Annotated in this window: 64 protein-coding genes and 1 pseudogene; 27 read left to right on the plus strand and 38 right to left on the minus strand. The window is 71.1% G+C overall.

Annotated elements, in window-relative coordinates:
• Positions 1 to 137 precede the first annotated feature (137 nt).
• Positions 138 to 1,241 (minus strand): mannose-1-phosphate guanylyltransferase, encoded by a 1,104-nt coding sequence (manB, locus tag ABT342_RS23425; RefSeq protein ID WP_351577116.1) that lies wholly within the window; start codon positions 1,239 to 1,241, stop codon positions 138 to 140.
• 108 nt (positions 1,242 to 1,349) lie between these two features.
• Positions 1,350 to 2,771 (minus strand): peptidoglycan recognition protein family protein, encoded by a 1,422-nt coding sequence (locus tag ABT342_RS23430; protein WP_351577119.1) that lies wholly within the window; start codon positions 2,769 to 2,771, stop codon positions 1,350 to 1,352.
• A 139-nt stretch (positions 2,772 to 2,910) separates the two neighbouring features.
• Between ABT342_RS23430 and ABT342_RS23435 the strand changes: the two genes are divergently transcribed.
• The 4 genes from ABT342_RS23435 to ABT342_RS23450 all read left to right on the plus strand — a co-directional run bounded on the left by ABT342_RS23435 (position 2,911) and on the right by ABT342_RS23450 (position 8,911).
• Positions 2,911 to 3,663 (plus strand): TIGR03089 family protein, encoded by a 753-nt coding sequence (locus tag ABT342_RS23435; RefSeq protein ID WP_351577122.1) that lies wholly within the window; start codon positions 2,911 to 2,913, stop codon positions 3,661 to 3,663.
• A gap of 247 nt (positions 3,664 to 3,910) precedes the next feature.
• Entirely contained in the window at positions 3,911 to 5,155 is a 1,245-nt protein-coding gene (locus tag ABT342_RS23440; protein WP_502965595.1) for an LCP family protein, read from the plus strand.
• Positions 5,156 to 5,404: 249 nt separating this feature from the next.
• Positions 5,405 to 7,153: an LCP family protein gene (locus ABT342_RS23445; protein WP_351577128.1), complete on the plus strand. Its 1,749-nt coding sequence runs from the start codon at positions 5,405 to 5,407 to the stop codon at positions 7,151 to 7,153.
• A gap of 51 nt (positions 7,154 to 7,204) precedes the next feature.
• Positions 7,205 to 8,911, plus strand: coding sequence for an LCP family protein (locus tag ABT342_RS23450; protein ID WP_351577131.1), 1,707 nt, complete (start codon positions 7,205 to 7,207; stop codon positions 8,909 to 8,911).
• Between the two features lie 63 nt (positions 8,912 to 8,974).
• Here ABT342_RS23450 and ABT342_RS23455 read toward each other — a convergent pair whose 3' ends face one another.
• Positions 8,975 to 10,240 (minus strand): glycosyltransferase family 2 protein, encoded by a 1,266-nt coding sequence (locus ABT342_RS23455; RefSeq protein ID WP_502965596.1) that lies wholly within the window; start codon positions 10,238 to 10,240, stop codon positions 8,975 to 8,977.
• On the opposite strand from ABT342_RS23455, the gene ABT342_RS23460 reads away from it, so the two are divergent.
• A complete protein-coding gene (locus tag ABT342_RS23460) occupies positions 10,169 to 11,698 on the plus strand; it encodes an LCP family protein (RefSeq protein WP_502965597.1) in 1,530 nt (509 codons plus the stop codon). The genes ABT342_RS23455 and ABT342_RS23460 overlap by 72 nt on opposite strands.
• A 100-nt stretch (positions 11,699 to 11,798) precedes the next feature.
• Positions 11,799 to 12,596, plus strand: a complete 798-nt coding sequence (locus tag ABT342_RS23465; RefSeq protein ID WP_351577137.1) for a bestrophin-like domain — start codon at positions 11,799 to 11,801, stop codon at positions 12,594 to 12,596.
• Between the two features lie 25 nt (positions 12,597 to 12,621).
• Here ABT342_RS23465 and ABT342_RS23470 read toward each other — a convergent pair whose 3' ends face one another.
• Complete coding sequence (locus ABT342_RS23470; protein WP_351577140.1) at positions 12,622 to 13,950, minus strand: UDP-glucose dehydrogenase family protein; 1,329 nt, start codon at positions 13,948 to 13,950, stop codon at positions 12,622 to 12,624.
• Between the two features lie 177 nt (positions 13,951 to 14,127).
• On the opposite strand from ABT342_RS23470, the gene ABT342_RS23475 reads away from it, so the two are divergent.
• Complete coding sequence (locus tag ABT342_RS23475; protein ID WP_351577143.1) at positions 14,128 to 15,285, plus strand: acyl-CoA dehydrogenase; 1,158 nt, start codon at positions 14,128 to 14,130, stop codon at positions 15,283 to 15,285.
• Positions 15,286 to 15,341: 56 nt separating this feature from the next.
• Here ABT342_RS23475 and ABT342_RS23480 read toward each other — a convergent pair whose 3' ends face one another.
• Positions 15,342 to 15,575 carry a GntR family transcriptional regulator gene (locus ABT342_RS23480; RefSeq protein WP_351577146.1) on the minus strand — a complete coding sequence of 78 codons (234 nt, stop codon included), beginning with the start codon at positions 15,573 to 15,575 and terminating at the stop codon, positions 15,342 to 15,344.
• 179 nt (positions 15,576 to 15,754) lie between these two features.
• Between ABT342_RS23480 and ABT342_RS23485 the strand changes: the two genes are divergently transcribed.
• From ABT342_RS23485 to ABT342_RS23515, 7 genes are all read left to right on the plus strand, one after another.
• A complete protein-coding gene (locus tag ABT342_RS23485; RefSeq protein WP_351577149.1) occupies positions 15,755 to 16,081 on the plus strand; it encodes a hypothetical protein in 327 nt (108 codons plus the stop codon).
• On the plus strand, positions 16,081 to 16,296 hold the full coding sequence (locus ABT342_RS23490; protein ID WP_351577152.1) for a hypothetical protein: 216 nt from the start codon (positions 16,081 to 16,083) through the stop codon (positions 16,294 to 16,296). Before ABT342_RS23485 ends, ABT342_RS23490 begins: the two co-directional genes overlap by 1 nt.
• Before the next feature lie 294 nt (positions 16,297 to 16,590).
• Positions 16,591 to 18,273, plus strand: a complete 1,683-nt coding sequence (locus ABT342_RS23495) for a methyl-accepting chemotaxis protein (protein WP_351577154.1) — start codon at positions 16,591 to 16,593, stop codon at positions 18,271 to 18,273.
• Positions 18,274 to 18,299: 26 nt separating this feature from the next.
• A complete protein-coding gene (locus tag ABT342_RS23500) occupies positions 18,300 to 18,779 on the plus strand; it encodes a hypothetical protein (RefSeq protein ID WP_351577156.1) in 480 nt (159 codons plus the stop codon).
• Positions 18,780 to 18,799: 20 nt separating this feature from the next.
• A complete protein-coding gene (locus tag ABT342_RS23505; protein WP_351577159.1) occupies positions 18,800 to 19,465 on the plus strand; it encodes a vWA domain-containing protein in 666 nt (221 codons plus the stop codon).
• A gap of 8 nt (positions 19,466 to 19,473) precedes the next feature.
• On the plus strand, positions 19,474 to 20,691 hold the full coding sequence (locus ABT342_RS23510; RefSeq protein WP_351577162.1) for a protein phosphatase 2C domain-containing protein: 1,218 nt from the start codon (positions 19,474 to 19,476) through the stop codon (positions 20,689 to 20,691).
• On the plus strand, positions 20,688 to 21,638 hold the full coding sequence (locus ABT342_RS23515; RefSeq protein ID WP_351577165.1) for a hypothetical protein: 951 nt from the start codon (positions 20,688 to 20,690) through the stop codon (positions 21,636 to 21,638). The genes ABT342_RS23510 and ABT342_RS23515 overlap by 4 nt, the downstream gene beginning before the upstream one ends.
• A gap of 89 nt (positions 21,639 to 21,727) precedes the next feature.
• Here ABT342_RS23515 and ABT342_RS23520 read toward each other — a convergent pair whose 3' ends face one another.
• Positions 21,728 to 22,981: an LCP family protein gene (locus tag ABT342_RS23520; protein WP_351577168.1), complete on the minus strand. Its 1,254-nt coding sequence runs from the start codon at positions 22,979 to 22,981 to the stop codon at positions 21,728 to 21,730.
• A 119-nt stretch (positions 22,982 to 23,100) separates the two neighbouring features.
• On the opposite strand from ABT342_RS23520, the gene ABT342_RS23525 reads away from it, so the two are divergent.
• Positions 23,101 to 23,649, plus strand: coding sequence for an acyl-CoA thioesterase (locus ABT342_RS23525; protein ID WP_351577171.1), 549 nt, complete (start codon positions 23,101 to 23,103; stop codon positions 23,647 to 23,649).
• Between the two features lie 37 nt (positions 23,650 to 23,686).
• Here ABT342_RS23525 and ABT342_RS23530 read toward each other — a convergent pair whose 3' ends face one another.
• The 3 genes from ABT342_RS23530 to ABT342_RS23540 are packed head-to-tail and all read right to left on the minus strand — an operon-like array spanning position 23,687 to position 26,556.
• Positions 23,687 to 24,889 carry a dipeptidase gene (locus ABT342_RS23530; RefSeq protein WP_351577173.1) on the minus strand — a complete coding sequence of 401 codons (1,203 nt, stop codon included), beginning with the start codon at positions 24,887 to 24,889 and terminating at the stop codon, positions 23,687 to 23,689.
• 6 nt (positions 24,890 to 24,895) lie between these two features.
• Positions 24,896 to 25,420 carry a 5-(carboxyamino)imidazole ribonucleotide mutase gene (gene purE / locus ABT342_RS23535; protein WP_351577175.1) on the minus strand — a complete coding sequence of 175 codons (525 nt, stop codon included), beginning with the start codon at positions 25,418 to 25,420 and terminating at the stop codon, positions 24,896 to 24,898.
• Entirely contained in the window at positions 25,417 to 26,556 is a 1,140-nt protein-coding gene (locus tag ABT342_RS23540) for a 5-(carboxyamino)imidazole ribonucleotide synthase (protein WP_351577178.1), read from the minus strand. The genes purE and ABT342_RS23540 overlap by 4 nt, the downstream gene beginning before the upstream one ends.
• 173 nt (positions 26,557 to 26,729) lie before the next feature.
• Here ABT342_RS23540 and ABT342_RS23545 point away from each other — a divergent pair, with 173 nt between their 5' ends.
• Positions 26,730 to 27,248, plus strand: a complete 519-nt coding sequence (locus tag ABT342_RS23545; protein WP_351577181.1) for a GtrA family protein — start codon at positions 26,730 to 26,732, stop codon at positions 27,246 to 27,248.
• Positions 27,249 to 27,302: 54 nt separating this feature from the next.
• Here the strand turns inward: ABT342_RS23545 and ABT342_RS23550 are convergent, their stop codons facing one another.
• Both ABT342_RS23550 and ABT342_RS23555 read right to left on the minus strand, forming a co-directional pair.
• Positions 27,303 to 28,580, minus strand: a complete 1,278-nt coding sequence (locus ABT342_RS23550) for a sensor histidine kinase (RefSeq protein ID WP_351577184.1) — start codon at positions 28,578 to 28,580, stop codon at positions 27,303 to 27,305.
• 143 nt (positions 28,581 to 28,723) lie between these two features.
• On the minus strand, positions 28,724 to 29,401 hold the full coding sequence (locus tag ABT342_RS23555) for a response regulator transcription factor (protein ID WP_351577187.1): 678 nt from the start codon (positions 29,399 to 29,401) through the stop codon (positions 28,724 to 28,726).
• 484 nt (positions 29,402 to 29,885) lie between these two features.
• Between ABT342_RS23555 and ABT342_RS23560 the strand changes: the two genes are divergently transcribed.
• On the plus strand, positions 29,886 to 31,391 hold the full coding sequence (locus ABT342_RS23560; RefSeq protein WP_351577191.1) for a peptide MFS transporter: 1,506 nt from the start codon (positions 29,886 to 29,888) through the stop codon (positions 31,389 to 31,391).
• 115 nt (positions 31,392 to 31,506) lie between these two features.
• On the opposite strand, the gene ABT342_RS23565 is transcribed toward ABT342_RS23560, so the two are convergent.
• From ABT342_RS23565 to ABT342_RS23590, 6 genes are all read right to left on the minus strand, one after another.
• The gene (locus tag ABT342_RS23565) at positions 31,507 to 32,883 is read right to left on the minus strand and encodes a hypothetical protein (RefSeq protein WP_502965599.1); all 1,377 of its coding nucleotides are present in this window, start codon (positions 32,881 to 32,883) and stop codon (positions 31,507 to 31,509) included.
• 14 nt (positions 32,884 to 32,897) lie between these two features.
• Positions 32,898 to 33,995: a hypothetical protein gene (locus ABT342_RS23570; RefSeq protein WP_502965600.1), complete on the minus strand. Its 1,098-nt coding sequence runs from the start codon at positions 33,993 to 33,995 to the stop codon at positions 32,898 to 32,900.
• Positions 33,996 to 34,219: 224 nt separating this feature from the next.
• The gene (locus ABT342_RS23575) at positions 34,220 to 35,050 is read right to left on the minus strand and encodes a COG1470 family protein (protein ID WP_351577197.1); all 831 of its coding nucleotides are present in this window, start codon (positions 35,048 to 35,050) and stop codon (positions 34,220 to 34,222) included.
• A 2-nt stretch (positions 35,051 to 35,052) separates the two neighbouring features.
• Entirely contained in the window at positions 35,053 to 35,754 is a 702-nt protein-coding gene (locus ABT342_RS23580) for a peptidase (protein WP_351577200.1), read from the minus strand.
• Between the two features lie 167 nt (positions 35,755 to 35,921).
• Positions 35,922 to 36,416, minus strand: coding sequence for an ATP-binding protein (locus ABT342_RS23585; protein ID WP_351577203.1), 495 nt, complete (start codon positions 36,414 to 36,416; stop codon positions 35,922 to 35,924).
• A gap of 146 nt (positions 36,417 to 36,562) precedes the next feature.
• On the minus strand, positions 36,563 to 36,931 hold the full coding sequence (locus ABT342_RS23590; RefSeq protein WP_351577206.1) for an STAS domain-containing protein: 369 nt from the start codon (positions 36,929 to 36,931) through the stop codon (positions 36,563 to 36,565).
• A 242-nt stretch (positions 36,932 to 37,173) separates the two neighbouring features.
• Here ABT342_RS23590 and ABT342_RS23595 point away from each other — a divergent pair, with 242 nt between their 5' ends.
• The 3 genes from ABT342_RS23595 (at position 37,174) to ABT342_RS23605 (ending at position 41,560) form a co-directional block, all read left to right on the plus strand.
• Positions 37,174 to 38,067 carry an RNA polymerase sigma factor SigF gene (locus ABT342_RS23595; protein WP_351577209.1) on the plus strand — a complete coding sequence of 298 codons (894 nt, stop codon included), beginning with the start codon at positions 37,174 to 37,176 and terminating at the stop codon, positions 38,065 to 38,067.
• A gap of 129 nt (positions 38,068 to 38,196) precedes the next feature.
• Entirely contained in the window at positions 38,197 to 39,378 is a 1,182-nt protein-coding gene (locus tag ABT342_RS23600) for a DegT/DnrJ/EryC1/StrS family aminotransferase (protein ID WP_351577212.1), read from the plus strand.
• Positions 39,371 to 41,560, plus strand: coding sequence for a lipopolysaccharide biosynthesis protein (locus ABT342_RS23605; RefSeq protein ID WP_351577215.1), 2,190 nt, complete (start codon positions 39,371 to 39,373; stop codon positions 41,558 to 41,560). The genes ABT342_RS23600 and ABT342_RS23605 overlap by 8 nt, the downstream gene beginning before the upstream one ends.
• Here ABT342_RS23605 and ABT342_RS23610 read toward each other — a convergent pair.
• From ABT342_RS23610 to ABT342_RS23640, 7 genes are all read right to left on the minus strand, one after another.
• Positions 41,535 to 42,662, minus strand: coding sequence for a glycoside hydrolase family 26 protein (locus ABT342_RS23610; protein ID WP_351577219.1), 1,128 nt, complete (start codon positions 42,660 to 42,662; stop codon positions 41,535 to 41,537). The genes ABT342_RS23605 and ABT342_RS23610 overlap by 26 nt on opposite strands.
• Positions 42,659 to 43,060, minus strand: coding sequence for a hypothetical protein (locus ABT342_RS23615; RefSeq protein WP_351577222.1), 402 nt, complete (start codon positions 43,058 to 43,060; stop codon positions 42,659 to 42,661). Before ABT342_RS23615 ends, ABT342_RS23610 begins: the two co-directional genes overlap by 4 nt.
• A 171-nt stretch (positions 43,061 to 43,231) precedes the next feature.
• On the minus strand, positions 43,232 to 45,112 hold the full coding sequence (locus ABT342_RS23620; protein WP_351577225.1) for a hypothetical protein: 1,881 nt from the start codon (positions 45,110 to 45,112) through the stop codon (positions 43,232 to 43,234).
• 73 nt (positions 45,113 to 45,185) lie between these two features.
• Positions 45,186 to 45,941, minus strand: coding sequence for a polysaccharide deacetylase family protein (locus ABT342_RS23625; protein ID WP_351577307.1), 756 nt, complete (start codon positions 45,939 to 45,941; stop codon positions 45,186 to 45,188).
• A gap of 92 nt (positions 45,942 to 46,033) precedes the next feature.
• Positions 46,034 to 47,269 carry a glycosyltransferase family 2 protein gene (locus ABT342_RS23630; protein WP_351577228.1) on the minus strand — a complete coding sequence of 412 codons (1,236 nt, stop codon included), beginning with the start codon at positions 47,267 to 47,269 and terminating at the stop codon, positions 46,034 to 46,036.
• A 28-nt stretch (positions 47,270 to 47,297) separates the two neighbouring features.
• Positions 47,298 to 48,386, minus strand: a complete 1,089-nt coding sequence (locus ABT342_RS23635) for a GNAT family N-acetyltransferase (protein ID WP_502965598.1) — start codon at positions 48,384 to 48,386, stop codon at positions 47,298 to 47,300.
• A 196-nt stretch (positions 48,387 to 48,582) separates the two neighbouring features.
• Positions 48,583 to 49,314, minus strand: a complete 732-nt coding sequence (locus ABT342_RS23640) for a hypothetical protein (RefSeq protein WP_351577231.1) — start codon at positions 49,312 to 49,314, stop codon at positions 48,583 to 48,585.
• 248 nt (positions 49,315 to 49,562) lie between these two features.
• Here ABT342_RS23640 and ABT342_RS23645 point away from each other — a divergent pair.
• Positions 49,563 to 49,856, plus strand: a pseudogene (locus ABT342_RS23645) (MerR family transcriptional regulator); the annotation flags it as partial.
• Positions 49,857 to 49,864: 8 nt separating this feature from the next.
• Here ABT342_RS23645 and ABT342_RS23650 read toward each other — a convergent pair.
• A complete protein-coding gene (locus ABT342_RS23650; protein WP_351577234.1) occupies positions 49,865 to 50,488 on the minus strand; it encodes a TetR/AcrR family transcriptional regulator in 624 nt (207 codons plus the stop codon).
• Between the two features lie 66 nt (positions 50,489 to 50,554).
• Between ABT342_RS23650 and ABT342_RS23655 the strand changes: the two genes are divergently transcribed.
• Complete coding sequence (locus tag ABT342_RS23655; protein WP_351577237.1) at positions 50,555 to 51,889, plus strand: alpha/beta fold hydrolase; 1,335 nt, start codon at positions 50,555 to 50,557, stop codon at positions 51,887 to 51,889.
• A gap of 70 nt (positions 51,890 to 51,959) precedes the next feature.
• Here the strand turns inward: ABT342_RS23655 and hutI are convergent, their stop codons facing one another.
• The 4 genes from hutI to hutU form a co-directional block, all read right to left on the minus strand.
• The gene (gene hutI / locus ABT342_RS23660; RefSeq protein ID WP_351577240.1) at positions 51,960 to 53,219 is read right to left on the minus strand and encodes an imidazolonepropionase; all 1,260 of its coding nucleotides are present in this window, start codon (positions 53,217 to 53,219) and stop codon (positions 51,960 to 51,962) included.
• Between the two features lie 14 nt (positions 53,220 to 53,233).
• Positions 53,234 to 54,592 (minus strand): formimidoylglutamate deiminase, encoded by a 1,359-nt coding sequence (locus tag ABT342_RS23665; RefSeq protein WP_351577312.1) that lies wholly within the window; start codon positions 54,590 to 54,592, stop codon positions 53,234 to 53,236.
• Positions 54,589 to 55,779, minus strand: coding sequence for an allantoate amidohydrolase (locus ABT342_RS23670; protein WP_351577243.1), 1,191 nt, complete (start codon positions 55,777 to 55,779; stop codon positions 54,589 to 54,591). The genes ABT342_RS23665 and ABT342_RS23670 overlap by 4 nt, the downstream gene beginning before the upstream one ends.
• 188 nt (positions 55,780 to 55,967) lie before the next feature.
• Positions 55,968 to 57,647 (minus strand): urocanate hydratase, encoded by a 1,680-nt coding sequence (hutU, locus tag ABT342_RS23675; protein ID WP_351577245.1) that lies wholly within the window; start codon positions 57,645 to 57,647, stop codon positions 55,968 to 55,970.
• Between the two features lie 105 nt (positions 57,648 to 57,752).
• On the opposite strand from hutU, the gene ABT342_RS23680 reads away from it, so the two are divergent.
• The 3 genes from ABT342_RS23680 to ABT342_RS23690 all read left to right on the plus strand — a co-directional run bounded on the left by ABT342_RS23680 (position 57,753) and on the right by ABT342_RS23690 (position 61,308).
• The gene (locus tag ABT342_RS23680; protein ID WP_351577247.1) at positions 57,753 to 59,108 is read left to right on the plus strand and encodes a type III PLP-dependent enzyme domain-containing protein; all 1,356 of its coding nucleotides are present in this window, start codon (positions 57,753 to 57,755) and stop codon (positions 59,106 to 59,108) included.
• A 36-nt stretch (positions 59,109 to 59,144) separates the two neighbouring features.
• On the plus strand, positions 59,145 to 59,609 hold the full coding sequence (locus ABT342_RS23685) for an SRPBCC family protein (protein WP_351577249.1): 465 nt from the start codon (positions 59,145 to 59,147) through the stop codon (positions 59,607 to 59,609).
• Between the two features lie 334 nt (positions 59,610 to 59,943).
• On the plus strand, positions 59,944 to 61,308 hold the full coding sequence (locus ABT342_RS23690) for an APC family permease (RefSeq protein WP_351577252.1): 1,365 nt from the start codon (positions 59,944 to 59,946) through the stop codon (positions 61,306 to 61,308).
• A 188-nt stretch (positions 61,309 to 61,496) separates the two neighbouring features.
• Here ABT342_RS23690 and ABT342_RS23695 read toward each other — a convergent pair whose 3' ends face one another.
• A complete protein-coding gene (locus ABT342_RS23695) occupies positions 61,497 to 62,969 on the minus strand; it encodes a LysM peptidoglycan-binding domain-containing protein (RefSeq protein WP_351577255.1) in 1,473 nt (490 codons plus the stop codon).
• A gap of 467 nt (positions 62,970 to 63,436) precedes the next feature.
• Between ABT342_RS23695 and ABT342_RS23700 the strand changes: the two genes are divergently transcribed.
• A complete protein-coding gene (locus tag ABT342_RS23700; RefSeq protein ID WP_351577315.1) occupies positions 63,437 to 64,003 on the plus strand; it encodes a sigma-70 family RNA polymerase sigma factor in 567 nt (188 codons plus the stop codon).
• Between the two features lie 106 nt (positions 64,004 to 64,109).
• Here the strand turns inward: ABT342_RS23700 and ABT342_RS23705 are convergent, their stop codons facing one another.
• The 8 genes from ABT342_RS23705 to ABT342_RS23740 form a co-directional block, all read right to left on the minus strand.
• Positions 64,110 to 66,932: an ATP-binding protein gene (locus ABT342_RS23705; protein WP_351577258.1), complete on the minus strand. Its 2,823-nt coding sequence runs from the start codon at positions 66,930 to 66,932 to the stop codon at positions 64,110 to 64,112.
• A 279-nt stretch (positions 66,933 to 67,211) separates the two neighbouring features.
• A complete protein-coding gene (locus ABT342_RS23710; protein ID WP_351577261.1) occupies positions 67,212 to 67,427 on the minus strand; it encodes an MbtH family NRPS accessory protein in 216 nt (71 codons plus the stop codon).
• A 56-nt stretch (positions 67,428 to 67,483) separates the two neighbouring features.
• On the minus strand, positions 67,484 to 87,379 hold the full coding sequence (locus tag ABT342_RS23715) for a scabin-related ADP-ribosyltransferase (protein WP_351577264.1): 19,896 nt from the start codon (positions 87,377 to 87,379) through the stop codon (positions 67,484 to 67,486).
• A 79-nt stretch (positions 87,380 to 87,458) separates the two neighbouring features.
• A complete protein-coding gene (locus ABT342_RS23720; RefSeq protein WP_351577267.1) occupies positions 87,459 to 88,463 on the minus strand; it encodes a hypothetical protein in 1,005 nt (334 codons plus the stop codon).
• Positions 88,464 to 88,474: 11 nt separating this feature from the next.
• Positions 88,475 to 89,014, minus strand: coding sequence for a YbaB/EbfC family nucleoid-associated protein (locus ABT342_RS23725; RefSeq protein ID WP_351577270.1), 540 nt, complete (start codon positions 89,012 to 89,014; stop codon positions 88,475 to 88,477).
• A gap of 140 nt (positions 89,015 to 89,154) precedes the next feature.
• Entirely contained in the window at positions 89,155 to 89,628 is a 474-nt protein-coding gene (locus tag ABT342_RS23730) for a hypothetical protein (RefSeq protein ID WP_351577273.1), read from the minus strand.
• A gap of 63 nt (positions 89,629 to 89,691) precedes the next feature.
• On the minus strand, positions 89,692 to 90,954 hold the full coding sequence (locus tag ABT342_RS23735; RefSeq protein ID WP_351577276.1) for a hypothetical protein: 1,263 nt from the start codon (positions 90,952 to 90,954) through the stop codon (positions 89,692 to 89,694).
• A gap of 9 nt (positions 90,955 to 90,963) precedes the next feature.
• Positions 90,964 to 91,644 carry a hypothetical protein gene (locus ABT342_RS23740; RefSeq protein WP_351577279.1) on the minus strand — a complete coding sequence of 227 codons (681 nt, stop codon included), beginning with the start codon at positions 91,642 to 91,644 and terminating at the stop codon, positions 90,964 to 90,966.
• Positions 91,645 to 91,674: 30 nt separating this feature from the next.
• On the opposite strand from ABT342_RS23740, the gene ABT342_RS23745 reads away from it, so the two are divergent.
• On the plus strand, positions 91,675 to 91,990 hold a 316-nt coding region (locus tag ABT342_RS23745; protein ID WP_351577282.1), incomplete at its 3' end, for a hypothetical protein.

Below are 91,990 nucleotides of genomic sequence, written 5' to 3' on the forward strand. Positions count from 1 at the left end.
GTGGTCTCGGGGTCGGGCTCGGGCAGGCCGGCGTGGCGGACCCCCGCCGGGGCGCTGCCCCGGACCCCGCGCCTCAAACGCCGGCGGGGCTGGATATGGGGCCGCGCCCCATATCCAGCCCGTCCGGCGATCCCCGCCTACTGGTCCGACGAGAAGCGGACCGCGCCCGCCGGGAGCGTTGCGTCGCACCAGATGCGGATGCCGTCGCGGAGTTCGTTGTCGGGGCCGACGACCGCGCCGTCGCCGATGACCGCGCCGGTCAGGACCGTACGGGCGCCCACGCGGGCGCCCGCGCCGATGAGGGAGTCGGTGATGACCGCGCCGGGGTCGACGGTCGCGCCGTCGAGGACCGTGCTGCCGGTGATGCGGGCGCCCTCGCCGACGACGGCGTCGGCGCCGATGACCGTACCGCCGCTGAGCTTGGCGTCCGGGGCGACCGTCGCGGTCGGCAGGACGAGGCTGTCGCCGCAGCGGCCGGGCACGGCCGGGGAGGGGGCGCGGCCGAGGACGAGGTCCGCCGAGCCGCGCACGAAGGCCTGCGGGGTGCCGAGGTCCAGCCAGTACGTGGAGTCGACCATGCCCTGGAGGTGGGCTCCGGCGGCGAGCAGGTCCGGGAAGGTCTCCCGTTCGACCGAGACCGGGCGGCCCGCCGGGATGGAGTCGATGACCGAGCGGCGGAAGACGTACGCCCCCGCGTTGATCTGGTCGGTGACGATCTCCTCCGGGGTCTGGGGCTTCTCCAGGAAGGCGGTCACCCGCCCCGTCCCGTCCGTCGGGACCAGGCCGAACGCCCGCGGGTCCTCGACCCGGGTGAGGTGGAGCGAGACGTCCGCGCCGGACGACGTGTGCGTGGAGACGAGCGAACGGATGTCCAGTCCCGTCAGGATGTCGCCGTTGAAGATCAGCACCGGATCGTCCGGGCCCGAGCCGAGCCGGGAGGCGACGTTACGGATCGCCCCGCCGGTGCCGAGCGGCTCCTCCTCCGTCACGTACTCCAGGTGCAGGCCCATCGACGAGCCGTCGCCGAAGTACGGCTCGAAGACCTCCGCCAGATAGGAGGTCGCGAGCACGATGTGCTCGATGCCCGCCGCCCGTGCCCGCGCCAGTTGGTGCGTGAGGAACGGCACGCCCGCCGCCGGCACCATCGGCTTGGGGGTGTTCACGGTGAGCGGGCGCAGCCGCGTGCCCTTGCCGCCGACCAGGAGGATCGCTTCTTGGGCCTGAGTCCGGTCCTGAGTCAATGCCTTCTCTGCTTCCTGCCGGGGCCGGCGATTCGTGCGTATGACCGGCCAGTCTATGCAGCTTGTTCGCACTGTTCGTACGTACGTATGCATGAGTGGCGCGGACGGTCAGCGGCCCTGGAGCTTGGCCGAGGTGCTGCGGGCCGCGCCGAGCTTGTTGTAGAGGAGGCCGCCGGGACATTCGGTCGCGAAACCGTCCCGGTGCCCAGAGATGGCGTTGAGCTTGACCGTCGTGCCCTTTTTGAACTTGTTGCCGCCGCCCGATATCAGGGACGCCTTCGCCTGCGGATTCACCCCGTACAGGCCGAGTTTCCACGCCGTGAGCTTGGCCACGGCGTCCACGACAGCAGCCGGTGGGCTGGTCGCACTGTACGTTCCGAGGACCGCGATTCCCATGCTGTTCGTGTTGAAACCGAGCGTGTGCGCGCCGAGCACCGCCTTGGCCACGCCTCCCGCCCGCCCTTCGTAGATGTTTCCGCACTTGTCGACGGCGAAGTTGTAGCCGATGTCCCGCCAGCCGCTGCTCTCGACGTGGTAGCGGTAAATACTGCGCAGGACGGAGGGTGCCTGCGCGCAGGTGTAGCGGTTGCCGGTGGCACTGTGGTGGACGAAGGCCGCCTTCACCGCGTGGGTGTAGACGAACTGCTTCTCGCGCAGCGCTTCGTTGGCGCCCCACCCCTTGCGGGTGATGATGCCCGGACGTGGCCCGATGTACGGCCTCGCAACGCCGTAGAGCCCGGCCTCGGCCATGGTCTCCGCCTTCGACTGGGCGGGGATCTCGGTGGCGCCCAGCGGCGCGAGCTCGGCGTTGACGGCGGACGCGGCGGCGGCCTCGGCGGTCAGGGGGGCGGCCGCCAGGTCGAGTTCGGTGGCGCCTCCGGCTTTGGGGCCGCTCGCCTGCGTCGCCTCTTCCTCGCCCGGCTGGGGGTTCGTCGCCGGTTCGCGCACGGACGCGGGGGCGGCGGACCGCGGCGCGTCGGGTTCGGTGGCCTTACCCGGGTCGACGAGTTCGAGCCGCAGGCCGCCCGGGAGCGGCGGGGTCGCGCCCCTGGGCCCGTCGGCCGTCTCCGGGCGTACGCGCACCTCGACGCCGTCCGAGTCGCCGACCCACAGCGGCGCGGTCGAGCCGCGGACCGTTCCCTCGGCGCGCTCGGGCGAGTCCGGGTCGGGGGCGTGCTCGTGGTTGTGCGTCACCAGGTCCTGCCACGCCGACCATTCCTTGGACCCCGTCGCCCTGGTGCGGACCTGGACGGTGCCGTGCAGTTCGGTGTCCACGTCGTCCCAGACCACCCCGACGAGCGAGAACGGGCGGACGTCGCGGCGCGGAAGTCCCTGCGCGACCGCCCCTCCCGGGGCTCGGTCGAGTCCCGTCAGCGGCGCCAGGGGCAGCGACTGCGTGGAGCCCGGCAGATCCGGCTCGGCCGGAACGGCCGTGGTGAAGGCCTGGGTCGGGGTCGGAGGAAGGGCGAGGGCCGCGGTGCACGCCACGCCGATACACGATGCGAAGGAAGCTGCAAAGAAGGCACGCATAGGAATGATCCTGACGAGCGACGGCCGAATGCGCTCACCGGAATCGCGCCGGAGAGATGACGGTCCGTCCGGCCGGCCGGGGGACGCCGTCACCGGAACGGCCGTGCCCGCGCCGCCCCCGCGGCGTACTCTTGCGCGGGTGAACGCCAGCGACCGCACCCCCGCCGACCTGCTGCGATCCGCGCTCGCCGCGGACCCGGCCCGCCCCTTGGTCACCTTCTACGACGACGCCACCGGGGAACGCGTCGAATTGTCCGTCGCCACCTTCGCCAATTGGGTGGCCAAGACGGCGAATCTGCTCCAGGACGCACTGTCCGCCGAGCCCGGCGACCGGCTGGCCCTGCTGCTTCCGGCGCACTGGCAGAGCGCGGTGTGGCTGCTCGCCTGCTCCTCGGTCGGCGTCGTCGCGGACATCGGCGGCGACCCGGCCGCCGCGGACCTGGTCGTGAGCGGCCCGGACACCCTCGACGCGGCGCGGGCCTGCTCCCGGGAGCGGATCGCCCTCGCGCTGCGTCCGCTCGGCGGCCGCTTCCCGCAGCCCCCCGAGGGCTTCGCCGACTACGCGGTGGAGGTGCCGAGCCAGGGCGACCGTTTCGCGCCGTACGTACCGGTTGATCCTGACGCGCCCGCACTTGTCGTCTCCGGTACCGAACTGACGGGCGCCCAGCTCGTCGAGCGTGCCCGCGCGGACGCGGCGGAGCTGGGCCTGGGTGCCGGGTCGCGGCTGCTGTCGGGGCGTACGTACGACACCTGGGACGGACTCTCCGCCGGGCTGTACGCGCCGCTCGCGTCCGGTGGCTCGGTCGTCCTGTGCCGGAATCTGGACCAGCTGTCCCCGGAGGGGCTCCAGAAGCGCGTCGAGAGCGAGCGGGTCACCGGCTCGGCGGTGTGACGGCCGGCGCGGGAGGACTCGGCGGCGCGACCGGCGGCGCGGCATGACGCGCACCTCGTGGTTCACCCGGACGGCGCAGCGCGGACCGGCTCGGCGGTGTGACCGGCAGCGCGGTACGACACGCGCCTCGTGGCCCGCCCGGACGGCGCAGCGCGGGCCGGGACCACGGGCCTGAGCAGCGACTCCGGGACATCATCGGCGGTAGGTAGGTGCGTACGTTCACAACGCCGCGAGGATGGACGCAGAAGTGACCGACAGCGCTGGCACGCCCGCCGCCGGACCGGACGAACCAGCCGACGCACCGGCGGACGGCCAGGCGCAGGACCCGGCCGATGGCCCTTCCGTCGGCAGCGGCGTCGGGCGCGGACGGCGCTGGCTGCGCCGGATCGGGCTCGTACTGTCGTTCCTGCTGCTCGTCCTCGCCGGTGTCGGCTGGTGGCTCTACGAGAAGCTCGACGGCAACATCACCTCGGACCTCACGGCCGCCGAGGAGCTGGAGCGCTACGACAAGGAGCGCCCGCTGCCCGCCGCCCATGGCGCGCAGAACATCCTGCTCATCGGCTCCGACAGCCGCGCCGGCGCCGAGAACGGCGAGTACGGCACGGACAAGGGCATCCAGCGCTCCGACACGACGATCCTCCTGCACCTCGCCGCCGACCGGCGCAGCGCGACGGCCGTGTCGGTGCCGCGCGATCTGATGGTGACGATGCCCGGCTGCCGCACCGCCAAGGGCACGCGCAGCGCCGAGCGGTTCGCCCAGTTCAACGACGCCTTCGCGATCGGCGGCGCGGCCTGCACGATCCGTACCGTCGAGCGGCTCACCGGCGTCCGGATCGACCACCACATGGTCGTCGACTTCCGCGGCTTCAAGGACATGGTCGACGCGGTGGGTGGGGTCGAGGTCTGCCTGAAGGAGCCGATCGACGACAAGGACGCCCGGCTGAAGCTCCCGGCGGGCAAGCGGAAGCTGCTCGGCGAGGACGCCCTCGGCTTCGTACGGGCGCGGAAGTCGCTCGGCAACGGCAGCGACACCGAACGCATGGACCGGCAGCAGCGGTTCCTCGGCGCGCTCTTCACCAAGGTGCAGAGCAACGGCGTCCTGCTGAACCCGACCCGTCTCTATCCGGTGCTGGACGCGGCGACCAAGTCGGTCACCACCGACCCGGGCCTGGCCTCGCTCAAGGACCTGTACGACCTGACGCGCGCGATGCGGAACGTACCGGCGGAGCGTGTGCGGTTCCTCACGGTGCCGCGCCGCCCCTACCCGCCCGATCCCAACCGGGACGAGCTCGTGGAGCCTGGCGCGAGCATCCTCTTCGAGCGGCTGCGGAAGGACGCGCCCGTGAAGGTGGTACCGCCGGACGCCACGCCGAGCACCTCGACGGCGAGCACCTCCCCCGATACGGGGAGTGACCAGGACACGAGCTCCAGCAGCCCGTCCCCGACGCCGGCCTTCCCCGGCACGCACGCGGCCGCCGGCCTGTGCGGGTAAAGCCATGACCAAAGACTGGCCGGAAGTCCATGCCGATTGCGTGGATTGCCCAGTTGTAAGGTGCGTGGAATTTGTCACGGACGTCGCTCGCCGCTGAACTGGCCGGATAGTGTGACGCGATCCGGTGCTCCCGGCCGAAGGGCCGCGGAGTCAAGAGGGCGCAAGGTCACACACAACCGGATCGACGACCGGAGCGTCTCCCAGGGGGAGAGGCGCCTCGCGTGGCACCGACGGAGGACTCAGGCAACCGTGGACGCGCAGAGCCGTGGGCGGGCGGACGACATCGACCCCGCAGACCAGTGGGTACTGAACCCGCAGACCGGCAATTACGAACTGCGACTGGATGATTCCGCTCCGCAGCAGAGAGTTGCCCGGCCTCGTGGCGCGGCGTCCCCCAGATCGCGCACCACGGCGACCCCGGGCCGGTCGGTCCCGGGCCAGCGCGGCCGTCGCGGAACGAACGCCGCGAACGACGGCCCCGGAAGCGGCGGCGGACGCGGTGGCGGCCCCGGCGGCGCGGGCGGCGCGGGCCGCCGCAAGCGCAGGCCGAAGAAGTCCGGCAAGAAGAAGGCCCTGAAGTGGACGGCCGGGATCGTCGGCTTCGTCGTGGTCGGCGTCGGTGTCGGCGCCTATCTCATCTACGACCGCCTCAACAGCAACATCAACTCCATCGACGTCGGCGACGCGCGGAGCGGACGGGCGCTGGCGGACGGGCCGATCAACATCCTGGTCCTCGGCAATGACGTACGGACGGGCGAGGGCAACGAGGGATACGGCAACCGGGACAACGTCACCGGCCACGCCGACACGACCTTCCTCTTCCACGTCTCCGAGGACCGCACCAACGCGACCGCGCTGAGCATCCCCCGGGACCTGAAGGTCGACATCCCGGACTGCCCCACCAAGCAGCCCGACGGCTCCACCAAGGTCATTCCCGGCACGCGGAACACGAAGTTCAACGAGAGCTTCGGCGTCCAGGGCCGCGACCCGGGCTGCACGATGCGCACGCTCAAAGAGGTCACCGGACTGTCGATCGACCACTTCATGATGGCCGACTTCAACGGGGTCAAGCAGCTGACCACCGCGATCGGCGGCGTCGAGATCTGCCTGACCAAGCCCATCAAGGACGAGAACTCCAAGCTGGACCTCCCGGAGGGCAAGTCGAGGGTCCAGGGTGAGCAGGCGCTCGCGTTCCTGCGCAACCGGCACGGTCTCGGCAACGAGAGCGACCTCGACCGCATCGGGATGCAGCAGCAGTTCGTCGCGTCGATGATCCGTCAGATGAAGAAGGACATCGGCGACGCGGACAAGATGTTCGACCTGGCCGACGCGATGACCAAGTCGCTCACGGTGGACACGGGCATAGGCACCATTCCGAAGCTGACCGATCTGGCCAAGGAACTCGACCAGATCGACATCAAGAACATCACCCTGCTGACCGTGCCCGTGGTCGACAACCCGGACGAGAAGATCAAGACGACCGTCATCGTCCACCCGGTCGAGGGCCCGGAGGTCTTCAACGCACTGCAGAACGACGTCTCCTTCACCGAGGTGAAGAAGAAGGAGAAGGAGAAGGCCAAGGCCGCCAAGAGCAAGCAGGACGCGCTGCTGAAGGGCCCGCGGGCCGAGGCCTCCGAGGTGCGCGTGGACGTCTACAACGGCAGCGGCATCTCCGGCGCCGCGCAGAAGACCCTCATCTGGCTGCAGGTCGACAAGGGCGTGCTCAAGTCGACGAACAAGAGCAACGCCCCGGAGAAGCTGGCCAAGACGACGCTGGAGTACGCGCCGAACCAGGCCGATCAGGCCCGCAAGCTGGCCGACTTGATGGGGCTGCCCGCCTCGGCGCTCAAGCCGGGGACGGAGAACGCCGAAGGGCTCGAGGCGATGACCCTCACCCTCGGCGCGGACTTCAAGGGCGCGGGGGTGCCCATCGCGGCTCCGGCGAAGGCACCGGACGTGAAGAAAGTGGAAGCCGACAAGCAGGTATGCGCCAAGTGAGCCCGGACCAACGGGTCCTTCGGCGCGCCTGAACAACTAGGGGGACCTGGGGTGGGAACGAGCAGCGTACGCGGGGAGGGGACGCGACCAGGCGTCCAGCCCCCCGATGAACGGGGCGGCGACGGCCTGCCCGCGGACGGCGGGGAAGGCGGGAACGGGCGGGCGGCCAGGGGCGGTACGGGCGGCACGAGACCCGCCACCCGTACGGGCTCCGGCGGCCCCGCCGGTCCCCGCGCGGGCCGCCGGCGCGGTGGCCCGCGCCGGCACGGCAGACGCGGAAAGCGGCGGATCCTGCGCTGGGTCGCCTCCGTGCTCTCCCTGCTGATACTCGGCACGGCCGGCGCCGGATACCTCTACTACCGTCATCTGAACAGCAACATCAAGAGCGACAAGCTCAACCTCGGCAAGAACAAGATGGCCGAGCACAAGGCGAACGCCGCGGGCCAGACGCCGCTGAACATCCTGCTGATCGGCTCCGACGCCCGTAACACCGACGCCAACAAGGCGCTCGGCGGGGCCAAGGACACCTTCGACGGGCCGCCGCTGGCCGATGTGCAGATGCTCGTGCACGTCTCGGCGGACCGCAGCAACATGTCGGTGGTCAGCATGCCCCGCGACACGATGCTGAAGCTCCCGGAGTGCGAGAACCCGGAGTCCGGTGAGACCTTCAGGGCCAGGAACTGGGGTCAGACCAACGAGTCGCTGATGCGCGGCGGCCCCGGCTGCACGGTGGCCACCTGGTACGAGCTGACGGGCATCACCATCGACCACTTCATGATGGTCGACTTCGCCGGCGTCGTGTCCATGGCCGACGCGATCGGCGGTGTCCCCGTCTGCGTGACCGACAACGTCCACTCCCGCAATTCCCGGGGCCAGGGCTCCGGTCTGAAGCTGGAGAAGGGCACGCACCCCATCAAGGGCGAGCAGGCCCTGCAGTGGCTGCGGACCCGGTACGGATTCGGTGACGGCAGCGACCTCTACCGGACCCGCGCCCAGCACATGTACATGAACTCGATGGTCCGGGAGCTGCGCAAGAACACCAAGCTCACCGACCCCAACAAGCTGCGCAAGCTCGCCGAGGCCGCCACGTCCGCGCTCACCGTGGACGAGGGCCTCGACACGGTCGGGAAGCTCTACGACCTGGCCGAGGAGTTCAAGAAGGTCCCCACCGAGCGCATCACGATGACCACGATGCCCAACTTCTACTCGAAGCGTTCGACGGGCAGGGTCGAGCCTCTGCAGCCGGACGCCGAGCAGGTGTTCCGGATGATCCGTGAGGACGTCCCGCTCGACGGCAGGGCCTCCAAGCGCAAGTCTCCGGCCCCCTCCAAGGACACGGCGGCGCCCCCGGCCGACATCGGGGTGACGGTGCGGAACGGCACCTACACCGATGAGCTGGGGACGGCGCAGGGCCGCGCCACGGACATCGCCGAAGCCCTCTCCGAGAAGGGCTTCACGCGTGCGACGGCGGACAGGCAGACCGATCCGGAGAAGCGGACCGTCGTGTACTTCCCGAGCGCCGAGCTGGAGGGCGACGCCCAGGCGGTCGCCAAGGCCCTCGGCATTCCGGTCGCTTCGGTGAAGAAGTCCACCGAGGTCACGGGGGTCACCGTGGTCGTGGGAGCCGACTGGCGCGAGGGGGACGCGTACCCCAAGCCGAAGGTCGACGACAACAAGACGCCCACGTCCTCGAACCCGCTCAACGGGGCGAACGACAAGGCGTGCATGCAGGTGGATCCCAACTTCACCTGGCGGTGAGTGACGGGTGACCCCGGGACGGACGACGCCGTCCCGGGGTCGGGCCTTCATGCCGTTGTGCCGTCAGGCCGTCTGACGCACCGACGGGCGGCGGCTGGCGATGACCTTCTTCGCCAGCGAGCGCGGGCTGGTGAGGAAGCCGAAGCCCCACGACATGTGCATCGTGGCCAGCGCGACGGGAATCTGGAGCCGTGCCTTCAGAGGCAGGCCCTTGCCCGCCGGGACCGAACCGGCGGTGATCGCGGCGAGGTACCCGGCCGGTACGACGAAGCCCAGCGGAGTGAGCGTCGCGCCGACGACCAGGCCCGCGGCTATCGCGCAGACCGCGGTCGGCGGGGCGAGGTAGCGCAGGTTGATGGAGCCCTCGTGGTAGCGGGCGACGACATGGCGCCAGCGGCCGTAGTCCTTGTACTGCTTGGCCAGCGCCTTGACGGAAGGCCGCGGCCGGTACTGGACCCGCAGCTCCGGCGAGAACCAGATCAGTCCGCCCGCGTCGCGGATGCGGAAGTTCAGCTCCCAGTCCTGGGCCCGGATGAACTCCACGTTGTAGCCGCCCTGCTGCTCCAGGGCCTCGCGCCGGAACACACCCAGGTAGACCGTCTCGGCGGGACCGGCCTCGCCACCGGTGTGGAACGCCGCGTTGCCGACGCCGATCTTCGAGGTCATCGCGGCGGCGACGGCGCGCTCCCAGTCGTTCTCACCCTCGGCGTGCATGATGCCGCCGACGTTCTGCGCGCCGGTCTCCTCCAGGAGGCGGACGGCGGTGGCGATGTAGTTCGGCGACAGCATGCCGTGGCCGTCGACGCGTACCACGATCGGGTGGCGGGAGGCCTTGATGGCGGCGTTGAGCGCCGCCGGCGTACGCCCGGTGGGATTGGGCACGGTGTGCACGCGCGGGTCTTCCCGTACGAGCTCGGCGGCGATCTCGTCGGTACGGTCCGTGGACGGGCCGAGCGCGATGACCACCTCCATCTCGCCGTCGTACTCCTGCTGGAGGATGTGGCGGACCGCGTCGCGCAGATGCCGCTCCTCGTTGAGGACCGGCATGATCACGGAGACAGGGGGCAGCATGGCTTCCTCGGGGGTCCGGGGGTCGCCCCCGGGAGACTGCAGGATCGTCGGCCACGTTACCGCGAACGAGGGACACCGGTGCGCGCCGCCCGGACCGCCTCCCGGTGTCGCTGATCGTATGGGCCTACGGTTCTCGGGATCCCCCGAATGCCGCCCGCCCCGGCCACCCCGCGGAGGTGCCCCCTCGTGCCCACACCGCCCCGCAAGCCCCCTCGGAGGCCCGTGGCCAGGCCCGCGTCGTCGCCGCCACCGCGCCACAGACCGCAGACCGGCGCCCGGCCCCGGATCTTCCCGGCCGCGGCCACGGCCCCGGTCCCGGCCCGGCGGCCGCGCTGGGCGATGCGGGTCGCCACCTCGCTCTCGGTACTGGTGCTGGGCGTGGGTGGGATTGGTCACGCGATCGTGACGGGGCTGGAGCGCGAGGTCGGCCGGGTCGATCCGTTCAAGGACATGAAGAACCGGCCCGAGGCCGGGCACGGGACGAACATCCTGCTCGTCGGCACCGACGGCCGCGACGGGATCTCCCGGAAGGACCGGCACACGTACCGGCTGGGCGGCACGCCGTGCCGCTGCACCGACACGATCATGCTCGTGCACATCTCGGCGGACGGGACGCGGGCGAGCGTGGTGAGCCTGCCGCGCGACTCGTACGCCGAGATCCCCGCGCACACGGACGCCGGCACCGGCAAGCACTACCGGGCCCATGCCGTGAAGCTGAACGCGGCCTACTCGGAGGGCGGGCCCGCGCTGACCGTGCGGACCGTCGAGCACATGACGAAGGTGAAGATCGACCACTATCTGGAGGTCGACTTCACCAGCTTCATGAAGACGGTGGACGCGGTGGGCGGGGTCAAGATCTGTACGGCCAAGCCGATGAAGGACCGGTTCACCGGGCTCGACCTGCCCGCGGGCACGCACCGGCTGAACGGTGCCGAGGCACTGCGGTACGTACGCTCGCGCCATGTCGACGCGGAGGCGGACCTGGGCCGGATGCAGCGGCAGCAGCGCTTCCTGGCGGCCCTCGTCCAGCAGGCCACGAGCAGTGGGGTGCTGCTGAACCCGGTGAAGCTGCGCGAGGTCAGCTCCACGATGCTGGATTCGGTGCGGGCCGACACGGGATTCGGTACGGACCAGATGCTGGCCCTGGGAGAGGCGATGCGGGGCTTCACCCCGACGTCGTCGGAGTTCGCGTCGGTGCCCGTCGGGGATGTCAGCCACCCCGTGAAGGGGCTCGGCTCGACCGTGCTCTGGGACCCGGTGAAGGCGCAGAAGCTGTTCCAGGCCCTGCGTGAGGACAGGCCGCTGGCGTCGCCGCACAGCGCCGAGAAGCCGGCTGCGGCCGCGCCGAAGGTCGTGGGGGTGGCACCGAACCGGATCCGGGTGCAGGTCTACAACGGGACCCGCACGGACGGCCTCGGCGCCCGCGTGGACGCGGGGCTGCGGGCGACCGGCTTCCACACGACCCGGACGCCGCTGAACGGGGACCGGCGGGACGTGCGGCGCACGGTCGTCTCGTACGACCCGCGCTGGGACCGCTCGGCGAGGTCCCTGGCAGCGGCCCTGCCGGGCGCCCAGCTGCGGCCGGTCAAGGGCCAGGGGGCGACGCTGCGGGTGATGGCCGGGACGGACTTCACCGCCGTGACACCGGTACGCACGGAGCCGCCGCGCCGGCCGGAAACGTACGAGGCGGTCACGGGCGCCGAGGTGCTGTGTTGAAGAGGTGCTCTGTTGAAGGTGACCGACGAGGAGCTCCAGGTCGCGGGGCCGGTGCGGCGCCGCCGTGCGACGCCCGTGGCAACGCGCTGTAGGTGATGTGGTGAACTGGTTGACCTCGCTGCCGACGGTGGTACTGGTCGCGGGCTGGCTCATCCTGGCCCTACTGGTCGCAGCCGTGGCGCGGGTCGGCGTCCGGGCCCTCGTACCGGCAGGGGAACAGGACCGGGTGCCGCAGATCGCCACGCCCCTGATGCCCACACTCGGCGCCGCCTTCGCGATCTTCGCGGCACTCTCACTGGCCAGCGAAGCCGGCTACCTGCGCGCGGCGGAGGGGTTGGTGAGCGACGAGGCGGCCGCGGCCTCCCGCCTGGCCTGGACGGCGACGAATCCGCGCGTCCGTTCGGAGCCGATCCATACGGCACTGGTGGACTACCTGCAGACCACACGTGCCAGGGAGTGGGACGCCGCGGCGGCGCACCCCGGTGACGACCCGGCCACCGCTCACGCGATCGCGCGGCTGGAGCGGACCGTGCGCGCCGAGGCCGCCCGGCCCGAGCCGGGAAGCCCGGCGAGCACGGAGCTGCTGGCCTCCCTGGACAGCGTCACCAGCAGCCGTCGCGCCCGCGTCGCGGCCGCCTCGCGCGAGCTTCCCGCGCTGTACGTCGTCACGCTCGTGGCCAGCGGACTGGCCTTGATCGTGAACGCCGGCGCACTGATCTTCCGCAGCAGCCTGCGGACGTCACTGCTCATCGTGGGCGTCGCGAGCGTGGTCGGGCTGAGCCTGGCGTTGCTCTTCGCACTCAGCGCGCCCTGGAGCGGACCGTTCGTCGTGACCGGGCACCCACTCGACGCCGTCATCGGGGACCTGAAGTCCGGCTTCTTCGACGGCGGGCCGTAGGTGGTGCGCGATGGCGCGGGGCCCCTCAGGCCCTCGGGCGGCCCATCGCCCGGTACGTCCAGCCGGCCTCGCGCCACAGCGTGCCGTCCAGCGCGTTCCGCCCGTCCAGCATGATCCGCTCCGACACCGCCGCCCCCAGCTCCGCCGGGTCCAGCTCGCGGAACTCGCGCCACTCCGTCAGATGCAGCACCACATCCGCACCGCGCACCGCCTCCAGCGCCGACTCCGCGTAGCCGAGCGTCGGGAAGACGCGGCGCGCGTTGTCCATGCCCTTGGGGTCGTACACCGTGACCTGGCCGCCCTGGAGGTGGATCTGCCCGGCGACGTTCAGCGCGGGCGAGTCCCGTACGTCGTCCGAGTCCGGCTTGAACGTCGCGCCGAGCACCGCGACCCGCTTCCCGAGGAAGGACCCGCCGCCCACGGCCTCCCGGGCCAGCTCCACCATGTGACCGCGCCGGCGCATGTTGATCGAGTCGACCTCGCGCAGGAAGGTCAGCGCCTGGTCCGCGCCCAGCTCACCCGCCCGCGCCATGAAGGCGCGGATGTCCTTCGGCAGGCAGCCGCCGCCGAAGCCGATCCCGGCCCGCAGGAACTTCGCGCCGATCCGCTCGTCGTGGCCGATCGCCTCCGCCAGCTTCACCACGTCGCCGCCGGCGGCCTCGCACACCTCGGCCATCGCGTTGATGAAGGAGATCTTGGTCGCGAGGAAGGAGTTGGCGGAGGTCTTCACGAGCTCCGCCGTCGGGAAGTCGGTCACCACGAACGGCGAGCCCTCCTCGACCGGCGTCGCGTACACCTCGCGCAGCAGCTTCTCGGCCTGCCCGCTCGTCACGCCCACCACGATCCGGTCCGGGTGCAGCGTGTCCCGGACGGCGAAACCCTCCCGCAGGAACTCCGGGTTCCACGCCAGCTCCACACCCTCGGGCAGAGACTTCGCGAGCCGCTCGGCCGACCCCACCGGCACGGTCGACTTGCCGACGACCAGCGCGCCGCCCCTCAGCCGAGGGGTGAGCGCGGCGAAGGCGGCGTCGACGTACGACATGTCGCACGCGTACTCGCCGTGCTTCTGCGGAGTGTTCACGCAGACGAAGTGCACGTCGCCGTCGAAGTCCTCCAGCTCGTCCCAGGACGTCGTGAAGCGCAGTCGGCCGCTGGACCCCGCGATGCCCGCGACGTGCTGTTCCAGCAGCTCCTCCAGCCCCGGCTCGTACATGGGGACCCGGCCGGCGGCCAGCATCTCGATCTTCTCGGGTACGACATCGAGGCCGAGGACCTCGAAGCCCAGCTCCGCCATGGCCGCTGCGTGCGTGGCGCCGAGGTATCCGGTGCCGATCACGGTGATCTTGAGGGCCATGCGGTGCTCCTGAGGGGTACGGGTGGGAGTGCCCGCACGAGCATAGTCGGGCCCTTCCCGGGGGACCTTTTCCCTTGCCTCCGGGCCTGTCGTCAAGCTCACGTATGCCGATGAGCGGACGACCGTCTAAAATTGGGTTACTTAACGGTAGTTAGCATTTCTGGGGAGTGAGAGACCTTGGCGGGATCGAAAGACTTCGACCTGTACCGTCCGGCCGAAGAGCACGACATGCTCCGTGAGACGGTCCGCTCGCTCGCCGAGGCGAAGATCGCGCCCTTCGCCGCCGCGGTCGACGAGGAGGCCCGCTTCCCGCAGGAGGCCCTCGACGCGCTGGTCGCCTCCGACCTGCACGCGGTGCACGTCCCGGAGGAGTACGGCGGCGCGGGCGCGGACGCCCTCGCGACCGTGATCGTCATCGAGGAGGTCGCCCGCGCCTGCGCGTCCTCATCCCTGATCCCGGCCGTGAACAAGCTCGGCTCGCTCCCCGTGATCCTCTCCGGCTCCGAGGACCTGAAGAAGAAGTACCTGGGCCCGCTCGCCAAGGGCGACGCGATGTTCTCGTACTGCCTCTCCGAGCCGGACGCGGGCTCCGACGCGGCCGGCATGAAGACCAGGGCGGTCCGTGACGGCGACTTCTACGTCCTGAACGGCGTGAAGCGCTGGATCACCAACGCGGGCGTCTCCGAGTACTACACGGTGATGGCCGTCACCGACCCTTCGATGCGCTCCAAGGGCATCTCCGCCTTCGTCGTGGAGAAGTCCGACGAGGGCGTCTCCTTCGGCGCCCCGGAGAAGAAGCTCGGCATCAAGGGCTCCCCGACCCGCGAGGTCTACCTCGACAACGTCCGCATCCCCGCCGACCGCATGATCGGCGCGGAGGGCACCGGCTTCGCCACCGCCATGAAGACCCTGGACCACACCCGCATCACCATCGCGGCCCAGGCCCTCGGCATCGCCCAGGGCGCCCTCGACTACGCCAAGGGCTACGTCCAGGAGCGCAAGCAGTTCGGCAAGCCGATCGCCGACTTCCAGGGCATCCAGTTCATGCTCGCCGACATGGCCATGAAGATCGAGGCCGCCCGCCAGCTGACGTACGCGGCCGCGGCCAAGTCCGAGCGCGGCGACAGCGACCTCACCTTCCAGGGCGCGGCGGCGAAGTGCTTCGCCTCCGACGTCGCCATGGAGGTCACGACGGACGCGGTCCAGCTGCTCGGCGGCTACGGCTACACGCGCGACTACCCGGTCGAGCGCATGATGCGCGACGCGAAGATCACGCAGATCTACGAGGGCACGAACCAGGTCCAGCGGATCGTGATGGCGCGGAACCTGCCGTAGCCCTGCCTGACCTGCGGCTACGTGAACGGCCCCGGCTCAGCCGGGGCCGTTTCGTGTTATTCGGGCTGCCCGATGACGTACGTGCCCTTCGCGGGCAGGGTGGCGACCAGTCCGCGCGAGCGCAGCTCGGCGACCGCTCGCCGGACGGTGCCGATGCTGACCGAGTACAGCTCGGTCATGGCCCGCTCGCCGGGCAGGGCAGCGCCTGCCGGCAGCTTCCCGGAGGCGATGTCGGCGGCGATCGCGTCCGCCAGTTTCACGTACTCGTACTGCGGGAGACCGTTGCTCATCTCTCCACCGTGCCGCGCTGCTGCGCGGCAGGCATCGTACGAACGCGTCCTACCGCGTCGGAACGCAGTAGGACGCAGTGGGGTGCAGAGGGACGCGGTTGCGGGTACGCTCGACACGAAGGACCCCGGCGACGGCGGCAACCGTCCCGGGGCGTGGCCGATCTGAACTGGAGACCGACGTGGCAGACCTTATCCGCGCGCTCGCCCGCTGGGCGAGGCGGCGGCTCGGCACCCGGCCGACGCCGACCGCGACGCCGCCCCTTCGCGTTCACCCGCTGCCGTCTGTGCAGGCGCCGCCCTCACCAACCTGGCCTCCCGCCCACCGCTCGCCGTACGGGCTGGACGAGCCGCCGCTCAACGGGGCGGACAGCCCACTCGTACGCCCCTACCTCCGCGACCACGAGGAGCGCGCCCGCCGACGCGAGCGGCGGCTCGCCCTCGTGCTGGCCGCGGACTTCGGCATCGACCTGGACGCCCATCTCGTCGGCGCGCGAGGAGCGGCGTGATGGCCCGCCCACCGGCCCGCATGTGCGTGAAATGCGAGGAACTGACCACGGACCCGGTGGTGATCTCCGAGGTGCACGCGGGCTCGGGGCCCGGCTTCACGGTGTACGCGTGCCCCGGGTGCGCACCGGACCTGCCCAGGCCGCCGGACGTGTTCGACGTTCTCGAATCGGGCTGGGGGCGGCGGGCATTGAGGGAGGTCGAGCAGGCCGACTGACACGCTCTGTTCCTACGGCGCTGACGCACGTGGAAGCCCCCTGGGGTGCCTCCTCGTGCGTCTGCCGCCGGATGAGGCGCGCAGCCGGCTGTTTTCCCTCATCAGGCCCCCCCTGAATCCGATGATCGGATGTCTCAGTGGCTGGAGCCCATGCTCCGCCCGCCGAGGCGTGCGCTAGCATCGGCGCCCGCCGCGGGCCTCGGTGACGCTCCGCGGTGAGCGCGTTCGAGGGGTTCCTGTCGTGGGGGCAGGAACGGATACGCCCTCGGTCCGTGGTCCTTCATGGGGGTGGGAATGCCCGTTGGTGCCCTGGCGGATCGTCATGTGATCGCCCAGCAGCTCAGAGACGTCGCGGACCTGCCGGCCATCGCGCCCAGGCGCGACGAGCTGAAATCGCTCGCGGACACGCTCCAGGGCATCGGCGACGGCGATCTGGAGCCGTGGACCGAGCTGGACCTCCTGCAGGCGTACGCCCGTCCCGAGAGCGTGACCCGCGTCGGCGGCAACGAGCGGGAACAGCCGTACTGGTCGTGGCTGGAGGCCGGGATCGGCGCTCTGGTGTTCGTGCCGCTGCTGCTCACCTGGTTCGGTCTGACGAAGGCGGCCGGCGCGTACGAGACGCTGATCGGCGCGGATCCCAAGGCGGCCGGGCGGCCGTTCCTCCAGCTGTGGCAGACCGGCTTCGAGGGCCGCCTCACCGGCTGGTTCACGTTCGGGCACGTCGCGGGCACCGCCACCGGGGCGATCCTGCTCCTGCTCGTCCTGGCGCTCGTGCACGGCATCCGGCGCGCCGCCGTCGAACGGCGGGAGGACGCGGCGCAGCGCGCCGCCGATGATCTGCTGGCCCGACTCGTCCCTCTGCTGACCAAGGTGCAGCTGCTGCTGAACGAGGAGCGGCTGACCTCGCCGAAGCGGTTCGCGGCCGAACTCAGCGGTACCGCGACCACCCTGGGCAAGCTCGCCGACAAGGCGGTCGAGGCGCACAAGCAGCTGGCGACCGCCGCGGCCACGGTGGGCGGCGCGGTGGAGAGCGCCGAGCGGCGCCTCGCCTCGGTCGACACCGCCGTACGCCCGCTGGAGAAGACCGCGAGCGAGATCGGAACGGCGGTCGCGTCGTTGGCCGGCCCGCTGGAGAAGGTCGGCGAGCGGGTCGAGGCCGCCGTGAGCGGCAGCGGGATCGTGGTCCGCGACGCGCTGGAGCGGGTACGGGCCGCGAGCGGCGACGTGAGCGAGGCGCTGGGCCGGGCGGGCGAGCGCGTGGAGGACTCGGTCCACACCCTCGCGGCCGCGCAGCGTTCGTTCACGACGGGCACCGAGGTCTCCGCGGACGTGTCGGCACGACTGCTCGACCGGCTCTCCGAGGTCGCGGAGGAGACCGCGAAGGCCGTCGCCACCTCCCAGCACACGATGATGCGCCTCGACGACCACACCCGGGCGCTGCGCGAGGCGGCGGAACGCTTCGCCGAACTCGCGACCGAACTGCGTGCGATACCGGTGGCCGAACCGGGGACTGCGACACCCGTGTCCCCGGGCTCGCCCGGGGACACGGGTGTCGCCACGGCGAACGTCCCGGGCGGGCACTCGACCGGGCGGCCGTCGGTGCGCACCGCCATATCGATGGCGAAGCGCACGGGGGCGGGTGACTCGCACGAGCCCGGCGGGCGCGGTTCCGAGGAGGGTGGCTCCGACGGGCGGAGTTCCGGTCGGCGTGACTCGCACGAGCCCGGCGGGCGTGACGACCGGCGTGGGGCCGACGGGGTCGACGGCCGGGAGTCCGCTCGGGGTTCCGGGCGGCGTGACTCCCGCGAGCCCGCCGGGCGTGACGACCGGCGCGAGGCCGGTGCGGAGGAGGCCGTAAGTCTGGAACCCCTGTCGCTGGAGTCCACGAGGCAGGGCTCCCCCAGGCGCAAGGCCGGGCGGGGGCAGGCCGCGGCGGCGGAGGCGGACACCGCCGTGACGTCGGCCGACGCGCCGTGAGGCCCCCGGCCCGGCGCGGCCGGCGGATGCGGCTCAATCCGCTGCACCTGGCCGGGTGGCTCTTCGCCGACATGCTGCTGGTCCTCGCCCTCGTGGTGATGGGGGACCAGGGCGACCCGGTGAAGGCCGCCGAGGCGCCCAGGACGCCGGGAGCGTCTTCGTCGGCGACCCCGAAGCCCACGCCCGAGCCGTCTCCCACCGGCCCCCGCGCGGTGCTGCGCAAGCCGGTGAAGTTCTCCATCGATGCCGCTCCGGGCGACCGCGACCGGATCATCGACCGGCTGCGCCGGGCGACCGCCGCACACGCGGGGCGGCAGGCGGCGTTCGTCCTCACCTTCGGCCGGCACGCGGATCCCGGCCCCGGCGGGGAGTACGCCCACGAGGTCAACTCCCTGCTGGAGAAGGCCCGTCCGGACATGTTCAAAGGCGCGACCACACGCGACTTCTGGAAGGGAGGCGCCTCCGGAGGACACGCCGACATCGAGATCTACTTCTACAGCTACTGAACTACCGGAGGTGCGTGAGCATGCAGATCCTTCCCTTCTACCTCGTGTGCGACGAATCGGGATCGATGAACGGAGATCCCATCGAGAGCATCAACCAGGCCCTGCCCGCGCTCCACCAGGAGATCAGCACGAACCCGACGGTCGCCGACAAGACCCGGTTCTGTCTGATCGGCTTCTCCGACGAGGCCCAGGTCCTCCAGCCGCTGGTGGATCTGAGCGACATCGACTCGCTGCCGGCCCTGGCGGCGGGCGGACTGACCGCGTACGGGGAGGCGTTCCGTACGCTGCTGCGCTGCATCGACGCCGATGTGGCCGCTCTCAAGGCGGAGGGGCACGACGTCTACCGCCCCGTCGTCTTCTTCCTCTCCGACGGCATCCCGACGGACGACGACTGGCGGCAGGCGCACAAGGAACTCGTCGAGGCCCGCTACGGCCCCAAGATCATCGCTTTCGGCATCGGCGAGGCGGACCCGGCGACCGTCGGGCACGTCGCCAACTTCCGGGCGTTCATGCAGCAGGACACCTCGGTGTCGCCCGCGCAGGCGCTGCGCGAGTTCGCGGCGAGCCTGACCCGTTCGATCGTGCGGTCGGCGAGCAGCATCCCGGCGGACGGGAGCGGCGGTTTCCAGCTGGCCGTGGACGAGACCGTGCCCGGGTTCTCCACCGTGTCGCTCGACAAGCTCTGAGGCCGGCCGTGCGACAGGAGAACCCGCTGGAGAGCCCGCCGGAGAGTTCGCCGGAGAGCCCGCTGGAGACTCAGCCGGAGAACTCGCCCGTCCCGGACGACCTTGACGCCGTATACCGGTCGCAGCCCGAGGAAGTGCTGCCGGTAGGGGTCGGCGGGCCCCTTCCGCAGCTGCGGTCCGTACCCGAGCCGCAGCCGCAGCCCGTGTCCGAGCCGCTGCCCGCCGAACTGCCCGCGGCCGTGGTGGCCGCACCGGCTGCCCCAGAACCGGCAGCCCCCGCACCCCCCGCCCCCACCCCCGTACCCGTGCTCGGCAACCCCGCGCACAGCGGTACGCGCCCCCCGACCTACCCGCCCCGGCCGGGGCGGCTGCTGTCGGCGCGTGACGACCTCGACGCCGCCGTGCTCCCGGACCTCGTCGTGGACGGCGCCACCCACGGCGCGCTGACCGTACGGGCCGCCTCGGTCCGCGGCGACTCGCACCGGTGGGAGCGCGAGCCGCGCCAGGACGCGCTGTGCGTCACCCTGCTCGGCGGCGGCGCTCCGCACGACACGTTGCTGCTGCTCGCCGTCGCCGACGGAGTGGGCAGCGCGCAGCGCTCCCACATCGGCTCCAACACGGCCTGCCGCATGATCGCCGGGCTCCTCGACCCGTGCGCCGAGCAGCTCGTCCACGCGGTCCGGGACGGCGCGGACACCACGCTCACCGCCCTCGTCAGCTCGGCGGTCGGGCGCACGGCCGAGGCGCTCGACCGACTGGCGGCCGAGCGCGGCGAGCAGCCGTCCGCCTTCTCCACCACGCTTCGGGCGCTGCTGGTGCCCGTGGACCCGGAGATCAGGGGCCGCGGGTTCTTCGCGGTCGGCGACGGCGGGCTGGCCGTACTGCGCGGCGGTGAGGTCTGGGACCTCGACCCGCTCGGCGAGTCCGGCGCCACGGATGGTGCCACGGACGGCGTCATCGACACCAGGACCGCCGCGCTGCCCACCGCGCGCCACGCCGAGGCACGCGTCCTCGGCCCCGCCGCGCCGGGCGACGTCTACGTACTGAGCACCGACGGCCTGTCCTCGCCGCTGGCCGGTGAACAGGAGATGCGTGACTTCCTGCGCGCCGCCTGGGGAAGCGGCACGGTTCCCGGGCCCGTCGACTTCCTCTGGCAGACGCAGTTCCGGGCGAAGTCGTACGACGACGACCGCACGGTCGTGTGCCTCTGGGAGGAGACGGCGTGAGCGCCGACGACGGTATCGACACTCCTCTGGCGACGCTTCGGCTGCTCGACCGGGTGGGCGACGGCGGACAGGGCGAGGTGCATGTCCTCGACGGGCATCCGGGCGTGCTCTACAAGGCGTACCGGCCCACGCTCCACCCCGACGGGGACGCCCTCGCCGCGCTGGTGGGCGTCAGGCGGGGGCTGGATCCGGCCGACCGGGACTGGCTGGACGAGCGTGCCGCGTGGCCGCTGTGCCGGGTCACCGACGGAGATCGCGTGACCGGTTTCCTGATGCACCGCGCGCCGGAGTCCATGGCGTGGCGGGCGTCGGGCGGTGACACCAAGCTGACCGAGCTGGCGTATCTGCTGCGCCCCGCGAAGGCGGCGTGGCAGGCGGTGGTCCAGCCCTCGCCGGCCGAGCGGTACGCCCTCGCCGTGGCCGTGGTCGAGCTGATCGACCGGCTGCACGCCATGGGGCTCGTACTCGGCGACCTCTCGCAGGCGAACGTGCTGTGGACGGTCCGGCCGGGTCCCGCCGTGTATCTGCTGGACTGCGACGGTGCCCGGCAGGCGGGGCGGGCGCCGGTGCTCGCGCAGGCGGACACGATCGACTGGAACGATCCGCAGGCACCCCCGGGAGTCGTCACGGTCGACAGCGACCGCTACAAGGCGGCGCTCGCGGTGGGCCGCATCCTGGCGCAGGACGCGTACACGGCGCCGGGCAAGCCGCTCACGCCGGTGCCGGGGGTTCTCGACGACCGCCGCGAGGCCGCCGTACGCCGGCTGTTCGATCGGGCGGGCGGGTCCTTCGGCAGCAGGCCGGGGCTCGGGGAGTGGCGTACGGCGCTGGCCGGGCGGGATGTCATCAAGCTGGCCGCGGCCCGGCCGGCGCCGCGGCCGGACGTCGATCCGTCGAAGTTCGACGGGGCCAGGGAGCGCGGCACGATCAGCCTGCGGGAGGACTGAGCGCGTCGGACCGCCGGGCCCGTGCCCGGCGGTCCGTTCAGCGCTCCGGTCCGTTCAGCGGTCGGGGCCGGTTCAGCGCTCCGGTCGGTTCAGCGGTCCGAGGTGACCGTGACCGTCTCGTCGTTCTTGATCTGGCTGACCAGCTGATTGACCTTGTCCTTGTCCCAGACGAGGTTGCCGCCGCGGCTGCCGGAGATCGGGATGTTCATGGACTTGCCGTCACCGCCGCTGATGCCCTTCATCGCGAAGAACATCTGGCCCAGGTCGAACAGCGACATGTCCTTGTCGACGATGAGCGTGTCCAGGCCCGCGCCCAGCGTCGGGTAGAGCTTGAACGGGTTGAGGATCGTGCCCGGGGTGGCGGCCTGGCTGGCCAGGGCGGCGAGGAACTTCTGCTGGTTCTTCGTACGGTCCAGGTCGCTGCCCGCGAAGGCGTAGCGGGTGCGGACGAAGGCGAGGGACTGCTCGCCGTTGAGGGTCTGCTTGCCGGCCTGGAAGTCGGCGCCGGACTTCTTGTCCTTGAACGCCTTCGGGATGTCCATCTCGACACCGCCGAGGGCGTCCACGATGTTCGCGAAGCCCGCGAAGCCGATCTCGGCGTAGTGGTCGATGCGCAGGCCGGTGTTGTGCTCGACGGTACGGACCAGCAGCTCGGGGCCGTCCTCCGCGTACGCGGCGTTCAGCTTGACCCGGCGGCCGGTGCCCTCGAATCTCTTGCCGGACTCGGAGCCGACGAAGGACGGTATCTCGACGTCCGAGTCACGGGGGAGCGAGATCATCGTGTTCCCGCTGCCGCAGGCCGCGAGGATCATCATCGAGTCGGTGCGCTTGCCGTCGGCCGAGCCCGTGTGGAGCTTCTTCTTCTCCTCGGCGGTCATGCCCTCGCGGCTGTCCGAGCCGACGATCAGATACGTGGTGCAGTCGCCTTCCTCGGGCCGGTCGATGACCTTGGAGAGGTCGACCTCACGGCGCATCTTCGAGTCGGCCCAGAAGTACGTACCGATGCTGGTGCCCAGCACGGCGACGAGTACGACGATCGACCCGACCTTGATACGGCGCCGCCAGTCGGGGGCGGGGCGGCCGGCCGGTGCCGGGGGCGGGTAGCCGCCCTGGCCGCCGTAGCCTCCCTGCCCGCCGTAGCCGTCGTGGCCTCCGCCGGAGGGGCTTCCGTAGACCTGGCCCGTGTTGTAGCCGCTGTCGTACGGGGCGTCGGCGCCGTAGCCGTCGTCGTACCCCTGCGACTGCTGCTGCGGAACCGGTCGTCGCTGCACATGGCGCATCGCGCGGGCGCCCTCGGGTGCACCGTGGCTGCCGCGTCCGTATCCATCAGGCCAATCGTTCATGCCGAACAGTGTGCAGGCCGGTGCCGAGCCGCTGACAGGGTGGGTGTCGAATCGGGCCGGGGCTGTTGCGAAGCTGATGCATTGCGCCGGCGCGCGAGCCCGCGCATAGGGTGGAGGGCATGACAGACCAGGCCCAGCACCCGGACGGCGATATACCGGGCAAGCCGACATCGGCTTCGCGTACCACCCTCAGCCACATCATGACGGGCTCCGACACGAACCTCCTCGGGACGGTGCACGGCGGAGTGATCATGAAGCTGGTGGACGACGCGGCGGGCGCGGTCGCCGGCCGCCACTCCGGCGGGCCCGCCGTCACCGCCTCCATGGACGAGATGGTCTTCCTGGAGCCGGTCAGGGTCGGCGACCTGGTGCATGTGAAGGCCCAGGTCAACTGGACCGGCCGGTCGTCGATGGAGGTCGGCGTACGGGTGCTGGCCGAGCGCTGGAACGAGTCGACGCCCGCGCAGCAGGTCGGCTCCGCGTACCTGGTCTTCGCGGCGGTCGACGCGGACGGCAAGCCGCGCCCGGTGCCGCCGGTCGTCCCCGAGACGGAACGTGACAACCGCCGCTACCAGGAGGCCCAGATCCGCCGGACCCACCGGCTGGCCCGCCGCCGAGCGATCAGGGAACTCCGCGAGAAGCGCGCGGCGGAGGGCTACGAGGACTGACGCCCGCGGGGCGCTCTGGAGCGCCCCGCAGGCACGGTCAGGCGGCGCCGTCCAGCGACGCGAGCGTCGCGTTCGACGCGGAGCGGGTCGCGCGGAGGGAGGCCGAGACCGATTCCGCGTCGCGCAGCGCCCGGACCGCGTTCTGCCAGGTCAGCTTGGCCAGGTCGGTCCGCGACCAGCCCCGCCGCAGGAGTTCCGCGATCAGGTTGGGGTAGCCCGCGACGTCCTCGAGACCGGCGGGGGTGAACGCGGTGCCGTCGAAGTCGCCGCCGATGCCGATGTGGTCCATGCCCGCCGCATCGCGCATGTGGTCGAGGTGGTCGGCGACCGTCGAGGCCGTGGCCACCGGGCGCGGGTTGGCCTCCTCGTACGCCCGCTGGACCTTCATACCGGCCTCGGTCGTGTCCAGCGGGTGCAGACCGTGGGCCCGCATGTTCTCGTCCGCGGCGGCGGTCCAGGCGACCGCCGCGGGCAGGATGAACTTCGGGACGAACGTGGCCATCGCCACTCCCCCGTTCGCGGCGAGCCGCTCCAGCACATCGTCCGGAACGTTCCGCGGATGGTCGCAGACCGCCCGCGCCGACGAGTGGGAGAAGATCACCGGCGCCACGGACGTGTCGAGCGCGTCCCGCATCGTCGTCGGGGCGACGTGCGAGAGGTCGACCAGCATGCCGACGCGGTTCATCTCCCGTACGACCTCATGGCCGAACGGGGACAGACCCCCGACCCCGGGCTCGTCCGTCGCCGAGTCCGCCCACGCGACGTTGTCGTTGTGCGTGAGGGTCATGTAGCGGACGCCCAGAGCGTGCAGCGCCCGCAGCGTGGCCAGCGAGTTGTTGATGGAGTGGCCGCCCTCCGCACCCATCAGCGAGGCGATACGGCCCTCGCCCCGGGCCCGCTCCATGTCGTCGGCGCTCAGAGCACGGGCCAGGTCACCCGGATAGCGGGCGAGCAGCTGCCCGACACAGTCGATCTGCTCCAGCGTCGCGCTGACCGCCTCGTCGCCCGCCATGTCGCTGCGTACGTACACCGACCAGAACTGCGCGCCGACACCGCCGGTGCGCAGCCGCGGGATGTCGGTGTGCAGCCTGCCGGTCTGGTCCGCGGAGATGTCGAGGCGGTCCAGGTCGTAGCGGGCCTTCTCGCGCAGGCCCCACGGCAGGTCGTTGTGGCCGTCGACGACGGGGTGCTGAGCCAGCAGCTCTCGTGCCTGGCCGAGAAAGTCCACGGAAGAGTCCATGGGGCGTTACTTCCCGAAGCCGAAGGCCGCCGCACCTTCGACTTTGGTACGCAGTCGCTTGCCCTTCTCGGTCGCCTGGTCGTTCAGCTCCTGCTGGAACTCCCGCATCCGGGTCAGCACGTCGGCGTCCTGCGTCGCGAGGATGCGGGCGGCCAGCAGGCCGGCGTTGCGGGCGCCGCCCACCGACACCGTGGCCACCGGCACACCGGCCGGCATCTGCACGATGGAGAGGAGCGAGTCCATGCCGTCGAGGTACTTCAGCGGGACCGGGACGCCGATGACGGGCAGCGGGGTGACCGAGGCGAGCATGCCCGGGAGATGGGCGGCGCCGCCCGCGCCCGCGATGATCGCCTTGAGGCCGCGGCCTTCGGCCTGCTCGCCGTACGCGATCATCTCGCGGGGCATGCGGTGCGCGGAGACGACATCGACCTCGTAGGTGATCTCGAACTCGTCGAGCGCCTGGGCCGCGGCCTCCATGACCGGCCAGTCGGAGTCGGAGCCCATGACGATGCCGATGAGAGGGGTGGTCATTCGGTGATCGTTCCTCTGAGGTAGTCGGCTGCGTGACGGGCGCGCTCCAGCACGTCGTCGAGGTCGTCGCCGTAGGTGTTGACGTGACCCACCTTGCGGCCGGGCTTTACGTCCTTGCCATACATATGAATCTTGAGCTGCGGGTCACGGGCCATGCAATGCAGGTAGGCCGCGTACATGTCGGGATAGTCCCCGCCCAGGACGTTCGCCATGACCGTCCACTTCGCGCGGGGGCGCGGGTCGCCGAGCGGCAGGTCGAGTACGGCCCGTACGTGGTTGGCGAACTGGGACGTCATCGCGCCGTCCTGGGTCCAGTGGCCCGAGTTGTGGGGCCGCATGGCCAGCTCGTTGACGAGGATGCGCCCATCCGTGGTCTCGAACAGTTCGACCGCCAGGTGGCCGACGACGCCGAGCTCCTTCGCGATGCGCAGGGCGAGCTGCTGGGCCTGGCCCGCGAGCGCCTCGTCCAGGTCGGGCGCGGGGGCGATGACCGTGTCGCAGACGCCGTCGACCTGCCGCGATTCCACCACGGGGTAGGCGACGGCCTGGCCGTGCGGGGAGCGGACGATGTTCGCGGCCAGCTCCCGGCGGTAGGAGACCTTCTCCTCCGCCAGGACGGGGACGCCCGCGCGGAACGGTTCCGCCGCGTCCGCCTCTGTACGAACGAACCAGACGCCCTTGCCGTCGTACCCGCCGCGCACGGTCTTGAGGATGACGGGGAAGCCGCCGACCTCCGCCGCGAAGGCCACCGCGTCCGCCGGGTCGGCGACGATGCGGTGGCGGGGGCTGGGCGCGCCGATCTCGTCGAGCTTGGCGCGCATCACCCCCTTGTCCTGGGCGTGCACCAAGGCGTCGGGCCCCGGGCGGACGGGGATGCCGTCCGCTTCCAGGGCCCGCAGGTGTTCGGTCAGTACGTGCTCGTGATCGAAAGTGATCACATCGCAGCCGCGTGCGAAGGCGCGCAGCGTCTCCAGGTCGCGATAGTCGCCGATGACGACATCGTTCACGACCTGGGCCGCCGAGTCCTGTGGGGTGTCACTGAGGAGCTTGAATCTGAGGCCGAGGGGGATACCCGCCTCGTGGGTCATACGGGCGAGCTGACCGCCGCCGACCATGCCGACTACCGGGAACGTCACCCTCTCAGGGTATCCGCCAAAACGGAGGGGTCCCGCAGCTGGGCGATGCCACAGCCCGGACGCCGGCCGAGGGGCCTCTTTGCGATCGTCCACCGGGAAACTCCGGGGGGTGCTGGTTACAGTGGTCGGGTTGACGTTTCGACGATGCCGACCGGACGGGGCCAGCGATCACCATGAGCGAACGGGGCGCACTGCGTGCGCGGCTGAACCGGCTCGCGCGAGAGGTCGCCAAGTTCGGCGCCGTCGGCGCTCTGGGCGTCCTCGTCAATATGGCCGCCTTCAACCTGTTGCGGCACAACACCGAGATCCCGATGGTGCGCGCCAGTCTGCTGGCGACGTTCATAGCGATCCTGTTCAACTATGTGGGTTTCCGCTACTTCACGTACCGGGACCGTGACAAGAGCGGACGTACGAAGGAACTGACGCTGTTCCTGCTGTTCAGCGCGGTCGGAGCGGTGATCGAGAACGGCGTGCTGTACGTCACGACGTACGGCTTCGACTGGGACGGACCGCTGCAGAGCAACTTCTTCAAGGTGTTCGGGATCGGTGTGGCGACGCTGTTCCGGTTCTGGTCCTACCGGACGTGGGTGTTCCGGGCGCTGCCCGCGCGCGAGACCGTGCAGGCGGCCGAGATGCTGCTGACCGAGCCGCGGCGGGCGGACCAGCCGGTGCCGGACCGGGTCGGTTCCTGAGCCCCTGCCCGATCCTGGACGCCGTCTGTTCCCCGCGTGCCTGGCTGACGGCGCTCACCTGATGGGGCGCTCGTGCTCCTTGGGACGTTCTGTCGCTCGGCGGGCCTCGCGGCTCAGGAAGAGCGCGAAGACCGGTGGCTGCTGCTGGAGCAGCTCCAGCCGGCCGCCGTCCGCCTCGGCGAGGTCCCTGGCGACGGCGAGGCCGATGCCGGTGGAGTTCCGGCCGCTGATCGTCCGCTCGAAGATCCGCGCACCGAGGTCGGCGGGTACGCCCGGACCCTCGTCGGTCACCTCGATGACGGCCTGATTGCCGGTGACCCGGGTGCGCAGGGCGACGGTGCCGCCGCCGTGCATCAGGGAGTTCTCGATCAGGGCCGCCAGCACCTGGGCGACGGCTCCGGGCGTGCCCACGGCCCGCATCCCCTGTTTGCCGGAGCAGACGATCGCCCGGCCCGCGCTGCGGTAGGCGGGGCGCCACTCCTCGATCTGCTGCTTGACGACCTCGTCGAGGTCGAAGGCGACGGCCGAGCCCGTGCGCGGATCACGGGAGTTGGTCAGGAGCCGCTCCACGACGTCGGTGAGCCGCTCCACCTGGGTGAGCGCGACGATCGCCTCCTCCTTGACGGTGTCGGGGTCGTCGGTGGCGGAGATCTCCTCCAGGCGCATGGAGAGGGCGGTCAGCGGCGTGCGGAGCTGATGCGAGGCGTCGGCGGCGAGCCGGCGCTCGGCGGTGAGCATCCGCGCGATGCGCTCCGCGCTGGAGTCCAGGACGTCGGCGACCCGGTCGAGCTCGGGGACGCCGTACCGCCGGTGGCGGGGGCGGGGGTCGCCGGAGCCGAGCCGCTCGGCGGCCTCCGCGAGATCGGTCAGCGGTGAGGCGAGCTTGTTGGCCTGCCGTACGGCGAGGAGTACGGCGGCGATGACGGCGAGCAGCGCGACGGCGGCGATGATCAGCAGCGTACGGCCCACCTCGCGGGTGACGGTGGAGCGGGACTCCTCGACGAGGACGGTCTCGCCCTGCTCGCCGGTGACCTCGGCCCGGATGACACTGCCTTCGAGCCGCTTCCCGATCTCCAGCGGGGGGCTCCCGGGAATCCGGATCTCCGCGTACCGGTCGGTCCCGATCTGCTCGGCGAGCCGCTCGGCGTCGACGTGCTCGCGCTCCGCGACGCTGGACTCGACGATGCTGACGAGGCGCAGGGCCTCGGAGTCCACGCTCTCCTGGGCGCTGTTGCTGATGGTGCGCGTCTCGACGATGACGAGGGAGACCCCGAAGACGGCGATGACGACGAGCACCACGGCGAGCGTGGAGCTGATGAGACGACGACGCACGGGGCCCTCCGGGCGGGGTGACGCGATGGCGAACTACGCCTTTGAGGGTATGCGGGGGCGGGGCGGACCTGCGGCGGCCCGATATCCAGCCCCTCCGGCGATTGAGGAGCGGGGGTCCGGGGGCGGAGCCCCCGGAAACGCCGTCAGCTCTTCTCGAAGCGGAAACCCACTCCCCGCACCGTCGCGATGTACCGCGGGTTCGCCGCGTCGTCGCCGAGCTTCTTGCGGAGCCAGGAGATGTGCATGTCGAGCGTCTTGGTGGAGGACCACCACGTCGTGTCCCAGACCTCGCGCATCAGCTGGTCGCGGGTGACGACCCGGCCCGCGTCCCGGACCAGGACGCGGAGCAGGTCGAACTCCTTGGCCGTGAGCTGGAGCTCCTCGTCGCCCATCCAGGCACGGTGGGACTCGACGTCGATCCGTACGCCGTGGGTCGCGGGCGCGGCGGCCGGTTCGGTCGCGCCGCGGCGCAGCAGCGCGCGGACCCGGGCGAGGAGTTCGGCCAGGCGGAAGGGCTTCGTCACGTAGTCGTCGGCGCCGGCGTCCAGGCCGACGACCGTGTCGACCTCGTCGGCGCGGGCGGTCAGGACCAGGATCGGGACGGTGTGCCCGTCGGCGCGCAGGCGCCGGGCCACTTCGAGGCCGTCCATACCGGGCAGCCCGAGGTCCAGTACGACCAGATCGACCCCGCCCTGGAGCCCCGCGTCGAGCGCGGTCGGGCCGTCCTCGCGGACCTCGACCTCGTAACCCTCCCGGCGCAGGGCACGGGCCAGTGGCTCGGAGATGGATGCGTCGTCCTCGGCGAGCAGTACACGGGTCATGGGCTGATGGTAGTCCGCACGAGGGACACCCCGGAGGGAGATCCACAAGCCCTGCGGGTCTGGGATGCCATCCTGTAGGTCACCTTCGAAAGAGGGCGGACGGTTCCATGATCACCTGTGATCCATCTCTCAAGTCCTTCCATATGCCCTGTAGTCGTGTCGTATGGTGGCGAGGCGCTTTTTGCGCTACACGGGGACCTTTGGCCGCATTCGCGTCATACGCGTTGCGTCAAGGGTCTTCTTTCTGCCCGGGACCGGTCACCACCACCCCCGGGACAGTGAACGACCTGTGGGCCGGGCCCCGCGCGCGACGCAGCGCGCAGGGCGTGGATCCCGGTGCTGACGCGTCCCTCGTTCTCGTACGCCAACGAAGACGGCCCCTCCGGCATGGGGCGGGACCGCGCCACGCCGGTGCCGGCCACCCCCCCACCGGGCGCTTGACCCGCTCACGAAGCGGTGCGTCCCGAGCAAGCAAGGATCGACCATGGCGTCCAGCCTGACGAAGGACTCGGCCAGCATCCCTGGCGACGAGAAGACCTTCTTCGGCCACCCCCGCGGTATGGCCACCCTCTTCATGACGGAGATGTGGGAGCGCTTTTCCTGGTACGGAATGCGCGGAATCCTCACGCTCTACCTGGTGGCCGCCGTCATCGACGGACCTCTTGAGGACCGCAAGGTTCTCGCCGCCTCGATCTACGGCGTCTACAACGCCGTCGTCTACATGGCCGCCATGCCCGGCGGCTGGGTCGCGGACCGCCTCTGGGGCGCCCGTAAGGCCGTGCTCGTCGGCGGAATCATCATCGCGCTGGGCCACTACACGCTCGCGGTCCCGAGCGACACCGCCTTCTTCATCGGCCTCGCGCTGATCGCCGTCGGTACCGGTCTGCTGAAGCCGAACGTCTCCGTGATGGTCGGCGGCCTCTACGAAGGCCAGCCCAGCGCCCGCCGTGACGCCGGCTTCACGCTCTTCTACATGGCGATCAACATCGGCGCCATGTTCGCGCCGCTGGTCGTCGGCTACCTCGGTGAGAACGTCAACTGGCACCTCGGCTTCGCCGCCGCCGGTATCGGTATGACCCTGGCCGTCGTCCAGTACGTGCTCGGCGGCCGCCACCTCGGCGACATCGGCAAGGAGCCGGCCAAGCCGGCCTCGGCCGAGGAGAAGCGGGCGGTCCTGCGCAAGGTCCTGATCTGGACCGGCATCGCCGTGGCCGCGCTGGTGATCGACATCGTCGCCGGCACGTACGACATCGAGCACATCGTCAACCTGCTCGCCGTCCTCGGCGTCGTGGTGCCGGTCGTCTACTTCGTCGCGATCTTCCGTAACCCGGCGCTCACCGCCGAGGACCGCCCGAAGATCAAGGCGTACGTCTGGTTCTTCGTGACCGCCGTGCTGTTCTGGATGATCTACGACCAGTCCGGCTCGCTGCTGACGATCTTCGCGGACGAGAAGACCGACCGCATGATCGGCGGCTGGGAGTTCCCGGCCTCCTGGTACCAGTCGGTCAACCCGATGATGGTCATCATCCTGGCTCCGATCTTCGCGGCCCTGTGGGTGAAGCTGGCCCGGCGCAACCGTGAGCCCAGCACCCCGATGAAGTTCGCCCTGGCGATGCTCCTCATCGGCGGCTCCTTCGCCATCATGGGCCTGGCGGGCGCCGCGGCCGCCAACAGCGAGACCGGCAAGGTGACCGTCTTCTGGCTGCTGAGCGTCTACCTCGTGCAGACCATCGGCGAGATGTGCCTGTCGCCGGTCGGCCTGTCCCTGTCCACGAAGATGGCACCGAAGCTGTTCATCGGTCAGATCATGGGTCTGTGGTTCCTCGCCAGCGCGACGGGCAACGCCCTGAACGGCTGGACCACCCGGCTCAACGCCCCGATGGGTGACGCCGCCTACTACACGATGTGGGCGATCATCGCCATCGCCGCCGGCTTCGCCTTCATGACCGCGGGCAGGAAGATCCGCGCGCTCATGGGCGACGTCCGCTGACGGACCCGTTCGGTCTCCGTACGGTCGTGAGGGCCGCCGCACCGCTGGTCGGTGCGGCGGCCCTCCGCCGTTTACCAGTTACCGCGTTTCCCGGCTCTCGGCCCGGGGCCGCTTCTCAGCGCAGGCCGCGCAGCCGACGCCACGGCGTGAACGTGAACACCGCGCCGCCCAGCAGGATCACCGTGCCCGCCACGAGGGCGAGTGCGTGCAGGGCGTCACCGGCCTCCGCGCCGGTCTCGGCGAGGCCGCCGCTCGTGGCGTCGCCGCCGCCGGCCGAACCCGATGCCGATCCGGAGCTCGATCCGGAGCTCGATCCGGACGATCCGCCGGACGCGCCGCCCGGCTGGGCGGAGGTGTCGAGTTCCAGGGAGACCTTGACGTCGGCGGGCGGCGTGCAGGTCGTCGTCGTACCGAGCGCCTCGACCGTGAGGACACCCGGGCTGAGCGTCGCCTTGCCCGTGGCGCCGGGCTTGTACGTGCCCTTCAGATCGGGGATCTCGATCGGCTCGCCGGACTTGATCTCGTCCTTGTTCATGGGGCCTTCGACGTGGACGAAGCCGGTGTCCGCGCCGCCGAGTTTGACCTTCATGGACGGCTTGACGGAGTTCGGCGGGATGGTCGCCGGGCTGTCCATGACGGACTTGGAGAACTTCACGGTGAGGTCGTAGCTGCCGCCGTTCTTCTTGGCGTTGATCTTCACCGGGGACGTGGCCTGCTTGTCTCCGATGGGCGTCTTGCAGGAGTAGGCGACGTTGATCTCCTTGCCCTCGAAGTCGGTCTGGCCGCCACCGCCGCCACCGCTGCTGCTCCCGCCGGAGGCGGTGCCTCCGGAGGTGGTGCCGCCCGAGGTGGTGCCTCCCGAGGAGGTACCTCCCGAGGAGGTGCCTCCCGAGGAGGTACCACCGGAGGTGGTCCCGCCCGAAGTGGTGCCACCCGAAGTGGTCCCGCCCGAAGTGGTGCCTCCGGCCTCCGTCACCTTCACGGTCGCGCCCGGCTGAACCGTCTCCTTCGGCGAGCACTTGGTGTCCGTCGAGATCGGCTTGGAGACGTTGATGGTGTACTTGTCCGGCGTCAGCGTGATCTCACCGGGCGCCGTCAGCTTCAGCTTCCCCTTCATGTCGGACAGCACCATCGGGCTGTTCTTGGGGATCGGCGGGTTCTGCCGAGGCCCCGACATCGCCAGGTCGCCGGTCTGCGCCCCGGCGACCTTGAGCGTGCCGCTCGGTGCGACGGTGTCCTTTCCCAGGTCCAGGACGTCCGGGTTCTTCGACGCGGCCTCGACGGTCTTCCAGACCACCTCGATCTCGTCGCCGACCTTGGCCTCCGCGGGCGCGGTGATCTGGACCTTGGTGGTGCCCTGGACCGGCGGCATGCCGGAGATGGGCGGGGGAATGCACTCCGTCTTGTACGACACCTCGGCGGCGTGGGCCTCTCCCGCGGTCAGCAGGATCCCCGCGCCGCAGAGCATCAGCGCGACCCCTGCCGCGCTCATCCTCCGTTGCGTGCTCACGTGTGTCCCTTCGTCGTGGGTCGGTTCTCTGACGGTGCGGAGTCCGGGGTGAACCACGGCAGCGCTGCCGCCGTGGTGGTGGAGCTCGCGTGCGAACTCGAACTCGTGGGCAGGTGCCGGTGACGGCCGGGGTGTCGGCCGGAGGGCCGGCCGGGGCGCCGCCGCGGCCGTACGCGGTCGACGACCGCCATCCCGATCCGGAACAGCGCGGCGGGTACGACCACGGCCAGCAGCACCCAGAAGACCGTGACTCCCCAGGGGCGGCCCACGCCCCACGGCTGCTCGGCGAGCACCTTCGAGCCGTACTTCACCGAGACCTGGTAGTCGCCGTGTGCCCCCGCCGACAGTTGGACCGGCAGCCTGACCTGCGCCTTCTTGCCCGGCTGGATGGTGCCGCGCCACTGCCGCTCCTCCCACCGCGGGGCGAAGACACCGTGCGCGGTGCCGATCTCGAAGACCGGGTCCTTGACCGGGGCGGAGCCGAGGTTGCCGACGGTGAAGACGAGCTCGCGGCTCGGCGGGGCGCCGAACCACACGAGCAGCCCACTCGATCCGCGCAGATCGACGGCCGCGAGCACCGCGAGCTTCCCACCGTCGGCGGCGGGCGGCGGAAGGGGGGCGGTGGGGTGTCCCGCGACGGTGAACGGGGCGTCCACGGTGGCCTGTTCCCCGGTGACGGTGGCCACGTGCACGACACACGGGCACGGCTTGGGCGGCTCGGAGACCGGGATCTTCTTGCTGAAGGCGCCCTTGGCGTCGGTGGTGACGGCCCGGCCGTCGGCGTTGGCGCAGGAGTTGGTGCCGCCGATCACCCCCCGGTCCGGGGAGGACTGCCCGCAGATCAGCATCATCAGCAGTGCGCCGGGCCGCCAGCCGGTGCCGCTGACGGTGATGTCGCCGCCCTTGCCGGCCTGTGGCTGGGAGAGGCTGACGGTGGGTTTGCCGGGGTCGGCGGCGGCAGCGAGTGGGGTGGGGGTGACAAGGCAGAGACCGAGGGCGAGGGCGAGCGTCGCGGCGAACGCGGCGGCTTTGGGGCGCCCGCGGCGGGCTTGTTCCCCTACCCGCCCCTTCCCGAAACCGGGGCTCCGCCCCAGCCCCCGCGCCTCGAACGCCGGCGAGGCTGAAAGACCGGGGGCAAGCCCCCAGACCCCCGTACGGCCTCCGGCCGTGTCCTCAAACGCCGGACGGGCTCCAAAGGAGCCCCGCAGGCGATTGAGGCGCGGGGGTTCGGGGGCAGAGCCCCCGATTCGGGAAGGGGCGGGTAGGGGAAAGGCCCGCCGCAGGCGCCCGAGGCAGGACTGGACGAATGCTCTGACGATCACGGTTGGGCTCCTGCCTTCACTCGGCGACGCCGGACGTACATCAGCGCCGCTCCCCCGAGCGCGACCGCCCCGCCCGCGCCCCCTGCCAACCCCCACGGGACGTACCTCGCCGAGGCCGTCGCCTCGGCGTGGGCGCCGCCCGGGGCGGTCACGCGGAGGGTGATGTCGACGGAGTCGAGGGCTGGCGGGTCGGCGGACCACGGTTCGGTGAGATCGACGCGGCGGCCGGGCTCGAGCCTCAGCGGAAGTGCGCGGGCCGGACGCGACAGCAGGGTGCCCGTGAGGCCGGCGGCGTGGACCGAGAGACGCGGGGCGAGGGTCGTGTTGCCGCGGTTGACCAGGGCGTAGTGGACGCGCCCGCCGGCCACTCGCACGTCCTCGACGGTGAGTGCGGCGAGCGTGGGGCCGGCGACCCGCGCGTGGACGCGTACGACCGCCGCGCGGCCCCCGGCCGTCGCGACGATGCGCGCGGGGTGGTCGCCGGGCGGCGCGGTCGTCGGCACCGTCACGGCGAACGGCACATCGGCGCGGGTACGGGGCGGTACGGTCACCCGGTCCGAGGCCAGGGCGATCCAGCGGGACCCGGCCGGGCGCAGGCGTACGGTCAGCGGCTCGGCGCCCGGGTTGGTCACCGACAGCCGGTCCTCCAGCACCGCGCCGGGCAGGCCCTCCAGGTAGACGTACGGTCTGCCACCCGCCGCGGGCTGCGCGGTCCAGCCCGGCTCCGTCGAGGGCACCGCAGGCGCGGACGCGGGCACGGCCGCAGACGCCGACGGGACCACGGACGGGAGCAGGGCGGCGGCCAGCAGGGCCACGCGGGACAGCACGGTCAGCTCGCGGAGCGCGCGCCGCGGCGGGTCAGCCAGAGCACACCCGCCGCCCCGGTGAGCAGCACCGTGCCGCCGAGCGTGCCGAGCGCGAGCGCGGAGTCGAGAGGTCCGGTCCTGGGCAGCTCGCCCGAGCCCGTTCCCGAAGCGGTCTCGGTGCCGCCCCCACCTGAGCCACCGGAGCCGCCGGAACCGCCCGCGCCCTGGACGTCGAGTTCGAGGGACGGCTTGGGGTTGTTCTTGGGGGTGCACGTCGTGGTCGTGCCGAGGGCCTTGATCGTGAGCACCCCGGCGGTGAACGTGACCTTGCCGCTCTTGCCCGGCTTGTACGTACCCGTCAGATCGCTGATCTTGATGGGGGTGTTGGCCGGGATCGCCTCGGAGTTCGTGGGCCCGGAGACCGGCAGGGTCCCGCTGCCCACGCCGCCCAGCACGATGACCGCGCTCGGCTTCATGGCGCCCTTGCCGAGCTCGACCGGGCTGGACGAGACTCCCTTCTCGAACGACATCGTGACCTGGTACCCGCTGCCGCTCTTGACGGCCTTGATGTCGATCGGCGACACGGCCCCTTTGGGCCCGATCGGCGTCTGACACTGGTAGTTGACGTCCACGACATCGGCGTGTGCGACGGGGGCGGCCATCAGCACCACCGAGCCCGCGACCGCCGCTGCCAGCACGAGAGCTGTCCGCTTCTGGTACGACACCTCGAATTCCCCTCAGTTACTGACGGCACATCAGATCGGGCGCTCAAGGTACGCCCGGCGCCTTGTCGAGGGAAGACAAAGAGCACGCCGTATCGACGTGCTCTCCAACAACTCCAGATCAGCCACTACTGGGCCGTGTCTTCGAAGTCCCGTCCGCCCGGCGGCGCCTAGGACGGCGCGGCGAGCTCCGCCCACACCGTCTTGCCGGGTGCGCCGGGGGTCCGTACGACCCCCCAGTCCAGGCAGAGCCGCTGCACGATGAACATGCCGTGCCCGCCGGGTCGGCCCGCCCGGTGCGGGGTGCGCGGCGCCGGCTGGCCGGTGCCGCGGTCGGTGACCTCCAGGCGCAGCACCTTGGTGTCGCTGGAGACACGCAGTTCCTCCGGGCCCTCCGCGTGCAGGCAGGCGTTGGTGACCAGCTCGGACACGACGAGCAGGACGTCCTCGGCGGCGGCGCGGCGGTCGGCGGACGCGGCGGGCAGCCAGCCCCAGTCGTACAGGGCCTGCCGCGTGAAGTCGCGGGCCATCGGAACGATGCCGCTGGCACTCCCCAGCGGGAGTGCGCGCACCCGGCCGTCAGGGACGACAGAGGCCGCTCCACCACCGGCGGCGTCCGGCTCGGGGCCGACGCCGTCCGGCGGATGCTGCCGGGTGGTGCTCATCAGCGCTTCACCTCACCGATTCACCAGTTCGCGCTTACGTCAGTACAGAGAGTGCGGGCGCCCGCACAGTCTCTTCTGTGCGGTCCGCGGGTGTCTTCTGCCCGGCCGAATCGTGTCAACACCCACCGTTTCGGCTCGGGCGCCGATCATTCGGTCAGTGCCGCCCCGAGCGAGTCATGGACGGTGAAGACCGCGTCCGCGCCGGTGATCTCGAAGACCCTGGCCACCACGGGCAGCATTCCGGCGAGATGGACCCCGCCACCGGCCGCCTCGGCCTTGAGCCGGGCACCGAGGAGCACATTGAGGCCGGTGGAGTCGCAGAACTCGAGGAGTGAGCAGTCGACCACAAGGCGTGTACGTCCTTGATCGAGTGCCTCGTCGAGTGGTGCACGCAACAATGGGGCCGTGTGGTGATCGAGCTCACCCTCTGGTGTCACCACCGCGCTCCGACCCTCGGTCCGCACCTCGACCCGAAGTCGGCCCCGATTGCCGCTGCCGACCGTCTCGCGGTCCATGAACGTCCTCTTCGCCGATGCCGTTGACGTCCGCAGAACATTACGCCTTCCGTACGCTCATCGGTACCCGAACTCCCCCGCAAGTAAGACATATATGACATTGGACACTTGCAACGTTCGGTAAAGAGCAGGTAGGGCTAGTAGGGACACACCCAACACGGTCGGCTTCGGAGGCGCCGCTACACCGCAGCAAGAGGAATGGCATCGGCAGCCATATGCCGAGAACGATGGAGGAGACCCCCATGTCACCCCGGCTCGACGCCACGCGTACCCCCCACGCGCCGTCGGCAACCCTGCCCCAGCAGCTCACACATACGGAAACAGATCTCGAAGAGCTCGGCCTCCCGGAGATCCCGCCGTTCGACGAAGTCGGACCGGTGGACGCGAGGGCCCTGTCGAAGACGCTCTTCGCCCGCCTCGAAGTCCTCGAGGAAGGCACCCACGAGTACGCGTACGTCCGTAACACCCTGGTCGAACTCAACCTGGCCCTGGTCAAGTTCGCCGCCGCCCGGTTCCGCTCCCGCAGCGAGCCGATGGAGGACATCATCCAGGTCGGCACGATCGGGCTCATCAAGGCCATCGACCGCTTCGAGCTCAGCCGTGGCGTCGAGTTCCCGACGTTCGCGATGCCGACCATCGTCGGCGAGATCAAGCGCTTCTTCCGCGACACGTCCTGGTCCGTTCGCGTACCCCGGCGACTCCAGGAACTCCGCCTCGATCTCGCGAAGGCCGGCGACGAACTCGCCCAGAAGCTCGACCGGGCCCCCACCGTCGGCGAGCTCGCCGAGCGGCTCGGGCTGAGCAACGACGAGGTCGTCGAGGGCATGGCCGCGAGCAACGCGTACACCGCGAGCTCGCTGGACGCCCAGCCGGAGGAGGACGAGACCGAGGGCGCCCTCGCGGACCGCATCGGCTACGAGGACCACGGCCTCGAAGGCATCGAGTACATCGAGTCGCTCAAGCCGCTGATCGCCGCGCTGCCGGCGCGCGACCGCAAGATCCTCTCGCTCCGCTTCGTCGTCGGTATGACGCAGTCGGAGATCGGGGACGAGCTCGGCATCTCGCAGATGCACGTGTCGCGGCTGCTGTCGCGCACGCTGGGGAAACTCAGAAAGGGCCTCACGGTCGAGGAGTGACCTCCTCGCCCCATCTCCCTCTCCCGAAGGGCCTGTTCCGTTACGGAACGGGCCCTTCGGCCGCTTCCGCCTTATTGACGGTGCGGTCCGGTATGGGCCACATTGAGCCGGGGGCTCAGGGGGGACCGTATGGCTTTTGGGGAGGCTCCTGTCACGGCGCTGGAAGCGCGGATGCGCGACCGCCTCGGCAGGGAAGTGCTGTACGTACCGTCGTGCCGGCTCGGGCTGTACGTGGCGCTGCGCCACTGGTGCCCGCCGGGCGGGCGGGTGCTCATGTCGCCCGTCAACGACGACGTCATCTTCTTCGTGGTGCTCGCCGCCGGGCTCCGCCCCGTACAGGCGCCGCTCGATCCGCGCGACGGGTCCCTCGACGTGGCGGCCGTCCCCGAAGCGGTGTGGCGCGGACTGTCCGCCGTCCTCACCACGAACCTGTACGGCAACCCCGATCCGGCCCCCGAACTGCGCGCCCGCTGCGACGCGTCGGGCATCCCGCTGCTGGAGGACGCGGCGCACGCGATCGGGTCGCGGGTGGGCGGGCGGCCGGTCGGCGCGTACGGCGACGCGTCCGTGTTCAGCCTCTCCAAGCACGCGGCGGCGAAGACCGGCGGCTTCCTGGCCGTCGCCGACCCGGCGCTGCGGGGCGCGCTGGAGAAGGCCCGCGACGACCTCCTCGCCCCCTCCCGGCTCTCCTCCGAACTCGCCTACGCCCTGCGCCCGTACGCGGAGGCGGGCGTGCGCGGACTGCGGCTGGTGCGGGCGGCCCGCGCGGCGATGCGGCTGCTGGGCATGGAGGAGCGCGAGGAGATCCGGATGCCGCTGCGGGCGGGCGAGCTGGAACAGGCGGTGCCGGCGGCTCCGGCGCTCGCCCCGTTCCACTCCTGGGTACGGGTCGACATGCACGACTACCGGATCGCCCCTGGCCCGCTGCGCGCGAGACGCACGGCCCGGCTCCTCGACCGGCTCGACGCCCGCCTCGACGCCCATCTCGCGGGTACGCGGCGGCTGTTGTCCACCGAGTGGGCGCCCCCCGGCGCCGCACAGCCGCAGCCGCTGTTCCGCGTCCCGCTGCTGGTCGCCGACCGCGACGCCGCGATCGCCGCGCTCGCCCGGCACCGGATCACCACGGGCTATCTGTACGACCCCCCGCTCGACGACTACGCCTCCGACCTCTTCACCGACCCCTCCCCCGCCCCCGGCCCTGCCCGCTGGTTCGCCCGCCACGCCCTCCCGGCGGACCCGCTCAAGGCGGACCGGATCATCGCCGTACTGCGGGAGTCGGGCACGCGCCCCGTGGGCGGGATCGGTGACTGACACCACCCGGCTGCGCAGACCCGACGTCACCGGGGCGACGCCCGTCGCACCGGAGGAAGCGGCCGAGGACGGCGGCGCCGGCGCGGACTCCATGTTCCGCAACGCCTATGCGCTGATGCTGTCGACCGGGGTGTCCGCCGCGCTGGGGCTCGGGTTCTGGCTGGTGGCCGCGCGGTACTACACGGAGGAGGCCGTCGGGCAGGGGTCCGCCGCGATCGCGGCGATGCGGCTGCTCGCGTCGATCACCGCCACGACGATGATCGGCGCGGTGGTGCGGTACGTGCCACGGGCCGGGCGGGCGACCGGGCCGCTGGTGTGGCGGACGTACCTGACGAGTTCGTTCGTCGTGTGCGCGGCCTGCGTGGGGTTCCTGGTCACGCTGGACCTGTGGGGGCCCTCGTACGCGCCGCTGCGCGGGCCGGCCGCCGGGGCCGTCTTCACCGCCGCGTGCGTCGCGTGGGCGCTGCTGACGCTCCAGGACGGGGTGCTGACCGGGCTGCGCAAGGCGGTCTGGGTGCCCGTCGGCAACGCGGTGTTCTCCATCGGCAAGCTGCTGCTGCTCGCCGCGTTCGCGACCGCCATGCCGGTGCTCGGCGTCTTCGTGTCGTGGGCCGCCGCGATCGCGCTGTCCGTGCTGCCCCTCGGCTGGCTTGTCTTCCGTCGGCTCATCCCCCGCCAGGCCGCTGCCGACCGCGACCGCGAGCCGCCGCGGACGCGGGACATCGGGCGGTTCCTCGCCGGGGACTCGGTCGGCGCGCTGTTCTCGCTGGCGATGATCAATCTGCTGCCGGTGATGGTCGCCGTCCGCTTCGACGCCGCGCACAACGGCTTCTTCTACATCGCCTACACCGTCGGCGGCACGATGGAGTTCATGGCCATCAACATGGCCTCCTCGCTGACCGCGCACGCCTCGCACAGCCCGGAGAGCCTGGCCGAAGGCGTGCGCGGGGCACTGCGGCGGATGGTGATCCTGCTGGTGCCCGTCGTGCTGGTGCTCGTGGTCTTCGCACCGCAGATCCTCAGCCCGTTCGGACCGGACTACGCCGAGCACGGCACGACCGTGCTGCGGCTGCTGGCCGCCGCGGCGCTGCCGCGCGTCGCGGTCGAGCTGTACATCGGGGTGCTGCGTGTGCAGGGGCGTACGGGAGTGCTCGCCGTGCTCCAGGGCGTCATGTGCGCGCTGGTGCTGGGCAGCGCGGCGGTGCTGCTCGGGCCCGCCGGGATCTCCGGGGCGGGCCTGGCGATGCTGCTGTCGATGACGCTGATGGCCGTCGTGTCGGCGCCGGGCCTCCGGGCGGCGCTGGCGGGGCGCGAGCCGAAGCCGTCGCGTTTCGGGCGGCGGCGGGCGGCGCCCGAGTACGGCACGTCGTGGGCGCGGAAGGCGGCGGAGCGACGGGCGGCGCAGGTACAGGCGCGGGCACATGCAGGGGCGAAGCCGGAGGCGGAGGCCGGGGCGCGGGACGGGTACGACCCCTCGTGGACGCGGGAGACCGTGTATCTGCGGGGCGTCCACGACACCCCGACCCCGGCCTTCGGCATCCCGGTCCACGTCGCAGAACCGGACGGTGACGAATCGTGGCTCGCCGGCTGGCTGTGGCTGCTCCTCGGGCTCGCCGCCGGGCTGTTCTGGATCCCGCTGTCGCGGGCCGAGGACGTCGCGGCCGGGCGGCTGTCGGGCACCGAGCTGCTGCGCGCGCTGCCGCCGGTCACCGTCACGGCGGGGGTCCTGCTGATCGTCGTCGTCTGCGCGGCCGTATCGCTGCGGCGGCCACGCCCCGCGCTGCTCACCGCCGGTCTGCTGATCACGGTCTGTGCCCTGCACACGGCGCCGCCGCTGCTCGGCATCCGGCCCCGGCCGGCCGACGGGGCGTGGCTCGGGGCACTCGCGGAGATGTTCGCGAACGTGGCCGGGCCGGTCACACCCGGGGGCGTCCTCGCCGTGCTGCCGGCCGTCATCCAGCTCCTGTGCCTGGCCCTGGCCGCCGTGGCGCTGGGGGCACTCGGCGTTCCGGCGCGCGCGACGGCGGGCGCGTTGTGGGTGCTGGCGGTGGCGGGCTGGGCGGCGCAGGACGCGTTCGCGACGGCCGCGCTGCCGGTGTTCACCGGCTGGTTCGCGGCGGCCGTCGCGTCGCTGGCGTACCGGCGGTTCCGCCGCCTCAGCGCGTCGGGACCGGCTGGTTGAAGTAGTCGTCCCGGCCCGCCTCGCGATAGCCCTCCAGTCCCGGTCCTCCGTCGACCGTCAGATCACAGCCCGGTCCCGGTACGGCGCGGTTCCAGTGGACCATCGCCCGCACCTCGGGCAGAGTGGGCGCGACCTGGGGGATCTCGGCGTACCAGTCGCGCTGGCGCCGTGGCTGAGTCGGATCGGGCGCGGTCGCGAACTCCGCGAGCATGACCGGCTTCCGGTCGGAGATGTTGGCGCGCAGCCAGTCGTACGAGGGCCGCTGGCTGCGGTCGAAGTCCAGCCAGTTCGGCGACTTGTGGCAGAGGTAGTAGTTGTACTGGTCCATGCCGATCCAGTCGACGTACTCGTCGCCCGGGTACAGCTGCTTCATCTTCTCCGCGTTGCCGAGGTAGCCGGAGACGGTCCACACCCACACCACGTTGTCGACGCCCAGCTCCTTGAACCGGTCGTGGATGTGGCGGTAGGCGGCGACGAACTCCTCGGGGGTGCCCGCGCCCTCCTTGATGCGGAAATCGGTCTCCTGGTCGAAGGAGAAGAAGACGCGCTTGCCGTAGGCCTTGAGGCGGCGGGCCTGCGGGTCGATGATGTCCCGGTCGTGCTTGCCGGAGGCGATGTTCTTCCAGCCGAGCTGCTTCTCGGTCCAGTTGGCGTGGTGGGGCTCGGTCCACACGGTGGATTCCCAGGCAAGCATCAGCAGCCGGTCCCGGCCGAGCTCCTGTTCGTCGGCGGTGAGCAGTTCGCCGTCGAGCGGGGTGTTCGACATGTCGTGGTAGTTGTAGACGAGATCGAGCTTGCGGCCGATCTTCTTCTCGAAGGCGTACACGGCCTCGGTGAGGGAGCCGCTGGGTGCGTACGGCACGTACGCGCCCCACCAGGCCCCGCAGCGCGGTTCCAGCTTCTCGGTGGGGGCGCAGGGCCCGTGGGGTAACGCCCCCGATGCCGCGTTGCGCGGGAGGCCGTCGCCGCCCGGGGGCGGCCCGGTGCCGCCGGGCCCGGCGAGCCACACCCCCAGCCCGGCGAGCAGCACGCCGACGGCGGCGAGCGCCAGGGCCGTGTACGTGCTCGTACGTCGTGAGTCATCCCCGTGCCGCCCCGTCATCGGCCCCTCCCGGGCCCAGGTTTAGCGCGCTCGACGGCCCCTCTGGTGGCCGCGGGCAGCGGCACACCGGGCAGGGCGGCCACGATCGTCACGAACGCGGCGAGCGAGATGAGGAAGGCCGTCGCGGAGAACGTCTCCGCCAGGAAGAGCGAGGTGGCGGTGAGCGCCCCCAGCGCCAGGCTGAGCGGCGCGGCCAGCGCCACCGCCTCCAGCCGGGCCCCCGGGCGCAGCCCGCCCGGCTGCGGGTGCAGCAGCGCGAGGCCGGGGCCGAGGGTGACGAAGAGCAGCACCGGGATCCACCGCAGCGGCGATCCGCCGGGCAGCGCGGTGGCGGCGAGGGCGAGCCAGCCGGATGCGGCCAGGGCCGCTCTGAGCTGTGCCTGTGGTCGGTTCGGCATGGCGACCTCCGAGTCACCGGACGGAAGGGGTGGACGGATCGGTGCACGCGGCGGGTCCGCCCGGGGCCTGGGGTGCGTACACACCTACGACCGGTGGGTGGTGTGTGCCACCCGTCCGGCCCCGCGGAACGCATGCCCGCAAACCGCCGGCGGCGACGGCGGAGCCGGCTGTCACGGGACGTACTTCAGAACGAGCCCGTGCTCGTTCTCCTCCACGACCCGGAAGCGCGGCGAGGCCTTCAGGTCGGCCTTCAGGGTCGCGAAGCTGCCGGGCGGCAGATAGCCCTCGCCGATGACCGCCTTCTCCTGGGTCGGGGTGAGGATCACGTACGCCGGGCGGCCCTCGGGGATACCGCGTGCGAGATAGCCCGCCGGGTCCTTCAGCATCTTCAGGTTCTCCGGCACTTCCTGTTCGGTGAAGAACCAGCGTTCGTACTGGTCGTAGCGGTAGTACGCGCCGGGGAACGAGCCGGTCGTGGCGAGGATCAGTGCCCCGCCCGGAGCCCGCTCAAAGGCCCGTTCCGTGAGGGCGACCTCGGCGGGCGGGGCGTAGTGCATGCCTTCCTTGCCGTAGTACGAGGGCAGGAAGCCGGCCAGCAGGGCGGTGAGCGCGACGGGCAGGGCGACGGTGGAAACCCGCCGCGCCGCCTTCAGCGCGCGCCCGCTCCCACCCACCGCCGGAACCAGCGCGGCGGCCGCGAAGAACGCCGTGCCCGGCAGCCCGAACAGGTAGACGCGGAAGAGCATTTCGCCGCCGTAGTCGTTGACGGCGAACATCGGCACGGGCGCCGCCGCCGCGAGCAGCAGCGGCAGCGCGCCGCGCGTGAGCCTGCGCCGCAGCAGCACCGCCGATCCGGCCAGCACGGCGAGCGCCAGCACCATCAGGATGTTGGCGGCCCCGACGAGCTCGGGTCCGGGACCCGTCGGCTCACCCGCGTACCCGGCGCGGGAGTTGGCGAGCAGGTCGCCCGCCGACTCGCGCAGCGTGCCGAGCGTCTCCAGGAACAGCACCCGGCCCATCGTGAGGTCCCAGATCAGCATGATCAGACCGGCGACGGCGAGCAGCCCCCAGTTCCGGTAGCGCCGGGTGAGGCAGAGCGCGAACAGCGTCGCGCACAGCATCACGGGCGTGAGCTGGTGCGACGCGTTGATCGCCGCGATCAGCGGGGCGACGATCACGACGGCGACGGCCCGCTGCCGGGTACCGGTGGGCGGTGGGACGGCGGCCGCCGCCGGGTCCAGCGCGCTCCGGTCGCGCAGTCCGCCCGCCGATCCCGGCCGCACGAAGTGCCGCAGGACGACGGCGAGGACGGTCAGGTACAGCAGGTACGAGAAGCCCTGCGGCGAGAGGTAGTCCTGGCCCACCCAGTTGGCGAGCTGGAAGATCCACACCGCGGTCCACACGAGCCGCCAGTCGTCGCTGAAGGTCCGGTAGATCAGCACCAGGACCGGGAGCGTGAGCACCCCGAGCGCGACCGGCGCCCAGTTGATGTACGAGGCCGCCGCGTCGACCCCGAAGGCCTTGACCAGGGCCGCGTTGAGCGAGAAGAACCCCGGCCACTGGTCGTACGCCGACATTCCGCCGGACAGCTCGGTCCCCGGATGGACCGTGCCCTCGGCGAGCAGCCGCGAGATGACGGCGTCGTGCTTGGACGCCCAGGCGTAGCGCACCGAGTCGTAGAGCACGGCGGGCGGCGCCTTGAGGGCCACGAGCATCGCGACGCAGTACGTCAGCGGCCACCAGGGGGCGGTTCCGGCCCGCCGCAGGGTGACGAGGAAGCCGGCGGTGAGGACGGCGAGGGCGAGGTGGAAGGGGAGGGGGAACCGGTCGAGCAGGCCGTAGTCCCCGGTGTCGCGGAAGCCGATCCGGGGCAGGGCGTACAGCCACAGTCCGGCGGCCACCAGCAGTGGCAGGCAGCTGAACAGGGTCTGCGGACCGGGCGGTCGCGGTCGTCCTCGGGCGGGCGGCGGCACGGCGCCGGTGTCGTCCGGTTCGGTGGGGGGCAGCACGCCGCTCCCGGTGACCGTCGTGGGCACGCGTTGCTGCTGCACTGTGCGACTCCCCCCTGACCCCTTCAGCGAAGTATAGGAACGCGCGCCGGTTTTGACCCGGCTTACACCAAGATCACCCGGCGAACTCGGGCCCCTTCACCGACGCCCGCGCCTTCCGGTACAGCCGCCATCCCACCGTCGGCAGCGAGTCCGGATACGGCGCGACCCGCGCCCCCGAGCCCTCCATCCACGCCTCGACGTCGGCGACGGTGTGGCTCCGGCGCACGATGAGCCGTGCGATCCGGTACGCCTCGTCCGTCTCGGAGCTGAGCGCGTGCCGCACGGCGACGGCCGACTCGTAACCGGCGGACCGGGCGGCCCGGCGCACGGCCTGGCTGTTGTATCCGTGCGGATAGGCGAGGTGGCGCACCTCGTGGCCGAGGGTGTCCTCCAGGACCGCTTTGGAGTGCGCCAGTTCGTAGCGCAGCCGCTGCGCGCCGAGCGTGTCCAGCTGCGGGTGGGTGACCGTGTGCCCGCCGACCTCCATGCCGTACTGCTCCAGCAGCCGCGCTTGCGCGAGCGTCATCATGGGGGCGGGCGGCAGCAGACTGTGCAGCCCGGGGGTGATGGCGCCGGTGGTGAGGTAGGCGGTGGCGGGCAGCCCGCGGGAGGCGAGCGCCTCGGCGGTGGGGCCCGGCAGATCGGCGAATCCGTCGTCGAAGGTGAGGACGACGGGGCGGGGCGGCAGCTCCCCGCGTCCCGCGAGATGGTCGGAGAGGGTGCTGATCCGGACCGGGGTCCGGCCGCTGGCGACGATCGCGTCGAGCTGGGCGGCGAACTCCCGTGGCCCGACGGTGAATTCGGCGATCCAGTCCGGCGGGTCGTCCATCACGGCGTGGTAGAGCAGGACGGGTATCCGGGGCGGCCGGGACGTGCGGGCTGTCCGGGGTGTGCGGACTGTCCGGGGTGTGCGGGATCTGCTCATCTCCCCTCCCAGGGAAGCGGTATGCCGCGCACCCGGCGCCGGGCCTTCGCGTAACCGATGGGTCCGTACAGCATTCCGCGCCGCTCCAGCCGCGAGAGGGCGCGCGGCCATGGATGGCTGTTCGTGCCGTGTTCGCCGGGCACCCCCTGGCCATCGCCGCGGTGGGCGGTCATCGCGCGGGCGTGGGCGAGGCCGCGCGGGAGGCGGGCGAGCAGCGCCGGGAGCAGGGCGGGGCGGCGGGCGAGGGTGGCGGTGAGGTACGCGGTGAGCCCGGCGCCGTAGCCGTACGCCTGGTTCCGCAGGTCCCGCGCGGTTTCGCGGTGGTGGTGCCAGACGAGCGCGTCCGGGGTGTAGCGCAGCCGGTGGCCCGCGGTGAGGATCCGGACGAACGCGTACAGGTCGTCGCCGCCGCGGGCGGGGGTGCCGGTCCCGGTGGCCGGGTCGAAGCCGCCGACGGCCTTCAGCGCGCGGGTACGGAAGGCCATGTTGGCACCGGACCCGAAACGCCCCGCCGTGAACGGGAACAGCGGCTCGTCGGCGGGCGGCCGCGCCGGGTCGTACGTACGCGGGGCGAAGCCCTTGGCGAAGCCGCCGTGGCTCTCCAGCAGGATCTGCGCGGGCGTGGTGAGCAGCGCGGGCAGGATCAGCCCGGTGACGCAGCCGGTCCTCGGGTCCTCGGCGAACGGTGCGGCGATCGCGGTGAGCCAGTGCGGGTCGGCGATGACGTCGTCGTCGGTGAACGCGATCACGGCGCCGTCGGCGGCGGCGATCCCGCGGTTGTGGGCGGCGGCGAGACCGGGCACGGGCTCCTTGACGTACCGCACGCGGTCCGCGAACTTCCCCTCCACGAGCTCCCGGGTGGCGTCGGTGCGCGGCGCGTTGTCGACGACGACGATGCCGAAGTCCGGGTGGTCCTGCGCGAGCAGCGAGTCGAGAGCGCGGGCGAGCTGGTCGGCGCGCTCGCGGGTGGCGACGACGACGGTCGTACGGGGCAGGTCTCCGATGAGCTCGGGCTCGGGCGGGCGGATGCCGCTCAGCTTCTCGCGCGCCGCCGCCGCGAGCGCCTCGGCCGGGTCGGCGCCCTCGGGAACGGTCGCGGTGACGGTGGCGACGGGCCGCCCGCGCAGCCGTACGAGCACGAAGACCTCACCGGCGGCGACGGGCACGCCTCCGGGGCCGGGCCGCAGGGCGAGGACTCCCCGCGTGTCCAGGTCGAGTTCGGCAACCTGCATGTGCGTCCCCCCAAGCTGTGTCAGCGGTTCACTTGTCCCGGAACCGTCCGATGTGGTTCAGCGTTTTCTGCGCGTACGCGGCGAGCCGTGGCCGGTTGCGTACGTAGCTGTGCGCGCGGCGCGCGGGCTCACGGCTCAGCCAGTAGAGCGCCGCGCGCGGCCCCGGCCGGGTCGAGGAGCCCTCGTGCACGCGCAGTTCCCCGGTCTTGAGCGCGTCCTTGTACTCGGCGGCGCCGCGCCCCAGGTCGAGCACGCCGATGCCGTCGGCCGCGGCGGCCTCGGCCATCCGCAGATGCAGGATCAGGCCGGGCGAGTACTTGGCGAACTCGGTGTCGTACGCGGGAAACCAGCAGGACAGCACGGTCCGGGAGCGCAGCCCGAAGTGCGCGGCGACGGGCCGGTCCGCCGCGTACAGCACGGAGAGCACTCCGGAGCAGGCGGGCGCGCGGGTGTCGTGCAGCCCGCGCACCAGCGCGTTGATCCACTCCTGCGCGAACCGGTCCCGCCGGCCGGTCCTGCGGTACTGCGCGGACTTCCACTCCATGAGCGTGCGCAGCGCGGCCGGGTCACGCTCGTCGAAGACGAACCGCAGGTCGCCCGCCTGCCGGCCGAGCTTGCGCTCCTTGGCGCTGGTCGTCCGGAAGAACTTGGGCGACTGCTCCCGCAGCCGTTCCTCGTACGCCGCGTACCCCTCGCCGACGTCGATGACCGGCGAGCCGAACTCCTCGGCACTGTCCGGGACGAAGAGCCCCTGCCCCGCCTCCAGGTTGTCGAACTCCCAGGCGGACAGCGCGCAGGCACCGAGCAGTTCGCGGGCCGTCAGCCGCAACCCCGGCCGCAGGACCGCCCCCTGACAGTCGGACACCCCGAGGCCGATGGCGCGCCCGTGTCCGAGCGGGCCGTTCTCGTACGGAAAGAATCCCGCCACGGCCCCGTCGTCCTCGATCACCGCCACCCTGGCGGAGCGGGGCCTCACGCGGCCGACGGCCACGGTGAACTCCGGTTCCATGAACGGATTGGCGGGCGCCCCGGACTTGGCGCGCAGTTCGCGCCAGGACTCGCTCTCTCCCTCGTCCAGCTCTGCGGCCTTCACGACATGAATGCGGACATGGCTCAACGCGACCCCCCGGTCTCCCCTTGAGCTCCCCCGAGCTTTCCCCGTAGGGACGGTACCGGCGGAAAACCCCCTGGGGTAGGGAGAACAGGTCAGGCTGTGACCAATCCGTGAAGCAATGTGAAGTTGTGTGAAGGGTGGGGCGAACGGGACGAGACTCGCCCCTGCACCCCCGTGCCCGGCCGGCAGCCGGTCCGGGTCAGGCCACGTCGGTCCGCAGCTGGGCACGGGCGATGCCGAACAACTCGCGCTGCTTCGCAAGCCGTTCGGGCGTGGCCACGGTGTCGATCAGCAGCTGGTAGACCCTGCCCGCGTCACCGGCGACGAAGACCTCCACGCGCTTGCGCGGTTCCGTCTGGCCCGCCCCGTGGTAGTCGATCTCCAGCCACACGGCGGCCTTGCCGCCCTGCCGGGTGGCGCGGGGGACGGACCTCACATCGGCCATGGAGGAATCGGCGGTCCTGCGGTACCAGGCGAGCTGGCCGTCGGCCGCGGCCTGGGCGGTCGCGCCGTACGAGGTGTCGCGTTTGACGCTCATGTCGTAGGTGCCGTCCGCCGACTTCCAGATGGTCTGGATCGCGTTCTCCTTTTCCTTCTTCCAGCCGTCCGGGACGGCGAAGGAGACCGCGAGTGCGGGGTTCGTGACGCGGCGCCAGCCCGCGGGCGGAGCGGGCTGCGAACCGGGGGCGGCTTTCGTCGGCGTGGGTGTCGGCGTCGGCGCGGCGGGCGGCGGGACCGCCGTGACGCCCCCTGTCGGCGCGCCCGTGGGCGCGTTGCCGACGAACGGCACTCCGAAGAGGGCCAGCAGCAGCCCCACGACCGCGGTGAGCGCCGAGACCAGGGCCGCCAGCTCACCCAGCCGCCGGGGCGGGGTGCCGGTCCGTCCGGCATCGGGATCCGGTCCCGCCCCCGATGGTGAGGCGCCAGTCACCCACCGCTCCCTCCGCCGCTGTCGCGTGCACGTCCGACGTATTCAACTCGACCGCGCCGAGGCTGTCAGCAGCGATTTACGGCCGCCGGACGACCCGCTCGCCACCCCGCCGCACTTCCGCGACCAGGGGATCGTCCCGGCCCCGTAGGCGTGCTCGGCCGCGTTCGGCTCTCGCCGCCGGAAGCGAGGCGCTTGACCCTCACGTGGCGTCAGGCCGCATAGTCGGTGCTGTGGAGGAGCAGCTGACCGTGGGACGCGTGGGCAAGCTGGCGGGCGTGAGCGTCCGCACGCTGCATCACTACGACGAGATCGGGCTCGTACGGCCGTCGGCACGAACCGCGGCCGGGTACCGGGCCTACTCGGCCGGCGACGTGGAGCGACTGCGCGAGGTACTCGCCTACCGGCGCCTGGGCTTCGGACTGCGGGAGGTCGCGGACCTGGTCGGCGACCCGTCCACCGACACGGTCGCGCACCTGCGCCGGCTGCGCGGCCTGCTGCTGGAACGGCGCGCTCACGCCGATGCCATGGTGGCGTCCTCAGATCCTCAGCATCACGGCGGCGGAGCCAGTTCGGCGTGGCGAAGGCCGCGGAACGCGTCGGGGCTCGCCCAGCCGCGCAGGGCGGCGTGAATCGCCGAGTCGAATGTGGCGTCGGCCGTGGGGGTATCGAGGGCTTCGGCCAGTTCGAGCGTCACGAGGCCGTGCAGGGTGACCCACAGGGAGAGGGCGATCGACGTCGCTTCGCCGGCGAGGACGGAACTCGTCACGGCCCGGTCGATCGCCGCGATGAGCGGCCGGACGGGGTCACGGGTGCCGATCGCGCCTGACGGATCGAAGGATTGGGCCCCTCCGAACAGCACCGTGTACAGGTGGCTGTGCTCGCGTCCCCACCGCCGGTAGGCGACGGCCAGGGCATAGAGGTCGGCGAGGGGATCCTCAGTGGCCGGCACCGCCGACACATCCTGGAACAGGCCGGCGACAGCCCTGTCGCGTACCGCTCCGATCAGTCCGTCCTTGCCGCCGAACAAGGAGTACACCGCCGTCGCCGACGTACCGGCGCCCGCCGCCACGGCGCGGACCGTGACCGACTCCCGCGAACCCGTCGCCAGCATCTCGGTCGCGCACGCCACGAGGCGCTCTTTGACCGCCTCGTCGTTCGTCCTCGGTCTGCCCATGACGAGCAGCCTACCCCCTCTGATAACGTCGTTTTGAAACAGCGTTCTGAAACCTGGGGGCTCATCATGTCCGCATTCGCCAAACGCCTGGTCCGCCTCACCGGAGGCTTACTCCTGGCGCTGACCGCCGTCGCGACGCCGGTCGTCGTCTTTCTCGGGTTGATCGTCCTCACGGACGGGGCCGGCTCGGGACTCGCCGCCTGGCTGACGACCCTCGCGGTCGCTTCCGTCGTCGCGCTGTGGCGGAGCCGGCGTCGTACCCGGGCGGCGCGACTCGTGCCGTTCGTGCCGGTGGTCGTCGCGGCAGCGTTGACGGCGACGGTCTGCGTCCCGACCGTGCCCACCACCCGGCAATTCCCGCCCGCCCTGCCCTTCGTGGCCACCCAGCACTGGAGCCTGAACACCGGCAGCAGGGTCGCGGTGTACCACTACCCGCCCGCGGACCCCGGCGCCCGGCGCCCGATTCCGCTCGTGTACCTCAACGGGGGACCGGTCCGCGGCATATCGGTGCTCGACCACCGGTTCCTGCAACTCCTGGCACGGCAGGGCTACGACGTCTACGCCTACGAACAGGCCGGCGGCGGACGCAGCGATCTGCTCCCCATGGACCAGTACACGATCTCCAGGTCGGTCCGTGACCTCAACGCCTTCATCCACCGTCTGGGCAAGGGCAAGGTCGACGTCCTCGGCTTCTCGTCAGGCGGGGTGGTGCTCACCCGAGCCCTGGCCGACCCCTCCGTCAGCGCACGGATGCACCGGGCGATCATCGCCGATCCCGGCCCGATGGACGGTCCCACATCGAGGATCACCGGCCACAAGGGCCGTCCGTCCGCGCGCGACCTCGCACCGGGCATGACCGGACCGCGATCGACGCACATCCCCCGGTACGCCGTGGCGTTCGGCCTCATGCGACTCGGACTCCTCACCCCCGACACCGGACTGATCGGACAGGCCGAGGGCGACAACGCGTTCACCGCCGCCGACCTGGGCAGCGACACCGCGTCCGCCTACTGCGCGCGCGACGCGCATCGCATCCCGTCCGAGGACACGGCGGACAACTTCTCCTTCAGCCCCGCCGCCAGCCTCCGCATCCAGCAAACGGTGCGGGACTCCCCCTCCATCGCCCCGCAACTGAGGCGCTCGAAGACGCCCACCATGCTGATGATCGCCGAGTGTTCTTCCCAGGTCCGTCAATGGGCGACCGCCATCCTCGCCCATGACCCCGCCGTCCAGCGCACGCAGTACATGCCGGGAGTCGGGCATCACATGTGGAACGGCCTGGGCGACAACAACGACCGGGCAGCCGCCGTCGTCAGCGCGTTCCTCCAAGGCGAGCCGACACCTCTGCCGAACCACCCCGGTCGCGAGGAGATCCCCACCTTTCTGCGTGATCGCCGGTGACGATGACGAACATCCTCGACGGGCAACCTCGACGGACATCCTCGACGACGAGGACACGTCCCTGGGCGTCCTAGCGGGTGCCCCGGGCGACCCGCTCGCCGCGCCGCCACACCTCCGTGACCAGCGGGACTCCGGGGCGGTACGCCAGGTGGACGTGCGACGGGGCGTCCAGGAGCGCCAGGTCGGCGCGGGCGCCCGGGGTGATGCGGCCGATGTCCGTGCGGCGCAGCGCCGCCGCGCCGCCGGCCGTGGCGGACCAGAGGGCCTCGTCCGGGGTCATGCCCATGTCGCGTACGGCGAGCGCGATGCAGAACGGCACGGAGGACGTGAAGGACGAGCCCGGATTGCAGTCGGTGGACAGCGCGACCGTCACCCCCGCGTCGAGGAGGCGGCGGGCGTCCGGCCACTCGGCGCGGGTGGAGAACTCGGCGCCGGGCAGCAGGGTGGCGACGGTGTTGCCGGAGGCCAGGGCGTCGACGTCGTCCTGCGTCAGGTGGGTGCAGTGGTCGGCGCTGGCCGCGTCGAGCTCGACGGCGAGCTGCACGCCGGGGCCGTAGGTGAGCTGGTTGGCGTGCACCCGGGGGGTCAGCCCCTTCGCCCTGCCCGCGGTGAGGATCGCGCGCGCCTGGTCGCCGTCGAAGGCCCCCTTCTCGCAGAAGACGTCGACCCAGCGGGCGTACGGGGCGCAGGCGTCGAGCATCTCGCCCGTGACGAGCCCGACGTACGCCGCCGGGTCGTCGGCGTAGTCCGGGGAGACGACGTGGGCGCCGAGGTACGTCACCTCGTCCGTGTGGCGGGCGGCGATGCGGAGGGCTCGGGCCTCGTCCTCGACGGTGAGCCCGTAGCCGGACTTCGTCTCGAACGTGGTCGTGCCCTGGCGCAGGGCCTCGTCGAGGTAGCGCGTGAGGTTCGCCTCGAGCTCGTCGTCGGTGGCGGCGCGGGTCGCGGCGACGGTGGTGCGGATGCCGCCGGCGGAGTACGCGCGGCCGGACATACGGGCGTTGAACTCGGCGGTGCGGTCGCCCGCGAAGACGAGGTGCGAGTGGGAGTCGACGAACCCGGGGATCACGGCCCTGCCCCCGGCGTCGACCCGGTTGTCAGTGGCGGGTGCTTTGCTTGATTCACCGACCCAGACGACACGGTCGCCGTCGATGACGACGGCCGCGTCCTGGATCAGGCCCAGGGGGGTTCCATCACCGAGGGAGGGATCGTTGGTGACGAGACTGGCGATGTTGACGATGGCGGTGGCGGTCGTCGCCACGGTGCTGTTCACGCTCGTGGGGGCGGTGGTCGCCGCCGGGCTGTTCGTCGCCTCGGTGCCGGTGTTCATGAGAGGTGTCTCCTTCAGCCGCGCAGGGCGGCGATCGAGTCCGCGAGGGCCCGGGGCACGTCCGGCACGGAGTGGTGGGCCCCGTCCCGTACGACATGGCGTCCGGCCACGACCGTGTGACGGACATCCGCTGCCGACGCTGCGAATACCGCCGTCTCGGCTGCCAGACGCGGTACCGGTCCCGCTGTCCTGACGCTGTCCAGGGCGATCGTCGTGAAGTCGGCGAGGGCGCCCTGCTCCAGGCGGCCCGCGTCGGGGCGGCCCAGAGCCGCGTGGCCGTCGGCGGTGGCCGCGCGCAGCAGGGCCGCCGCCGTCCAGTGGCCGCGGGTCCGGGAGCGCAGGCGCTCGTTGAGCTCCATCGCGCGGGCCTCCTCCAGGAGGTCGATCACCGCGTGGCTGTCGCTGCCGAGCGACAGCGGGGAGCCGGCGTGCTGGAGGGCGACCGCCGGGCCGATGCCGTCGGCCAGGTCCCGTTCGGTGGTCGGACACATGCAGGTGCCGGTGCCCGCCGTGCCGAGCAGCACGATGTCCTCGTCCGTGAGATGGGTGTTGTGGACGCCGGTCGTCCGCGGGCCCAGCACGCCGTGATCGGCGAGCAGCCGCGTCGGGGTGCGGCCGTGCGCGGCGAGGCACGCGTCGTTCTCCGCCGTCTGTTCGGAGAGGTGGACGTGCAGGGGGGCCTCGCGGGAGGCCGCCCACTCGGCCACGGTCGACAGCTGGTCCGCCGGCACCGCCCGTACGGAGTGGATCGCCGCGCCGATGCGTACCGTGTCGCTGTCCTTGAGCCCCGATACGCGCTCCGCCCAGGCCTCCGCGGTGCCGTCGGAGAAGCGGAGCTGGCTGCGGCCCGGCGGCTCGCCGAAGCCCGCGGACAGATACGCCGTGTCCAGCAGGGTGATCCGGATGCCCGCCTCGTCCGCCGCGGCGATGAGGGCCTCGCCCATCGCGTTCGGGTCGGCGTACGGCGTGCCGCCCGGCGCGTGGTGCACGTAGTGGAACTCGCCGACCGCCGTGATCCCGGCCAGCGCCATCTCCGCGTACACGGCACGCGCCAGCGCGTGGTACGAGTCCGGCGTCAGCCGTGCGGCGGTCTGGTACATGAACTCGCGCCAGGTCCAGAACGTCCCGGAGCCGACCTGGACGAGGCCGCGCAGGGCCCGGTGGAAGGCGTGCGAGTGGGCGTTGGCGAGGCCGGGGATCGTCAGGCCGCGCAGCACCGTGGCGCCGGGGGGCGGGGTCCGCACCCCGGTCCGTACGGCGGTGATGCGGCCGTCCGAGCCCGCGGCGGAGCCGCTGACGGACACTGTGAGGGCCACGCCCGGCTCGACGTTCGAGTCGAGCCAGGCGTGTTCCAGCCAGTACGTCGTCGTCACCTGCACGCGAGACCCTCCAGTACGTCGGCGAGCGCGAGGACCCCGGCGACGCAGTCGTCCTCGGCCGCGTACTCGGCCGGGGAGTGCGACACGCCCGTGGGGTTGCGTACGAACAGCATGGCGGTCGGGATGGAGGCGGACAGGATTCCCGCGTCGTGTCCCGCGCCCGTCCCCAGCAGCGGGGCCCGCCCGCCGAGCAGGGCGGCGATCTCGTCCCGCAGGGCGTGGCCGAACTCGACGACCGGGGTGAAGGACTCCCGTACGACCGTGAGGTCGATGCCGTGCCGGTCCGCGTACGCGCGCGCCGCCTTCTCGATCCCGGAGGTCACCGTGTCGAGCGTCGTCTCGTCCGCCGCCCGCGAGTCCAGCCAGCCGCGCACCAGGGAGGGGATGGCGTTGACGCCGTTCGGCTCGACGGAGATCTTGCCGAAGGTGGCGACGGCGCCGGCGAGCTCCGCCTCGCGGCGGGCGGCGAGGACGGTCTCCGCGTACGTCAGCATCGGGTCGCGGCGGTCGGCGAGGCGGGTGGTGCCGGCGTGGTTGGCCTCGCCGCGGAAGTCGAAGCGCCAGCGGCCGTGGGGCCAGATCGCCGACGCGATACCGACGGCGTCCCCCGTCAGGTCGAGGGCGCGGCCCTGCTCGACGTGCAGCTCGACGAACGCGCCGACCCGGGCGAGGCGCTCGGGGTCCGGGCCGATGGCCGCCGGATCGTACCCGGCCGCCTCCATCGCCTGCGGGAGCGAGATCCCGTCCGCGTCGCGGAGCTCGTACGCCTGCGCCTTCGTGAGCTGCCCGGCGGTGAGGCGGGAGCCGACGCAGGCGAGGCCGAACCGGGCGCCTTCCTCGTCACCGAAGTTGGTGATCGCGAGGGGCCTCGCGAACTCCGCCCCCCTGCGGCGGAGTTCGTCGAGCGCGGCGAACGACGACACAACGCCGAGGGGGCCGTCGAAGGCGCCGCCCTCGGGGACGGAGTCGAGGTGCGAGCCGGTGACGACGGCGTCCCCGGCGGCGGGGTCACCGAGCCAGGCCCACTGGTTGCCGTTGCGGTCGGTCTCGTACGTCAGTCCGCGTGCCTCGGCCTGCTCCTGGAACCAGGTCCGGCAGTCGGCGTCGGCACCGGTCCATGCGAACCGGCGGTAGCCCTTGGTGTCGGGATTGCGCCCGACGGGCGCGAGGTCCGCCCACATCTCGTGGAACGTGCCCCCACCGGGTTGTGGGCAGTCGTTCCCCTCTGCGGAACGGGTGGGCACAACCCGGCCCGCACCCGGCGACGATGCGCCCGCCCCCGCCGTGGGTCCCGCTTCGTGGGCGACTGCACGCCGGTGGTCGGGGTGCGCCCACCCGTCCCGCCCCGCGGGACGATTGCCCGCACCCATTACGCGTCACCCTCCCGCATCGGGATGCGGACGCCGCGCTCGGCGGACACCGACTCCGCGATGTCGTAACCCGCGTCGACGTGCCGGATCACTCCCATCCCCGGGTCGTTCGTCAGCACCCGCCGGATCTTCTCGCCCGCCAGCTTCGTGCCGTCCGCGACCGACACCTGGCCCGCGTGGATCGAGCGGCCCATCCCCACGCCGCCGCCGTGGTGGAGGGACACCCACGACGCGCCCGACGCCACGTTCACCATCGCGTTGAGCAGCGGCCAGTCGGCGATGGCGTCCGAGCCGTCGAGCATCGCCTCGGTCTCGCGGTACGGGGAGGCGACGGACCCGCAGTCCAGGTGGTCGCGGCCGATGGCGAGCGGGGCGGCGAGCTCGCCCGACGCCACCATGTCGTTGAAGCGCTCGCCCGCGCGGTCCCGCTCGCCGTAGCCCAGCCAGCAGATGCGGGCCGGGAGGCCCTGGAAGTGGACGCGTTCGCCCGCCATCTTGATCCAGCGGTGCAGGGACTCGTTCTCGGGGAAGAGGTCCAGGATCGCCTTGTCCGTCTTCGCGATGTCCGAGGCCTCGCCCGAGAGCGCCGCCCACCGGAAGGGGCCCTTGCCCTCGCAGAACAGCGGACGGATGTACGCCGGTACGAAGCCGGGGAACGCGAACGCCCGGTCGTACCCGGCCAGCTGCGCCTCGCCCCGGATCGAGTTGCCGTAGTCGAAGACCTCGGCGCCCGCGTCCATGAAGCCGACCATGGCCTCCACGTGCCTGGCCATGGACTCGCGGGCGCGGGTGGTGAACCCGGCCGGGTCCTTGGCGGCGGCGTCGGCCATGTCCTCGAAGGCCACGCCGACCGGGAGGTACGACAGCGGGTCGTGCGCGCTCGTCTGGTCGGTGACGATGTCGATGGGCGCCCCCATCGCGAGCAGCTGCGGGACCAGCTCGGCCGCGTTGCCCAGCACACCGATGGAGAGCGGCCTGCGCTGGTCGCGGGCCTCGGTGGCGAGCTGGAGCGCGTGGTCCAGGGAGTCGGCCCGTACGTCCAGGTAGCGGTGCTCGATGCGGCGCTCGATCGCGCGCGGGTCGCAGTCGATACAGATCGCGACGCCGTCGTTCATGGTCACGGCGAGCGGCTGGGCGCCGCCCATCCCGCCGAGCCCCGCCGTCAGCGTGATCGTCCCCGCCAGCGTGCCGCCGACCCCTTTACCCATTGAATGCAGCTTGGCCGCCACCGCCGCGAACGTCTCGTACGTGCCCTGGAGGATCCCCTGGGTGCCGATGTAGATCCACGAGCCGGCCGTCATCTGACCGTACATGGTCAGCCCGAGGGCCTCCAGACGCCGGAACTCCTCCCAGTTCGCCCAGTCGCCGACCAGGTTGGAGTTGGCGATGAGGACGCGCGGCGCCCACTCGTGGGTCTGCATGACGCCGACCGGGCGGCCGGACTGGACGAGCATCGTCTCGTCCTGCTTGAGGGTCTTCAGCGTGCGCACCATCGCGTCGAAGGAGCGCCAGTCGCGGGCGGCTTTCCCCGTGCCGCCGTAGACGACGAGCTTGTCGGGGTGCTCGGCGACCTCGGGGTCGAGGTTGTTCTGGAGCATGCGGAGCGCGGCTTCCTGCTGCCAGCCCAGGGCGTTCAGTTCCGTGCCTCGCGGTGCCCTGACCGGGCGGGGTCCAGACATGCCGATGCCTCCTCGCGACGTTGGGTCAACTATTCACATCCTTACTCGCTGAATAATTTCAGTCAACCGCTGCGGGCGAAGACATGCGGTGATTGGCTGGACCCCATGGCTTCTCTGGCTTCAGATCGTCGTGATCAGGCCGTACGTGCGGCCGTCGAACAAGGTCTGCTCACCGGGACCGAGCCCGTCACCGCCCTCCTCGACATCTCCGGCATCCGCGCCTCCGCTGCCGCTCTCACCGCCGCCTTCGCCGCCGTGCTGCCGGCGGGCACCCCCGTCCTGCACGCCTTCGCCGTGAAGGCCGCCCCGCTCGTGCCCGTGCTGCGCCTCCTGCACGAGGAGGGCATCGGCGCCGAGGTCGCCAGCCCCGGCGAGCTGGCGCTGGCCCGCGCCGCCGGGGTGCGGCCCGGCAGCACCGTCCTCGACTCCCCCGCCAAGACCCACGCCGAACTGCGCGAAGCCCTCGCCCTCGGGATCTCCGTCAACGCCGACAACCCGCAGGAACTCGCCCGGATCGACGCCCTCGCGAGCGCCGCCCCGACCCCGCCGCCCCCCGTCGGCCTGCGGGTGAACGCGCAGGTCGGCGCGGGCGCCATCGGGGCGCTGTCCACCGCCACCGCCACCTCGAAGTTCGGGGTCGCGCTGCGCGACGAGGGGGCGCGCGCCTGGGTCGTCCAGGCGTATCTCGACCGGCCCTGGCTGACCCGCCTGCACACCCACTCCGGCTCGCAGGGACTGTCGCTGTCCCTCATGTCCGAGGGGGTACGAACGGTGTACGAGCTCGCCGAGGAGATCAACGCGGCCGCCGGGCGGCAGCAGATCGACACCGTCGACATCGGCGGCGGCCTGCCCGTGAACTTCGCCTCCGACGACGAGACTCCCACCTTCGCCGACTACGCCCGGCTGCTGCGCCGCGAGGTGCCGGGGCTGTTCGACGGTCGGTACGGCCTGGTCACCGAGTTCGGCCGGGCGCTGCTCGCCAAGCACGGCATCGTGCTCGCCCGGGTGGAGTACACGAAGACGGCGGGCTCCCGGCCCATCGCCGTGACCCACGCGGGCGTCCAGCTCGCCACCCGTACCGTCTACGCCCCCGACTCCTGGCCGCTGCGGATCGCCGCGTACGACGCGAAGGGGCGGCCGAGGAGCGGTCCCGCCGTGGTGCAGGACGTCGCCGGGCCCGCGTGCTTCGCGGGCGACCTGCTCGCGCAGGCCCGTGCGCTGCCGCTGCTGGAGCAGGGCGACGTGGTGGCGGTGCTGGACACCGGCGCGTACTACTTCACCAACCACTACGCGTACAACAGCCTTGCCCGGCCCGGCATCCACGGCTTCCGTGCCGAGGGAGCGGACGGGAGCCGGGACGGGAGCGGCAACGGGGTGCGCTTCGTGACCGTACGGGCCCCGCAGACCGTGGAGGAGATCGTCGCGGAGTCCGGCGGGGGGTACCGGGAGGCGCTGCTGTAGCGGGCGGTTGTCGTACCTCGGTGGTTCCATGGACCCATGACAACCAGAAGCGTGGTCGTCGAGCGCCGGATCGCCGCGCCCGCCGGGCCGATCTGGGAGGCGCTGACCGACCTCAAGGGCACCGAGCGTGTGCTCCGCGGCGTCCAGCGCATCGAGGTGCTCACCAACGGGGGCTTCGACGTCGGCACGCGCTGGCGCGAGACCCGGCGGATGCTGGGCAGGGAAGCCACCGAGGAGCTGTACGTGACCGCGAGCGAGCCGCCGGAGCGGTTCGTGGTGGAGGCCGACAACCAGGGGGTTCACTATGTGTCGGAGTTCGTGCTGCTGCCCGCCGGGCCGGAGACCACCACCGTCCGGATGACGTTCTCGGCCGTGCCGCCCGGGGGTGTGACGGGCGTGCTCGCGAAGCTGTTCGGCGGCATCGGCACACGGGCCGTGGTCAAGGCGATCGAGAAGGACCTCGCCGATGTCGCCGCCGCGGTGGAAAGCCGCAGGGGCTGAACCGCTGAGCAGTCGGACCGGCCGGCCTGCCGAACCCGTCGACCTCCCGAGACCCTCCGACCCGCCGACCCGCCGACCCTCCGTCACCCCGTCACCCCGTCACCCCGTCACCCCGTCACCCCGTCACCCCGTCACCCCGTCACGTCGTCACGTCGTCATGCCGTCGCGCCGACCTTCCGTCCCGCCGCCCTCCTGTCCCGCCGACCTTCCGTCCCGCCGCCCTCCTGTCCCGCCGCCCCTCCGTCCCACCGACCGCTGATCCGTCGGCCCGTTCGCCTTCCCCGTATGGCTGAACCGCACGCATCACGCAAGTCCGACCGGGCAGAGGTGTTTCATGGCCACATCCACTCCTCCGGACACATCGGAGCATCAGCCGTCGCTGAAGCGGGCCATCGGCCCGAAGCTGATGATCCTTTTCGTGATCGGCGACATCCTCGGCACGGGCATCTACGCCGCGACCGGCAAGGTCGCGGGCAAGGTCGGCGGCGCGCTCTGGCTGCCGTTCGTCATCGGCTTCGTCGTCGCGATCCTGACGGCCGCCTCGTACGTCGAACTCGTCGGCAAGTACCCGAAGGCCGCGGGCGCCGCGCTCTACACCCAGAAGGCGTTCAAGCTTCCGTTCCTCACGTTCATCATCGCCTTCATGGTGATGTGCTCCGGGCTGTCGTCCGCGAGCGCGGCCGCCCGCGCGTTCAGCGGCTACTTCGAGGAGTTCTCGAGCGCCGTCCCGCCGACCCTCATCGCGATCGTGTTCATCCTCGCGCTCGCGGCGCTCGCGCTGCGCGGTGTGTCGGAGTCCGTGAAGACCAACATGGTCCTCACCATCGTCGAGCTGACCGGCCTGGTGGTGATCCTCGCGATCGGCGTGTGGGCGGTGCTGACCGGTGCCGGGGAGCCGTCCCGGCTGGGCGAGTTCCAGGCGGAGGGGACGGGATACGCGCTGCTGACCAGCGTGCTGGGCGCGACGGCGCTCGGCTTCTTCGCCTTCGTCGGCTTCGAGGACTCGGTCAACATGGCGGAGGAGACACAGGATCCGGTCCGCACCTTCCCGCGCGCGATCTTCACCGGCGTCGCCGTCACCGGCACCATCTACGTGCTGGTCGCGCTGGTGTGCTCGCTGCTCGTCCCGTACCAGCTCCTGGAGAAGTCCAGCGGACCGCTGCTGGAGGTCGTCAAGGTCGGCGGGGTCGCCTTCCCGCCGAAGCTCTTCGCGCTCATCGCGCTCTTCGCGGTCACGAACTCGGCGCTGATCAACATCATGATGGCCTCCCGGCTCTGCTACGGCCTGGCCAACGAGAAGGTCCTGCCGCCCGGCATGGGCAAGGTCCTGCGCAACCGGCGCACCCCCATCGCCGGGATCATCTTCGTCACCCTGCTGGCCATCGGACTGGTGTCCACGGGCGAGATCGCGGGACTCGGCGACACAACCGCGTTCCTGCTGCTCTGCGTCTTCGCGGTGGTCAATGTCGCGGTGCTGGTGCTGCGCAAGTCGCCCGTCGATCACGCCCACTTCCGTACGCCGACGGCCCTGCCGGTGCTCGGGGCGATCACGTCCGTCATCCTGGCCAGCCCGCTGGCCGACCGGGCGGCGGACGTCTACATCCGGGCCGGGGTGCTGATCGCGATCGGGATCCTGCTGTGGGTGGTCAACAAGGTGTGGATGAAGGTCCGGCACGAGGAGGAAGCGGGCCGGGGATAAGCACCTCCTCCGCCGAACGCACCACGGCCCGCGCCGATCCGGCCAGGGCGCGGGCACGGCCGCGGGCACGGCCGCGGGCTCACGCGAGGAGCGAGCGGCAAGGAGCAAGGAGCAAGGAGCAAGGGCACGGCATCAACCGCGCGGGGCCGGAGAGGGAGCGGAACGGCTGCCCCGGCCCCGCCACACGGTCACTCCTCGGGCTCTCCCGCCCGCGCCTCCAGGCGCCACGACGTCCCGGCGACCTTGCCGAGGACGACCGGCACCACCCGGCCCGGACTCTTGAGCAGTGCGGCGATCTGCGACACCTCGGCGGCCGACGCCACCTCGCAGAACACGAACTCGAAGGGCGCACCGGCCTCCTCGGCCCGCCGCCGGGCGAGCTCGTCCAGCGAACCGACCGCGTCGACGCCGTCGACACCCTCCGCCAGCTCCGCGAGCCGCCCGACGACCACGACCCCGGCCTGCTCACGCACCGGGCTGGTGCCGAGCTGCAGCACCAGCGACTCCACCAGCCGGCGGCCCGCCTCCAGGTCACCCTTGACCGCGATGGCGCCGGGCGCCTGCGCGAAGTCGAGGAACAGACAGCCGTCACCCTCGGACACGCCGATGCACAGGAAGGCGGCACCGCCCTCGGGGGTTTCGTACGGGACCGGGTGCCAGGCGGCCGCGGCCTCCGTGTCGATGTGGACGTCGATGACGTCGTCGCCGTAGGACACCTGGTAGGCGGGCCCCGCCTCGGGGCCGGTCGCGGCCCCGCCGGACGGGGCGGGGCGGGCGGCCCCGGCCTGGCGACGCGCGCCGGCCGCCGTGGCGCCGGCCGTGGCGGCCGGGGTCGCGGTGGCGGCGCGGCGGGGAGTGATGGGGACGGCGGCGCGTACGGCGGTCTCGGTCCGGCCGCTCGCGGCGGCGGGCTCGCTCTCCTTCGCCGGTACGGCGGCCCCGGCACCAGCACCGGACGCCGGTACGGGCTCCGGGCGCGGCCCGAAGCGTGCGCGGGACGCGGCGGACGCCGCCGGTACGGCCGTGGGTACGGCGGCCGTACGGCTGCGGGCCGGTGCCCCGGTGCGCGGGGCGAAGGCCGCCACGGGCAGCTCGACGGGACCGGCCACCGCCCGGCGTCGCCGGATGACGACCGAGGCGAGCGCCCCCGCGACGAGCACGGCCGCGCCGGCCCCGAGTCCGGGGCCCAGCCAGCTGGTCTGCCCGGTCGCGGGCGGCGGCACGAGGCCCTGGCTCTGCGGCAGCGCCGGGGCCGAGGCCTGCCCCGCCCCGGGTGCCTCGGCACCGGCCGGCGGGAACTCGGGAAGGGCGCCGGTGCGCACGCCGTCGCCCTTGGCGTCCTGCGGCAGCTGGAGGACCCAGCCGGAGGCGATGACCGTCGGGTCGTCCATGACGCTGCCGTCGGGCTGACGGCGGCCCTTGTTGAGCGCGAAGATCTCGGGGAAGCGGTCACCGTTGCCCAGCGTCTTCTCGGCGATGGAGAAGAGGAACTCCGGCTTTCCGTCGGGCAGTTGGGTGACGATGTAGTACTTCACGACCTTGCCGTCGGCGGCCGGGGCCGCGAGGGCGGCGGCGGCCGCCGCCGGGGCGGCGACGCCGGGCGTGCCCGCCGCGGCCAGGGCGAGGACGGCGAGGGCGAGCGCCGCCGCGCCCCGGGCCACGGGACGTACCGTTGTTGGGGTGTGCCTGCGGTGGTGAGCCATCTGCGCGTCCACTTCGTGACCGTCCTTGTCCAGTTCGTCCTTCCGCCCTTCGCACGGACACCCGGCGGCACCGGTTCACCCCATGACGCAGCGGGCGGCGCGGCTCACCGCACGTCATGCCACACGTCATGCCACACGTCACGAGGCCCGGCTCACCGCACGCCGTTCCGCTCGCCGTGCCGCTCGCCGTTCCGCTCGCCGTGCCGCTCGTCGCGCCGCTCGTCGTGCCGCTCGTCGCGCCGCTCGTCGCGCGCGCGTCGCGCCGCTCGACCGCTCGTCGCACGGTCCCGCTCCCCGTTCGGCCGCTGAACGCCACATCGGCGCGTATACGCCAGGTGGCGGATAACTCCACCGCGTCACTCGGTCACTCTCGAATCGTCGGCACGACCCCGACCGTGCCCGCCGGACTTACCGAAGGAGCGACCATGGTGACCAGCACGCTCGCCCAGCAGACCGCCAACGCCACCACGTCCGCGCCCCGCACCGACGAGGGGGCCCTCGCCCAGCTCCAACGCGAGCACGGCCGGGCGCTCTTCGGTTTCCTCCTCGGCCTCACCTACGGGGACCGGCAGCGCGCCGAGGACCTGGTGCAGGAGACGCTGGTACGCACCTGGCAGCACCCGGAGGCGCTGGAGAGCGATCACGAGTCGATGCGGCCCTGGCTGTTCACGGTCGGCCGGCGCCTGGCGATCGACGCGCGCCGCGCCCGGATGGCCCGGCCCGCCGAGGTCGCCGCCGACAGCCTGGAGCAGGTGCCGCCGGCCGAGGACCACACCGAGCGCTCGGCCACGGCGCTCGACGTGCGCGAAGCCCTCCGGACGCTGAGCGTCGAGCACCGTGAGGTCCTGGTCCAGATCTACTTCCGCGGCCGGTCCGTCGCGGAGGCCTCGGAGACGCTCGGCATCCCGCCGGGCACCGTCAAGTCGCGTACGTACTACGCCCTGCGCGCGCTGAAGAAGGTGCTGCCGGGCTACGCCGGTCTGACGGCGTGACCCCGCTCCACCACCCCGACCGACCCCGCCCCAACCGCCCCCACTACACCAACCGTCCCCACCGTCCCCGGCCGCCGTCCCGGCCGGCCCGGCAGTCCCCACCGGCTCAGCCGTCGTCGCCCTGCAGCGCGGCCTCCCGGGCCACCTCCGCGCGCGAGCGCACCTGCAACTTCCCGAGGATGTGCGACACATGCGTCTGCACCGTGCGGCGGGAGAGGAACAGCTCGCTGGCGATCTCCGGGTTGGAGTGACCCTCCGCGACCAGCAGCGCGACCTTCAGTTCGGACGGCGTGAGGGCCTCCCAGCCGTTGACCGCCTTGCGACGAGCGGTACGGCTGCCCCTTCGCACCCCGAGCGTACGCAGCCGGGCGTCGGCCCGCGCGATGTCCCACCGGGCACCCAGTTCCTCGTACGTCTTGACCGCGCGCCCCAACGCCTCACGCGCGGCGGGCAGTTCGCCGTGCCAGGCCCGCGCCACCGCGAGGTCCTCCAGCGTCTGCCCGAGCAGCAGCGGCCACGAGCCGCCCTCGTAGAGCGTGACCGCTTCCCCCAGCAGCCGCGGGTCCTGGGCGAACAGCCCACGGCACCGCACGGCCGCCGCGGCGGGTCCGGGCGCCTCGGGCAGCGCCGCCGCCTCCTGGGCGCAGGCCTCCACCGCCGCCTCGGCCGTGGCGGTATCCCCGGTTTCGAGCGCGAGGCGGACCACATCGGGCAGCAACCAGTGCCGTTCGTGCAGCAGTTCCTCGGCGTAGGCCTCGGACAGGACCGGCAGCAGCGCCTCCAGGGCCTGTGCCGGACGGCCGTCGCGCTCGGCCAGCAGGGCACGGGCGAGCAGCGTGTGGACGGCGTAGCGGCGGGCGACCCGGGGCGTGAGCGCGTCGGGCGCCAGTCTGTCGAGGTGGGCCACGGCCTCGCCGCGCAGGTCGCGGTGGCCCAGGATCAGCGCGTGCATGCCGTGCACCAGCACCGGGATCCAGGAGTCCGAGACCTTCAGGCTCGCGGCCCGTTCCAGGTCGGCGAGCGCGGCGTCCCAGCGGCCGCCCCGGTAGTGGAACTGGGCCGAACGCGCCTCGATGCCGACGAGCCGGCCGTTCGAGCCGCTGCGTACGGCCAGCTGCCGGGCCTCCTCCAACGCCTGTTGGGCCACGTCCGACTCGCCGAGCCGGTGGTGGCCCTCCGCCTGGTTGGCGAGCAGCAGCAGGGACATGTCGGTGGCGGCCGGCGTCTGCCGGGCCTGGGCGACGCCCTGGGCGACATGGTGGAGTGATTCCCGGGCGCGGCCCATGCGGTACAGCGCGAAGGCCATGGCGTGGTGCGCCTCGGACGCGGCCAGCGGGTCGTCCAGCCCTGCCGCCTCCGCCACCACGGGCTGTGCGTGCTCGTGGGCCTCGTCGAGACGGCCCAGGTCCGCGAGGGCCAGCACCCGGCACGCCTGGAGCCTGACCCGCCAGGCGCGCGAGGGGAACGTCTCGGCCAGCGCCTGGTCGGTCGCCTTCAGGCAGCCGTCGGTGTCGCCCTGGATCATCAGCGCCGAGATCAGTCTGAACGCCAGCGACGCGCGGTGGTCCGGTTCCTCGGCGCGGTCGCGCAACTGGGTGAGCAGTCCCACCGATTCGGGGCGGCGCAGCAGCAGCGCCGCTTCGGCGAGCCGCTCCTCCAGCACGTCCCGGTCCTGTTCCTCGGTGGGGCCCTGTTCGATGGCGCGCTCGATGAGTTCGGCGGCCGGCCCGGGGACGGTGGCGATGAGGGCCTCGGCGTACTCGACCAGCCAGCTCAGGGCCCAGGCCTCGAGCGGGCCCGCCACGGCCAGCAGCTGGTCGCAGATCCGGGACGGGGGCATGCCCGCGGCGACGAACGCGCGGGCGGTGTCGATGTGCAGGGCCGTGCGGATCGCGCCGGGTATCGCCTCGTACAGCGCCAGGCGCACCACCTCGTGCCGGAAGCGCAGCCGGTCGCCCTCGTCGCCGAGCAGCCCGGCGCGGATCGGCTCGTCGAGCGCGGTCAGCAGGTCACGGGCAGGCCGTTCCAGCGCGAGCGCGAGTTCGGTGACGGTGAACGCGACACCGAGCAGCGAGGCGTACCGCAGCGCGTCGTGCGCCTGCGGGGACAGGAAGCCGAGCTGTTCGGCGAGCGGCGCCAGGAAACCGGCCGACCCGCTTTTCGGCTCCGGACCGACGAGCTCGGCCCGGCCGCTTCCGACGGCGATGCGGCCCTGCGTCCGCAGGCCGTCGACCAGCTCGGTGACGTAGCGCGGATTGCCGCCCGCCTGTGCCGCCAGGCCGCGCAGCCGGGGGCCGGGCGCCGCCCCGACGAGGTCCTGGACCAGGAGGTCGGTCTCCTCCGGTACGAGCGGGTCCAGACGCAGACAGTGGGCGCCGAGCTCGCCCAGTCCGGCGTGCAGGCGGTCGAGTGCGCGGCGGCCCGGTACCGGCCGCCGGACGGCGATGAGCAACAGAGGTAACGGCTGCCGGGCGCCCGCCCTGGCGAGGCGCTGCCACAGCAGCAGGCTGGCGTCGTCCGCCCACTGGAGATCGTCGAGTGCGAGGATCAGCGGGGCGTCGGCGCAGAGCCGATCGACGGTGGCGAGCAGCCGGTCCATGGCGGCCATCTGCGCGCCGTCGGAGGCGACGTGCTCGGGGCCGCCCGTGCAGAGCAGGTCGACGACGGCCGCGCGGTCGGCGGTGGGGGTGCCGTCGGGGCAGAGGCAGTCGAGGACGGCACGCAGCGGAAAGCGCGGCCACAGCTCGTCGGCCGCGCCGTGCCGCACCCGGCAGCCGAGGTGTGCGGCCTCGGCGAGCGCGTCCCTGACGAGCAGGCTCTTACCGGCTCCGGGCTCGCCCTCGACGGTCACACAGCCGCCCTGGCCCGCCGCGACGTCCCGCACGAGCTGTCTCAGCTTGGCGTAGTGGTGTTCACGACCGACCCGCACGGCGGCGCCCCCTTGTCCCTGAGGACTCTCTCGTCGATCTGACTCAGGAGTCAGATACTCCCCCAGCACAACAGTTCGCATGCACCTCACCTCCACTCATGCCGAACGGACCTCAGAAAACGGGAAGTTTCCTGAGGCCCGTCGTGCCTTGCCGGTCCGCGCGGCCCGTCCGTATGCAGTTCCGTATGCCGTTCCGAATGCAGTTCCGAATGCCGTTCTGAAAGCGTTTCGTAGGCCGTTCTGTATGCCGTTCCGTACGCTCGCCCGCTGCCCCGCGGCTCAGGCCGCGAACAGCCCTCTCTTGGCCAGGGTCACGGCACGGAGCTCGGGCCACTGCTTGCCGAGGTCACGCAGGAACCGCTGCCGGTCCATGGTGGTGAGTGAGACGGACCACCCCTCGGGCACGGGTGCGGCGGCCGGCCAGAGCGAGTGGTCGCCCTCGCCGTTGGCCAGCATCACGAATACGTCAGCGGCCTGTTCCCTACCTGTCTGCACGGGTTTCTCCCTTCCGAGGCCTTCGTGAGGAGTCACGAGGGGGGTGCGCCGCGGGTTCAGCTCCGGTCCGTACCGGGTTGCTTCGGCTCCAGGATGTCGGCGAGCGACAGCGGCTCCTGCTTCGCGACCGGCGGGAGCGTGGGGGTGCGCCCGGGCACCGGCGGGCGGGGCCGGTCGCCGTCGGCCTGCGGATCGTCCGCCGACCGCTCGCTGCCGCCGTCCGTGGCCCGGTGGGAGGCCTGGTCGGACTCCGCGTCGGAGGCGTTCGACGGGGTGTGCGAGACGGGCGGGGACGGAACGGGCGACGGCGGGAGGCTGTCGGCCGTCGGCCGGGCGTCCGGTCCGTCCGCCCCTCTGGCCCGCCCCATCCGCCAGGCCAGCTCGGCCGCGGCCAGCCGGGCCGCCTCCTCCGAGGCCCCCGCGTCACGGGCCGTCGTCAGCTCGTACGCCACCCTGCGGACGGCGTCCTCGCGTCGGGCCTTGGCCTGCTCCTCCAGCGGGTTGCGGGGCAGATCGTGGGCCTGCGGGAACGGGTTGTACGTGTCGCTGAGCACCCGGGCCTCGGTGAGGAGGGCGGTGTACCGGTCCCGGGGCAGCGCCCCGAGGACCCGGTCGATCTCCTCGCGCGGCTTCACGTCCGTCGCGCTCATGAGCTCCACGGTGGCCACGCGCCGGCGCGCCTCCAGGGTCTCGCCCTGCGTCGGCGGGTTGGGGTGGCGGCCCTCGGGGACCACCGTGAAGACGATCTCGTCGATCCCCGGCACCCGTTCGGGCCGGCCGCTCAGCTCCGCCTCCTTCTTCAGCAGGGCGTCGATCCGCCCCCGCAGATCGGCGACGATCGCGTCCCCGCGGTCCCGGCTGGTGCGCACCGCGTTGACCCGGGAGTTGCCGTACGTGGTGATCTTGAGCGTGGACAGCGGCTGGGCGTGCCTGCGGTCCCACAGGATCTGGCGTACGGCCTGCTCGGCGGACCGCTGCAGCTGGACGTCACCGCGCGGCCCGGTGTCCTTGACCGACTTGCCCTTCTCGGGGAACTCGACGGTGCGCACCCGGTTGCCGCGCCCCCCGACCACCACGGAGGTGAGCGGGTTGACGAGGATCGGCCGGTCGGGGCTGTCGCCGATGCGCACCTCGTGGAAGGTCTCCCCCTTGGCCATGCCCTGCATGTTGAAGTACCACAGGCCGTGGGGCCGTACGACGTCGTCGCCCGACACCGCGGTCAGGGCCTTGCCCAGCTCCTGCCTGACCTTGGTGATCTGCTCCCGGACCTCCTGGTGGAAGGCGCTGCCCTCGCCCGAGGAGGACGAGGTGAAGGAGGTGTCCACCGATTCCAGGGCGTTGAGCTGCTTGATCGCGTCGAGGATGCGCTGGTGCTTGGACACGTCCCGGCCGTTCGCCGCGGCCTGGTCGAGCTCGGCCTGGATCTGCTCCACGTTGTTCCTGTAGCGGGTGAGGATCTCCTCGACGGCCGCTTCGGTCTGCACCTGGGCGGCGCCGTCCCGGCGGAAGTTCTCCAGGGTGATGGTGTGCTGGCCGTCGCGGCTCGCGGCGACGACCGCGGCGAAGTGGTAGCCGCCGCGCCGGCCGTCGGTGTAGCCCTCGAAGTCGCGGGTGTAGTCGGTGCCGTAGTCGCGCTGCTGGTAGTGGCCGTCGCTGCCGATCGCCTGGATGAGGTAGGCCTCGCCGACATCCGGGTGGGCGAACTCGTTGGCGCCGACCCGGGCCGTGGCCTCGTTCATCCGGAACTGGGGGGTGGTGGTGGGGGCGCTGGTGCTCTGCGAGCGGCCGAAGCGCTTGCCCTGGCCGACCGAGGCGCCGAAGTCGTTCTTCCTGCCCAGCTCGCGCAGGGTGTCGACGGCGAGCGCGGGGGTGATCTCGCCCAGCGCAGCGCCGGGGTTCTCGGCGATGTCGCTGAGGAACGAGGCCAGCTCGTGCGTGCCCCGGACCTCCATGCCACCGGACGCGTTCACGGGCACCGTGACCGCCTCGTCCGGGGCGGGCAGGCCGAGCGTGAAGGCCAGCTCGTTGCGGAACACCATGTCGGAGGGTTCGCCACCGAGCACGAACTCCGCGAAGTCCCGGCAGATCGCGGTCTTCGGCGGGGTGAGGAACTCGGCGGTGTACATGGTCAGTTCGCGCTCGCGCCCGCCGGCCCGGAAGGTCACCTTGTTCGCCGGGACCTCCTTCAGCCGGACGTTGCTGCCCATCCGCTCGAGCACGTGGTTGGCGTGCTGGGCGACCTTCGCGTTGGTGTAGATCTCGGTCTTCTCGCCGGGGTTGGCGTTGAAGGCGATCGTGTTGTCGCCCGAGACGCGCAGGGGCGGCTTGCTGTCGTGGACGGTCTCACGGGTCAGCCCGAGGTCGAGGAACGAGTCGCCGGTCTTCGGCCGCACCGTTCCGTCACGCCGGGTGAACGGCGGGACGGCGCCCGGACCCTGGTCCTTGGTGAGCCGGTACTGCGTGACCGTCTTGCTCGCCGCGAAGGCGTTGCGCGCCGACAGCGCCGTCCCGGCGGCGAACTGGCCCGCCGCGTCCATCTGCGGCGTACCGACGTCGTAGGTGTGACGGCGCCACTTGGCGCGTGGGGGCACGGAGTCGCCGCTCGTGTCCGAGACACTGGCGGCGTTGGAGGAGGAACCGCCCTGCGAGGAGTCGTCCGAGGACGACAGGCTGGTGGTCTCGGGGGACGAATCGCCGGTCGGGCCGCCGGTCCCGCCATCGGGGGACCCGTTCACCGCGTCCTTCTGCCCGTCGCCGGACCCGTTCGCCGGAGGGCCGTCGATCTCGCCCGGTTCGGCGGTCAGAGCGCCTTCGGCGTAGACGGCCTGGGCGATGAGGTCTTCGAGGGACTCCTGCGATTCCTGCGACTCCTGTGATTCATGAGTCTGCTGGTTCTCGGGGGTCGGGGTCTGTTCGGGCGCGTTGCTGGTCTCGAAGGGCAGGGTGTCGTCGACGTCGTCGTCGATGTCACTGACGTCGTCGTCGATGTCACTGACGTCGTCGTCGATGTCACTGACGTCGTCGATGTCACTGACGTCGTCGATGTCACTGACGTCGTCGTCGATGTCGTTGGCGTCGTCGAAGTTGTCGTCCTTACGGCTGTTGCTGTCCTCCGGGCTGTTGTTGCCGGTGCCGTTGTTGCTGGAGTCGGTGAGGTGGTCACCGCTGTCCGGGGTGACCCACTCCAGCGGCAGGAACGTCTCCAGCAGCTCGGGTGAGAACAGCGTCCTGATCTCCTGCGGCTTCAGGTTCGGAACCATCTCGCCACCCGGCCCCAGCGGCGCCTGAAGGCCCGCGTGGTCCATCGCGTACTTGGACAGCATCGGGAACTTCATGCCCACCGGCAGCTGACGGTCCTGGAGAGCACCGGGACCGGAGATGTCGTTCGCGTTGATCTTGAGCGACTTCTTGAACTCGGCGTCGATCTGCTCGGCGGGCGAGTCGGGCCGCAGGCCGGCCAGGTAGTCCTTGTAGCCGAAGAACTTGTCGGGGACGACCTGGTGGAAGAGCTGCGCGAACGCCGAGTTCGGCGGCATCACCAGGAAGTTGCCGTTCAGCAGACCCGCCTCGTAACGGGCCTCGGCGGCCTGCCGGATGTCCTCCTTGCTCACCGGGGTGTCCTCGGGGCGTCCGAGGACACGGTTGACGCTCTTCGCGTCGCGGATACGGGGCGCCATCAGCGGCACGTCGTCCGGACGCATCTTCATCGGCGGCAGATCGGACAGACTCACCCCGCCCGGCGCGATGTCCACGTCCGCGTACATGCCACCCCGCACACCCGTCGTCGAGAACCTGATCAGATCCGAGACGATGTTGAAGGCTCCCGCCGCCATCGCCATGTCGTAGACCTGGCCCATCCGCTCCCCGCCAGCCGCCACGATCACGTCCCGCGTGTCCGTGTGGACCACCACACCGGCCGTCAGCAGCATGGCCTTCATCTGCTCGCTCCAGCCCGCGTAGCTCCCGTCCGAGTAGAAGTGGACCGTCCAGCCCGCCTCGGCCGCCTGATCGGCCCAGGTCAGCAGATTCCCGATGATCTCGGCCTTCGGCTGCCCACCCGACCAGGAGAACGTCAGCTCCTTCGGTACGTCGACGACTCCCACCGGTCCGCCGGTGGCCGCCACGTTGGCCTTGGCCACCTCGTGGACGTCGGCGAGCCATTCGGACATCCAGGCGTGGCCGTTGGCGTCGAGCCGGGACAGCAGCATGCGCACGCGCAGGTCCTGGCCGTTGCGGGCCCACTCCTTCACCGTCTCGCGCAGGGCGTCGGGCCGGGTGAAGTCGAGGACGGTGCCGTCGCCTGCGGTCAGGCCGAGCGGCCGCGGACCGGTGTCCCTGAGGGCGCCCTCCACGTAGTTGGCCGACAGGTCCGCCGCCGTGACGGGCTTCTTCGGCCGCTTCAGCCCGGAGACGACCTCGGCCAGATTCTTGAGGTGCTCCTGCGTCACCGGCTTCGTGGCGCCCTGCGGGCCACGCAGATCCGTGATCTTCTTCTTCAGGTCGTCGACCGTCACCTTGCCCCCGGCCACCGGCGTCCCCGCGAACGACGGGTCGCCCCGCAGCACGTCGATCAGCCGACGGGCCTCGACGACCTGCTTCATCGACACCTGCTTGGTGTCCGGGTGGATGTCCCGGGCCAGCGAGACCGCGTCGAACAGCGCCTGGCGGTCCTTCGGGCCGATCGGGGAGACCTTGGCGAAGCCCTTCTGCTGGTGCTTGACCCCGGCCTCCTTCACCACCTCGTTCACCGACTTGGTGGTCGCCACGCCGGTGTCCGTGAGGGCGGCGATATTGCGCAGCGTCACGGCGTCCTTCTCCGTGAAGGTCCCCTTGCCCGCGCTGTCGAACAGCGTCGACGCCTGTGCCTTCGCCAGCGCCACGTCCTCCGGCTTCAGCGCCAGGTCGGGACGCGGACGACGCGGCGGGAGCGCCGGGGTGACGTCGTCGGGGTTCGCGCTGAGGATGGTCGGGACGTTCCCTCCGCCCGGGGATCCGGGGCCGTCGGCGTCGATCACGTTCTGGTTGGCGAAGCTGACCGTGGACGTCTTACGGCCCGGGACGAAGCTCAGCAGCGCCGCGCCGTCGGGGAGGTTGTGCGACCCGACGATCTTCTCGAAGATCTCCCGCCCGAACGCGTCGTTGGGCTGCCACTGCGTGTGGGCGCCGTGCATGACCCCCATGTCGGCGTCGATCATCTCCTGGACGAGCGCCTCGTACTCGTTCCTCGGCAGCGGAGAACCGTCGGGGCGCCGCATGTCGAAGATGTCGTGGTCGCCGGTGACCGGTCGCGGCGAGCCGCCGCTCGTCGAGTGGACGACACCGCTCAGGACCTTGAACGTGCCCTCGGCCTCGTACGCGTCCATCTTCGCGCCGAGGGTCTCGAACTCGTGGACGCGCTGGTCGAAGCGTTCCTGGATCTTCTGGGCGAGGACCGTGTCCGCCGGCATGATCTCCGGCAGCGTGGGCTCGAAGAAGCCGACCAGCCCCAGTGCCTTGGGGCTGGCGCCCAGGTAGGTGTCGATCTCGTTGATCGTCTTGGCCTTGACGGCCTCCGGCTTGGGCAGTGCGCCGGCCGCGAGCCACTTGAAGGAGTCCACGTTGGTGGGCCGTACGTCGATGACGACGTTGCCCTTGTCGGAGAACGCCTGGAACATGACCTGGTTCTTCTCCGGCATCCCCCATCCCGTCTCGGCCGACTCGACGGGGACGGAGGCCCGGTGGGGCAGCGGGGTCTGCTCGACCGTGGCCGTGTGCTCCGGCCCCGGCCTCAGGGTGGGGTTGTCCGTGTCCCTGGCCATCTCCTTGTCGAGATGGCGCGGCAGCGTGTCGGAGTCGGCGGACGTCGCCGGGGCCGTCGTCTCCGTGGACGTCCCGGGGGCGTTGTCGCCCTGGGGCATCTCCGGCGCGTTGCTCACGTCGAAGGGCGAGGCGTCGTCGTCGGTGTCCGAGGGCACCTCCCGGGTGCCGCCGCCGTCCGGTAGGGGGAAACGCTTGGCGGCGGCCTCGGTCAGCGAGGCGAGCGTGACCGGCCGCCCCTTCTTCTTGGCATCCGGAACGAGATCGATCAGATCCCCCCGCTGCTTCATCGAGACGGGTGCGTCCTGAGGCAGCTTGAACACGTCACGGACCAACGGGTCCACGGCCTCGATCTTCAACGGCCCCGTGTGCCCGTACTCACGGACGAGCACGTCCCCGGCACGACGGATCGCCGCGAGCTCCTGGGGCGTGACCTCGGCATGCGGGCCCTTCAGGTTCTGCCCCGCGATCACAAGATCCTTCGCCCGGTCCAGCTCCTCCGGGGTCACCTCGGTGAACTTGCGCCGGACGCTGCCGCCGACGCCGCCCTTCTCCTGGACGCCGGTCTCCTTCGCCACCTTGGACAGGTCCTGGCTGGTCAGTTCCACCTGGTTGGCCGGGTTGCCCTGGCTGAACGCCTCCACGACGACCTGGGAGGTGACGTCCATCCCGGGGTCGTTGAAGTGGTCGCGGACCGCCTGGGGTTCGCGGGTCTCGTGCCGGATCGTGATCTCAAGGGCGTCGGCGCCGGGCACCGAGTCCCCGGGCATCTGGTCGAACTTGCTCTGCAGGCGGTCGCGGACCTCCTTGACCACGTTGTCCGCCCGCGTGTCGGCCAGGTCCAGCTCACCCGGCAAGGACTTGACGGTGACCTCCAGGTGCGGGAGTTCGATGCCCTGGTCGGCACGCCACATGACCGATGTGCTGATCTTGCCTGCCACATGGTCGACACGCGCCTTGTCGACGTTGCTCAGCGTGCTGCTGCCCGGGGCCAGGTCGTACTCCTGGCGTTGGTTCGGCTGGCCGCCGACGAGGTTGAGCGTGATCGCGTTGGTCTTGGTGATCCGGCCCAGGTCGTCGCGGATGTTGCCGTCGTGGAACGATTCGCCCGGGGCTCGCCCGTACATCTTGAAGAACCACATCTCACCGGCCTCGCCGAGCTCCTCCGCGAAGACCGCGGTCAGGGCCCGGTTGGCTTCCCGCCGCGCTCCCTTCGGCGCGCCCTGCAGGACGTACTGCTCCCTCAGCATCTCGTCGGTGACGGTGTTCCCCGCCTCCTCGATCGCCTGATTGATCGCGGCGAGATCCTGCTCCGCCTTCACGATCTTCTTCATGCTCTCGACCAGGGTGAACCGCGCGTCGTCGGGGCTGATCGTGCCGTTCAGGACGGCCGCGTCCAGCTGCGCCTTGACGTCGTCGAGACGGCCGCCGTAGTGGTCCAGGTTCTGCTGCAGCACCTCCTCGATCTGGCCCCGTGCGGTGGTGCGGAAGTTGGCGTTCTCGATCGTGATCTGATGCTGGCCGTCGAGGCTCTGCAGGACCACGGGCGCGAAGTGGTAGCCGTGCCCGTAGCGGTCCGCGGGGACGTCCCAGCCGCCGCTGTCGGGCAGGGTGAAGTCCGGGCCGATGTCCCGGGCGCCGTCCTTCCAGCCCGAGGCCACGGACTGGATGAGATATGCCTCGCCCGGCTTGGCATAGGCAGCCGAGTTGATGCCGAGCACCGACTCCTGCGCCTTGAGCGACTGGTTCTGGAAGCGCTGGGTGGGCTCGGCTGAGTTCTGTGCGCGACCGTACTTCTCTCCCGGAGTCGGCCAGAACTTCTCGTTCTGCTTCACCGCCTTCCCCACGGTGCCGGCCGCGGACCCGGGCGTGACCGTGGGCAGCAGGGCGGGGTTGGCCGACGCTTCGCCGAGCATGTCCGCCAGGTGGTGAGTGCCGGAGACCTCGACGCCGCTCTTGGTGTCGACCGGGGCCGTCGAGATCTCTCCCGTCCCGCCGAGACCGGGCGGCCGCGTGTCGTAGAGCACCGCGTGGGTGTGCGTGCCGCCCACCACCTGCTCCGAGAAGTCGCGGCACACGTCCGACGGTGGTGACGAGAACTGCGGGGTGACCTTGTAGAGCTGCTTGGTCTCCCCGTTGTCCTGGACCTGGATGTACGTGTTCGGGTCGAGCGTCAAGGTCGCCTTGCTGCCGGCCTTCTGCAGGGCCTCGTTCGACTTCTGCACCGCCTCGGGGACGGCGTAGAACTCCTTCACGAAGGTGTGGTTGGGGTTGATGGCGATGCTGCCGTCACCGGAGAGCCGCAGCGTGGGGTTCTGGTCGACGAGGACGGGGCGCTCGGCCCGGTGCACCGGGAAGGAGGTGTGGTCATTGGTGTCCTGCACCTCGGTGATGTTCACGTGGCGCGGGTCGCGCGTGCTGAACGGTGCGTTGCTCAGCCGCTCGTTGGCGGACAGTGCGTCGAAGTTCGTCGTCGTGTGCGGGCTGACCAGCTGGTAGTTCGAGGTCAGGCGGGAGGGCTTGATCTCGCTCAAGGGCGGGGCGGGCCGTCCGGGGGGCGCGTCGGGTGTGGTGTCCAACGGGCCGGGCTGGTTGTCTCCCGAAGGGTTCGAGGGCCCGTCGGAGGGGTCGCCGCTGCCTGGAGACTCCATGTCGGCGCCGTCCAGTTCGGCACTCAGAACCTCGTGGGCGTGGACGGCCTGGGCGACGAGCTCTTCCAGGGTCTCGCTCTCCTGGGTGCTCTCCGAAGCCGGGGCGTTGCTGGACTCGAAGGGGACGATTTCGTCGTCGGCGTTCTCGTCGATGTGCTCGCTGTTGCCGTCTTCCTTACTGCTGTTGCCGTCGTTCTTAGTGCTGTTGCCGTCGTTCTTACTGCTGGTGCCGTCCTCCTTGCCGCTGTCACCGTCCTTCTTGCTGCTGTCGCTGTCGCCCTTGTCGCTGGGTCCGCCGTTGTTGCTGGACTCGGAGTCGGTGAGGTGGCTGCCGCTGTCGGGGGTCACCCACTCCAAGGGCAGGAAGGTGTCCAGCAGCTGCGGCGAGAAGAGTGTCTGGATCTCCTCGGGCTTCAGGTTCGGCACCATCTCACCGCCCGGCCCCAGCGGCGCCTGGAGCCCGGCGTTGTCCATGGCGAACTTGGACAGCATCGGGAACTTCATGCCCACCGGCAGCTGCCGGTCCTGGAGCACACCGGGCCCCGAGATGTCGTTCGCGTTGACCTTCAACGACTGCTTGAACTCCGCCTCGATCTGCAGGGGGGTCGAGCCCGGCCGCAGCTGGGCCAGGTAGTCCTTGTAGCCGAAGAACTTGTCGGGGACGGTCTCGTTGAAGAGCTGCGCGAACGTCGAGTTCGGCGGCATCACCAGGAAGTTGCCGTTCAGCAGACCCGCCTCGTAACGCGCCTCCGCGGCCTTCCTGATGTCCTCCTTCGACACCGGCGTGCCCTCAGGCCGACCCAGTACCCGGTTGACACTGTCCGCGTCCCGGATACGCGGCGCCATGAGCGGCACATCGTCCGGGCGCATCTTCATCGACGGCAGGTCGTTCAGGTTCACTCCACCCGGGGCGATGTCCACGTCCGCGTACATGCCGCCACTGACACCCGTCGTCGAGAAGCGGATCAGGTCCGACACGATGTTGAAGGCACCCGCCGCCATCGCCATGTCGTAGACCTGGCCCATCCGCTCCCCGCCGGCCGCCACGATCGCCGCACGGGCATCGGTGTCGACCACGATCCCCGCGGTCTCCAGCTTCGCCCGGGTCTCAGGACTCCACGACGTGTAGTTCCCGTCCGAGTAGAACTTGATCGTCCAATCCCCCTGCGCGGCCTGATCCGCCCAGGTCAGCAGGTTGTTGATGATCGCGGCCTTCGGCTCCTTGCCCGACCACGAGAACGTCAGCTCCTTCGGTACGTCGACCACACCGGCTTGACCGCCCGAAGCGTTGACCTCGGTCAGCGTCGCCTCGTGCACCCGGCCCAGCCACTCGGCCATCCACGCGTGCCCTCGCGACTCCAACCGCGACAACAGCATCCGCACCCGCAGGTCCTGGCCGTTGCGCGTCCAGTCCTTCACCTGGTCACGCAGCGCGTCCGGCTGCCCGAAGTCGAGATTCGTCCCGTCCGGGCCGGTGAGACCCAGCGGACGCGGGCCCTGGCCGGACAGCTCGCCCTCGGAGTACTGGCCGGCGAGGTCGGCCGGGGTCACGCTGCTGCCCGGCTTCTTCAGCCCCGATACGACGTCGACGAGGTTCTTGAGGTGCTGCTGGGTGACGGGCTTGTCGGCCCCCTGGGGGCCGCGCAGGTCGGAGATCTTGGTCTTGAGGTCCTCGACCGTCACCTTGCCCTGAGCGACCGGGGTGCCCTTGAACAGCGGGTCGCCACGGAGTACGTCGACCAGCCGGCGCACCTCCACCACCTGGCTCATCGACACCTCTGCCGTGTCGGTGTGGATGTCCCGGGCCAGCGACACGGTGTCGAACAGGGCCTGGCGGTCCTTCGGACCCACCGGCGCGTATTTCCCGAATCCCTTCTGGTTCTTGACGCCGACCTCCTTCACCACGTCGTTGACCGACTTGGTCGTGGCCGTCCCGGTGTCGGTGAGGTGGGCGATGTTGTGGAGCGTCACCGCGTCCTTCGCCGTGAAGGGGGCGTTGCCACCGCCCTCGAACAGCACCGATGCCTGCGCCTTCGCCAGCGCCACGTCCTCCGGCTTCAGCGCCAGGTCAGGACGGGGGCGGCGCGGAGGCAGGGTGGGGGCGAGGTCGTCGGGGCTCTCGGTGACCGTGTTCCCGGCGGGAGGTGTGCTGGTGGAAGGGGTGTTGTCGTTGTCGGAGGCCGGGGTGATCTCCAGGTCGTTGTCGGTGGTGTCGAGGGTGGTGTCGTTCTGCGACGTACCGGGCAGCTCCGGCGCGTTGCTGATGTCGAACGGGGACTCCTCCTGCTCGACCGCGTTCTCCTCGGTCTGGGCCTGGGGCGGGGGTTGGTTCACGCCCAGATTGCTGAGCGAGTCGCGGGCCGACGTGCCGGCCGGGGTCATCCGGCCGGTGACCGGGATGGAGGAGACGGCGGGCGGGGCGGGCACGCTGTTCGCCGTGGGGCGAGTGGACCGGGGCGGCCGGGTGGGCGACGGGGTCGTGTCGGTGCCGGGGTTCGTGGTGGTGAGGAGCGAGTCGCGGGCCGGGCGGCCCGTGGAGGTGACGTTGCCCGTGACCGTGGTGGTCGTGGTGATGGCGGAGGGCACGCTCGACAGCGGGCCGCCGAGGATCGAGAGCGGATTGAAGGTCTTGGCCTCGGCCGTGGTCTCCGTGGTCTCCGTGGTCTCCGTGGCCGTCGTGGTGTTGCTCTCGGTCTTGTTCTCGGTCTTCGTGGCGGCCTTGCCGTCCGTGTTGGGGCTGGTGCTCTGCTCAGTGGGCGTAACGGTGTTGCTCGGGGCCTTCGACGACGAAGGCAGTGCGTCGTTGGCCGCCTTGAGTTCGTTCCGCAGGGTCTCGAGCTGAGCCTTCATCGCATCGAGGTCGGACTTGCGCTCGTCGAGCATGCGCTCGGCCAGTTCCTTGCGCACTCCCTGCGCGGAGTCGACGAACTTCTGGGTCGCGGTGACCGCCTTCTCCGCGCTCTTGATCGCGCTCTTGAGCGAGCCCTCCGCGCTCCTGCCCGCGTCGGCGGCCTTCTTCTGCTTGTCGAGCACCGTCTGCTCGGCCGCCTGATGACCGGCCTGGAAATCCTTCAGGGCCTGGGACGCCTCGGCGAGGGACTTGTCCCGGTTGGCCAGGGCGTTCTCGGCCTGACGGCGCCGGTCGGCGGCGTCGTCGGCCAGGTGGGAGGCGCCGAGGGCCTTCGGGTCGAGGACGCCGCTCTCGTTGTAGCGGCCGTCGCCGGCCTCGTTGTGCACGATGATCGGTCTGGGCCGTCCGTCGGACGGGTTCGAGCTGTGGCTCAGGTCGACCGGGAGCCCCGATCCGAACTTGGCCTCCGGCCGGTACATGCTGGTCACCAGGTCACCCAGCTGCTTGGGATCGCTGAGGCCGAGCGCGTACTCCTGGAAGTCGCCGCCGATCCGGGCCACCTCGCGGGCCACCGACAGGGCGATGCCCTTCACGACCTCGTCGCCGTGGAACACCTCCTTGTCGAACGTGATGGTGTGCTGGGAGCCGTCGGGGTAGCTGTTCGTCCACTCGAAGCGCGAGCCGGCGCCCTTGGCGTCCGTCCCGTAGCTCGACGTACGCACCGGATCCACGTCGGTACCGGCGCCCGGCATGTTCAGCTTCTGCATGGCCGGACGGTCCAGCGGGTGCAGCTGGTCGTGCAGCGAAGCCCAGCCGCCCATCGTTTCGAGGACCGAGACGTCGAAGACGAGGGTCGTCGGGCCGTAGCGCGTCTGCATCGGGTTGTCGTTCGCCTCGACGCGGAAGAAGACGAAGTCGTCGTTGCCCAGGCTGGAGGTGTTCGCGTCGCTGCTCTTGCCGGACGCCATGAACTTCAGGCCCTTACGGGTCAGGTCGCCCTGCGAGCTCATGATGCCGGAGTTGGCGATGGCGTAGTACGCGGGCGTGGCGTGCTTGAGCCGGAACGGCAGGTTCTCGATCTTGGAGATGAGGTTCCGGAAGTCCTGGGCCTTGTCGGGGCTGCCGTCCAGCAGCGCGTCCATCTCCTGCTGGAGCTCGGTGAGGTTCTGGGCCGACAGGTCCTTGACGAAGTCGATCTTCTGCTGGTCGGTGAGGTTCGCCAGGTCCGGGTTGACCTTGAGCCACTGGGTCCCCTCCGGGACCGCGCCGTACGCCTTGTTGCTGCGGAAGTCCCTGACCGGGTCGATCAGCTTGTGGAGATCGTCCGCGCTGACCGCCTTGCGGTGGCCGGGGCCGAGCTTCTTCTCGCCGCCCCTGTCCATCATGTCGAGGAGGTTGTTGGCGGCGCCGACGAGCGGCGTGGCGTCGTTGCGCAGGTTGTAGGTGCCGCCGAACTCCGACGCGTTGGTGATGTACCCGCCGATGGCGGCGCCCAGGTCCTCGGAGCGGCGGCGCACGACGTCGGACAGGCTGCGCGCGTGGTTCGACTTGGTCTCGCCGGGCTTCTCCAGTTCGGACACCAGGTCCTGCAGGTCGCTCTTGAGCGACTTGGACATCTCGGTGACTTCGGCGCCCGTGTAGATGATGTGGTCGGACGGTTTGCGCGTGTGTCCCTTCTTCTTGTCCTTGGACTGTGTGTCCGTGCTGGTCTCCGGGGTCGGGTCGAGGCTCTGATCCGTCTTGCTCAGCTCGTCACGCGCCAGGGCGTCGAGCTTCTCCGCACGGTCCGTGAGGAACTCGGCGAGGGTGGTCTCGTTCGCGCCGGCCAGATGGTCCGCGAGCTGGTGCAGGTCGGCCTGGGTCATCTCGTCGATGGTGAAGGCCGCCGGCTTCCCGCTGCGCTCCGGGGGCGTCAGCTTCTTCCAATCGGTCCAGGACAGGGGTGCGCCCTGCTGGTTGCCCTTGCCCTTGGAGTTCACCAGCTGCCACTTGTTCGCCTTCGTCCGGACGATCTGGTTCCCGGCCAAAGGCTTGGACTTGCTGGTGCCCGGCGTGGAGGAAGAGCTGACGGTGTTGTCGGGCGATGTCGAACCCAGCACGCCCTCGTTCTTCTTCTGCTTCTTGCTCTTCTTCTGCGTCGGCTGGTTCTGCTGGGTCGGCTGGTTCTGCTGGGTCTGCGTGTTCTTCGACTGGTTGGGATTACTCGGCGTGCTCGGTGTGCTCGTCGTGCTCGTCGTGGGATGGGTCGTCTCGGTGGGGCTCGACGGCCCCGGAGGCGTGGAGGGGTTCGAGGAGTCCTTGTTCTCGCCGAGTGGAGCGGACGGCGGGCTGGGTGGGGTGATCTTGATGTTCTCGTTCGGCGGGCTCGGAGGCGCGGGAGGCGAGGTGGAGAGCTCCGAGTTCGGCGGGACGGGCGTGCTCGTCTGGTCGGACTGGGGCTCGGTGGTCGTGTCCGAGGGCGTCGTGTTCTGCTCCGAGTCGCCGTTGCCGTCGTCTTCACCAGGGGGCGCGTTGCTCACATCGAACGGGGACGTCTCGGTCTCGGAGTCTGAACCGTCGATCTCGAATCGCCCGCCGCTGTTCGTCACGGTCTTCACCGGAGCCGCGAGCGTCGGCACCGCCCCGTCCGTCGGGAACTCGGTGTCGGAGTCGGTCTCAGGGTCGGAGTCCAGCTTGAACCGGTCCATGCCCTTGGCGAGGCCTTCCACTCCGGTCACATCGACCGTGACCGTCACCTCGTTGTCCGAACCGTCGCTGTCGTCGCTGTCGTCATTGACGTCGCTGTCGTCACTGAGATCGCTGACGTCGCTGTCCACGGGGGTGGCGATGTCGGTGTTGATGCCCGGGTCGACCACCGTCTCGGCGGACGACGTGAAGCCGCCCGGCACCGTGGAGGGAGAGAGGGGCGCCGGCCGATGGGAGAGGCGCTCCGCGACATCCGCCGCGATCAGGGGCCCGAACTGGGGTCCGTGCACCAGCTGCGCGAACATCACCCGGTCCAGATCCGACGCGGACATGTCCGGGCCGAGGAACTCCTCGGCGATGTTCTGCGCCTGGTTCTGGATCGCGGTGTAGCCGGCCGGGTTGTTCTGGTAGAAGTCCGAGAGCGTGGCATCGATCTGGGCGTCGGAGAGTACGTCGGAGATCATCACGTCCGGCCGGTGCTTCGGAGCGAAGTTCGGGTTCGGGAAGAACTCGACCTGCTCCTCGTACTTGCCGGTCACCGGGTTCAACGTGACACCGGTGACCGCTTCTACGCCGATGATGAACTCCGGCCGGACCCCGCCCGGGAACGCGACTTCCTGCTCGGTCTCGGCAAGCGGGGAATCGGGGTCGGTCGCGTACACGTCGATGCCGCCGGGAGCGTCGATCAGGATCCGGTAGTCGGTGCCCCAGCCCACGGACTGCATGTTGGGGTCGCGGGTCGTGGAGACGAACGCCGAAGGATTGTTCTCGAGCTTGTACTCCTGAATGCTCGGCAGGTGCCCCGGGTTCTTGGGCACCAGCCCCTCGGTCCACAGTGAGTCGAAGGACCAGTTCGGCCCGCGGTTCGTCTCCCAGCGGAAGAGGATGTTCGTGTCCTGCCGGAAGGCGACCGGCCCCCCGTTGGGGGTTGCGATCAGTGGCCCGGTCACGGGCGTCACGGGGACCATGCCGGAGTTCGGCGCGGGGGTGGGCCCGACGACGGGGGCGCCCGTGGGCGGCATGAAGCCGGTGCTGAGGTCCTGGGCTGCCTCGGGGTCGAGGAACACGTTCCGGTCGTCGAGGGTGTCCTTCACCTCGGGGTCGAGCATCGGCGTCCCGTCGACGTCCAGCGCGGGCGCGTTGCTGGGGGCGAACGGGTTCGCCTCCTCCTCCATCGGCTCCGGCGTGGAGCCCTCGTCGGCCGGGTCGTCCAGCTTGATCTTCTTGGTGGGCCGGGGGTCGGAGTCGGGGGAGCTCGTGTCGTTCTGCTGGGGCGAGCCCTCCGGGCGGGGACTGTCCGTCGAGGACGGCGTACCCGCGGGCAGATTGCTCAGCTTGTCGGCGAGCGCGGCGCCGAAGTCGCCGGGCCGCTTGCCCCCGTCCCCCTGGTTCTGACCGGACTCCGTCGGATTCCGGTTGCCGTCCGTAGGGTTCTGGGACGTGTTCGGGGACCCGGTGTCGGTGGACGCACCGGAGGAGGCCGGCTTGGCGGCGGGGGTGGCGCCGGTCGGCGAGGGGTTGGACGGCGAGGAGTCGGTCGCGTTCGGGGACGGGGTCAGGCTGACACCGATCTTCCCCTCCTCCGCGTACTTCCCGAACTTGTCCTCCAGCTCGTACAGCAGCGCCTCGTTGCGGTTGATGGCGGACTGCTTGTCCTTCCAGGCGGTGTCGTTCGGGGCCTGGGGAACGGCGTCGAACTCCTCCTGCGTGGAGACCTCGTACGTACCGGCCGGCTGGAAGCGGTTGTCCTCGAACTTGAAGACGTTGATGTCGAGGTTCTTGACCTTGCCGTCGGCGATCAGGCCCTTGAGGCGCTCCCACTCGATCTTCGTGAGCACGCTGTTCGGGTGGGTGCCGTCGAGGACGTCCGCCTGGACCGTGCCCGTGAGACCGCCGACGTACGTCTCCGAAAGGTCGCCCCACAGCGCGTCGACGGCCGGGGACGAGCCCCAGGGGAGGCCGAAGTTGAGGCCGTTGAAGAGCTTGCCGCCGACGGACGACTCCAGGAAGACGCCGCCGGAGTCGAGGGTGGCGATCTGGGAGCGGCGGATGTTCAGCTTGGACCAGAGACGGCCGTTCTCGATGGCGTGCGCGACCTTCTCGTTCTTGAGGGTGTCGAAGTCCGGGCGTCCCTGGTTCTCGACGACGAAGTTGTAGGGCAGCTTGAGGCCGTCCGTCTTGACCAGCTCGCTGATGATGCCGTCGACGGCCGGCTTGTTGAGGCCCGTGTCCTTGTCGGGCCTGCTGCCGTCCTGGAGGGACTGGCCGTTGTCGGCGAGGTTGGTGAGGAAATCGCTCAGGTGCTGCTGGAACGCGGGCGAGTTCTTGAGTGCGTCGATCTTGTCGACGCGATCCAGGAGCGTGGCCTTGTCGGTCTGGAACTGCGCCGGGTCGAACGACGGCACGTTGCTGTCGCCCTGCCCCTGGGGGGTCTCGGAGGTCTCATTGGCCGGGCCGTCGGAGGTCTCAGGGTTCTCCGGGTTCTCAGAGGTCTCAGCGTTCTCGCCGGTGCCTCCGGTGTCTCCGGTGTCGGAGTTCTTGGGGCTCTCGGGGCTGTTCGAGCTGTCCAGGACGGGGCCGTCGGGGCCGAGGTCCACGCCGCTGTCGCGGCGCTCGGTGGACACGGGGCTCGTGGACACGGGGCCGGTCGACGCGGGGCCGGGGGCGTCGAACTTGGCGTCGTAGACGACGGGGCCCGAGTTGATCGTGTTCTCGATCTGGGTGAGGTAGTCGAGCGGGATGGTGCCGGTGGGCAGTGAGTCGACGTTCGCCATCACACCGGAGTCGGACGTCTTGCCCGGATCCTTGCGGAAGAGCGAAGCGGAGTCGGCGTAGTAGTCGCTCAGGCCCGTGTAGTGCAGCACCTCGTGCAGCAGCGTGGCGTCGTCGCGGATCTTCTGGGACGGGGACGCGGACGGACCGTGCAGGTGGAAGTTGAGCTGGTTGGAGCGGCCGGGCTTGTCCGTACTGGTGACGGTGACCGCTTCGCCGGACTTCTTCGGGACCGGGGTCATCTGGATGTCGACGTACAGCTGGTCACCGGAGTCGGGGAGCTTGAAGCCGGTGTTGACGTGCGCGTCGAGGAGCTCCTGTACGTGCTGTTCGAGCGCGGGCACGTCGGCGGTGCTGAAGCCGGCGCCGCCCGTCACGGGCAGCTTCACGGTGAGGTGGCGCACCCAGACGCCCGGCTTCACCTCGATCCGGCGGATGTCGGTGCGGATGAGCGTGGCCCAGCCGTTGAGGTAGCCCTTGACCTTGGAGGAGGGGTCGGCCTTCGGGTCGAAGCGCTCGGTCTTGAACTTCGACGGCTTGGCCGCGTCCTTGCTCGCCTTGATCGCGTCGATGGAGACCGCGTCGGACGAGGGCGTGACCATGACGGGGGTCTTGGGCGCGGGCTTGGGCTTCGTGGGGGTGGTGGCCGGCGTCGTCGGGGGCGTCGGGTTCTTGGGCGCCGTGGACTTGGTGGGCCTGGGCGGGGCCGACTTCTTCGGCGGCAGGGGCGGGGGCACGGGGACCCCGGAGGAGGAGCGCGGCGGGGTCGGCGTACCGGAAGGCGTGCCGCCCGGGGCGGCCGGGCCGCCTGCCGGGATGCCGCCGCCCATCGGGACGCCTCCGACCGGGACCGCTCCGCCGCCCGCCGCCGGGGGCGCCGTCGGCACATTCGTCCCGGCCGCGCCCGTGCCGGAGGGCGTGGTGGTGGACGTGGGGTTGTTCGTCGCCGACGCCGCGTCGAGGTTCTGTGGCGGCGTGACGTTGGAGAGCGAGGTCTCCTCCTTGCCGGAGCCCAGGTTCTCCTTGCCCTTGTCGTCGGGGACGGAGGAGTCGCTGTTGGACGGGGTGGAGCTCGGGCTGCTGGTCGAGATGTCCGGGGACGAGCCGCCGTTCGGCACGGACGAGGAGTTGCTGTCCGGGGTGGTGATCTTGGGGGTGTTGTGGTCCGGGGTCTGGACCGGGTTGGTGTTGCCGTTCGGGGTCTGGACCGGGTCCTGGACCAGGTTGCTGTTCCCGTTCGGCGTCTGGACCGGGTCCTGGACCAGGTTGCTGTTCTCGTTCGGGATCTGGACCGGGTCCTGGACCAGGTTGCTGTTCCCGTTCGGCGTCTGGACCGGGTCCTGGACCAGGTTGCTGTTCCCGTTCGGGATCTGGACCGGGTCCTGGACCAGGTTGCTGTTCTCGTTCGGGATCTGGACCGGGGGCTGGGTCTCGACCTGCGGCTGGTTCGGGGCGGAATCCGTCCCGGTGTCGGTGCTGGTGTCGGTCCCGGTGTCGGTGCTGATGTTGTTACGAGTGTCCGTGTTGAAGTCCGTGGTGAGCGAGGTGTCACCGTTCGGGGTGGTCTCGACACTCGGCGTCGTCTCGATGTCCGGCGTCGTGTCCACGGTCGGTGCGGTCTCCGCGTTGGGAGTGCTCACCGTGTTGGGGCTGAGGATGCTGTCGAGGTTCGGGCTGTGCGGCGTCTGGGACGGCCCGCGCGTGTCGCAGGGCGCGTTGGTGTCGCTGTTCGGCGTGGTGATGCCGCCCTGCTCGTCGCCCCGCCCGTTGTCCGTGGTCGACTGAGGGGTGGGCTGCGGCTGCTGGGTGGGGTTCGGGGGCGCGGAGTTCGAGCCGGTGTCGACGACGAGGTTGTTCTGTCCGTTCGAATTGCCCGGCGCCTCGTTCCCGGAGTCCGGCGAGTCGCTGTTCTGCGGCGGATCCGAGTTCGTGGAGTCGTACGACGGCGGGTTCGTGACCGCGTCGTCGTACGAGGGCGGCGTCGCGGTGTTCGAGTTCGCGTCCGGGTCGGGGTTCGAGCTCGGGTCGTCGGTCGACGGCGTGTACGGCGGCGGCGCCGTCTCGGTCGACAGGGAATCGAGACCGGACGTCGGCACCTTCGTGTCCGGGACGTCGGAGGGGGCCTCGGCCGGCGGGTCGACGAACTGGCCCGTGTTGGGGTCGATGAGGCCCGTCTTGCCGCTCAGGCTGAAGCCGGGGCTCGGCACGGCGTTGCCCATGCCGTCGCCCGAGGCCATATAGAAGTTGGCGTCGAAGTTCGGGACGTCGAAGTTCATCGCCGGCAGCGGAACGTTGAACTTGTTCCCGGTGATGAGGGTGCTGTTCTTCGCCTTGCCGTGCAGCCCTTCGGCAAGGCTCTCGGAGAAGCCGCCCGCGAACGGCTTCCAGCCCGGATCGTCCGCCTCCGCGTTCGGGTCGAAGTACGGCATGATCTTGGCGAGGGCGTGCTCGGTCAGGCCCTCGGCGAGCGTGTTGTTGATGACACCGCCGGCGAAGCTGTTCCCGAACTTCTTGCCGAAGAGCTTGCCCAGGCCCTTGCCGATACCGAAACCGATGACACCGGCGCCCGCGCCGATGAGCGCCGTCTTGCCGATCTCCTCCCAGTTGAAGCCGTCGCGGTGGCCGCGTGCCACCTGGATCGCCTGGGCCAGGAAGTTCATGCCGCCCATCAGGAGCGCGCCGCTGAGGATCGACTTGATGAGCTGCATGACGAGGCGCTTGACGACCATCATCGTGCCCTTGATGAGCGGGGCCGCGGCGGCGGTGGCGGCGCCGAAGGTCACCACCATGGAGATGGCCGCGGCGATGAGCTCCGCGAGGACGATCGCGGCCATGCCGATGATGGTGATCTTCGCGGTCTCGACGTTGTTCGAGGCGGCGATGAGGTTCTTCGACAGGATGTCGCAGGAATTGATCATGCCGGGGAACGCGCCGGGCTTGTCCTCCGTGCCCTCACCGTCCGCGAACTTCCGGGTCATGTCCTCGAAGGCGCGGGCACCGGCACCCTTGGTGATCTCGCAGATGAAGGTGACCTGCTCCTTGAACTGAGGTGCCAGCGCCTCCAGCTGCTTCTTGGCCTCCTCCAGCGCCCGACCGCGGCGCAGCAGGTCCATCTCGCTGACGTACGGCCAGTCCTCGCCTGCGATGAACGACAGAACCTCGACGAGTTCCTTGGGGGGATCGATGTCACCCTGCATGAGGGGGCCTCCGTGCGATCGGGCGGGGGAGGGGAAACAGAAGGGGGCAGCAGAAGGGGGCAGCGTGCGGAGGCGGCTGTCAGCCGCGGCGGCCGCCGCCGGTGTAGCCGCTGTTGCTTGTCGGTGCGGAACCGACGGACGTCGGCAGTCCCTTGTTCAGGGCGTCCATGTTGGCCCGGGCGTTGTCCTCGGCCATCTCGCCGAGCTTGGCCATGCCCTCGACCGCCTCGCCGATCTTCCCGATGCCCTCGGACACCTTGCCGAAGCCGTCGATGACCTTGGGGGCGTCCTTCAGGGATTCCATGATCGCCTTGTACGTCTCGTTCGCCGGGTCGCCCTCGATGGGCTGGTCGGTGACGAACTGGACGTCGCTGCCCAGGCGCGCCATCTGCTGGGCCACGTCTTCGAAGCGGGGTACCGCAAGGCGCATCTGAGACGGGACGATGACGATGAGCTCGTCGTCCTTGGTGGTGAGCGTGACTTCACCGTTGGGGCCGACCTTCGGGCCGCTGTCCCGGCGGCCCGTCCTCGCGGTGGCGCGCTGCCTGGGCTCGCGCTCGGCCTGCCGGGCCACCTGCCGATCGGTCATGGGTTCGGACTCCCTCACCCTGCCGACCTGGGGCTCGGCCGCCCACCGCTCGGTCAAGGGCGCGGTCGCCTGAAACCGACCCGTCGTCGGCTCTTCTGCCAACCGGCCCGTCATCGGCTCAGCCTGAACCCGCTCGGTCATGGGCGCGGTCGCCTGAAACCGACCCGTCGCCGGCTCTTCTGCCAACCGGCCCGTCATCGGCTCGGCCTCGAACTGGCGACCGACCAGAGGTTCCTGCCGCGCCTCGGCCTGGCGGAACTGCGGCTCCACCTCACGCGCCTGCGTCTCGGCCAGTCGGGTCTGCGGCTCGAACTGGATCTCCTCAGCCCGCGCCTGCGGCTCCACGGCAGTCACGTCCGCCCGGAGTCCGCCCTGCAGGATGCGGTCCTGGTCGTCGCCGAGGTCCAGACTGAGCTCGGCGCGAGGCTCCGCCTCCGCCTCGAAGCGCAGCGTGGGTTCCCGCGATACCTGCCGCGCGACGACTTCCTCGGCCATGACCGCTGCTCCTAGTCCTCGTAGTCGTCAAGCACGGACTTCTTCGCGGCGGCGCGCCCGGTCTTCGACGGCGCCCGCTTCACGGCCTGCTTCGCCTCGGGCTCGGACTCCGTCTCCGGGGCGAACGCCTCCGGCGCCTCCTCGAACGTGCCGCCGCGGAGCATCTTGAAGAAGTCCTGGTTGGCCGGGTCGTCGGAGCCGGGCAGCAGGTCCCACAGCGAGTCGCCGTCGAACGACGCGGCGGGGCCGTCCGCCAGTACGGCCGAGGCCGTGGAGTTGGCCTGCCGCTGCAGATCGGCCTGCGCGCGGCGCACGGTGGACACGATCAGGTCGGCGAGCTGCGGGCCGGGCATGTCGCGATGCGCGGCGCCCCGGAAGGTGAGGGACGAGAGCTGTCCGCGCGCGTCCACCGTGGCGGTCACCGTACGGTCCGGGGATTCCGCGGACGCGTGCAGTGCCGTCAGATTCCGCTGCACCTCAAGGAATGTGTCCCGAGTCTTCTCGAAATCGGCCATGATTTCCTGGAGCAGCGCCTCGTTCGACGGCTTCATCAATTACCTCCGCATAACAGAACGGCCGGCCCCGTCAGATCACGGGACCGGCCGCCGGTTGGGCCGGCAACGGGTCCGAAGGACGGTTCATGCGGGTGCACGAGCCGTGATCGGGCCTGGTTCAGCCGGTCTGCGCGCGGTCAGGCGAGGTACATCTCCGCGGTCATCACGGACTCGGGTTCCTTCGGCTCCGCGGGGACCGCCGGCGTACGCGACTCGGCCTGGCGCTCACCGCCACCCGCGGTCGAGTTCTTCTCGAGCAGGGCCATGAAATTCCGCTGGAGTTCGAGAATGTCGTCCCCGGCGCCCCGGGTCGGCTCCGCCTTCCTCTGGACGGTCTCCGCCAGCAGACCGAGAAACTCCACGAGTTCCTGGACGACCTTGGTGAACGCCTCCGCGCCCTCACCCGTCCAGCCTTGCGCACCGCCCTGATCCGAGGTGAGTCTCCTGGCCCGCGTCGCGATGTCCTGGCCCACCTCGGTCAGCATGACCGGTACGTCGAGGAAGACGTTCGCCGCCTCGTAGAAGGGGTTGGGGTCGAGGCTCATGATCTCGTCCATCGCCGAGGCCAGGAACGCCATGGTGATGGGCGACGGCGGCAGGGGTACGGTCATCTTCGTTTCGCTCCTTTCTGCTCCGTATGCGTCTCGTACTCGTACTCGTGCTCGTACGCCTGCTCAGTCGCGGCCGAGCTGGCCCGGATTGCAGTCGCCGGTGCCCCAGACGTCCTCGTCCTCGGTCAGCCACGTCGAGGATTCCTTCTTCTCCTGGCCCTGGCCCTGTTGGGCTCCACCGGGTGCCATACCGCCGCCCATGCCGCCCATCGGCATACCGCCGACGGGACCTGCGGGACCGCCCGGGGCGCCACTGCCACCACCGGTGGCGATGCCGCCACGGTTGGCACTCGCGGCGCCCAGGTCGGAGGAGAGCATGCTGTTGGGCGTCGCGACGAGGGACCCGCCACCACCGCCACCGAGCCCGCCGCCACCGCCACCGCCGAACCCGCCACCTCCGCCGGGCACCGACAGCGACCCCAGGCCGCCACCTCCTCCGAGGCCGCCGCCACCGCCACCGCCACCACCGGTAGCGGACGAGAGGCGGGTGCTGCCGTCCTTGGCAAGCGTGTCGATGTCCTTGAACGCGGCGTCGGACAGCTTGAACCGCGACAGGCCGTCCTTGCCCGCGTCACTGCCGATGCCGAGGGAACCGGTCGGACTGCTGAAACTCCTGCCGTCGGGCGCGAGGGAGTTGATCCTGCCGGTCGCGTTCGAGAAGTCCGGCGTGCCCTGTGAGCCCAGGGAGTTGATCCTGCCGGTCGCGTTCGAGAAGTCGGGGGTCCGGACCGAACCCGTCCGTGGCGTGAGGGCGGTGGGAGCGGACGCGTTGAGCGAGCCCGTGCCGGTCGGCACTCCCGCCTGCAGCCGGCTCGCGCCGTCCCCGGCGAGCGCGCTGACCCGGTTTCCCGCTTCCGGCGAGATCCCTCCGGTCCGGCCAGGATCCGTCGCGGCCGACAGGCTGCCAGTAGCTCCCTTGCCCGGGGCCGCGCCGCTGAGCGAGGTCCTGGCATCGCCTTCGGTCGGCCCGAGCGACGCCGTACGGCTCTGAAGCGGCGTGGACGTGGGGGTCGAAGCGGTGGCCTGACGCTGACTCGGCTCGCCCTGGGTACGGGCGAGCTGCCCCTGCTGCCGCTGGTCGGGGTCGCGGGCGACCCTCCTGGCCGACTGCCTCTCGGCGACGCGCTGTTGCTGCCGCCCGGTGGTTCCCGGGGGCGCGCCCGCGACCGGCGGTCCGCCGCCGCTGGGCCGTCCCTTGAAGGTGGGTACGCCGTCGCCGCCCACGTCCCCACGCCGTATGCCGTGCTTCTGGTTGAGCTCCTGAATCGCGGCCCTGGTCTCGGCGATCGCCGCCAGGGCTCCGACGTTGAGGAAGTCCAGGATCACGTCGGCCTCCTAGCTCTCGTCCGGGTAGGTGTCGGTGTCGCCCTCGTACGTCAGCTTTTCGACATCGCCCCGGTCGGTGTCGCGGCGGTCCGTGAGCGGATCGACGCCAGGGTCCTCGTCGACCTCCAGGTCATTGGCTTCGGCGTCGTCCCTGTTGTCGAGCTTGCCGTCGTCGTCCTTGTCGCCGTACTCGCGCTCGAAGTCGGACAGCGTGCCGTCGTCGTTGAGGTCGGCGTCGCCCTCGACGTACTGGATGCCGTCCTGCACACCGTTGCCGTCGCCGTCGGTGTTCTCGTCGATGACACGGCCGTCGGAGGCCAGATTGGCGTTGTCCGCCCTGCTCTCGTCCTCGAGGCACATCCGGTCGCGGGTCTCCTCCGAGATCTCGCCGGAGCGCGCTTCCTCCTCCTTGGCCCGCTTGGCCGCCTCGACCTCACCCTCGGCACCGGGCTCGCCCGGGGCCGTCCCGGTGGCGTACCCCTGCTCGCGGCTGCCGGTCCCGGGGGCCACGCCGGGGGCCAGGTTCCCGGGCTGGGTCGGCTGTCCGGTCTCGCCCGGGGCGCTGGAGAGCGTCGTACTGGCGTCGGCTTCCGTCCGCTGCTGCTGCGCCCGCTCCCGCTCCCGCTCCTGCTCCCGCTCCTGGTCTTCGGCCGTCCTGGGGGTCTCGCCGCCCGCCTCGGTGGGCGGCACACCCTCGCTCCGCGGTTCCAACGGCTCCGCTTGCACGGACTCGTCGCCGCTCTCCGCCGGCGCGCTCCCGCCCTGGGTCTCGACCTCGGGCTCACGCTCCTCGGCCTGGCGCGACTCCTGATCGCGTTCCTCGGCTTGGCGCGACTCCTGCCGCTCTTCGGCCTGACGCGACTCGTACTCGGGCTCCTCGGCTTGGCGCGCTTCCTGCCGCTCCTCGACCCGGCCCGTTTCGGACTCGCGCTCCTCAGCCTGGCGCGCTTCCTGCCGCTCCTCGACCCGGCCCGTTTCGGACTCGCGCTCCTCAGCCTGGCGCGCTTCCTGCCGCTCCTCGACCCGGCCCGTTTCG

This window comes from Streptomyces sp. NPDC000410, from assembly GCF_040300305.1.
Classification (GTDB): Bacteria; Actinomycetota; Actinomycetes; order Streptomycetales; family Streptomycetaceae; genus Streptomyces.

What these genes read in the sequence shown, in the direction of transcription:
- ABT342_RS23555 (WP_351577187.1), bottom strand. Translation starts at nt 29,401, where the DNA reads ATGACCCGTGTACTGCTCGCCGAGGACGACGCATCCATCTCCGAGCCA.
- ABT342_RS23615 (WP_351577222.1), bottom strand. Translation starts at nt 43,060, where the DNA reads ATGCCGAACCGACCACAGGCACAGCTCAGAGCGGCCCTGGCCGCATCC.
- ABT342_RS23595 (WP_351577209.1), top strand. Translation starts at nt 37,174, where the DNA reads ATGTCACCCCGGCTCGACGCCACGCGTACCCCCCACGCGCCGTCGGCA.
- hutI (WP_351577240.1), bottom strand. Translation starts at nt 53,219, where the DNA reads ATGAACACCGGCACCGAGGCGACGAACAGCCCGGCGGCGACCACCGCC.
- ABT342_RS23685 (WP_351577249.1), top strand. Translation starts at nt 59,145, where the DNA reads ATGACAACCAGAAGCGTGGTCGTCGAGCGCCGGATCGCCGCGCCCGCC.
- ABT342_RS23630 (WP_351577228.1), bottom strand. Translation starts at nt 47,269, where the DNA reads ATGCAGGTTGCCGAACTCGACCTGGACACGCGGGGAGTCCTCGCCCTG.
- ABT342_RS23720 (WP_351577267.1), bottom strand. Translation starts at nt 88,463, where the DNA reads ATGGCCGAGGAAGTCGTCGCGCGGCAGGTATCGCGGGAACCCACGCTG.
- ABT342_RS23655 (WP_351577237.1), top strand. Translation starts at nt 50,555, where the DNA reads ATGTCCGCATTCGCCAAACGCCTGGTCCGCCTCACCGGAGGCTTACTC.
- ABT342_RS23670 (WP_351577243.1), bottom strand. Translation starts at nt 55,779, where the DNA reads ATGTGGGCGGACCTCGCGCCCGTCGGGCGCAATCCCGACACCAAGGGC.
- ABT342_RS23610 (WP_351577219.1), bottom strand. Translation starts at nt 42,662, where the DNA reads ATGACGGGGCGGCACGGGGATGACTCACGACGTACGAGCACGTACACG.
- ABT342_RS23430 (WP_351577119.1), bottom strand. Translation starts at nt 2,771, where the DNA reads ATGCGTGCCTTCTTTGCAGCTTCCTTCGCATCGTGTATCGGCGTGGCG.
- ABT342_RS23520 (WP_351577168.1), bottom strand. Translation starts at nt 22,981, where the DNA reads ATGAACGATTGGCCTGATGGATACGGACGCGGCAGCCACGGTGCACCC.
- ABT342_RS23480 (WP_351577146.1), bottom strand. Translation starts at nt 15,575, where the DNA reads ATGAGCAACGGTCTCCCGCAGTACGAGTACGTGAAACTGGCGGACGCG.
- ABT342_RS23585 (WP_351577203.1), bottom strand. Translation starts at nt 36,416, where the DNA reads ATGAGCACCACCCGGCAGCATCCGCCGGACGGCGTCGGCCCCGAGCCG.
- ABT342_RS23715 (WP_351577264.1), bottom strand. Translation starts at nt 87,379, where the DNA reads ATGCAGGGTGACATCGATCCCCCCAAGGAACTCGTCGAGGTTCTGTCG.
- ABT342_RS23560 (WP_351577191.1), top strand. Translation starts at nt 29,886, where the DNA reads ATGGCGTCCAGCCTGACGAAGGACTCGGCCAGCATCCCTGGCGACGAG.
- ABT342_RS23725 (WP_351577270.1), bottom strand. Translation starts at nt 89,014, where the DNA reads ATGAAGCCGTCGAACGAGGCGCTGCTCCAGGAAATCATGGCCGATTTC.
- ABT342_RS23545 (WP_351577181.1), top strand. Translation starts at nt 26,730, where the DNA reads ATGAGCGAACGGGGCGCACTGCGTGCGCGGCTGAACCGGCTCGCGCGA.
- ABT342_RS23530 (WP_351577173.1), bottom strand. Translation starts at nt 24,889, where the DNA reads ATGGACTCTTCCGTGGACTTTCTCGGCCAGGCACGAGAGCTGCTGGCT.
- ABT342_RS23680 (WP_351577247.1), top strand. Translation starts at nt 57,753, where the DNA reads ATGGCTTCTCTGGCTTCAGATCGTCGTGATCAGGCCGTACGTGCGGCC.
- ABT342_RS23650 (WP_351577234.1), bottom strand. Translation starts at nt 50,488, where the DNA reads ATGGGCAGACCGAGGACGAACGACGAGGCGGTCAAAGAGCGCCTCGTG.
- ABT342_RS23590 (WP_351577206.1), bottom strand. Translation starts at nt 36,931, where the DNA reads ATGGACCGCGAGACGGTCGGCAGCGGCAATCGGGGCCGACTTCGGGTC.
- purE (WP_351577175.1), bottom strand. Translation starts at nt 25,420, where the DNA reads ATGACCACCCCTCTCATCGGCATCGTCATGGGCTCCGACTCCGACTGG.
- ABT342_RS23525 (WP_351577171.1), top strand. Translation starts at nt 23,101, where the DNA reads ATGACAGACCAGGCCCAGCACCCGGACGGCGATATACCGGGCAAGCCG.
- ABT342_RS23600 (WP_351577212.1), top strand. Translation starts at nt 38,197, where the DNA reads ATGGCTTTTGGGGAGGCTCCTGTCACGGCGCTGGAAGCGCGGATGCGC.
- ABT342_RS23625 (WP_351577307.1), bottom strand. Translation starts at nt 45,941, where the DNA reads ATGGACGACCCGCCGGACTGGATCGCCGAATTCACCGTCGGGCCACGG.
- ABT342_RS23730 (WP_351577273.1), bottom strand. Translation starts at nt 89,628, where the DNA reads ATGACCGTACCCCTGCCGCCGTCGCCCATCACCATGGCGTTCCTGGCC.
- ABT342_RS23490 (WP_351577152.1), top strand. Translation starts at nt 16,081, where the DNA reads ATGGCCCGCCCACCGGCCCGCATGTGCGTGAAATGCGAGGAACTGACC.
- ABT342_RS23500 (WP_351577156.1), top strand. Translation starts at nt 18,300, where the DNA reads ATGCGGCTCAATCCGCTGCACCTGGCCGGGTGGCTCTTCGCCGACATG.
- ABT342_RS23495 (WP_351577154.1), top strand. Translation starts at nt 16,591, where the DNA reads ATGCCCGTTGGTGCCCTGGCGGATCGTCATGTGATCGCCCAGCAGCTC.
- ABT342_RS23700 (WP_351577315.1), top strand. Translation starts at nt 63,437, where the DNA reads ATGGTGACCAGCACGCTCGCCCAGCAGACCGCCAACGCCACCACGTCC.
- hutU (WP_351577245.1), bottom strand. Translation starts at nt 57,647, where the DNA reads ATGTCTGGACCCCGCCCGGTCAGGGCACCGCGAGGCACGGAACTGAAC.
- ABT342_RS23505 (WP_351577159.1), top strand. Translation starts at nt 18,800, where the DNA reads ATGCAGATCCTTCCCTTCTACCTCGTGTGCGACGAATCGGGATCGATG.
- ABT342_RS23690 (WP_351577252.1), top strand. Translation starts at nt 59,944, where the DNA reads ATGGCCACATCCACTCCTCCGGACACATCGGAGCATCAGCCGTCGCTG.
- ABT342_RS23470 (WP_351577140.1), bottom strand. Translation starts at nt 13,950, where the DNA reads ATGGCCCTCAAGATCACCGTGATCGGCACCGGATACCTCGGCGCCACG.
- ABT342_RS23565 (WP_502965599.1), bottom strand. Translation starts at nt 32,883, where the DNA reads ATGAGCGCGGCAGGGGTCGCGCTGATGCTCTGCGGCGCGGGGATCCTG.